We start from the raw sequence: 110,925 nt of genomic DNA on the forward strand, positions 1-110,925 counted from the left end.
GTGGCGAGTCGGGGTGTCATATTCAACGTGGGAAGTGTTGATGGTGATACCACGAGCTTTTTCTTCTGGTGCGTTATCGATCTGGTCGAATGCACGAGCAGAACCACCGTAGGTTTTCGCCAGAACGGTAGTGATTGCAGCAGTCAGAGTGGTTTTACCGTGGTCAACGTGGCCGATAGTACCAACGTTGACGTGCGGTTTTTTACGTTCAAATTTTTCTTTAGACACGGCTATATTCCTTACTATTGTGCTCGCCCCTCGTGGAGAGAGCACGGGATCATTGTGTTAAAAGCGTTGGCTTATTTGCCACGAGCTTCGATTACGGCCTGAGCAACGTTGTTAGGTGCGTCATCATACTTCAGGAATTCCATGGAGTAAGATGCACGACCTTTGGTCAGAGAACGCAGCTGAGTTGCGTACCCGAACATTTCAGACAACGGAACTTCAGCATGAATCTGTACGCCAGTAGCGTTAGATTCCTGGCCTTTCAGCTGACCACGACGACGGCTAAGGTCACCGATAACGTCACCAGTGTTCTCTTCCGGAGTCTCAACTTCAACCTTCATGATAGGCTCAAGCAGAACTGGTTTAGCTTTCTTAAAGCCATCTTTGAAGGCAATAGAAGCGGCCAGTTTAAACGCCAGCTCGGAGGAGTCAACGTCGTGGTAAGAACCGAAGTGCAGACGCACGCCGAGATCGACTACCGGGTAGCCCGCCAGAGGACCAGATTTCAGCTGCTCCTGGATGCCTTTATCAACAGCAGGGATGTATTCGCCAGGAATCACACCACCTTTGATGTCGTTGATGAACTCGTAACCTTTAGGGTTAGAGCCCGGCTCCAGTGGGTACATGTCGATAACAACATGACCGTACTGACCACGACCACCAGACTGCTTGGCGTGTTTACCTTCGATATCGGTAACTTTCGCGCGAATCGCTTCACGGTAAGCAACCTGTGGTTTACCGACGTTCGCTTCAACGTTGAACTCACGCTTCATACGGTCAACGATGATGTCGAGGTGCAGCTCACCCATACCCGCGATGATGGTCTGGTTAGATTCTTCATCAGTCCATACGCGGAATGATGGGTCTTCTTTAGCCAGACGGCCCAGAGCCAGACCCATTTTTTCCTGGTCAGCTTTGGTTTTCGGCTCAACGGCGATGGAGATTACCGGTTCAGGGAATTCCATACGCTCCAGAATGATCACGTTGTCCGGATCACAGATGGTATCACCTGTGGTCACGTCTTTCAGGCCGATTGCCGCAGCAATGTCGCCCGCGCGAACTTCTTTGATCTCTTCACGTTTGTTAGCGTGCATCTGAACGATACGACCGAAACGCTCACGAGCCGATTTAACCGGGTTGTATACGGTATCACCGGAGTTAACCACGCCAGAGTACACGCAGAAGAACGTCAGGTTACCTACGAACGGGTCGGTAGCGATTTTGAATGCCAGAGCAGCAAATGGCTCTTCGTCGCTAGCGTGACGCTCAGATGGAGTGTCTTTACCGTCGTCCAACATACCGTTGATAGCAGGTACGTCAGTTGGTGCTGGCAGGTAATCAATTACCGCATCCAGCATCGCCTGAACACCTTTGTTCTTAAATGCAGAACCACAGGTAACCAGGATGATTTCGTTGTTCAGAACGCGCTGACGCAGAGCAGTCTTGATTTCTTCCTCGGTCAGCTCTTCGCCGCCCAGGTATTTTTCCATCAGCTCTTCAGAAGCTTCTGCAGCGGACTCGATCAGGTTCTGGTGCCATTCGTCAGCCAGGTCCTGCATGTCAGCCGGAATATCTTCGTATTCGAAGGTAACGCCCTGATCTGCATCGTTCCAGTTGATGGCTTTCATTTTCACCAGGTCGATAACGCCGGTGAAACCTTCTTCAGCACCAATCGCCAGCTGAAGCGGAACAGGGTTCGCGCCCAGGCGGGATTTGATCTGGCCTACAACTTTCAGGAAGTTTGCACCCATACGGTCCATTTTGTTAACGAACGCGATGCGTGGAACTTTGTATTTGTTAGCCTGACGCCATACGGTTTCAGACTGTGGCTGAACACCACCAACTGCGCAGTAAACCATTACTGCACCGTCAAGAACACGCATGGAACGTTCTACTTCGATGGTGAAGTCAACGTGTCCCGGGGTGTCGATGATGTTTACGCGGTGCGGTTCATACTGCTTAGCCATACCAGACCAGAATGCAGTAGTTGCAGCGGAGGTAATGGTGATACCACGCTCCTGCTCCTGCTCCATCCAGTCCATGGTTGCAGCGCCGTCATGAACTTCACCGATTTTGTGGTTTACACCGGTGTAGAACAGAATACGTTCGGTAGTCGTGGTTTTACCGGCGTCGATGTGTGCACTGATACCGATGTTACGGTAGCGTGCAATGGGTGTTGTACGAGCCATTTGATTCCTCTATATCCTGGGACGTTCAAGTTAAGTAACCCAAAGCGGGCAGCTTCATGAAGCGCCCGCTTGGGTAACACTACGAAGGATTTATTACCAACGGTAGTGAGCGAACGCCTTGTTGGCTTCAGCCATACGGTGAACGTCTTCACGTTTCTTCACTGCAGTGCCTTTGTTTTCTGCAGCATCAGACAGTTCATTCGCCAGGCGAAGAGCCATGGATTTATCACCGCGTTTACGAGCAGCTTCTACGATCCAACGCATTGCCAGGGCATTACGACGAACCGGACGAACTTCAACTGGAACCTGATAAGTAGAACCACCAACGCGGCGGGACTTAACTTCGACGGTCGGACGGACGTTGTCCAGAGCGACTTCGAAAGCTTCCAGTTCGTTTTTACCAGAACGCTGAGCCAGGGTCTCCAGCGCGGTATAAACGATAGATTCTGCAGTAGATTTTTTACCATCTACCATCAGGATATTTACAAATTTAGCCAGCAGCTCTGATCCGAACTTAGGATCCGGCAGAATTTTACGCTGACCAATCACGCGACGACGTGGCATAGGAATACTCCGTTGTTAATTCAGGATTGTCCAAAACTCAAAGAGTTTATTTTGACATTAATTTAAAACGTTTGGCCTTACTTAACGGAGAACCATTAAGCCTTAGGACGCTTCACGCCATACTTGGAGCGAGATTGCTTACGGTCTTTAACGCCGGAGCAGTCAAGCGCACCACGAACGGTGTGGTAGCGAACACCTGGCAAGTCTTTAACACGACCACCACGGATCAGGATCACGGAGTGCTCCTGCAGGTTGTGACCTTCACCGCCGATGTAGGAGGTGACTTCAAAACCGTTAGTCAAACGCACACGGCAAACTTTACGCAGTGCGGAGTTTGGTTTTTTAGGAGTGGTGGTATATACACGGGTACATACACCACGTTTTTGCGGGCAAGCTTCCAGCGCAGGCACGTTGCTTTTTGCAACTTTGCGTACGCGTGGTTTGCGAACCAGCTGGTTAACTGTTGCCATTAAATAGCTCCTGGTTTTTGCTTTTGCTTCGTAAACACGTAATAAAACGGCCTCATATAATATGAGGACGCAGAATTTTAGGGCTGAGCCGAAAAGGTGTCAAGAAATATACAGCGATCCGCCGTTACCAGGCGAACTGCTGGTCGTGTTTTATCGCTAATCTGACGAAATCAGTATAGCTGACACACACAACCTTGGATGAAATTTGAGCAATCAGGCCTCGCGCCTCAACATCTTCTCGCAGAGCGCTGATAGAAATGGGGGCTGAAAGCAGTAATTCAAGCGCCCGGCTGTTATTCAGCGCGGCAATCACGCCGTCTTCCATCAACAGCAGATCGTCTCCTGGCTGGACATAGCGCAGCATCTCGCTGATATCACACTGAAAGGGCGACTGACGTAAAGTATGCAGCATGGGCACCTCAGAAGGTGAGTACGACATCGTACTGGTTTAATTTTTCCCTCAGCGCATCTGACGCCAGCACTTCGGCATCGATAACCCAGGATGACTGTTCCGACAGCCCTCTTTCGCTCAATGAGGCCGCACAAAGAAAACACTGCTCGATGTCATACAGCGGCAAAACGCGGAAGGTAGCGATGTAATCTCTGGCCAGCACTTTCGCTGGCTGTTGGCCGGGCACCAGCTGCAGTACACCGTCCCCAATAAAAAACACGCCGATATCTTCAGACCATGCTGAGGTCGCCAATAACGCATCCAGCCCCTCCCGGCCGGCAGAACTACCGTGCGGCGCAGAACGGAACACAAAAGCCACACGCTTCATCAGAATTGCACCATTCTTTCACAGGTGAGCGCCGCTTCCGCCAGCGCCCCCAGCCCACTAAGCGTAAAGCCAGGCTGGAGATTACTCACGTTCAGTCCCAAAGACTTAGCCTGCTCTTCATCGGTCACGCCGCGGCGCAGCGCAGCGGCCACACAGATGTGCAGCGCGACGCCGTGTTGCGAGCTCAACGACCGCCACTCGCGGACCAGATCAACCTCATCGTTTGCCGGCGCGGTCAGCTGATTAGCGTTATAAATCCCCTCGCGGTAGAAAAAAACGCTCTCAAGCGTATGGCCTTCTGCCAGAAGCGCCCGGGCAAACAACAGCGCGCTACTCGCCTGCTGAGTACCATAAGCCGGCCCGGTAACCATCAACGTAAAGCGCATTACTTATCCTGGCCAAGGAAGTCGCCGTTTTTGAACTGGCGAATGTAAAGATAAACGGTGTGCTTGGAAATATTCAGACGGTCGGCCACCTGGTTAATCGCATCTTTGATATCGAAGATGCCTTTCTCATAGAGGTTAAGGACTATCTGGCGGTTTTTCGCGTTGTTCGACACGTTGCGATCGGCATTCACTTCTTCAATTGTGAATTCAAGCGTTTGCATCACCAGGTCTTCAACGGAGGAGGCAAAGTTCACCGAGGACGGCACTTCCTGGTCCTGCGTTTCTGGTGGCACAAAGGTCGACATAATCTGAGAGAACGGCACGTCGAGGTTCATGTTGATGCACAGTAAACCTATCACGCGCTGGTCACGGTTGCGGATCGCAATGGTCACCGACTTCATCAGAACGCCGCTTTTCGCGCGGGTAAAATAGCATTTTGATACGCTGCTGTCGGCGCCGGTCATATCGTGCAGCATGCGCAGCGCCAGATCGGTAATTGGCGAGCCTATTTTTCGCCCGGTATGTTCACCATTAGCGATACGAATGGCTGAACATTTCAGGTCCTGCAAGGAATGCAGAACGATTTCGCAATGGGAGCCAATCAGCATCGCTAACCCGTCCACAACCGCTTCATAGGATTTTAAGATTTCGAAGTCGGTTTGCTCAAAAGGACGCTGGTCCAGTAAATCGAGTTCACTGGTTTCGTTGGTTAAAAGCGAATTGGACATGTAAAAATACCACCCTCTCAGATTGATGACAAACGCCCGAAAACGGGGTTTTCGGCCGTTTGGGGTAAATCAGAAGACATCGTCCATTATTGTCATCGGCCCCAAATTGAAGGCAATACCGATAACAGATCTTGTCAGCCATTTACTCTAAAGAGAGCCTGTCACGCTTTGATGGTGTCAGGGCAGACTCATACTCGGTTGAAACGCTGCCCGTTAAGGTAATACAACGTAAGACGTGCTTTCCAGTCTTTATTCTCCTCATTGCGCGTGGGGGAAAATAAAGCAAGTCCCAAAAACAAAACCGCCGCCCGATGGGCGGCGGTTCAAACTGCCAGCAAATTACTTGCTTTTTGCTGCGTCAGCCGCTTTGGCATCCGCTGCTGCTGCAGGTTTAGCGTCAGCTTTTGGCGCCTGTTTAATGTCCAGCAGCTCAACTTCAAACACCAGCGTGGAGTTGGCAGGGATCCCTGGAACGCCAGTTTTACCGTAAGCCAGCTCTGGTGGAATAACCAGCTTGATTTTGCCGCCTTTCTTGATGTTTTTCAGGCCTTCAGTCCAGCCTGGGATAACGCCATCAAGACGGAAGGAAAGAGGCTCACCACGGGTGTAAGAGTTATCAAACTCTTTACCGTCGATCAGCGTACCTTTGTAGTTAACAACTACGGTATCGGTATCTTTAGGCGCATCGCCGGTACCGTCTTTCTCGACTTTATACAGCAGGCCGGTAGAAGACGTTTTTACGCCCTTCTCTTTAGCGAAAGCATCACGGAAAGCTTTGCCTTTGTCTGCATTCTCTTTTGCGTCTTTTTCCATTTTCTCCTGAGCGGAGGCTTTTACGCGAGTCTCAAACGCCTGCAGAGTTTGCTCGATGTCCTGATCGGAAAGTTTGCTCTTATCAGCAAAGGCATCCTGCACGCCCGCGATCAGCTGAGCTTTGTCCAGGGTGATACCCAGTTTCTCTTGCTCTTTCAGGGAGTTTTCCATGTAACGCCCAAGCGAAGCGCCCAGTGCATAGGCGGCTTTCTGATCGTCGTTCTTAAAGACCGCTTTGCTGTCAGCCTGAGCGGCAGCAGGCGCATCTTTCGCAGCAGCAGGTGCGGCGAAAGCTGGTGCATTAAGGGCAACGGCCATTGTGGTCGCCAGAAGCGTTACTTTAAATAATGATTTCATCCATTTCTCCAAGGGCCGGGGCCTCTCACCCCAGGTTTTTCAAATAAGCTAAGTGACGTACTATAACGTCGTGAAAGAAATCTACACAATCTCTCAGCGAGTTATCGAGTCAAATTCAGATTCTTTTTGTTTAAAGAAGTTTCCTTCAAAGTGCTTCCGCGCTGTAAAGCTGAGTCATTTTCAGTAAAATCACCGCATATTGTCCATCGCGCAGGCAGAAAGAGGAATCGCCATGCCCCCAAAATCCACCGAACAACGGCTGGAAGATCTCGAGAGTCGTCTCGCCTTTCAGGAGATAACGATTGAAGAGCTGAATCAGACCGTGACGGCGCACGAACTTGAGATGGTCAAACTTCGCGAGCATTTACGTCTGCTGGTTGAAAAACTAAAGGCGAGCCAACCATCCATGGTCGCATCTGAATCTGAAGAAACACCGCCACCGCATTACTGAATGACAGGCATAAAAAAAGGCGTGTTAAACACGCCTTTTTCTTTATACAGCAATTAGTGGCAGCCACAGCCGCCGTTGCCGCAACCGCCTTTACCGTGGTCATGGTCGTGATCGTGGCCATGACCGCCGCAGCAGCCGTCGTGATCGTGGTCATGATGATGATCGTGCTCACCGTGAACGTGGCCGTGGGCCAGTTCTTCTTCGGTCGCTTCGCGGATCGCCACAACTTCAACGTTGAATTTCAGATTCTGACCAGCCAGCATGTGGTTGCCGTCAACCACAACGTGCTCATCTTCCACTTCGGTAATTTCAACCGGTACCGGCCCCTGATCGGTTTCAGCCATAAAGCGCATGCCAACCTGCAGCTCGTCAACGCCCATGAAGACGTCTTTCGGTACGCGCTGCACCAGGTTCTCGTCGTACTGACCGTAGGCGTCGTTCGCGCCCACTTCAACGTCAAATTTATCGCCAACTTCGTGACCATCCAGCGCTGTTTCCAGGCCAGAAATCAGGGAGCCGTGGCCGTGCAGGTAGTCCAGCGGCGCGCTCACCGGAGACTCATCGACCAACACACCGTCTTCTGTACGTACCTGATAGGCCAGGCTGACCACCAGGTCTTTTGCTACTTTCATGATATCTCCTGAACGAGCGTGGGGAAAAAACTGGCGCAGATTGTAACGGAAATCTGCGCCGCTGTACCCTCTAGCTTAAAAAAAGCTGACTCATGCCGCTAGTCGGGATGAAAAATCCCTATCACTTGCTCCTGTTCGCGAACGTGCTCGCGAACCTGCTTATCAGCTTCTCGCATCTGATGGCCACACTTCACACACTCAACGATATCAACGTTGTTCTCGCGCCACAGAGCAAGCGAGTCCTTCGCCTGGCACTTGGGGCAAACCGCTCCGGCAATAAATCGTTTACGCACTGACATTGGCTTCACCTGATGTTCTGAAAAAGAGGGAAAAAGCGTGGTTTTTCCCTCTTTTTGGTTATCTGGCGAAAATCAATAAATTGATTTTCCTGGTTTATTTCTTGCTTCCGCCGATCAAATCTCTATCGTAGGTATTTCTTCAACGGGCTGGCTTACTATTCAAATTCATCCCAACCATCAAGCTGGCGGCGCTCTTGCTGCATTTCACGTTCAAAAATTTCCTCCAGCTCGCGCCGAGCCTCACGCACCCTGGAAATCTGTGCGGTGTCGGTATGAATCGGCATTAACTCCCTGAGCATGCTCATATCCAGGCGGCGGAAGTGTAACTGCGCACGGTGCGCCTGATGCGGATGCATTCCCAACGTGAGCAGAGCCTTACGGCCAAGCTCAAGCGCGCTGGAGAAGGTTTCACGCGAGAACAGTTTAACGCCTGCCTGCAGCAGTTCATGGGCTTCAACGCGCCCGCGAGCGCGTGCCAGAATGGCAAGATGTGGAAAGTGTTGTTGACAGAGATGCACAATCCGCAGGGTATCTTCCGGCTCATTGCAGGTGATAACAATAGATTTCGCCGCTTCTGCACCGGCTGAACGCAACAGTTCTACCTCCGTAGCGTCACCGTAATACACCTTATAACCGTACTTTCTCATCAGGCTCACGGCACTGATATCTCGCTCAAGTACGGTAATACGCATTTTATTTGCCATTAACAAACGGCCAATAACCTGGCCAAAACGCCCAAACCCGACAATGATGACCTGCGGATGATCATCCTCTACATAAGGCGCTTCATCCGTCTCTTCCCCGGAGTTAAAACGCCTTGCCAGTATCGCATCTACGCCTTTCATCAATAGCGGCGTGGTCATCATCGAGAGCGTGACCGTCACCAGCAGCAACGGCATTTGCTCACCCTGGAAAAGCTTCTGTGAAGCCGCGGCGGAAAACAGCACAAAAGCAAACTCGCCCCCCTGGCTTAACACCCCGGCGAACTGCAATCTTTCAGAGCTACGCAGGCCATAGACACGCGACAGGCCATACAAAATTGTGGCCTTCACCGCGACCAGTGCAACGACGCTTACCGCAATCCATAACAGATGCGTAAACAACACGCCCAGGTTTAGCGCCATGCCGACCGAAATAAAGAACAGTCCCAGCAGCAGCCCTTTGAACGGATCGATCGCTATTTCAAGCTCATGGCGATATTCACTTTCCGCCAGCAGCACGCCGGCCAGAAACGTCCCCAGCGCCATAGAGAAACCGAGCGCGTCCATAAATAACGCCGAACCAAGCACCAGCAGCAGCGCCGCAGCGGTAAACACTTCACGCACGCCGGAGCCGGCAATAAAGCGGAACACTGGACGCAGAAGGTAGCGGCCCCCCAGCAGCATGCCGATAAACGCCAGCGCCTTCAGGCCAACCTTAATCCAGTCGGTATGATCGTCCCCGTTACCCGCCAACAGCGGCACCAACGCCAACGCAGGGATCACCGCCAGGTCCTGGAACAGTAGCACTGAAAAACCTAACTGCCCGGACTCGCTGCGGTTCATGCTTTTGTCGCGCATCAGCTGCAGCGCCATTGCCGTCGACGACATCGCAAGGCCGATGCCGCCTACCACAGCCGCCTGCCAGGAGAAATCCGTCAGCATCAGCAGGCCAGCCAGCACCATGGCACTCAAAATCACCTGTGCGGCACCCACACCAAAAATTGAGCGCCTCAGTTGCCAGAGCTTCGACGGATTCAGCTCAAGGCCAATGATAAACATCAGGAACACAACGCCAAGCTCGGAGAAGTGCAGAATTTCATCGACGTCGCTGATAAAACCTAAGCCCCAGGGCCCAATGGCTATCCCGGCCAGCAGATACCCCAACACCGCGCCAATCCCCAGGCGTGCGGCGATAGGGACCGCGACGACGGCCGCAAAGAGGAACAGCACCCCCGCTAACAGTAAATCAGACCCTTCCATCAGCGGCCTCCCGTTGGCAATGGATTCGCCAGCCACTCACCATAGGCCTTCGCGTGGCTTTCCAGCTCTTGCTTAGACTGCCGGCGAGCCCAATAAACAATAATCGGCATCATCCAGTGCATCTTGCACATCGCCGCCGTAAGCTCAAAGGGACGTAAAATTTCACTCAGCGGGAAGCGGTTATAGCCGTCATAGCGATAGGCACCTTCCGGCTCGCCGGTGGTTATCACGCTGCGCCAGTACTTTCCCGCCAGCGCATTGCCTCCAACGCCGCTGGCAAAATCACGGCTCAAAACGCGATCCATCCACTCTTTCAGCAACGCTGGGCAACTGTAGGTATAGAGAGGGTGCTGAAAAACAATGACATCGTGCTCCAGCAGCAATGACTGTTCATGATAAATATCGATAAAAAAATCGGGATAGTGTGCATAGAGATCGTGCACGGTTACATTTTCAAGCTGCAGAGCCGGCTGAAGCAAAACCCGGTTAGCCACCGAGTCCTGGGATTCCGGATGGGCATACAGCAGCAAAACTTTCGGCGGCTGCGACATCATTACCCTCCAGGGCGTCGTCATAGTCATTATTTTGGGCTACCATGCAGCCCGACCTGTTGCCCAGGCGACATGTTAACGAATTACAATGACAATTTAACATACTCTGAACATACGGCGCTTTATGATTGTTTTCTCCTCGTTACAAATTCGTCGCGGCACTCGCGTTCTGCTGGATAACGCCACCGCCACCATCAACCCAGGGCAAAAAGTCGGCCTGGTGGGTAAAAACGGCTGTGGAAAATCCACGCTGCTGGCGTTACTGAAAAACGAGATAAGCGCCGACGGCGGTAGCGCAAGCTTCCCCGGCAACTGGCAGCTTGCCTGGGTTAATCAGGAAACGCCCGCGCTGGCCATGCCTGCGATAGAGTATGTCATCGACGGCGATCGTGAATTCCGTAAGCTGGAAGCCGAACTCAACGCGGCAAACGCACGTAACGACGGCCACGCTATCGCCCTGGTTCACGGCAAATTGGATGCGGTAGATGCCTGGACCATTCGCTCCCGCGCTTCCAGCCTGCTCCACGGCCTGGGCTTCAGCAATGAACAGCTGGAACGCCCGGTAAGCGATTTCTCGGGCGGCTGGCGCATGCGTCTTAACCTCGCACAGGCGCTGATTTGCCGTTCGGATCTGCTGTTGCTTGATGAACCGACCAACCACCTCGATTTGGATGCTGTCATTTGGCTGGAGCGCTGGCTGAAAAGCTACCAGGGCACGCTGATCCTTATCTCTCACGACCGCGATTTCCTCGATCCGGTGGTCGATAAAATTATCCATATCGAACAGCAGAATATGTTCGAGTACACCGGCAACTACTCTTCGTTCGAGATCCAGCGCGCCACTCGCCTGTCCCAGCAGCAGTCGATGTACGAAAGCCAGCAGCAAAAAGTGGCCCACCTGCAAAGCTTTATCGACCGCTTCAAGGCAAAAGCCTCTAAAGCCAAGCAGGCGCAAAGCCGCGTGAAGATGCTGGAACGCATGGAGCTGATTGCCCCGGCGCACGTCGATAACCCATTCCACTTCAGCTTCCGGGCGCCAGAAAACCTGCCCAACCCGCTGCTGCGGATGGAAAAAGTCAGCGCCGGCTACGGCGAGCGCGTGATCCTGAACTCCATCAAGCTGAATCTGGTTCCCGGCTCACGTATTGGCCTTTTGGGGCGCAACGGCGCGGGTAAATCCACCTTAATCAAACTGCTGGCCGGTGAACTAGAGCCTCTGCAGGGCGACATTGGCCTCGCCAAAGGCATCAAGCTCGGCTACTTCGCCCAGCATCAGCTGGAATACCTGCGTGCCGACGAATCGCCGCTCCAGCACCTGGCAAGGATTGCTCCCCGCGAGCTGGAACAGCAGCTGCGCGACTACCTGGGCGGCTTTGGTTTCCAGGGCGATAAAGTCACGGAGCAAACGGCACGGTTTTCCGGCGGTGAAAAAGCGAGGCTGGTACTGGCGCTGGTTGTCTGGCAGCGCCCTAACCTGCTGCTGCTCGATGAACCGACAAACCACCTTGACCTCGACATGCGCCAGGCGCTGACTGAAGCGTTAATTGACTTCGAAGGGGCGCTGGTTGTGGTCTCGCACGACCGCCACCTGCTGCGCTCCACCACGGACGCTCTCTATCTGGTGCACGACGGCAAAGTGGAAGCTTTCGACGGTGACCTTGAAGATTACCAGCAGTGGCTGAGCGACCTGCAAAAGCAGGAAAACCAGCCTGCAGATGCCGCGAAGGATAACGCCAACAGCGCGCAGGCCCGTAAGGACCAGAAGCGCCGTGAGGCCGAGCTTCGCACGCAAACCCAGCCGCTACGTAAGCAAATCACCCAGCTTGAAAAGCAGATGGAAAAGCTGAACGCTCAGCTTGCAGGGGTAGAAGAGAAACTGGCAGACAGCGCTATCTACGAGCAAAGCCGTAAAGCCGAGATGAACGAGTGTCTGCAAACGCAGGTAAAAGTGAAGTCGGCGCTGGAAGAGTGTGAGATGGAATGGCTGGACGCTCAGGAACAGCTTGAGCAGATGCTGCAGAGCGACTAAACGCTAAGTTTTCCCTCTCCTCGCGAGGAGAGGGTTTGCCCTCAACGCCAGATAAGCAGCACGCAGGCCGCGGTTAACACGCCCATGCTAACGTTGAAAATGGCCCAGGAGCGGCGGCTGCGCAGGAACAGGCCAATCAGGCTGCCAAAGGCTATCCAGATTACGCCGGCCACGATGTTCACCAGCGCAATGCCTACGCTAATCATCGCCACGGAATTCAGATAATCCTTCTCTAAGCTAAAACTGGCAACGGCACCCAGCGCCATCAGCCAGGCTTTAGGGTTTATCACCTGCAGCAGGCCACCCTGCCAGAACGGCACCGGTGAAGGCGGGGCGGCATCCGTTTCCAGCCGCTCGTATTTCGCGGTACCAATTTTCCAGGCCAGCCACAAAAGATAAACGCTACCGGCAATCTTCAGGATAAGGTGCAGATCCGGGTAAAGCAGGATTAGGCTCCCGACGCCGAAGGCCACCAGCACCAGAATGCACTGCATCCCGAGCATGATGCCAATCATCAACGGCAGGCTGCGGAAGAAACCGTAATTCGCCCCGGACGCGGTAAGTAGCGTATTATTAGGGCCAGGTGTAATCGCGGCGACCCAGAGAAAGCCCAGCATCGACAGAAAAAGCGTTGAGTCTAAGTCCATGAATTGGGTGCTCCACACCCGAAGAATAATTAGCGAACTAAACGAAACTAACAGTGTGATATGGCCAGTACAAGTCCTTTAGAATTGAATATTCATCATGATGAAGGTGACGATTTCCGCCCGATGCGCGGACTCAGTAATCCGCATCTGCAAACCATGATCCCACGTTTGATTCGCCGCCGAATCAATTTCAAACCCCACTGGCAGCGCCTGGATATGCCGGACGGGGATTTTGTCGATCTTGCGTGGAGCGAAGATCCGCAAACCGCGATGCATAAACCGCGTCTGGTGGTGTTTCACGGCCTGGAAGGCAGCCTCCACAGCCCTTACGCCCACGGCATGATAGAAGCGGCCAAAAAACGCGGCTGGCTAGGCGTGGTAATGCATTTTCGCGGCTGTAGCGGTGTGCCAAACCGTAAAGAGCGCATTTACCACTCCGGCGAAACCGAAGACGGCACCTTCTTCCTCGAATGGTTGAATCAGCGCTACGGCGAGGTCCCAACCGCCGCGGTTGGTTTCTCGCTGGGCGGAAATATGCTCGCCTGCCTGATGGCAAAACAGGGCGCGGCCTGCACGCTGAAAGCGGGAGTTATCGTCTCCGCACCGTTGATGCTCGAGCAATGTTGCTATCACATGGAACAAGGCTTTTCGCGCGTTTATCAGCACTACCTGCTGAACCTGCTGAAAAAAAATGCCGCCCGCAAGCTGAAGAGCTACCCGGGTTCACTGCCTATCGACCTGCGTAAACTTAAAAGCCTGCGCCGTATTCGCGAGTTCGACGACCTGATCACCTCAAAAATTCACGGCTTTGCCGACGCACTGGACTACTATCGCCAGTGCAGCGCCATGCCGCTCTTGCCGGACATTGCCTCGCCAACGCTGATTATTCACGCCAAAGACGATCCGTTTATGGACCACCACGTGATCCCGGACCGCGAAACGCTGCCGCCGAATATCCACTATCAGCTCACCACCTATGGCGGTCACGTTGGCTTCGTTGGCGGCACGCCGCTGCGCCCACAGATGTGGCTTGAGCAGCGCATTCCTGACTGGCTAACCCGCTTCCTGGACCACTGAAATGATCATTCCCTGGCAAGATCTCGCCCCTGAAACCCTCGACAGTTTGATTGAATCTTTTGTATTACGCGAAGGCACCGATTATGGTGAGCAGGAGCGCTCGCTGACGCAAAAAGTCGCCGACGTGAAGCGCCAGTTGCAAAGCGGCGAAGCCGTGCTGGTTTGGTCTGAACTCCATGAAACGGTAAATATTATGCCGCGCGGGCAGTTTCGTGGCTGACCGCTAACCGGCGGGGTGATCTATACTGGCTGAAAAGTATAACAACCAGAAACCAGACCTTTTTCCGATCCCTCATGGAGTTGTCACCTTATGTCAGCCAAACACCCGGTTATTGCGGTAACAGGTTCCAGCGGCGCCGGAACCACCACCACCAGCCTTGCCTTCCGCAAGATTTTCCAGCAGCTCAATCTGCGTGCCGCCGAGGTTGAAGGCGACAGCTTCCACCGCTATACCCGCCCGGAAATGGATATGGCCATCCGCAAGGCGCGTGATGCGGGCCGCCACATCAGCTATTTTGGGCCAGAAGCCAACGACTTCGGTTTACTGGAACAAACCTTTATCGAATACGGCCAGAGCGGCAAAGGTCAATCACGTAAATATCTGCATACCTACGATGAAGCCGTGCCGTGGAACCAGGTGCCGGGTACCTTTACGCCGTGGCAGCCGCTGCCGGAACCAACCGACGTGCTGTTTTATGAAGGCCTGCACGGCGGCGTTGTCACCCCGCAACATAACGTAGCAGACTGCGTGGATTTGCTGGTTGGCGTGGTGCCTATTGTTAACCTGGAATGGATTCAGAAGCTGGTTCGCGACACCGGCGAGCGCGGCCATTCGCGGGAAGCGGTGATGGACTCCGTCGTGCGTTCGATGGACGATTACATCAACTTCATTACGCCGCAGTTCTCACGCACCCATATTAACTTCCAGCGCGTCCCGACGGTGGATACCTCTAACCCGTTTGCCGCACGTGCCATTCCGTCGCTGGACGAAAGCTTCGTGGTTATCCATTTCCGCGGGCTGGACGATATCGACTTCCCTTATCTGCTGGCGATGCTGCAAGGATCGTTTATCTCCCACATCAACACTCTGGTGGTGCCTGGCGGGAAAATGGGGCTGGCGATGGAGCTGATTATGGGGCCGCTGGTGCAGCGACTGGCGGAAGGCAGGAAGATTGCCTGATTCGGCAGAGGCGGCGTGAATGCCGCCTTTTTGATCTTTATGCTTCGATCACTTCATAGCTGTGGGTAATGTTTGCCGCTTTCCCAAGCATCAGCGCTACCGAACAATACTTTTCAGCAGAAAGATCGACCGCGCGCGATACGGCGCTATCCTTCAGCTCTTTTCCGGTAACCACAAAGTGCAGATTAATATGGGTGAACAGGCGCGGCGCTTCTTCACGGCGCTCAGAGGTCAGCTTGACTTCACAATCCATCACGTCGTGGCGACCTTTTTGCAAAATCGACACCACGTCAATGGCGCTACAGCCGCCCGCCGCCATCAGCAGCATTTCCATTGGGCTTGGCGCTTTATCACCAGAATTACCGTCCATCAAGATCTGGTGGCCAGAAGCGGACTCCCCGAGGAAGGTCATGCCTTCCACCCATTTAACACGTGCCTGCATTTTGCCTACTCCTGTTGAGAAAATATTCTTTCAGATTACGCGTCTACGTCAAAACTGGCAACGTAAGGCGATCCAAGTCATGCTGAAACGAGACAAGACAAGACACTTACCAAAAGCTATGCTAAAACAATTCGGATGCTGCTGCGATACAGAGACGTTTATGCCGCAAGCAGAGGAAACGACTAATTACAGGCCGCAGGATTGACCTGCCCGCCAGTTCCCAGGGTATGGGAAAATTTCACGATTGCAACGCCAGACAAGAGGTTCCGAGTCTTGTCTTTGGTAGCCAGTTTATAACAGAGGATAACCGCGCATGGTGCTTGGCAAACCGCAAACAGACCCGACTCTCGAATGGTTCTTGTCTCATTGCCACATTCATAAGTATCCGTCGAAGAGCACGCTGATTCACCAGGGTGAAAAGGCGGAGACGCTGTATTACATCGTCAAAGGCTCCGTAGCTGTTCTGATTAAAGATGAAGAAGGCAAGGAGATGATCCTTTCTTATCTGAATCAGGGTGATTTCATTGGTGAATTAGGCTTGTTCGAAGAAGGTCAGGAGCGTAGCGCCTGGGTTCGTGCCAAGACAGCCTGTGAAGTAGCTGAAATTTCCTATAAAAAATTCCGTCAGCTGATTCAGGTCAACCCGGACATCCTGATGCGTCTGTCTTCCCAGATGGCACGCCGCCTGCAGGTTACCTCCGAGAAAGTCGGCAACCTCGCCTTCCTGGACGTGACCGGCCGCATCGCACAGACGCTGCTGAACCTGGCTAAACAGCCGGACGCCATGACCCACCCGGACGGGATGCAGATTAAAATCACCCGCCAGGAAATCGGTCAGATCGTGGGCTGCTCCCGCGAAACCGTTGGCCGTATTCTGAAAATGCTGGAAGACCAGAATCTCATTTCCGCACACGGTAAAACGATTGTCGTTTACGGCACGCGTTAATTAGCCCCATAAAGGCGTGTCGCTTCGGTAACACGCCTTTTTTGTCTCTACAATTCAGGCTATGTGGAAGAGATTAATTTATCACCCGGAAGTTAACTACGCGCTGCGGCAAACGCTGGTGCTGTGTCTACCCGTGGCTATCGGCCTGGTCCTCGACAGCCTGCAAAATGGCCTGCTTTTCTCGTTAGTGCCTGCCTGCTGCAACATTGCCGGGCTGGACACGCCGCATAAACGCTTCTTCAAACGTTTGATCATTGGCGGCGGCCTGTTCGCCGTCAGCAGCCTAATCATGCAGCTTCTGCTGCTTTATACCCACGTCCCGCTGCCTGCGATATTAATCGTTATGGCCCTGCTGCTCGGCGTCACGGCGGAAATAAGCTCACTGCATGCTCGCCTGCTGCCCGCGTCGCTGATTGCCGCAATCTTCACGCTCAGCATGGCTGGTAACATGCCTATCTGGAAACCGATGGTGCTCTATATCTCCGGCACCATCTGGTACGGCGCGTTCAACTGGTTCTGGTTCAGACTATGGCGTGAACAGCCGCTCAGAGAGTCGCTAAGCCTGCTGTACCGTCAGCTTGCGGACTACTGTGAGGCAAAATACAGCCTGCTGACCCAGCACACCGATCCGGAAAAAGCGCTGCCTCCCTTACTTGCCCGCCAGCAAAAAGCCGTCGACCTGATAACCATCTGCTACCAGCAGCTGCATATGCTGTCGGCTAACCAGCAAAACGGCTACAAGCGCCTGCTGCGCGCTTTCCAGGTCGCACTGGATTTGCAGGAACACATTTCGGTGAGCCTGCATCAGCCAGAAGAGGTTCAGAAGCTGGTCGAGCAAAGTCATGCGGAAGCCGTGATCCGCTGGAATGCCCAAACCATCGCCGCGCGCCTGCGGGTGCTGGCAGACGATATTCTCTATCACCGCTACCCGACGCGCTTTACCATGGACAAACAGATCGACGCCCTGGAAAAGATCGCCCGTCAGAACCCGGATAATCCGGTTGGTCAATTTTGTCACTACCATTTCAGCCGCATAGCCCGGGTGCTGAAAACCCAGCGTCCGCTGTACGTGAGGGATTTAATGGAAGACAGGGAACGCCGACTGCCTTTCTTCCCGGCGCTGAAAAACTACCTTTCTTTCAAATCATCGGCGCTGCGCAGCTCCGCACGCCTGGGCGTAATGCTGACGATTGCCAGCCTGCTTGGGTCTTTCTTACATCTGCCTAAACCGTACTGGATCCTGATGACGGTGATGTTCGTGACTCAAAACGGCTATGGCGCAACGCGGGTACGTATTGTGCACAGGGCGGCAGGCACCATGGCTGGGCTGTGTATCGCCGGTATTACCCTGCACTTCCACGTTCCGGACAGCTACACCCTACTGGCGATGCTGATGATTACCCTGGTGAGCTATCTGTTCATTCGCAAAAGCTACGGCTGGGCCACCATCGGCTTTACCGTTACGGCGGTATATACCCTGCAGCTCATTACCCTAAGCGCCGAAAGCTACATCATTCCGCGGCTTATCGACACGCTGCTCGGCTGCCTGATAGCCTTTGGCGGCATGATCTGGCTTTGGCCACAGTGGCAAACTGGCCTACTGCGTCAGAACGCCCACGACGCGCTCGAGGCCGATCAGGACGCCATTCGCCTGATACTGAGCAACGATCCGGAACCCACGCCGCTGGCCTGGCAACGCATGCGGGTCAACCAGGCACATAATGCGCTGTTTAACTCGCTCAACCAAGCGATGCAAGAGCCTGGGTTTAACTCTCATTATCTGGCAGACATGAAGCTCTGGGTGACCCACAGCCAGTTCATCGTCGAGCACATCAACGCCATGACCACTCTGGCACGTGAGCACAACATGCTCACGCCGGACCTGGCACAAAAGTATCTGCAGTCTTGTGAAATTGGCTTACAGCGCTGCCAGCAAAGGCTGGAGTACGACGGGCCTGGCGGGTCGAACGACGCCAATATTCTGGATTCAGACACGCTGCCCACGGGGCCGTTAAGCACCATGGAGCAGCATTTACAGCGGATTATTGGCCACCTGAACACCATGCATACCATCTCCTCGGTAGCCTGGCGCCAGCGGCCTCATCATGGGATCTGGCTGAGCCGCCGCCTGCGGCGCTCGGGTTAGTTTTAACCCGCCACCACGTGGGCAACCGCTTTGGCGAAGCGCTGCATTCCTTCCACGATATCCGCGTCATCAACGATAAGCGAAGGCGCGAAACGCATAACGTCCGGCCCGGCGTTCAACACCATCACGCCTTCTGCCGCGCCCGCATAGAGAAACTCGCGCGCGCGCCCTTTGTATTTCTCGTTAAGTTCTGCGCCAATCAACAGCCCCATGCCGCGAATGTCGCTAAACAGATCAAACTGCGCGTTGATCTTCTGCAGTTGTTCAACGAAAAGCTGACGTTTGGCCGCCACGCCTTTGAGAACTTCTGGCGTATTGATGATATCGAAAGCCGCCCCGGCCACTGCGCACGCCAGCGGATTACCGCCGTAGGTTGAACCGTGGCTGCCCACGTGAAATGCGGAAGCAATCTCATGGGTGGTCAGCATCGCGCTCACCGGGAAACCACCGCCGAGGGCTTTGGCGCTGGTCAGAATATCCGGGGTGACGCCGTAGTTAATGTAAGCAAACAGCTCACCCGTGCGCCCCATTCCAGACTGCACTTCATCAAACACCAGCAGCGCCTGGTGCTCATCACACAAATCACGCAGCCCCTGGAGGAACTCCGGCGTAGCCGCCGTGACGCCGCCTTCCCCCTGAATGGGCTCCACCACTACCGCACAGGTATGATCATCCATTACGGCTTTTACCGCCGCAAGGTCGTTGTAGGGAACGTGGATAATGTCGGCCGGTTTCGGACCAAAGCCGTCGGAGTATTTAGCCTGCCCGCCAACGGAGACGGTAAACAGCGAGCGGCCGTGAAACGCATTGTAGAAGGCAATGATTTTACTTTTGTACGGGCTGTGGCGAGTCGAAGCATAGTAGCGGGCCAGCTTAAAGGCCGTTTCATTCGCCTCTGTGCCGGAGTTCATAAAGACGACGCGCTCGGCAAAGGTGGCGTCAATCAGCTTACGGGCAAGCTTCAGGGCAGGCTCATTGGTAAAAACGTTGCTGGTGTGCCATAGGGTTTCACCCTGGGTCTTCAGCGCCTCCACAAGCGTTGGGTGGCAATGCCCCAGCGCGGTCACGGCGATCCCTCCCGCAAAGTCCACGTACTCTTTCCCGTCGGAGTCCCACACGCGGCTGCCCTTCCCTTTAACAGGAATAAACTCTGCTGGTGCATAAATCGGCAAAATCACTTCATCGAAGGTCGCCCGCGTCACCGCTGATTGTTCAGTTGCCATCTATCCCTCACCCGTTTCATGCGTTAAATGTGAATGAAAATATAATCACGAAATATGCATAAAAAACCAAAATCAGGCAAGCGACAATTTAGCCAGCAAGGAAATTCGCCAGTAAAGCATGCCCCTGTTCACTGAGAATACTTTCCGGGTGAAACTGTACGCCTTCGATGTTCAGAGTGCGATGGCGGATGCCCATAATTTCCTGCTTATCCGTCCAGGCCGTGACGTCAAAGCTGTCGGGCAAGGTTTCAGGATCGATGAGCAGCGAGTGGTAGCGAGTCACGGTAAGCGGATTATTCAACCCACGAAATACGCCGCTGCCGTTATGACTGATAGCGGAAGTTTTTCCGTGCATCACTTGTTCAGCACGTACGATAGTTGCGCCAAAAGCCTGCGCAATAGCCTGATGCCCGAGGCAAACGCCCAGAATAGGTAACTTACCGGCGAAGTGATTAATGGCAGCAAGTGAGATACCGGCCTCATTTGGGGTGCAAGGGCCAGGGGAGATCACCAGTTTTTTCGGCGCCAGACGCTCAATATCGCCCAGCCCAATTTCGTCGTTACGCTTAACCAGCACCTCCTCGCCCAGCTCGCAAAAATACTGGTAGAGGTTCCAGGTAAAGGAATCATAGTTGTCGATAAGCAGTAACATGGCGGCTCCAGGGCAAAAAAGAACGCGCTATTCTAGTCGCTTTCTCTGGCCTGACTCATCACTTATTGAAATTCTCTGTTTCTGGAAGGAGCAGCGCGGGCGACAAGGCCCGCGCCGAAAAGCTTAAGGCAGCACTTTCGCGGAAAGGATCACGATAGGTTTTGACGGCACATTCTGGTACGGACCCACATTGTGACTCGGAGCCTGGGAAATCTTATCGGCAACGTCCAGACCTTTCACCACTTTGCCAAACACCGCGTAACCAAAGTCACGCTGGCCATGGTCAAGGAAAGCGTTATCCGCAACGTTAATAAAGAACTGGCTGGTTGCGCTGTCTTTATCGGCGGTACGCGCCATAGAAACGGTACCGCGTGTGTTGCGCAGGCCGTTGTCCGCTTCGTTCTTAATCGGCGGGTTAGGTTGCTTCTGGTTCATATCTTCGGTGAAGCCGCCGCCCTGAATCATAAAACCGGGGATCACGCGGTGGAAGGTCGTGTTGTTATAAAAACCGCTGTTGACGTAATCCACAAAGTTTTTCACTGATACCGGTGCTTTTTGGCTATTTAACTCAAGCTCAATATTGCCAGCCGAGGTGGTCAACAGGACGTGCGGGTCGCCTTTTGCAGCCAGCGCAGCAGGGGAAAGCGCGGAGAGAGCAAGTACAGCTGCAACAGCCGCCAGTGTCGATTTGAGCATGAACAATTCCTTACGAAGGCAGTGAGTGAAGCAAGTTGCTTGATTGTAAAGAGGCACCGCAGTCGACGCCAGCCATTTACGGTTATTTACTTTTACGCAAATCAATAAGTTGCAATGCTAACACGCTGAAACAGATTGAAATATGTGACACACTTCATGAATTGATCAGTTTATTTCAGCAATAAATTCATAATTCATTTAAATAGATCACGCAAATGACTAAAATCTGCCCGTCCGCCGCGCTGTCAATGCGCTTTACACTTCCTTGCACAGGCTCGTTATGACTAACAGCAACCGAACCAAGCTTTTATGGATTAGCTTCTTCTCCTACGCCCTGACCGGTGCGTTGGTGATCGTCACCGGGATGGTGATGGGGAACATCGCAGAGTATTTCAATCTGCCGGTGTCCAGCATGAGTAATACTTTTACCTTCCTTAACGCCGGTATCCTGATCTCTATCTTCCTGAATGCCTGGCTGATGGAAATTGTTCCGCTGAAAACCCAGCTGCGCTTTGGCTTCCTGCTGATGGTGCTGGCCGTGGCCGGCCTGATCTTCGGTCATAACCTGGCTATCTTCTCCGCTTCCATGTTCGTGCTGGGTCTGGTAAGCGGGATAACCATGTCGATTGGTACCTTCCTGATCACCCATATGTATGAAGGGCGTCAGCGCGGTTCCCGCCTGCTGTTTACCGACTCCTTCTTCAGCATGGCCGGGATGATTTTCCCGATGGTCGCCGCCATCCTGCTTGCCCGCAGCATCAACTGGTACTGGGTCTACGTGTGTATCGGCCTGGTCTACGTTGCTATCTTCCTGCTGACCCTGGGCTGTGAGTTCCCGGCGCTGGGTAAACACGCGAAGAAAGACGACCAGCCGGTTGTGAAAGAAAAATGGGGCATCGGCGTACTGTTCCTGTCCGTCGCGGCGCTGTGCTACATCCTCGGCCAGCTGGGCTTTATCTCCTGGGTACCGGAATATGCTAAAGGCCTCGGCATGAGCATCAACGATGCCGGTAAGCTGGTCAGTGACTTCTGGATGTCCTATATGTTCGGTATGTGGGCGTTCAGCTTTATTCTTCGCTTCTTCGACCTGCAGCGCATTTTGACCGTACTGGCCGGTGCCGCTACCGTGCTGATGTACCTGTTCAACCACGGCGATCCAGCGCATCTTGCCTGGTTTATTCTGGCACTTGGCTTCTTCTCCAGCGCGATTTACACCACCATCATCACCCTGGGTTCACAGCAGACCAAAGTGTCTTCGCCGAAGCTGGTTAACTTTGTGCTGACCTGCGGTACCGTTGGTACCATGCTGACCTTTATCGTCACCGGCCCAATCGTTGCCCACAGTGGCCCTCTGGCTGCTCTGCATACCGCTAACGGCCTGTACGCAGTCGTGTTCGTCATGTGTATGGTGCTCGGTTTCGTGACCAAACACCGTAGCCATGGCGCTGCTGCTACCGCGCACTGATCGCCTTGCAATCCTCCTCTCCCTTAACGGGGAGAGGGTCCTGCAAACTGAATGTCTTCCGTCTTATCGCCCAGTATTATCTTCGTTTGAGCAGGCTGCGTAGTCGCGATTACCCGTCCGGCACGAATGGACCAGCGTACCGGCACCTGACGCCGCACCGCATCAAATCCATTTTCAGCAGGCAGAATAACCAGGTGCGCCGTGTTGCCCTCTGCGATGCCGTAATCCTCCACGCCGAAGGTTCGGGCGCTGTTATCGGTAATCAACTTTAGCCCTTCATCAATTTGCTGGTAGCCCATCAGTTGGCAAATATGCAGCCCCATATGCAGAACCTGCAGCATATTGGCAGTGCCGAGCGGATACCACGGGTCAAAGACATCATCATGGCCGAAGCAAACGTTAATGCCCGCCCTCAGCATCTCCTTCACCCGCGTTACGCCGCGGCGTTTAGGGTAATCATCGAAACGTCCCTGCAAATGAATATTGACCAGCGGGTTTGCCACAAAGTTAATACCAGACAGCTTAAGCAAACGGAACAGCCGGGAGGTATAGGCCCCGTTGTAGGAGTGCATTGCCGTTGTGTGGCTGGCGGTAACGCGCGCGCCGATACCGTCGCGATGAGCCAGAGCGGCAACGGTTTCCACAAAGCGTGACTGTTCGTCGTCTATTTCATCGCAGTGAATATCCAGTCGACGGTTATATTTCTGAGCCAGCGCAAAGGCTTTATGCAGCGACTCAACGCCGTATTCGCGGGTGAATTCGAAATGTGGGATAGCCCCGACCACATCGGCCCCAAGCCGCAGCGACTCTTCCAGAAGCGCCTCACCGTTCGGGTAAGAGAGAATCCCCTCCTGCGGGAAAGCCACCAGCTGCAGCTCTACCCACGGGGCAACTTCCTGCTTCACCTCAAGCATCGCTTTCAGTGCGGTCAGCGTCGGGTCAGAAACGTCCACATGGGTACGAACATACTGGATGCCGTTGGCAATCTGCCACTTCAGCGTCTGCCACGCCCTGTGTTTTACATCTTCATGACTAAGCAGGGCCTTCCGCTCCGCCCAGCGTTCAATCCCTTCAAACAGCGTGCCGGACTGATTCCAGCTCGGCTGCCCGGCGGTCTGTGTGGTATCGAGGTGGATATGCGGCTCGACAAATGGCGCAATGGCTAACCCGCCCTCGCCGTCCAAAACCTGCCCACCTTTCTGCTGTACCTCGCCCATTGGCATAATGGCCTGAAATTTTCCGTCAACGATCGACAACCGCCACAGTCCTTCCCGGCCTGCCAGCCGTACATTCTGAATAACCCGTAACGCTTTCGTTTCCATAAGTCCTCTCTTATCCGTCGCAGACTGTTTCATAGCATACACCGCTTTGGTTTACTGGCGAAAAACCAGTCAATTCCATAACTTACAAAAATCCATCAAAATCAATTATATACCCATTAATGGGTATATGAAGACGGGTTTGATTTGCATCAATAATCACCAGAGCTGAATCGTTAAGGTAGGCGGTAATAAAAAAGAAATTGAGGCAATTATGAGCAAAGTCAAAATAGCAGTTATCGGTAATGGCATGGTTGGCCATCGCTTTATCGAAGACTTACTTGATAAAGCCCCAGCAGACCAGTTCGATATCACCGTATTTTGTGAAGAACCGCGCAAAGCCTATGACCGAGTGCACCTCTCTTCTTATTTTTCTCATCATACTGCTGAAGAACTTTCGCTGGTCCGCGACGGCTATTACGAAAAACATGGCGTAAAGGTCCTCATTGGCGAACGCGCCATTACCATTAACCGCCAGGAAAAAGTGATCCACTCCAATACCGGCCGCACCGTTTATTACGACAAGCTGGTCATGGCAACGGGTTCCTACCCGTGGATCCCACCGATTAAGGGTTCAGAAACCCAGGACTGCTTCGTCTACCGTACCATCGAAGATCTTAACGCCATCGAAGCCTGCGCCCGCCGCAGCAAACGCGGTGCCGTCGTTGGTGGTGGACTGCTGGGACTCGAAGCGGCCGGCGCACTGAAAAACCTTGGTGTGGAAACCCATGTTATCGAATTCGCGCCAATGCTGATGGCCGAACAGCTTGACCGCATGGGTGGCGAGCAGTTGCGCAGCAAGATCGAGCGCATGGGCGTTCGCGTTCATACCGGCAAAAACACCCAGGAAATCGTCCAGCAGGGCACCGAGGCGCGCAAAACCATGCGTTTTGCCGACGGTAGCGATCTCGAAGTTGATTTTATCGTGTTCTCTACGGGGATCCGCCCGCAGGATAAACTGGCGACCCAATGTGGTCTGGAAACGGCACAGCGTGGCGGTATCAGCATTAACGATAACTGCCAGACTTCAGACCCGGATATTTACGCTATCGGTGAATGCGCAAGCTGGAATAACCGCGTCTTCGGCCTCGTCGCACCAGGCTATAAAATGGCGCAGGTTACCGCCGATCACCTTTTAGGTACCGAAAACGCCTTTGAAGGTGCAGACATGAGCGCCAAGCTGAAATTGCTTGGCGTTGACGTGGGCGGGATTGGCGACGCTCATGGCCGCACGCCAAACGCCCGCAGCTATGTTTACCTCGATGAAAGCAAAGAGGTTTACAAACGTCTGGTCGTGAGCGAAGACAATAAAACTCTGCTCGGCGCGGTGCTGGTCGGCGACACCAGCGACTACGGTAATCTCCTTCAACTGGTCCTGAATGCCATCGAGCTGCCGGAAAACCCGGATGCTCTGATCCTCCCGGCACACGCCAGCAGCGGCAAACCGTCTATCGGCGTAGATAAGCTACCGGAAAGCGCACAGATTTGTTCCTGCTTTGACGTCACTAAAGGCGACCTGATCACGGCTATCAACAAAGGCTGCCACACCGTGGCGGCACTGAAAGCCGAGACCAAAGCCGGGACCGGCTGCGGCGGCTGTATTCCGCTGGTCACCCAGGTGTTGAACGCCGAGCTGGCGAAAGCCGGTATCGAAGTAAACAACAATCTGTGTGAGCACTTCGCCTTCTCACGCCAGGAGCTGTACCACCTGATCCGCGTTGAAGGGATCACATCCTTCGACCAGCTGCTGCAAAAATACGGCAAAGGTTACGGCTGTGAAGTCTGTAAACCGACCGTTGGCTCGCTGCTGGCCTCCTGCTGGAACGACTATGTGCTGCAGCCGGAGCTGACACCGCTGCAGGACACCAACGATAACTTCCTCGGCAACATCCAGAAAGATGGCACCTACTCGGTTATCCCACGCTCGGCGGGGGGTGAAATCACGCCGCAAGGGCTGATGGAAGTGGGCCGCATCGCACGTGAATATAACCTTTACACCAAGATCACCGGTTCCCAGCGTATCGGCCTGTTTGGCGCACAGAAGGACGACCTACCTGAAATCTGGCGTCAGCTGATCGAAGCCGGGTTCGAAACCGGCCACGCCTACGCCAAAGCACTGCGTATGGCGAAAACGTGCGTAGGCAGTACCTGGTGTCGCTACGGCGTGGGCGATAGCGTGGGCTTCGGCGTCGAGCTGGAAAACCGCTATAAAGGCATCCGTACGCCACACAAAATGAAGTTTGGCGTCTCCGGCTGTACCCGCGAATGTGCGGAAGCGCAGGGCAAAGACGTTGGCATCATCGCCACGGAGAAAGGCTGGAACCTGTATGTTTGCGGCAACGGCGGCATGAAGCCGCGCCACGCGGACCTGCTGGCGGCAGATCTCGACCGCAAGACCATCATCAGGTACCTCGACCGCTTCATGATGTTCTACATCCGTACCGCCGACAAACTCACCCGTACTTCCGTATGGATGGAAAATCTGGAAGGCGGCATCGATTACCTGCGTAGCGTAATTGTTGACGACAAATTAGGCCTCAACGATCAGCTGGAAGCAGAGCTCAACCGCCTGCGTGAGAAAGTGATCTGCGAGTGGACAGAAACCGTGAACAACCCACAGGCTCAGGTCCGCTTCAAACACTTTATCAACAGCCCGCAGCGCGATCCGAATGTGCAGATCGTCAGCGAACGCGAACAACATCGCCCGGCCACGCCATATGAGCGTATTCCGGTCACTCTGGTAGAAGTGGAGGAACACGCATGAGCCAGTGGACAACCGTTTGTCAGCTAAACGACATCCTGCCTGCAACCGGCGTTTGCGCCCTGGTGGGCGCGGCACAGGTTGCTATTTTCCGCCCGCGCCGCGACGAGCAGGTGTATGCCATCAGCAATATTGACCCGTTTTTTGAAGCGAGCGTGCTGTCGCGAGGGTTAATTGCAGAACATCAGGACGAGCTGTGGGTTGCCAGCCCGCTGAAAAAACAGCACTTCCGCCTGCGAGATGGCCTGTGCATGGAAGATGAAAGCCGTTCCGTCCCGCACTATGAAGCGCGCGTGCAGGACGGGCTGGTACAAATAAAAGCTTAATATTTAAACCCTCACCCTGCCCTCTCCCTGAGGGAGAGGGTACCGACAGTATTCCTCCCTCGGGAGTGAGGGAACCGATCGAGCAACAATAGCGGCGACGGGTTTCCCCCTCTCCCTTTGGGAGAGGGCCGGGGTGAGGGTAATTCATTTTTAATTTTTCTTTTTTAACTTCATTGGGATAACAAAAATGTTCACCGATACCATCAATAAGTGTGCAGCGAATGCCGCACGGATTAACCGTCTCTCGAAGACAAACCCGCTGGGCTTCTGGGTGAGTTCCGCTATGGCGGGCGCCTACGTTGGCCTTGGCATCATCCTGATTTTCACCCTCGGTAATTTACTCGATCCTTCCGTGCGCCCGTTGGTGATGGGAGCGACCTTCGGGATAGCCCTGACGCTGGTCATTATTGCCGGTTCCGAGCTGTTTACCGGCCACACCATGTTCCTGACCTTCGGCGTGAAGGCCGGCACGATTTCTCACGGCCAGATGTGGGCAATTCTGCCGCAAACCTGGCTTGGCAATCTGCTCGGGTCCGTGTTTGTCGCTTTGCTGTATCACTGGGGTGGCGGCAGCCTGTTACCGGTAGATACCAGCATTGTGCACAGCGTAGCGCTGGCAAAAACCACCACGCCGGCGATGGTGCTGTTCTTCAAGGGCGCGCTGTGTAACTGGCTGGTTTGCCTGGCAATCTGGATGGCAATTCGTACCGAAGGTGCAGCGAAGTTTCTCGCTATCTGGTGGTGTCTTCTGGCGTTTATCGCCTCCGGCTACGAGCACTCTATCGCCAATATGACGCTGTTTGCCCTGTCCTGGTTTGGCCACCACAGCGAAGCTTATACGCTGTCTGGTATTGGCCATAATCTGCTGTGGGTGACGCTTGGGAATACCCTGTCAGGCGCAGTATTCATGGGTCTGGGTTATTGGTATGCTACGCCGAAAGCCGAGCGCCCGCAGCCTGCGAGCGCAAGCGCACCGGAAACCGCCCGTAATTAATTGAGGATTGACCGTGGATCACCTGCCGATATTTTGTCAGTTACGTGGCCGCGCCTGCCTGCTGGTAGGCGGGGGCGACGTCGCTGAACGCAAAGCGCGTTTATTGCTGGAGGCAGGTGCGCGCATCACCGTTAACGCCCTCGAGTTCAGCCCACAGTTTAAGGTGTGGGCTGAACAAAATATGCTGACGCTGGCCGAAGGCACGTTCTCAGAAACGCTGCTGGACGAAAGCTGGCTGGCGATTGCCGCCACCGACGATGATGAGGTCAATCAGCAAGTTAGCGATGCCGCCGAGTCCCGCCGGATCTTCTGCAACGTGGTCGATGCACCGAAACAGGCGAGCTTCATTATGCCGTCGATTATCGACCGCTCCCCGCTGATGGTCGCCGTTTCTTCCGGCGGTACCTCCCCTGTTCTGGCCCGACTGCTGCGCGAAAAGCTGGAAGCCAGCCTGCCGCTGCATCTGGGTAAAATCGCCGCCTTTGCGGGCACGCTGCGTGGCCGAGTGAAGCAAACTTTTGCCACCATGGGCGAGCGTCGCCGCTTCTGGGAAAAATTCTTCACCAACGACCGTCTGGCGCAGTATCTGGCCAATGAAGACCCGCTTGCCGTTGAAAAAGAGACGGAATCGCTGTTCTCCACCCCGCTCGATCATCGCGGCGAAGTCGTGCTGGTTGGCGCTGGTCCCGGCGATGCAGGTTTGTTAACGCTGAAAGGCCTGCAGCAAATTCAGCAGGCTGACGTGGTGGTTTACGACCGTCTGGTATCGGACGACATCATGAACCTGGTGCGTCGTGATGCCGATCGCGTGTTCGTCGGCAAGCGCGCAGGCTACCACTGCGTGCCGCAGGAAGAGATTAACCAAATCCTGCTGCGAGAGGCGCAAAAGGGCAAACGCGTCGTGCGTCTGAAAGGCGGCGATCCGTTTATCTTCGGGCGCGGCGGTGAAGAGCTGGAAACCTTGTGCAACGGCGGGATCCCGTTCTCCGTGGTGCCAGGGATTACCGCAGCTTCCGGTTGTTCTGCCTATTCCGGCATTCCGCTTACCCACCGCGACTATGCACAAAGCGTTCGCCTGGTTACCGGCCATTTAAAAACCGGCGGTGAGCTGGATTGGGCGAACCTGGCGGCAGAAAAACAGACGCTGGTGTTCTATATGGGGCTTAACCAGGCCTCTGCTATTCAGCAGCAGCTGATCGCTCACGGCATGGAAGAGACGATGCCGGTGGCGCTGGTGGAAAACGGTACGGCGGTGAATCAGCGCGTCGTGGACGGCACCCTGAACCAATTAGGCGAATTAGCCACGCAGGTCGGCAGCCCGGCATTGATTATCGTTGGGCGCGTCGTTGGCCTTCGCGACAGGCTAAACTGGTTCTCAAACCATTAAATATAAAGGGAGGCCCAAAGCCTCCCTTAAGACTGCTGACAAAGTTCATTGATCTAAAAAAGTCCGAACCCAGGTCTAATAAAAACAATGAACAATGTTCTCTGGTTTGCCCCAAACAGTCGAAAACCACGTTTTTCGGCTGTTTGTCATCAATCTAAGGGAGGCACTGGCCTCCCTTTTACTTTTCTGCCTCTGCACAGCTTTCCCGCAAAATTCGCAGCACCGTTTCCGCTCCGCTGCGGTTCGGGTTGATGCGGATCATCCGCTTTTCAAGCTCCGGCTCGGCCTGCCTGAACGTCCCGGAAAGCCGATAAAAGAGCGGCGGTATTTCATACTTCGACTCTGCCCCCACCGGATAAGGTAAGGCCCCCAGCGTCTGCGCCGCAGCAAGCACCTTTTCGGCAATCGGCTGATGAAACTCGACCAGCAGAACCTTTGACTGCGCGTTGGCGATAAACGCATTTTTAACCTGAGGCACAGCCCCCTGCGACAGGAGTTCAACCAGATCGTCGTTAACCTGCGCCTGAACGGCATGCATCACCGGGGCGAAGACCAAACCGCGCAACACCTCCATGGCCTGAAAGCCCTGCACCTGGCTGCCGCCGGAGTACATGCTCTGACGCACGGCCTGAACCGCAGCTTTATCCCCGACAACCACGCCCACGCCTGCAGGGCCAAACAGCTTAAAGCAGGAAAAGGTCGACAGGGTCGATCCGCATTCGCAGCCGATTTTATCGACCTTCATCACCGCATAGTTATCGTCCGCCAGCGACGGCAAGCCGTGGTGGTTAAAGCAGGCAATGACTTCCGCTAGCTGATAGGCATCATCCAGCGTCTGGCGGGTATGCTGAATCAAAGCCGCAGCCGGACGATGCGTGGCGATAGCGGTATCCACTTCACCTGGTTTATTAAAATCGGCCCTGATTAGCTCAAGCCCCATCTGTTCGGCAATAACCGCCGTGGTAGGGTACAGAGGTGCCTGATGAATCAGCAGCTTATCGCCCGCCTTTAACAACGCCGCCAGCCCGCTGCGAATAGCCCCGGTGCCGGCCCCCTGCACCAGCGCGGCGGCCGGCGCAGAGAAGAAGTCGGCCAGAACCCACTCAACCCGCTGCGTGGTTTTGGGCTGATTGAGGCCGGATACCAGGCCAACATCGCCCTGGCTGAGAAAATCAGCGCCGGGAAAATGCCGACAGATAATATCCACCAGCCGAAACTGCTTTTGCTGCGCCTGAGCCAGGTTCAGGCTTTGCAACGGCGAGCTTTCCACACAACCTCCCTTAGGCCGGGATAAACAGGCCGCAGAAGAAGAGAATATTCAGCACAATGCCGGTTATCATCACCGCCACAACCGGCGCGGCCATTTTCTGCACCGGGCGGCCCAGCGATTCGTTCAGGAAGTACAACGCCGTCGCGATGGTGAAGCCGGTATACCCCGCCATCTTGATGGCGGCAAAGATAGAGCCAATCAGCAGCGCCATCTCCATCAGCATGTTCATCGCGTTACGGATATTATCCGAGGCGTTGCGTACCGAAGGGTAACGTCCCAGCCATTTCCCGATGGAACGGAGCAGCAGAACCTCGGCAGAAATCACCAGCGCACCGAGCACAAAAGCGAGCAGCGGGTTAGCAATCAGATAGCCTACGGCAAAAACAAAGGTGAACCCCGCCACGGCATAAACCCCGGTCGCCAGCGCCGTCGTGGCAATCATCGGCACAAAGCCCAGACCACGCATAAACTCGGCCAGCGCGGCCTGATCTATCAGGCTCTGGGACTGGGTTGGATCGAGGCCAATCTTGTAGGCTTTTTCCAGCGTAAAGATAGACACCTCGCTGCCTGCAAAGAGCTTCATGCTGGCAACGGTGGCGATCAGGCCACCAACGATGGCGATATAAGGCAGATTTTTAATGATCCTCGAGGTACGCTCCTCAAACACCGACTGCCCGTGAGCATCGTGCTCATGCTTATCGCGAGCGCGCAGATCCTGAAAAATCGCAATCGCCAGCAGCATAACCATACCGACGAAAATCTCGATGGATTCCGGGTTCAGCTGCGGGAAGAAACGCACTACCAGCACGCGGGTCAGCAGCACAACCACCGCCGCGAACAGGCTATTCTTCCAACCAAACTGGTAGAAAATCGCCACCAGCGGGAACAGCGCAAAGGCTGAAACCACCGGGGAACTCAGTTCGCCAAGCGAGCCGAGAACGTCTACCGGCAGCGCGGTCAGCAGATGATTCACCGGCACCAGGCAGGTGAGGATCAGAACGCCCCAGACGGCGCCAAGCCCAAAGGCCAGCACGCTGTTGGCCGCCAGCACGCCGAGGATGTCGGTCGGCAAGAACAGCAGCCAGCTGTTAAGCAGCCCGGTCTTCAGGGTAAAAGAGATCCCAACCGAGGCCACAAAGCCGATGCTCAGGCCAAAGGCGATACTGCCCGCCTCGCGGCGATTCATATTGCCTTCGATAAGCTGCGGCAAAATCGGCCGGATCCCGTCATGAAACACCGCCGCGGAGCGGTGCGCCAGTAAAGCCGTCATCCCGGTAAGTAAGGCAACAACAACAAGGTGAAGGTAAAATTCCATACGGATGCCTTTATTTTAAATGGTTAACCAGCAGCGGGATGGCATGCTCGATATGTTCGACGGAGAGGCCAAATGCCACCTTGCCTTCAGATACCAGGCGGGCAATCTGCTCCTCTTTGGCTTTGATACCGGGCTTGGCGATGGTACAGCTGCGGTTGTAGCCGATCACCGCGATGGCGATAGACAATGCAGCCCCCGCCCCGGTATTACAGGCCCCAATGTAGTAATCAAGCTGGCCGGATTTCACCTTCAGCGCGGCGTCCATGTCGTTGTAGATAAACACTTCGAAGCTGCCCGGTGCGGCGGTTTCGATGGTTTGTTTGATGAGTTCGCGCTGTAGGCCAGCGACACCGATCTTTTTCATGGAAAATCCTTACTTATAAAAGACAGAGGGGTTGTCACGTAACATCAAATCGATGTCTGGCTGGCTGAAACCGACCTCCAGCAGCATCGGCACAAACGTGGTAAGTAAATAATCAAAACCAGGCCCGCCGTTCGCTTTTAAATGAGAACGGCGAGTAATATCCATCGACAGCATGACGTGGTCGAGCAGGCCGCGTTCTTTGAGCGCACTCAGCATCGCAATGCGTTTTTCGTCCGGGTAATAGCTGTTTTTGCCGATGGTATCGAATTGAACGTAGGCGCCCAGGTCAATCATCCGCAGGATGTTTTCGAGGTTATCTTTCAGGTCACAGTGGCCGATGGTGACGCGGGAAAGATCCACGCACCATGACTTCAGCAACGCAAGCTGTTCAAGGCCCATGGTGCTGAATGACGTGTGGGTCGAAATCGGCCTGCCGGTCTCATGATGCGCGATGGCCGCCGCCTGGAATACCCGGGATTCTACTGGCGTAATCACATCCACACTGGAGCCGATCTCCGCAATAATTCCGGCTTTTAATGCCGTGCCGTCGATGCCGATCTCAATTTCATCGATCATCTCCTGCGCCAGCACTTTCACCGGCGTGGTGGCCACGTGCGGCGGGAAGAAGTCATGCTGATAATAACCGGTACAGGCCATCACGTTCATACCGGTATCACGCATGATATCCAGCATAAACTGAGGGTTACGCCCCATATAGCGGTTGGTCATTTCTATGATATTGCGTACGCCCTGCTCATAGAGTGACGTCATCTCACCGCAAATCAGCTCGTACTGATCCAGACGGCAATCGATGTTGTCCTTGAAGCTGGAAAGATCGATATGAAGATGCTCATGGGCATAGGTATAGCCCGATGGATCGATATGCTTATGCCCTGTCATGATTCACTCCACGTGCAGAAGAGACATTCAGCAGCGGCAGGAACGAAGTACCGTTCTGCGGCGCAGCTGCCCGAAAAAAGTCACAAACCGTTGCGCCTACATCAGAAAGCGTAGCGCGTGCGCCCAGATAAGCGCCTGTTATGCCGGGCTGCCACACCAGCAAAGGGACGTTTTCACGCGTGTGCTTGCTGTGGCCGATAGTCGGATCGTTACCGTGGTCGGCCATCACCACCAGGCAGTCTCCCGCCTGCATATCCGCCATCAGCAAAGCCAGATTTTTATCTACCAGCTCAAGTCGCTCGGCGTAGCGCGCAACGTCTTCCGCATGGCCCGCCAGGTCAGTTTCCTGAATATTGGTACAGATAAACGCGCGGCCGGGTTTATTCAGCTCATCCCGGGTGATATCGAGGATGCTCTGGGAGTCGACCAGATTCTGGTAGCTGATGCCGTGTGGGTTAATCGCGATGTCGGCCACCTTTCCCACCAGCACGGTTTTAACCCCGACCTGATGCAGCTGCAGCGGAGCCTGGACGCTAGCGTCCACGCCATAGCCCATGTGCACGACCTGAAACCCACTTTTATATACCCCTGAACGCGGCGCATTAATGCCGACATAAAGGCCCTGTTTTTCTTCAGCGGCGTCGATCAACTGTTCGCTGCTCTCAAGCAGGCCGCCAAAGGCAATGACCCGACCCACTTTGACGCAACGGCGGACCACTTCGCCAATGGCGCGCACCTGCTCAAACGGTATAGCGCTGAGATTGGCGCTAATGTTAAACACCTGCCCGAGATCGGCCTCAAGATTATCGCCCACGGCCACGGCCTGGTTTACCCACAAAAACTGCAGCTCAGCGCCTTTGCGTTCAACCTGCCAGCCAGCGTCAAACAGCGCCTGCTCTACTTCGTCGATAACTTCAGAAAACGGCATGCGTAAGGGGGTCTGCGGCCGCGTGCCCAAAATTTCCTGATGGCCCATAAAGGTGTCGCCGCCTTCATGCTGCAGCGCTGCGGTTCCATAAACGGCATCGGCGTTCGGCTGCATAACGTTGGCAGCAAAGCCCAGCGCGTTTATCAGCCCCAGCTTCTCAAGTGTGGGCAGACGCAGTTCAGGAAAATGCTGCAAAATATGCCCGCAAGTGTTCGCCCCGATGTCCTGCGGCCTGACCTGTGGCACATCGTCCATGGCACCCACGCCAAAACTGTCTATCACCAGCACCAAGAACTTACTCATGCTGACCTCCCTGAAGAGGATGCCCAAGGCTGTCGTAGAGCGCTTCGAGTACCGGGTTCCCGCTTTGAATACCGGACACCAGCGCCACATCGCTGCGGGTGACAAAAATCTGCGTGCGGAAGCACATCACCACCGGGCTGCCAACGGGATAGCGGCCTTCCAGCGCCAGGTGATAATCAATGCTGGTGCTGTCTGGCGGCAGCAATCGTGCCTGCTCGGGCTGTGCATCACTGCTTAACACCAGCGCATTCTGCGCGTGGCCGCGTCGATAATACCCCCCGCCATAGCAATAGCTTTTGCCCTGAAACTGGTGCGAAACTTCCGTCAGATAAAGCATGGCGATTGCTTCCGGCTGGTCACCGTGCTGATTAGCAGGGATTGTGCCGGTTAGCGCATGGCCCGGTTCGGCATGGGTTACCCCGTACTCGGCCAGAATCGGGAAAGTGCTGCAGCTTGAGGCCGAGGGCGCGTTGATTTGCTCGATCTCAATCCCCTGCTCGTGCAGCAGATCCCGGGCCTTAAGCAGCGTCATCAGGTTGCGGGTCGGCTGCGTTTGCTGCTGTTCCTCGTTCCAGAGCAGACAGGGAAAATGCGTCAGCCCGGCAAGCCGAATTCCCTGCATTTCACGAATTTTTTGCACCACATCATCCAGCTCGATGAGCGGAAAACCGGCTTCCTGACCCGGATAAAGCCGGTCGTAGTCGGCAAACACCTTCAGCATCACCGCCTGAACGCGCCCGCAGGCCAGCGCGGCATCCGAAACTTCACGCGCTTTCTCCAGCGAGAACAGCGTGATGATTTCGGTCGAGCCATTAACGCTATCTTCCACTCGCGCCACGGGAACCTGTACCAAATGACCAACATGTGAAACAGGCACATTTGCGTCACGCAGCGTTCTGGCTTCTTTAAAGTCAACGGCCACCGCGCCCCTGAAGCCCAGTTCAACCAGCTTGTTGGCAAGCCATGGATTGCGCCCCAGCTGCTTGGTCATAAAGTAGAGCGTGATGCCGTGCTTCTGCGCGGCCGCGAGCAGTTTACGGCCATTTTCCAGTACCTGATCGACATCGATGATCCAGGTGTCGGGTAGCACCGCGCCCTGCCGCCAGAGGGTTCTGGCCGCCTCAATCAACGCCGGGTTTTGTGCCTTGAGTGCCTCAATAAACATGCCTTGCCTCGCGACCTGATAGATAAACCAGCCTAAATAATCATTTTTTTGAATATTTAAGGTGAGAAAAACCGCTGCATATAAATCCGTTAGCGCTTGTGAATCAGCCACAGGCTGAACAGGTTAGCGAGCAGGTAACCTTCTTCGTTCGGATGAAGCTTGACGTTGAACGGAGCCAGCAGCGAATAATGCGCCTGCTCTACTTCGCCGAACACGCTGTCGGTTTTAATTTCCTCCAGCAGCTCGTCATCCAGCGGGCCGACTTCCTCGCCCCGGCGGCTGCGCATCAGCGCGTTAGCCATGTGGGTAATCGCCATCGCGCCCTGTTCGTTTTGCAGCGGAATAGCCCAATGGGTTTCCAGCTGCGTTACAACTACTTTCATGCCATCGCAAATATCCTGGTCGATGACGCCCGCATCACACAGCAGGTTGAGCCGGTCTTCCATACTGATTACCTCTGTCAATAGCTTGGTTCCAGTTCGCCGCTCAGCACGCTTTGCTGATGAGTCAGCAGCGCATTCTTATCCACCACCGTTCTCAGCAATTGCTGAATGGGGATATCTTCGCTGCGCGTCAGCACCACCGCTTCCGATGCAGCCAGGAAGCATTTGTCCCCGTTTAACGGGAGTGCGGTCAGCCCCAGCGCTGCCAGGTCGGCCTCGTTGCTGACGTTCCAAATCACCGCATCCACGCTACCTTTTGCGATTCTGTGCAGGCACTCGTGGTACGACACGTCGAGCAATTCCACATCCTGCCCGGCGAAATAAACATCCGTCATGATGCGCTGATCCGCCGAACGTGGGTCAATCCCAATGCGGCGGATACTTTCCTGCTGCCCGGCGCGACAAATCAACTTGTGCTCGCCCACGTAGGTGTGCGGCCCCAGCGCCAGCGCGATAAAAATATCCGGATTGCTGAGATAGCTTTCCGCCGCCAGCCTGGAGACGACGGCGAGGTCATAAACGCCGTTCAGCAGGCACTCCACTCGCGCATCGGACCCTCGCATGTGGGCGTAGTAAAACGGGATGCCGTCAAACTGCGCCTTCAGGCCGCTGGCTAGCCCTTCATAAAGGCGGGTGTACGGCAGCGGCATAGCACAAACTACATTGCCGATATCCGCGAACGCCAATAGGGCTTTGTTATCCATGCTCAGCAGGTAGCTGCCGTTGCGGCCGCGGCGCTCAACGCTCACGGCTCCGGCCTTCTCCAGCGTCTTTAAAGCCGCCTGCGTCAGGCCAACGGAAAAACCGCACTCGCCGGCTAATTCATCAATGGTTTTCAGTCTGTTACCACATTTCTCACCCAATAAATAACGGGCCAGACTGGATTGGGCTACGCCCTCTTTTTTAATAAAGCTGCGGCTCATCTGTTATCTTCAATTTATTGAATGAATATATCTTCATAAAATTGAATATAGATGGCAAAGGGGAAAATGACAAAAGGAGAATGGGGTCACAAAAAGAAATAACCCGCTGATAGCGGGTTATTCATAGGGAAAGATTATGGGTGTGCGACGAACCCGATCGCTTCGTACACTTTTTTCAGCGTTTCGCCGGCGCGAGCACGCGCTTTTTCTGCACCCTCTTTCATCACCTGCTGCAGGAAAGCTTCGTCGTTGCGGTAACGGTGATAGCGCTCCTGAAGCTCGGTCAGCATACCGGACACGGCTTCCGCCACTTCGCCCTTCAGGTGACCATACATTTTGCCTTCAAAGCTGGCTTCAAGCTCAGAAATCGCTTTGCCGGTCACGCCGGAAAGAATATCCAGCAGGTTAGACACCCCGGCCTTCTCTTTCACATCGTAACGCACGACAGGCGGCTCTTCGGAGTCGGTCACCGCACGTTTGATTTTCTTCACCACGGATTTCGGATCTTCCAGCAGGCCGATAACGTTATTGCGGTTATCGTCAGACTTGGACATCTTTTTGGTCGGCTCCAGCAGGGACATCACGCGCGCGCCGGACTTAGGAATAAACGGCTCAGGCACTTTAAAGATGTCGCCGTACAGCGCGTTGAAGCGGCTGGCAACGTCGCGGCTCAGCTCCAGATGCTGCTTCTGGTCTTCACCCACCGGCACCTGATTGGTCTGATACAGCAGAATGTCTGCCGCCATCAGCACCGGATAGTCGAACAGCCCGGCGTTGATGTTTTCTTCATAGCGGGCAGATTTGTCTTTGAACTGAGTCATACGGCTCAGCTCGCCGAAATAAGTGTAGCAGTTCAGCACCCAGCCCAGCTGCGCGTGTTCCGGCACGTGCGACTGAACAAAGATAGTGCTTTTTTTCGGGTCAATACCGCAGGCCAGGTACAGCGCCAGAGTGTCCAGCGTCGCTTTACGCAGCGCGACCGGATCCTGACGAACGGTAATCGCATGCTGATCAACGATGCAGTAAATGCAGTGGTAATCATCCTGCATGTTTACCCACTGACGCAGCGCACCCATGTAGTTACCGATGGTTAATTCGCCTGACGGCTGTGCGCCGCTAAATACGATGGGCTTACTCATTTTCTGCTTCCTGATTTGCTAAAGGTGGTAGCCCGAAAGCGGGCAATAAATCATCAAAGCGATCGAACACAACGTCCGGGTTGCTCAGCCCGATCGCTTCGCCATAGTTATAACCCCAGGTCAGGCCGACGCTTGGGCAGCCTGCAGCCTGTGCAGCCTGAATATCATTGCGAGAGTCGCCAACAAAAAGCAGCTCGTCCGCGGCCAGCCCCAGATTTTCCATGACTTTATAAAGGGCTTCCGGGTGGGGCTTTTTCTCTTTCACATCGTCACCGCCAATAACGGCCTGGAAGTAGTGGGCAATACCCAGATCTTCCAGCAGCGGCAGAACAAAAGGCGTGGGTTTGTTGGTCACCACGGCAAGCGGCAGCCCTTTCTCTTTTAGTGCAGCCAGCGTCGCAGCCACGCCCGGAAACAGGAAGCTCCCTTCTTCAACCGTGTCGGCGTAATAACGGTTAAACAGCTTGCGTGCAATATTCAACTGAGCGAGATCGGGCTCTTTATCTTTCAACGCCCACTTGAGCGCCCGCTGCATCATGATATCCGCGCCGTTACCAATCCAGGTGACAACGCGATCTTCACCCGCTGTCGGCAGCTCAAGCGCGTAGAGCGCGAGATCCACCGCCTGGCTCAGGCCCAGCGCCGTGTCGATGAGCGTACCGTCGAGGTCAAAGGCAACACCTCGAATTTTTTCAAACTTATCCATGACTTACCTTAGCCAGTTCAGAACGCATGCGGTCGATAACCGCTTTATAATCAGGCTGGCCGAAAATGGCTGAACCCGCAACGAACATATCTGCGCCCGCTGCGGCGATTTCAGCAATATTATCCGCCTTCACGCCACCATCCACTTCAAGGCGGATATCATAGCCGGATGCGTCGATGCGTTCACGAACCTGACGCAGCTTTTCAAGCGTATGCGGAATAAACGACTGGCCGCCAAACCCTGGGTTGACGGACATCAGCAAAATCACATCCAGTTTGTCCATGACGTGATCCAGCCAGGAAAGGGAGGTCGCCGGGTTAAGCACCAGACCCGCTTTACAGCCATGCTCTTTGATAAGCTGCAGGGAGCGATCGACATGCTCGGAGGCTTCCGGGTGGAAAGTAATGATGCTGGCGCCCGCGGCGGCGAAGTCAGGAATGATACGGTCAACCGGCTTCACCATCAGATGTACATCGATAGGTGCGGTTACGCCGTAATCGCGTAGCGCTTTAAGCACCATCGGCCCCATCGTCAGGTTAGGGACGTAGTGGTTATCCATGACGTCAAAATGGACGACGTCCCCCCCTGCGGCCAGCGCTTTAGCCGTATCCTCGCCCAGGCGGGCGAAGTCGGCAGAGAGGATTGAGGGGGCAATCAAATACTGTTTCATCCGCTTCTCCAGGAGTCATTCATCTTTCGGCGGCGGGCGAAACGGCTCAGGCAACCTTCACTTTATAAAGAGCCAGAAGTTCGTCCACCTTGTTACGTTTACCACCGTTTCGACTGATGCTGCGGCGAACCTGCAGCTTATGGAAATCGGTAGCGTTCTGATACCACTGGCGAGTCAGCTCGGTGTCATGATTCGAAATCAGCACCGGTATGCTTTGCTCGCGCAGTTTTTCAGCCAGCTCCGCCAGATGCTGCTGTTGCACCATGCTGAAGCTGTCCGTGTGATAAGCGGTAAAGTTGGCGGTGGCGGACAGCGGCGCATAGGGCGGATCGCAATATACAACGGAACCCGCAGCAACGTTTACCATGCTGACGTCATAGGACTGGCACACAAAAGTGGCATTTTTGGCGCGTTCAGCAAAGTGGTACAACTCTTCTTCCGGGAAGTAAGGTTTGCTGTAGCGGCCAAACGGTACGTTAAATTCACCGCGCAGATTATAACGACACAGGCCATTGTAACAATGGCGATTGAGGTACAAAAACAGCACCGCGCGCCGGAATTTATCGCTGCACTGGTTAAATTCGGTGCGGAAGGCATAGTAAGTCGCCTCTTCATTCTGCCCTTTGGTAAACAGCAGTCGAGATTCCCGCACGTACTCATCAGCGCGGTTTTTTACAATGTCGTAGAGGTTAATCAGATCGCTGTTGATATCCGCGAGGAGATAGTGCTGATAGTCGGTATTGAGAAATACCGACCCAGCGCCAACAAAGGGCTCAATCAGACAGTCGCCTTCCGGCAGATGCTTTTTTATGTCGTCCAGCAGGGGGAATTTTCCCCCTGCCCATTTCAGAAAAGCGCGATTTTTTTTCATGCTGTCTTACTATTTACACCTTATCCAGCTGTGGAAAGGCTCCGACAGCGACTGCGCTTATTTTCACTTGAGGTCAGACTGCACCTGATGAATAGGTTTTGCCCACGGGTTTTTCGCCTGAACGTCAGCTGGCAGACTTGAGACGGCACGTTTTGCGTCATCTTTAGTCGCATAAACACCGGTCACCAACACGTACCATGGCTGCCCGTTACGCTGGGTCTGGTAAACCATATAGTGCTGCAGGTTCTCTTTTTTCGCCCATGCATTCAGGTTTGCCGAGTTTGAAGAAGAACTCAGCTGCAGCGTGTAGTGGCTACCCGGCGCACTTTTAATTGCGCTGGCATCACCGGTAACAGCAGCCCCTGCGCGTGCTGGTGCAGCCGCTTGAGATTCCGCTTTAGGCGCAGCGGATGCCGTGGCTTTCGGTGCCGGTGTCGACGCTGCAACGCTCGTTGACGGCGCTTTCACAGGCGCGGAGACGGCAGGAGCCGGTTCGCTGTGTTTTGCCGTGGCAGCCGGTTTGCTCTCAGCCTTGACCTGTGGTTTCGGTTCAGGTTTGCGTACTGGCTCAATCACCGCTTTTTTGCGTTCCGGGCGCGATTCAACGGTGCGGGTTGGCTCCTGAGTACCGGCCAGCTTGCGCGGCTCGGTTTTGCTGCCTGCAACCGGCGCGACGGTAGCGGGTTCAGTCGGCAGCGTTGAATTGCTGACCACGTTATCAATCTGGCCCTGCTGCTGAGGCTGAGTCAGTGCGTTATTCAGGTTTCCAGGAACCTCAACGCGCTGCTGACCTTCGGGCTGTGGCTGAGCTTGTGCCTGAGTGGGCGTAGAAGAAATTGGCGGCAGGGAAACATCCTGCGGATTCTGCTGGCCGGATGCCGGAGTATTGCCGGGCTGCGGTTGCGCACCGTTTGCCTGATCGGCTGGCGCTGCACCGTTAGAGCCAGAGAGATCGATGTTCTTCTCGGCACCCGGTTTTTGCTCGGCCGTATCGGCGCTGGATGAAGGGGCTTTCAGGGCAGAACCGATGCCGATGATAAGCAGCAGCAGAACCAGAATACCGATCCCCATCATCATATGCTGACGAGAAACCGGGGCCTTCTGTTTTGCTGCCTTTTTACGCCCACGCGCTGGACGAGGTTCTGCGGCCAGACCGTCATCACCTTCGTACTCTTCCTCAACGTCCTCTTCACGCTCGCGGTGTGAACGAGAAGGACGACGATCGTCCGCATCAAGATCGACGTCATCGACGTTGATTTGCGGTTCTTTGTCGAACTCGTCAGGTTTGCGGGAACGCCCAGGACGACGATCGCTTGGATCGGGTTTCAGCTCGTCTTCTGGTTTGAACTCATCCATTTAACACCCCACTCAAAGACGCATGCCCATGTCCGCATGACGCCCGAAGTTAAAAACTGTAAAAATTCTAGTTGTTAAGCCTGCTGGCAATCAGCAATGGCTGACAGAACGACATCGTGCGGTACTCCACCGCGTACTTCACTCTTCCCTATCGCCCGCGGCAGAATCAAACGCAGCTCACCGGCTAAAACTTTTTTGTCACGCATCATGTGGGGCATATACGCGTCAGGCACCATTTCCTGCGGCCCGTTGACCGGTAACCCAGCTCGCACAAGCAGCGCAATCACGCGCCGAACGTCAGCTTCACTGAATTGGCCCAGGCGCTGTGCGGTACGTGCCGCCATCACCATTCCGGCCGCCACGGCTTCGCCGTGCAGCCAGTTGCCATAGCCCATTTCGGCTTCAATGGCATGACCAAACGTATGACCCAGATTCAGTAAAGCACGTAAGCCGCTTTCGCGCTCGTCGGCAGCAACAACTTCGGCTTTCAGCTCACAACAACGGCGAATACAGTAAGCCATTGCCTGACCGTCCAGCGTCAGCAGGGCGTCGATATTATCCTCCAGCCAGTTAAAGAACTCGCCGTCGAGAATAATGCCGTATTTAATGACTTCAGCCAGGCCAGACGCCAGCTCACGCGCAGGTAATGTAGAGAGACAGTCGAGATCCACCACCACCGAAGCGGGCTGGTAGAAGGCGCCAATCATATTTTTACCCAGCGGATGGTTGACGGCCGTTTTGCCGCCTACAGAAGAGTCGACCTGCGAAAGCAGCGTGGTAGGAACCTGGATAAAACGTACCCCGCGCTGATAGCTTGCCGCGGCAAAACCGGTCAAATCGCCAACAACGCCACCGCCTAATGCAATCAGGGTCGTGTCGCGGCCGTGAGGTTTTTCCAGTAGCGCCGTAAAGACGGTATCGAGCACAGCGAGGCTTTTAAACTGCTCGCCATCCGGAAGAATGACGGTATCAACCTTAACGCCTGCCTGTTCCAGAAGACCACGAACCCTGTCCAGATAGAGAGGCGCAAGGGTTTCATTGGTGACCAGCATGGTCTGGTCGCCAGCCTTCAGCGGCCAAAAGGAAGCCGGGTCATTGAATAACCCGGCGGCAATGGTAATAGGGTAACTACGTTCCCCGAGAGTGACTGTCAGCCTCTCCATTACGCGGAGCCCACCTTAATTGTTGCTTTGCCCGCAGGCGTTTCTTGATTAAGCCAGAATCAGTTGCTTTCCAGCATATGAATAATCTGGTTTGCAACCACTTTGGCGCTTTGATCGTCGGTGCGAATCGTTACATCAGCAATCTCTTCGTACAGAGGATTGCGCTCATGCGCCAGCGCTTCCAGAACTTCACGAGGTGGAGTCTCAACCTGCAGCAGCGGACGTTTTTTATCGCGCTGAGTACGTGCAAGCTGTTTCTCAATGGTGGTCTCAAGATAAACCACTACGCCACGAGCGGAAAGACGATTGCGGGTTTCACGAGACTTCACAGAGCCGCCGCCGGTAGCCAGCACAATGCCCTGTTTTTCAGTGAGTTCGTTAATGATTTTTTCTTCGCGATCGCGGAAGCCTTCCTCGCCTTCAACGTCGAATACCCAGCCCACATCAGCTCCGGTACGTTTCTCAATCTCTTGATCAGAATCGAAAAATTCCATATTGAGTTGCTGAGCTAACTGACGCCCAATAGTGCTTTTGCCGGCACCCATAGGCCCAACCAGAAAGATATTGCGTTTCTCTGCCATTTTTTCGGTACTACTAAGACAATTCGTTGATGATAAACCCGCCCGGTAATAACCAGCTGCGGCGGGACATGAACTGAAACCTCATAAGCGTGAGTTCGAGAATCAGACTGAAAATTATCTCAACACTCAAGGGGGTTTGGCAACCGAATAAATCACCTGGCGCCAGGCTCGGGACGAAAAGCATGCTCCGGCTTTCCCGGCCACAGGTTCTGAATACCCTGCCTCCCGAAACGGTACACCTTGTAAGCTAATTCCTCTCTGCCGTCAAACACCTGGGTACTGTTTAGCAGAAAAATCCACTGTCTGAGGTGGAAATCCGCTAAGGCAACGCAATCAGCCTTGGTGTGATAAATACGACTAATTCCCGACGTTGGTGCTTTTTCCCGTCGTGCCGGAACAATTGGCCGATAAGTGGGATACTGCCGAGCAAAGGGACGCTATCCCGGGTGCGGTTATTTTGCTGCTGGAAGATCCCTCCCAGCGCTAACGTCTCACCATCCTGGACGTCTACCTGTGTTTCAATCTCTTGTTTATCAATGGCAAGTACCTCTCCGTCCGCATGCTGAATGCTGCGTCCTGGCATATTCAGGCTGATGCGCAATTGTAGGCGAATGCTGCCGTGATGGTTGATCGTCGGCGTCACCTCCATGCCAAGCACGGCTTCTTTAAACTCAATCGAAGAGGCTTCATTTTTGCCGTTTGAAACCTGGTAGGGAATTTCAGTGCCCTGCTTAATACTGGCGGCCTGCCGGTGCGCGACCAGCAGGCGTGGACTGGCAATAATTTCCAGCTGCTGTTGCTGTTCCAGCGCGCTAAGTTCAAGTTCAAGCATCCGGCCATTAATGCGCCCAATATTGAAACCAAGGGCTGTGGTCGCCGCATTGACCGCCAAATTACCCGAAACGGTGGTCGCCTGATATTGGCCAGCCCCCACATCCCCAGCAGGCGATGTCCACTTCACGCCAAGCTCACGCAGCTTCTCCTGATTGATGGTGACAATATGGGCGGAGAGCTCAACCTGTCCCATAGAGACGTCCATATCCGCTATCCATGACGCAATCTGTTTTTGCGCTTGCTTGCTGTCACGTATCACCAGGCGATTTGTGCGTTTATCCACGGTTAAGCTGCCCCGGGGCCCCAGAAGTTTCTCTTCGCTTGCTTTGATTCCCGCAGCGAGGTCTGCCACTTCGGCGTAGCGCGGCGTATAGACCTTCTGAACCAGAGGCTGCTCAAGTGCATTTTGCTTACGCATAGCCTCCTGCTGAGCCCTTAGCTTAGCCGGATCCTGCTTCAGCTGAATATGCAGCACGTTTCCCGACGCTGTGGAGGTCAGGCTTGCCAACCTGAGCACCTGCTGAAAAGCCTGCTCCCAGGGAACATCAACCAAACGCAAAGAAAGACGCCCCGCTACGCCTGGTGCAATCATCATGTTAAAACTCTGCAGTTCGGCCAGCGCCTGCAATACCTGCGCGACCGGTGCATCATCCAGCGTAAGGGTGACATTTTTATTCGCCGCCCCCGTTAGCGTTAGCGGCACCAGCATCAGCACGCCCGCCACGATATGCCTTATCATAGGCACCTCCCTGTATGTTCCAGTGGTAATAGCGTCCTTCGCAGGCGCCCTTCAGCGATACCGTAACCTGCCGCTGACGGATGCCCGCCACCCTGACTTCCGGTTCAATAGACTGTCCTTCGGCTACTCTTCGCCATCGCTGCCCGGAGAGGTTCAGCAGCGCAACGCTACCTTCCGGTAAATAAAGCACGCCGCGTAACTGCCAGCCGTCAAGACGTTTCAGCAGCACCTCGCAAGGTGAGAATGGAGCAACAAAAGGATTGCGCGGCACTGCCTGTAGCGGCGCACTCAGAGCCAACAACAGCATCCAGCTAGCGGTCTTCATCGGCGAACTCCAGCGTCAGCAAAACCCGAACCTGCTCCCCGGCTCCCCTTAAGGCAAAGCCGGGCAACCTTACACGCGGATAATTCGCTAATTGCTGAAAAAATGGCGGCACTTTTGGCCACGGCAGCAAAATGTCCAACAAGGCAGCGCGTGCTCCGGGCTGCCACTTCACCAGCCTTCCCCCGGACAGTCTTACCGCTTCCAGCGCGGAAAAAGACTTTGCCGGAGTCGCATCAGGCAACGGCTGCAACTCCGGCAGGGCCGCCATTTTCTGTTGCAACGAGATAACGTGCTGGCGGACTTGCTGGTTTTGCTGCCCCCCTTCACGCAGGTGTTGTTGCCTGGGCTGGAGCAACAGCCACCAGCAGGCCAAAGCCGTGGTAAACAAGCAAACCAATACGCTTAAAATACGAAAGCCTGAATGTCCGCTCACCAGGCGCTCAAGGTCTTTCAGCACATTACCCTCCGCCGGGCATTAAGGTGAAAGTAAAGAACAGCCCGTTGCCCTGTTCATCGCGGAGTTCGCCCGGCGCTACCCTGAACGCGCCGGGTAAAGCACCAAGCATTTTTTCGATTTGCCCTAACTCACGCACATCTCCCGCGACGCCAGCGACTGTGGCGATCTCGTTCTGCCAGCTAACACTTTCCAGCCAGCTGTTCTCAGGCAGCCGAGTGGCCAGCGTATTCAGTACATGTTCCCAGCGTGAAATCGTGGCGCTTAATACCGCTTCCGCTCGTAATACTTCCCGCCGCCGCTGGTTCTCTTTCAACCTACTTTGCTGACGCACTAAAAGTGCTTTTAGCGCCAGTTGCTGCTGCTCCAGAGCGTTTGCCAGGGCCTGTTGCTGGCGTAACTTCACCTCCAACGCCTCGGCCCAAAACAGCGCCAGTGCGATAACCGAAAGCATGCCGACGAGCGTCGTGCTGCCCCATAGCGTTAACCGATAGCGTCGCCTCAGGGCTCGCCAGGGCAATAAGTTAATTAGCGGTGTCATCAGCGGATAGGCCCCAATGCCAGCCCCAACGCGAGGGTGTAGAGCCCGCCATGGCGCGGTAACGGGGGCTGATGACGAACAATAGGTTGCCAGGCGTTTAGCGTTTCTGCGCCTGCAGGTATTGTGCCGTCGCCGTTCGCCTGACTAACCGCTATTTCGCTGGCACAGGCGCCTAACTGCTGACATAGCGCGGGGAAATCGATCGCCTGCCGCTTATCGAGCCAGCCGGAGCGCTCGGGGTTATTCACTGAAGCCCATAACCAGTAACCGCCTTCTTCGTGAACCAGAAAGCGGCAACCGGCTGAGTAACAGCTTTGCGGTAATGCACTCAGAATTTTGTCCCCCGGCGTGACCGTCCGGGGAAAAAGTTTGACGCTTGCGAGGTTTGCCAGCAGCGCGCCGAGGTCCTCCTGTTTTGCCGCCGTAACGCACAAAGGTTCACCTTCATCTGGATAGTCATAGCAGAGCTGTGCTGTGGGTATTTGCAGCTGGCGAGCCGTTGCGCCAGCGATATACTTTTCTTGTGCAGACTCCTGCAACCGACGATCGGGCCGGGGGATCTGGCGCTGCAGCGTACGCTGAACCGGAAAACCGACTCGTAGCTGGTGACGCTCCGGGATTTCTTTGCGCCACTTAGCAAGCGTCTCGCGCAGCGTGCCAGGTTCGGGTAACATGCCGTCCGCAAGTACCTGTTCCGGGAAGGGTAAAAACCACCAATGGCGTAATTGCCACCCTTGTCGGTGCCATTGCACCGCCGCGGCGCGTACGCCCTCCGCCTGGATATCCAGGCCAATCCGCCAACCAGGAAACATCATGGTTTCGATCTCCTTATCTGGATGATTAACAGCCCTGCCCCCGAAACAATAACGGGTATATCAAAGCTCCTGGCTTGCCTTTATACTACCGCGCGGTTGATTAGAAACTGCCCAATTGAAACCTAATGGGAAATTTAAGGTGAAGTTCGTAAAGTACTTATTAATCCTTGCAGTCTGTTGCGTTCTGCTGGGAGCCGGCTCGATTTACGGTTTATACAAATACATTGAGCCCCAGCTACCTGATGTCGCGACGTTAAAAGACGTGCGACTGCAGATTCCAATGCAGGTTTACAGCGCTGACGGGGAGCTTATCGCTCAGTACGGCGAAAAACGCCGTATTCCACTAACCCTGAACCAAATCCCTCCGGTGATGGTAAAAGCGTTTATCGCCACGGAAGACAGCCGCTTTTACGAGCACCATGGCGTTGACCCAGTGGGTATCTTCCGTGCGGCAAGTGTTGCGCTGTTTTCTGGTCATGCTTCCCAGGGAGCAAGTACCATTACTCAACAGCTGGCGCGTAACTTCTTCCTGAGCCCCGAACGCACTCTGATGCGTAAAATCAAGGAAGCATTTCTTGCCGTTCGTATCGAACAGATGCTGAGCAAAGATGAAATCCTTGAGCTCTATTTGAATAAAATCTACCTCGGTTACCGCGCTTATGGTGTGGGGGCAGCAGCTCAAGTTTATTTCGGCAAAACTGTCGACCAGCTGACCCTGAGCGAGATTGCAGTGATTGCCGGTCTGCCTAAAGCACCGTCAACGTTTAACCCGCTTTACTCAATGGATCGATCAACGGCGCGCCGCAACGTTGTGTTATCGCGCATGCTGAGCGAAGGTTACATCAGCCAGAGCCAATATGACGACGCACGTAGCCAGGCTATCGACGCCAGCTATCACACCCCGGAAATCGCGTTCTCTGCACCTTATTTGTCAGAGCTGGTGCGGCAGGATATGGTCAGCCGCTACGGCGATAAAGCGTATGAAGATGGCTACAAGGTGTACACCACCCTGAGTCGTAAGATTCAGCAGGGTGCGCAGCAAGCCGTACGCAATAACGTTATGGCCTACGATATGCGCCACGGCTACCGCGGCCCCTCAAACGTGTTGTGGAAAGTGGGTGAAAGCGCGTGGGACGAGAAAAAAATCACCGACTCGCTGAAGAACCTCCCGGTTTATGGCCCGTTATTCCCGGCGGTAGTGACCCGCGCCGCCGCTGACGAAGCAGCGGCTTTGCTGGCAGATGGCAGCGCCATTTCTCTCGGGATGGAGGGTATGCGCTGGGCGCGTCCGTACCGCTCCGACACCGCGCAGGGAGCCACGCCGCGTAAAGTGACTGACGTAGTCCAGGCAGGCCAGCAAATTTGGGTACGTAAGGTGGATGACGTATGGTGGCTGAGTCAGGTACCTGACGTTAACTCAGCGCTGGTCTCGCTCAACCCGCACGACGGTGCCGTCCTTGCCCTGGTCGGCGGCTTTGACTTTAACCAAAGCAAATTTAACCGCGCCACCCAGGCGCTGCGCCAGGTGGGGTCGAATATCAAGCCTTTCCTTTACACCGCAGCAATGGATAAAGGCCTGACGCTGGCGAGCATTCTTAACGATGTGCCGATTTCCCGCTGGGATGCCGGTGCAGGATCCGACTGGCGGCCGAAGAACTCCCCGCCACAATATGCCGGGCCGATTCGTTTACGTCAGGGACTGGGCGAGTCTAAAAACGTTGTGATGGTACGAGCTATGCGCGCAATGGGCGTAGATTATGCCGCAGAGTATCTGCAGCGTTTCGGTTTCCCGGCAGCGAACATTGTTCACACCGAGTCATTGGCGTTGGGCTCCGCTTCGTTTACGCCAATGCAGGTTGCCCGTGGTTATTCCGTTATGGCTAACGGCGGTTTCCTGATTGACCCTTACTACATCACCAAAATCGTCGATGACGCAGGTAAAACCGTATTCGAGACGAAGCCTAAAGTAGCCTGCGCCAGCTGTAATATCCCGGTCATTTACGGCGACACGCCGAAATCAACGGTGCTGGAAAATCAGGATGTGGAAGACGTTGCGGTATCACAAACACCGCAAAACAGCAGCGTCCCAATGCCCCAACTGGAACAGGCCAACAGCTCGCTGGTCGCTAAAACACAGGGAGAGGAATATGCCCCGCATGTGATCAACACGCCGCTGTCATTCCTGATCAAAAGCGCGCTTAACAGTAATATTTATGGCGAACCCGGCTGGCAAGGAACCGGCTGGCGAGCAGGTCGGGATTTGAAACGCCGCGACATCGGCGGTAAAACCGGGACCACTAACAGCTCTAAAGATGCCTGGTTCTCAGGTTACGGTCCTGGCGTCGTCACGTCTGTATGGATTGGGTTTGACGATCACCGCCGTGACCTTGGCCGAACCACCGCCTCCGGCGCAATCAAAGATCAGATTTCAGGCTACGAAGGGGGTGCCAAGAGCGCTCAGCCCGCCTGGGATGACTTTATGAAAATCGCCCTGGCAGGCACACCGGAAGAGGCGCTAACGCCGCCGCCGGGCATCGTTACCGTGAATATCGACCGCAGTACCGGTCAGTTAGCCAACGGCGGCAACAGCCGTGAAGAATACTTCATCGAAGGCACGCAGCCTACTCAGCAGGCTGTGCATGAGGTGGGCACCACGATTATCGATAATGGGGAAGCACACGAGCTGTTCTAAACCCAGCAAAAAGGGCCGCTATGCGGCCCTTTTTCATGCTGCTGCAACCGGCTACAGCCTGGCCTGCTGTTTTAGCCACTCACGCACCAGGAATAGCGCACTGACGTTACGCGCCTCGCTGAAATCATCTTCATTCAGCAGGTCCATCATTTTTGCCAGCGGCCATCGCTCCTGCGGCAGCTCTTCGGGTTCATCCCCTTCCAGCGACTCAGGATACAGGTCTTCTGCAATAACAATGTTCATTTTGCTGGAAAAATAGGACGGTGCCATCGTCAGTTTTTTTAAAAACGTGAGCTGATTTGCACCAAAGCCAACCTCTTCCTTTAGCTCGCGGTTGGCGGCTTCAAATACGGTCTCACCAGGGTCAATCAGCCCCTTAGAAAAACCGAGTTCATAGGATTCAGTGCCGACAGCGTATTCACGGATAAGGATCAGGTGGTTATCAACAATAGGGACAATCATCACCGCCTCACGGGAAGAAGGTCTCATCCGCTCGTAAACGCGACGAACGCCATTGCTGAACTCCAGGTCCACCGTTTCAACGTTAAACAGTCGCGAACGCGCCACGGTCTCTACATGTAAAATCGTTGGTTTTTTTAATGATTTGCTCATGTGGCTGGGATCAACAGTGAAAGAGGTGAGTTATTGTGCGGCATGCCGCACATATCGTGCAACGAGCATTGGCTATTATTTACATTTTTGTAACGTATGTTTTTCCAAAACACGTAATGCGCCTCCCTGTCAAGATAGGTAATATGGAATAGGAATTTACTTGTATTTCAGTCGAAGTCGCTTTGCTAACATTGTGTTACTGCAGGTTGGTCACCCTAAAAAAAGCTCAAGTTTGCACCTTTACCTGCCGATAACGACTTCTGATTTCTTAACCTTTTGAAAGGCCGATCTTTTGCCGCGCTTGATGAAAAAGACGATTGTTTGATGGGGAAAGCATGAGCACCTTATTATTTCTGTTAGCTGCTATGCTGGCCTGCGCCCTGATTGCCGGATGGCTGATTTGGCGAAGCCTGAGGCTACGAGCCAGGGTTTCGCACGATCGATCATTTTCCGGCTCGACCACGCGTAAGCTGACCCCGGAAGAACGCATTGCCGTCGAAAACTATCTTGAGCGCTATTCACGCACCCAGGAATTGATTGGCCCGTCCGGCGCAAGCAATCCACCACCAAAGCTAACGCTAACCGCACAAAGCAATACAGTTATCTCCCTGACCCGGTCGATTACCCGCTATGGTCTTTCTGCCGATGACGCCAACAAATGGCGCTATTACCTTGATTCTATTGAAGTTCACCTGCCGCCATTCTGGGAACAGTATATTACCAACGATAATGACGTTGAGCTTATCCGCACAAGCACCCTCCCGCTGGTGATTTCGCTCAATGGTAATACGTTGCAAAACGATACGCTGGACACGCAGCAGTATGCCATTGAGGGCTACTCCGGCACTCAGGCATCGATTCGTGGCGAAGAGAGCGAGCAGATTGAGCTACTGAACATTCGCCAGGAAACACAGGAAGAGTATTCCCTTAGTCGCCCGGACGGCGTACGCGAAGCGGCGCTTATCTGTATTGCCTTTATCATGCTGTTCCTGAGCCTGGTCACGCCGCCGGTGTTTCTGCCTTGGCTGCTTGGTGGTAGCGTGCTCTTAATCGCTGCCGCGTTATGGGGGCTTTTTGCTCCGCCGGCTAAAACCGCATTACGCGAGATTCACTGTCTGCGCGGCACACCTAAGCGTTGGGGCCTGTTTGGCGAGTCTAACCAGGATCAGATGAACACTATTTCGCTGGGCATTATCGACCTGGTCTATCCACCGCACTGGCAGCCGTTTGTTATCCAGGATTTGGGGCAGAAAACTGATATCGATATTTATCTCGACCGCCACGTTGTGCGTCAGGGGCGTTTTCTTTCTCTGCATGACGAAGTGCGCAACTTCCCGCTGCAACACTGGGTACGTAACCTGCTGATTGCCTCTGGCGCCCTGCTGGTCCTGCTGATGATGACCATTTGGGTTCCGCTGGAAATGCCCATCAAGCTCAGCGCCTCGTGGTTGAAAGGGGCACAATCTATCGAAGCAACCAGCGTCCAGGACCTTGCAAAATACAAGTTGCAGGTTGGAGACACACTGAGGGTTAACGGTACAGGGATGTGCAATATTCACACCACAAGCGGCTACAACGCCCGCCAAAGCTTCCCGTTCACCCCGTTCGACTGCTCGCAAATTATCTGGAATACCGCGCGTCCTTTACCACTGCCAGAATCTGAAATCATGGACAAAGCGGTAGCCCTCACCAAAGCCGTCAGCGGGCAAATCCACCCTCAGGGTGGGGAAGGCGACAGCAAAGTTAATCCGCAACTGGCGGATGCCATTCAGAAATCGGGCATGGTTCTGCTGGATGATTTTGCCGGAATTGTGAAAAAAACGCAGGCGCTGTGTACCGCAGAAGAAGAGTGTGTACGTCTTAAAAATGCCCTTGTGAACCTGGGGAATACCAAAGACTGGGATTCTCTCATCAAGCGGGCCGATTCAGGAAAACTGACCGGGGTGAATGTCCTGCTGCGCCCGGTCAGCGCCGAGTCGCTGGATAATCTGGTCACCACTTCCACCGCGCCGTTCTTTATTCGTGAAACCGCCCGCGCCGCGCAGTCGTTGAACAGCCCTGCCCCCGGTGGATACGTGATAATCAACGACGAAGGTGGTGACCTGGTTGACCAACCGTTACCGCCTGTTTCTCTGTATGACTTCCCTGCTCAGGAACAATGGACAGAATTCTTGCGCTTAGCAGATATGCTGCTGCAAACCCCCTTCCATGCAGAAGGGATCATTACCGGTATCTTTACTGACGCCAACGGAACCCAGCACGTCACGCTGCACCGCATCTCCGATACGCATAGCCTGTGGAGCTACATCAGTATTTCCCTGCTGCTCATTGCGATGCTGGCCTGTGCTGCGATAAACAGCGTACTGGCCGTCACCCGTTACCGTCGCGCCAGCACGCGTCTGACCGAAATTCAGCGCTATTACGACAGCTGCATCAACCCTACGCTTACCCCACCGTCACCGCTGAGGTAGCCGTTACGGGTAAACTTTGCGTGCCGGGTTGTGCTACCCTGGTACGCTATTTTTCCCTCAATCGAGAGTGAAGCTATGCCTGGTGCTATCGCCTGGCAGGACGTTGATACCCTGCTGCTGGATATGGACGGGACCCTGTTGGACCTGGCCTTTGATAACCATTTCTGGAAAAAGCTGGTACCGGAAACCATTAGCCTCCAGCGCGGTATCCCGCTGCAGGAAGCATATCAATTGATTTCCCGCGAGTACCACGCCGTGCAGCATACGCTAAACTGGTATTGTCTCGACTACTGGAGCGAACGCCTCGGACTGGATATCTGTGCGATGACCACCGAGCAAGGGCCAAAGGCCGCGCTGCGTGAAGACACCGTGCCGTTTCTCGAAGCATTAAAAGCAAGCGGCAAACGCCGTATTCTGCTGACCAACGCGCATCCGCACAATTTGGCGGTAAAGCTTGAGCATACCGGTTTAGACCAGCACCTTGATTTATTGCTTTCTACCCACACATTTGGTTATCCGAAAGAAGATCAGCGTTTATGGCAGGCGGTAGCCGGACATACCGGGTTCAACGCGGCCAGAACGGTGTTTATCGATGACAGCGAAGCGATTCTTGATGCCGCGGCGAAGTTTGGCATTCGCTACTGCTTTGGCGTACTCAACCCGGATTCAGGCGAAACGGATAAAAGCTTTGAGCGCCACCCGGGCCTTAGCGACTACCGCAGCCTGATCCCATCGCTTTCCGTCAAGGAGGCGTAATGAAAGAAAAGACAGCCGAAGGCGTGCGCCTGGACAAATGGCTGTGGGCCGCTCGCTTTTATAAAACCCGCGCCGTGGCGCGGGAAATGATTGAAGGCGGCAAAGTGCACTACAACGGCCAGCGGAGCAAACCCAGTAAACTGGTGGAGCTGAATGCGGTCCTGACGCTACGCCAGGGTAACGACGCACGCACCGTTATCGTGCTCGGCGTAACCGAGCAGCGCAGACCGGCAACGGAAGCCACCCAGCTTTATGAAGAGACAGCGGACAGCATCGCCAGGCGGGAAAAAACCGCGCTGGCACGCAAGATGAGCGCGCTGACGATGCCGCACCCCGATCGCCGCCCGGATAAAAAAGAGCGGCGAGATTTGATGAAATTTAAACACGGTGGCGATGCGTAACCCGCCTGCCAGTAAGAGAGATGACGATGACTCAACACGACCAACTACACCGCTATCTGTTTGAAAACTATGCCGTACGCGGCGAGCTGGTGACGGTTTCTGACACCTGGCAGCGCATCATGGAAAACCATGACTACCCGCAGCCGGTAAAAAAAATCCTCGGTGAACTGCTGGTTGCCACCAGCCTGTTGACGGCAACGCTGAAGTTTGACGGTGATATTACCGTTCAGCTTCAGGGCGATGGCCCAATGACGCTCGCCGTGATTAACGGCAACAACAAGCAGCAAATGCGCGGCGTAGCTCGCGTGCAGGGTGATATCCCGGCGGATGCCGCGCTCAAAGATCTGGTCGGCAACGGCTACCTGGTTATCACTATTTCTCCAGACGAAGGTGAGCGCTATCAGGGTGTGGTTGGGCTGGAAGGAGATACCCTGGCCGCCTGCCTCGAAGATTACTTTATGCGCTCCGAGCAGCTGCCAACCCGCCTGTTTATTCGTACCGGTGAAGCCGAAGGTCAAGCGGCGGCGGGCGGCATGTTGCTACAGGTTCTGCCGGCGCAGAACGCCCAGACCGACGACTTTAATCACCTGGCGACGCTGACAGAAACCATCAAGGCCGAAGAGCTGCTGACACTGCCGGCTAATGACGTGTTATGGCGCCTGTACCATGAAGAAGAGGTGACGCTGTACGATCCACAGGGCGTAGAGTTTAAGTGTACCTGCTCACGTGAGCGCTGCGCCGACGCGCTGCGCACGCTGCCGGACGAAGAAGTCGACAGCATTCTTGCAGAAGACGGTGAAATAGACATGAACTGTGACTACTGCGGGAGTCACTATGTGTTTGACTCGATGGATATCGCGGCCATTCGCAACAATGCCTCCCCGGCAGACCCTCAGGTTCACTAAGTTTGCCCCAAACAGCCTAAAACTCCCCCTTTTTCGGCTGCTTGTTATCAATCTGACGCCTCCGGTTCGGAGGCGTATTTCTTTTAGCGGTAGTAGTCAATCTTAACCCGCTGCCCTTCGACCATCACGTCCTGCCACACCTTCGGTGCCGCCGTTAATTTACCTTCAGAAGCCGCCTGTTTCAGAGCCGCCATCATCTGGTTTTTATCCAGGTCACGCGCCTGGCCGATATCTTTCCAGACGCCACCAATCTTGCCGTAAACCTTGCAGTAGCTCATTTCCGGCTGGCAAAGCAACCACTCGTCGTGCCCGTCGCCGTTGAGATCCATCCCCACCAACAGACAGCGGTCATCATCATCCAGGCATTCGCGAGCCTGATAGCTTTCGTCTTTCACCATCGCCTGCCACCAGGCCTGTTCCGGTACGCGTTGTTTATCGGCCAGCACAATGCGCTGACGTAGCGACGCCACCGTGAGTTTTGTCGCCATGGCGTTGCCGGATTTGCCTTCACTCAGCAGCATTGCCAGCTGGCGACGACGTTCCGGGTTAGTGCTAAAGGCCGGATCTTTCTGCAGTTTGCGCATTGCGTCATAACCCCGTCGTCCGGACGACTGCAGCATCGACAAACTAACCTTATCGGCCTTCAGTTTCCCGTCGTGATAGCGAGCCATCTGGTTATTCACGCTGATACGGTAAGGATCCAGAACCGGAGAATTCACCGCCGCCAGCAGAACCAGCGCCAGCAATAAAACCGCACGGTTTATCCAACCCGGCTGCAAAACGGCTTCACGACGCTGGCGAACCAGAGTCGTAACATAGCCGCAGGCCCAAACCAACACCGTCAGGGTGATCAATGCGGCATAGAGGCGGGAAGGCGTCCAGCCATAATCTGAAACGCGAAGCCACAATGCGTATCCGGCCAGCAAAGCATAGAGCGGAGACAGCAGCAGCGTGAGTCGGATGGCGCCGTCCAGCCACCGTGGATAAGGCTTCGCCTCTCTTTCCGGATGATAAACCACCGCGGCGGTCACCATCACCATCAGCGTCAGGGTATTGAGCAGTGCGTTGCAGGAGACATGCTGTGAAATCGATCCCAGGCCGACAAACGGCAGCGTTGCCAGAAACATCAGCGCGATAAGCGACAGCAGCGGCAAAAGGCCGGTCGCAAACACGCTGAAGAAGTGCTTTACCGCGCTAATCGCCCGCACCTGGTCGCGACAGAGCGTAACCGCCAGCGCTGCCGCCGTGCAGGTGGCAATCCAGGCAAATGCGGATGAGCTAAAAAACAGGCTGTCAAAGAAGGTGATATCCACCAGCTTGAATAAGCCGGCCCAGAGTGCCAGTACCCCCCAGAAAAAGAGCACCAGCAGCCCGGTAAGAAGCAGCGTAATACCGTTACGCCAGAGCTGGCCATAAAACGCCCGCCAGCCTCCCCATCCGTTGTGGGGGCGTAACCGGCCCTGCAGCCATGGCAACGCCAGAAACAGCATCGCGGCCAGTGAACATTGATACACTAAAATAATATCGTGGCGGTCCCAACGCTCAAGCCCCTGAGTACTCCAGTTAACCCAGCCGCTCATCAGCGCCACAACCGGCAGAGGGATAAGGACCAGCCCCCAAAAACGCAGGTCAGTAAAACGCACCACGATAAGCGCTACCGCCGTCGCCAGCACTACCGATAGCGAGCGAAGATACAGAGCCTGACTTTCTCCCTGAAGCCATGTACCGCTATCCCATTCGGTGAGATACAGCACCGCGCCTAAAAGAAAACCTATCAGCAGAATGCCCCAGCGGGTTGCTTTAGGTAACGGTTCGGTCACGAACATGGTAGTCATCCCTTATTAGCTGATTTGTGGCTTAGTATCACGGCCGGCTGAGACCTGCAAATGACGATCTTGTTTCATCGCGTTGCGTATGAGAGCGCGTTCACTCACAAAGTTCCCCGTTACTACCCTAATTATTAACATATCCAACATATTTTCCCCGAGCGAAAGCGATTTCCTGCCATACTTTGCCCCCGTTGCGGCAGGCCCCAGGCGTTCCGCGCCCCCCATTTTGGGCTGATGCTTAAATCTATGATAGTGGTCGCGGTTAACAACCCCTAAACAACCCTACAATATCCGGCAGTATAAATTGGCTAAGGAGCAGTGAAATGCGAGTTAAAGGCATAACCCCGCAAGATCTCAAGGCTTATGGTATTCATGACGTCAGTGAAGTCGTCTACAACCCCGATTACGATACCCTTTACCGTGAAGAACTCGACCCGAAGCTCGAAGGTTTTGAGCGTGGCGTGCTCACTAACTTAGGCGCCGTTTCCGTTGATACCGGGATCTTCACCGGCCGCTCGCCAAAAGATAAATACATCGTTCGCGATGACACCACCCGCGACACCCTATGGTGGTCAGACAACGGTAAAGGCAAAAACGACAATAAACCGCTCTCTGAAGAAACCTGGCACGTCCTGAAAGGCCTGGTCACGCAACAGCTTTCCGGCAAACGCCTGTTTATCCTCGATGCCTTCTGCGGCGCCAACGCCGACACCCGCCTTTCTGTACGCTTTATTACCGAAGTCGCCTGGCAGGCTCACTTCGTTAAGAACATGTTTATTCGCCCAACGGACGAAGAGCTGGAAACGTTCGAACCTGATTTTGTGGTGATGAACGGCGCTAAATGCACCAACCCAAACTGGAAAGAACAGGGCCTGAACTCCGAAAACTTCGTGGCGTTTAACCTGACTGAACGTATGCAGCTTATCGGCGGCACCTGGTACGGCGGCGAGATGAAAAAAGGCATGTTCTCCATTATGAACTACCTGTTGCCGCTAAAAGGCATCGCCTCGATGCACTGCTCGGCAAACGTCGGCGAAAAAGGTGATGTGGCAGTGTTCTTCGGCCTTTCAGGCACTGGAAAAACGACGCTGTCTACCGACCCGAAACGTCGCCTGATTGGCGACGATGAGCACGGCTGGGACGACGACGGCGTGTTTAACTTCGAAGGCGGCTGCTACGCCAAAACGATTCGCCTGTCGGAAGACGCGGAACCGGACATCTATCACGCCATCCGTCGTGATGCGCTGCTGGAAAACGTCACCGTCCGTGCCGACGGCACTATCGACTTTGACGATGCCTCAAAAACAGAGAACACCCGCGTCTCGTATCCGATTTACCACATCGACAACATCGTTAAGCCGGTGTCGAAAGCGGGCCACGCGACCAAGGTTATCTTCCTGACCGCGGACGCCTTCGGCGTGCTGCCTCCGGTCTCGCGCCTCACCGCAAACCAGACGCAGTACCACTTCCTCTCCGGCTTCACCGCTAAGCTTGCGGGCACCGAGCGCGGCGTGACCGAGCCAACGCCAACCTTCTCCGCCTGCTTTGGCGCGGCATTCCTTTCGCTGCATCCAACGCAGTATGCAGAAGTACTGGTGAAACGTATGCAGGCTGCCGGGGCGCAGGCTTACCTGGTGAACACCGGCTGGAACGGCACCGGCAAACGTATCTCGATTAAAGATACCCGCGCAATCATCGACGCTATTCTGGACGGCTCGCTGGACGACGCAGAAACCTTTACTCTGCCGATGTTTAACCTCGCGATCCCAACTTCGCTCGCGGGCGTTGATACCCAGATTCTGGATCCGCGTAACACCTACGCCTCTCCGGAGCAGTGGCAGGAAAAAGCTGTACAGCTGGCGAAGCTGTTTGTGGAAAACTTCGAGAAGTACACCGACACCCCAGCAGGTGCGGCACTGGTAGAAGCCGGTCCTAAGCTGTAATCCAGAAAACTAAGGCGAAAAAAAACGAACCTCTCGGGGTTCGTTTTTTATTGGGCTGACGACAACTCAGCTTTCTCGATGCGTCACCACCCGGGTTATCGGCAACGGAAGGTAAGCCCTGATGCGCAGCCCGCCCCGCTCGCTTTTCCCGAGATCCAACATCCCGTTATGGTTGTCTATAATTCGCTGCACAATCGCTAACCCCAGCCCGGTACCGCTGGTACTGCGCGCGCTATCACCGCGAACGAACGGCTGGAACAGATGCTGAAGCTGATCCGGCTCAATGCCCGGGCCATCGTCTTCCACCTGGAACCAGGCGCGGTTTAGTTCGCTACCGCTGCTGACTTTAATCCAGCCATTGCCGTAGCGCGCCGCGTTCACCACCATATTGGCCACCGCACGCTTGATAGAGAGTGGGTGAATATTAAGGCGGATCTCGCCGTCCTTCAGGTCAGTATCGATTTCACGCTCGTAGCCGCTTTCGGCGGCAATCACCTCGCCAAGCACGCTGTTGAGATCCGCCATCTCCAGCGGCATCTCCTGCCCGGTACGCAGATAGTCGATAAACTGCTCGATAATCGCATTACACTCTTCGATATCTTTGTTAATCGACTCGGCCAGATAGCCGTCTTCCTGCCCCATCATTTCGGTTGCCAGGCGAATACGCGTCAGCGGCGTGCGCAGGTCATGGCTTACGCCCGCCATCAGCAGCGTGCGGTCGTCGGCCAGCTGTTTTACGCCCGCGGCCATATGGTTAAAGGCCCGCGTCACCGACCGCACTTCCGAAGCACCATATTCGCGCAGCGGAGGAGGAATGATCCCTTTACCGACCTGCAGCGCAGCGTGCTCCAGGTCGACCAGCGGTCGGTTCTGTATTCGAATAAAGAGCCACGCGCCGCCTATCGCCAATAGCATAATCGCCAGCGTATAGCGGAACAGCGGAGAGAAATCGCCCTGATGTATTTCGGTCAGCGGAACGCGTACCCAGATGTTCGGCGACAGCCAGGTCTTCAGCCACACCACCGGCGAGCTTTTATTTACCTCGACGCGCACTTCGGTTGGCCCGCCAAGCTGCTGCGCCATTTGCTGACTCAGAAACTCGTAGTGCTGCGCCCAGCGCAGACCTGCATCTTCCGCCGCCTCGTTGGAGTAAAGCGAAATACCCAGCTCGCGGTAAATTTCGCGACGAAACGCAGGCGGCACCACAAGTTGGGTGCCATCTTCAAGCTGCAGTTTGTCGGTCATCAGCATCCTGACTTCGTATGCCAGCACCTTATTGAACTGCTGCAGGCTTGGCAAAATCGCGAAATTCAGGACGACAAGATAGGTCGTCACCAGGCTGACGAACAGCAAGGTGACGATCAGCAACAGCGTACGGGCAAACGAGCTTCTTGGTGAGAAGCGAACTCGCCTCATGCCTTAGAACCGTCCGGGACAAAGACGTAGCCAAGACCCCAAACGGTCTGGATATAACGCGGATGCGCCGGGTCCTCTTCCACCATGCGGCGCAGGCGAGAGATTTGTACGTCGATAGAGCGCTCCATCGCGGAGTATTCACGGCCACGCGCCAGGTTCATCAGCTTGTCACGAGAAAGCGGTTCACGCGGGTGGCTAACCAGCGCTTTCAGGACCGCAAACTCACCGCTGGTCAGCGGCATCGGCTCGTCTTCGCGGAACATTTCGCGAGTGCCGAGGTTCAGCTTGAACTTGCCAAACGCGATAACGGCTTCTTCCTGAGACGGCGCGCCCGGCAGTTCGTTAGCCTGGCGACGCAGCACGGCGCGAATACGGGCCAACAGCTCACGTGGGTTAAATGGCTTCGGAATATAGTCATCTGCGCCGATTTCCAGACCGACAATACGGTCGACCTCTTCGCCCTTCGCGGTCACCATGATGATCGGCATTGGGTTACTCTGGCTACGCAGACGACGGCAAATAGAGAGCCCGTCTTCACCTGGCAGCATAAGATCCAGCACCATCAGGTGGAAAGATTCACGTGTCAGCAGGCGATCCATTTGTTCGGCGTTAGCGACGCTGCGAACCTGGAAGCCCTGCTCGGTGAGATAACGCTCTAACAGCGCGCGCAGGCGCATGTCGTCATCGACCACCAGAATTTTATAGTTCTCTTGCATCGTTTGTACTCCCAAAGGCTCGAACAGTTGAGTGTGTATTCTTAAAAAACTGCGCTAATACGACCAGTCAATTCTGGTATACATTCTAGTCGAAATTGTTACAAAGCATATTAAACAGTCGGTTATCAACGTTTTAAATCAAAATTTGGTGACTTGCTTCCCAAAATGCACCGGTTGCATTCTTCATTGAGCATCGGTTTAAATCACACTCTGATTTTACAGGCTGCAGGGTAGAAAGATGAAAACGCCGTTAATCACCCGTGAAGGCTACGAAAAGCTCAAAAAAGAGCTGGATTACCTGTGGCGTGAAGAACGCCCCGAGGTGACCAAAAAAGTGACCTGGGCCGCGAGCCTCGGCGATCGCAGTGAAAACGCCGACTACCAGTACAACAAAAAGCGTCTGCGCGAAATTGACCGCCGGGTTCGCTATATCACTAAATCTCTGGAACGGCTTAAAATTGTCGATTATTCGCCGCAGCAGGAAGGCAAAGTCTTCTTCGGCGCGTGGGTCGAAATAGAAAACGACGACGGCGACCTGCTGCGCTTTCGTATCGTTGGCTATGACGAAATTTTTGGCCGCAAGGACTACATTTCTATCGACTCACCGATGGCACGAGCGCTGCTCAAAAAAGAGGTGGGCGATTTAGCCGTGGTGCAAACGCCAGCGGGAGAGGCGCAGTGGTACGTCAATGAAATTGAGTATCCTAAACCTGAATAATTCGCACAGAACTGTCTGAAACCCAATATCCGGGGGTCGGTGGCTGGCATTTTCATGCCCCGATCCGTATAACTGTTTGCTGAATTTTCCGTACTACACAGATGAAAAGCCATGATGAATGATTCGCTTTGCCGCATTATTGCGGGTGAGCTTCAGGCCAGAAACGAACAGGTAGAAGCTGCCGTTCGCCTGCTGGATGAAGGGAATACCGTGCCGTTTATCGCACGTTATCGTAAGGAAGTCACCGGCGGTCTGGATGACACGCAACTGCGTCAACTGGAGACTCGTCTTAGCTACCTGCGCGAGCTGGAAGAACGCCGCCAGACCATCCTCAAATCCATTGCAGACCAGGGCAAACTGAGCGACGAGCTTGCCGGTGCCATCAACGGCACGCTGAGCAAAACCGAACTCGAAGACCTTTACCTGCCGTATAAACCCAAGCGCCGTACCCGCGGGCAAATCGCCATTGAAGCCGGCCTTGAGCCGCTGGCTGATTTGCTGTGGAACGAGCCTTCACACGACCCTGAGCAGGAAGCTGCTCGCTTCGTGGACGCCGACAAAGGCGTGGCGGACACCAAAGCCGCGCTGGACGGCGCACGCTACATTCTGATGGAGCGCTTCGCTGAAGATGCCGCGCTGCTGGCGAAAGTGCGTGACTATTTATGGAAGAATGCACACCTGGTTTCTGCCGTGGTAAGCGGTAAAGAGGAAGAAGGCGCAAAATTCCGCGACTACTTTGCCCACCACGAAGCCATTGCGACCGTCCCTTCCCACCGCGCGCTGGCGATGTTCCGCGGGCGTAACGAAGGAGTATTACAGCTATCGCTGAATGCTGACCCGCAGTTCGATGAGCCACCGCGTGAGAGCTATTGCGAACAGCTGATTACCAAACATTTGGATCTTCGCCTGAACAATGCGCCTGCCGATAGCTGGTGTAAAGCCGTCGTCAGTTGGACCTGGCGCATCAAAGTGCTGATGCACCTTGAAACCGAGCTGATGGGCACGGTACGCGAGCGCGCGGAAGACGAAGCGATTAACGTCTTCGCCCGCAACCTTCATGACCTGTTGATGGCGGCTCCGGCTGGCCTGCGTGCCACAATGGGCCTCGATCCGGGCCTGCGTACCGGCGTGAAGGTCGCAGTAGTTGACGCCACCGGCAAGCTGGTTGCTACCGATACCATTTATCCGCATACCGGCCAGGCGGCAAAAGCCGCTATCGCCGTTGCTGCGCTTTGCGAAAAGCATAACGTCGAGCTGGTTGCCATTGGCAACGGCACCGCGTCCCGTGAAACCGAGCGTTTCTTCCTCGACGTACAGAAGCAGTTCCCGAAAGTCACGGCACAAAAGGTCATCGTCAGCGAAGCGGGCGCGTCCGTCTATTCAGCTTCCGAGCTGGCGGCGCTGGAGTTTCCTGACCTGGATGTTTCTATCCGCGGTGCAGTTTCGATCGCTCGCCGCCTGCAGGATCCGCTGGCCGAGCTGGTGAAAATCGATCCGAAATCTATCGGCGTCGGCCAGTATCAGCATGACGTCAGCCAGGCTCAGCTGGCGAAAAAGCTCGATGCGGTAGTGGAAGACTGCGTAAACGCCGTTGGCGTGGATCTGAACACGGCTTCCGTGCCGCTGCTGACGCGCGTTGCCGGCCTGACCCGCATGATGGCGCAGAATATCGTCAGCTGGCGTGACGAGAATGGCCGCTTCCAGAATCGCCAGCAGCTGCTGAAAGTTAGCCGTCTGGGGCCAAAAGCCTTCGAGCAGTGCGCGGGCTTCCTGCGTATTAACCACGGCGATAACCCGCTGGATGCCTCAACCGTTCACCCGGAAGCCTATCCGGTGGTCGAACGCATCCTGGCCGCAACCCAGCAGGCGCTGCAGGACCTGATGGGCAACAGCAGCGAGCTGCGCGATCTGAAAGCCAGCCAGTTTACCGATGAGCGTTTCGGGGTCCCGACCGTGACGGACATTATTAAAGAGCTGGAAAAGCCGGGTCGCGACCCGCGCCCTGAGTTTAAAACCGCGCAGTTTGCCGAAGGCGTGGAAACCATGAACGACCTGACGCCGGGCATGGTGCTGGAAGGGGCGGTGACCAACGTCACCAACTTCGGTGCGTTTGTGGATATCGGCGTACATCAGGATGGGCTGGTTCACATCTCGTCCCTGTCGGACAAATTCATCGACGATCCGCACAAAGTGGTGAAAGCGGGCGATATCGTGAAGGTCAAAGTGCTTGAGGTTGACCTGCAGCGCAAACGCATCGCCTTAACCATGCGCCTCGACGAACAGCCGGGCGAAAGCGGCAGCCGCCGGAACAGCGGTGGTAATACCCCTCGTGAGCAAAAAGGCAGACCTGCTGCACCGCAAAAACCGCGCGGGCGTGACAACGCCAGCGGTGGAAATAGCGCCATGATGGACGCCCTGGCCGCCGCTATGGGTAAGAAGCGCTAATTCTCTTTCCTCTCCCTTCGGGGAGAGGAATTATTCTTGCGCTCACGCCGTTGTGCAAAAAAATAAACTAAGTTTGATTTAAATCAATTTTCAATAAATACCCTTCAGCGAAACCAGTAATTATCACCGATGCAACATTAGTGATACCTGAATAACATTAAAATAATAAACACCTTCACGTCATTTTATATAAATCAATATTATTCATGACGTTACAAAAAATCGCCAACAACACACGGTGATAAATAAAATCCCCACATCTGAAAAAAAGTGCCAGAACGCAATAATTCAGGCAGAAAAATAAATATTGTGGGCGGTAACCATTCTCATTATCATTGCATTGAACGTTATTTCTTCTCTTTCTTCCGACCGCTTAATTGGTTTTCGTTATGCGTCTCTTCTCGCTTATGGAAACGATCATTCAGTCAGCGTCAATGCAGAGCCCAGCTCTAAGTAGGTCCTATGCAATTCATACCGAATAGCGCGTGGAAAATTACCGGCTTCGCCAGTGAAATTAGTCCGGCTTACCGCCAAAAATTATTGTCTCTCGGCATGCTGCCGGGTTCTTCATTCAACGTAGTCCGCGTGGCTCCGCTCGGCGACCCTATTCATATCGAAACGCGCCGCGTTAGCCTGGTATTGCGTAAGAAAGACCTCGCGCTGGTGAATGTTGAAGCCGTTGCTTAACGGCGGGTGAGCGTACGCGCTTTTTGCAAACTCAACGAAGTCCACGAATAAAATGAAAAACTTAACCATAGGTTTAATCGGCAATCCTAACTCAGGTAAAACCACGCTATTCAATCAGTTGACGGGTGCCCGCCAGCGCGTGGGAAACTGGGCTGGCGTAACCGTAGAACGCAAAGAAGGTCAGTTTTCCACGCTTGAGCATCAGGTGACGCTGGTTGATCTACCCGGCACCTATTCGCTCACCACTATTTCGTCGCAGACTTCGCTCGATGAGCAAATCGCCTGCCACTACATCCTCAGCGGTGATGCTGACCTGCTTATCAACGTGGTTGATGCTTCCAACCTTGAACGCAACCTCTACCTGACGCTGCAGCTGCTGGAGCTGGGCATTCCGTGCGTGGTTGCGCTGAACATGCTCGATATCGCCGAAAAGCAGGCTATCCGCATCGACATCGACGCGCTTGCCGCCCGCCTGGGCTGCCCGGTCGTGCCGCTGGTTTCTACTCGCGGACGGGGAATAGAGAGCCTGAAGCTCGCCATTGACCGCAAACAACCCAACCAAAGAAGCGAACTGGTTCACTATCCGCAGGTTTTACTGCAGGAAGCGGATAAACTGGCAACGGCTATGCCACAGGAGATGCCGGTTAAGCAACGCCGCTGGCTGGCGCTGCAGATGCTGGAAGGTGACATCTACAGCCTGGCTTATGCGGGCGATGCCTCTGACGGGCTGAATGCCGCTCGCGCCCGCCTGGCGGACACCGTTGACGACCCTGCCCTGTTGATTGCCGATGCACGCTACCAAAGTATTGCCTCCGTCTGTGACGCAGTCAGCAACAGCATGACCGCCGAGCCGAACCACCTGACGGTGGCGATGGATAAAATCATCCTCAACCGCTACCTCGGCCTGCCGATATTTATGCTGGTGATGTACCTGATGTTCCTGCTGGCGATTAACATCGGCGGGGCGCTGCAGCCTATTTTTGACGCCGGCTCGGTGGCGATATTCATTCACGGTATTCAGTGGCTTGGCTATACGCTGCACTTCCCCGACTGGCTGACCATTTTCCTTGCCCAGGGCATCGGCGGCGGGATCAATACCGTGCTGCCGCTGGTCCCACAAATCGGTATGATGTACCTGTTCCTGTCGTTCCTCGAAGACTCCGGTTATATGGCTCGCGCCGCCTTCGTGATGGACCGCCTGATGCAGTCCTTAGGGCTGCCGGGTAAATCCTTCGTACCGCTGATCGTGGGCTTTGGATGCAACGTGCCTTCGGTCATGGGGGCCCGTACCCTCGATGCTCCACGCGAACGGTTGATGACCATCATGATGGCGCCGTTTATGTCCTGCGGCGCACGGCTGGCGATTTTTGCGGTCTTTGCCGCCGCGTTCTTCGGTCAGCAGGGCGCGCTTGTCGTGTTCTCGCTCTACATCCTCGGCATCGTGATGGCTATTCTTACCGGCCTGATGCTGAAACACACCATCATGCGCGGCGAAGCCTCACCGTTCGTGATGGAGCTACCGGTTTACCACGTTCCCCATCTCAAGAGCCTGCTCCTGCAGACCTGGCAGCGTCTGAAAGGTTTCGTGCTGCGTGCGGGTAAAGTGATTGTTATTGTGAGTATCTTCATTGGCGCACTGAACAGCTTCTCCTTTAGCGGCAAGGCGGTAAATAACATTAATGACTCAGCGCTGGCCTCCGTTAGCCGCGTATTGACCCCTCTGCTCAAGCCGATTGGCGTCCACGATGATAACTGGCAGGCCACCGTTGGGCTGTTTACCGGCGCGATGGCAAAAGAGGTGGTTGTCGGTACGCTGAATACCCTCTATACCGCCGAAGATATCCATAACGAGGAGTTTGATGCCGCAAGCTTTAATCTGCTTGACGAGCTGGGCGCCGCCGCCGATGAAACCTGGCAGGGCCTGAAAAACACCTTTAGCCTGAGCGTGCTGGCAAACCCGATTGAAGCCAGCAAAGGCGACGGCGAAATGTCCTCCGGGCCGATGGGCGTAATGAGCAGCAAGTTTGGCAGCGAAGCCGCCGCCTACAGCTATCTCATTTTCGTCCTGCTCTATATTCCGTGCATCTCGGTGATGGGCGCGATAGCCCGAGAGTCGAGCCGGGGCTGGATGACATTCTCGGTACTTTGGGGGCTGAATATCGCCTACTCGCTCTCTACGCTGTACTACCAGAGCGTCACCTTTAGCGAGCACCCACAGTTCAGTCTGGTCTGTATTTTGGCGGTGGTATTGTTCAACGTTCTGCTGCTGGGCGGCCTGCGCCGGGCCCGCAGCCGCGTTGACGTCTCGCTGCTGGCCGTCAGAAAAACGCCGTCGTCTTGCTGCCAGAGCAGCACCGGCGACTGCCATTAAGGAGCGATGAATGGCGAGCCTGATTGATATCCGCAACGCCCTGGCGCTTCAGGGCCGCCTGGAAGCGAAGCAGATAAGCCAGCAGCTTGCTACGCCCCTGCCGCTGGTGGCCGCCATGCTTGACCGCCTGGAGGCCATGGGTAAAGCAATGCGCATCAGTGAAGACCCGAGCAGTTGCCTGACGGGAAGCTGCAAAAGTTGTCCGGAAGGGAAACTGTGTGTGCGGGAGCTGTGGGCATTACGCTGACAAAAAAGGCGGGGTATCCCGCCTTTTTTATAGCAAAACTATTTAGCAATTTTATAGACGTCTGCAGTTGCACGAACGTTTTTCGTGTATTTCTCGGCGCTGGTCACCACGTAGTAGTCCCCTCCGAGCTTATCTGCTTTCTTAACCAAATCCCGCTTCGCATCCATTGAAGCAGACGTTTTATCGGTCACGATAGTGCCGATTTTGGTTAACTTCATGCTCGCAACTTTATCTTTTTCAAGTTCTTTAGCCGCAAAAGCGCCAAAGGAAACAGCACTAACCAACAATGTCGTAACGATGCCTGTTATCAATTTCATAGCCAGTACTCTCCATAGGTATCTGTTTTTTTAGTCACCGGGATTCACCCACAATGGTTTACTTATTCACCCTTTACAGGGTGAATAATTGAGTATTGGCACAAAATGCTTTTTTCGCCACGGATGAACAAATTACTCCCCGGGACGCTGACACCATTCCAGCAGGGCCCGGCAGAACTCAGCCGGATGCGAGATAAATGGCGCATGTGCCGCTTTGTCGAAGATAAACGAGCCGGATTGCGGCCAAAGGGTATCAAGCAGGGGAACAACTTTGCGAGGTACCAGACCGTCCAGTCTGCCATACAGGCGTAAATGCGGCACTGCGGAAGCGGCAAGCCCCGTACGCAGATCGGCGGTTCTCAGGATCTCAAGACCGCCGTTTAGCACCTCCACTTCCGGCACCGGCTGCTCCAGAACAACGGATTTAAGCAAGCGAGCATCCTGGCGAGCGGTTTCTGTCCCCAGGGTTTGCAGCGCCAGAAAGCGCTCAACGGTGCGTTGAAAATCTTCGCTCAGCTGCTGTTGGAACCCGGCCAGGACGTCCGGTTTAATACCGGGCCAACTTTCGGAAGCGGTAAAGCACGGCGAGGATGCCACCGTCACCAGCGCCTTTACACGTTCGGGATGAGCGAGTGCTATCTGGCTTGCCACCAATCCCCCCAGGCTCCAGCCCAGCCAGATGGCGCGTTCTGGTGCCTGCGACAGCACAATGTCAGCCATTTGCGCCAGCGTTAACGTGCCAAAACCTTTACTTCGACCGTACCCCGGCAAATCGACCAGGTGCAGCCGAAATTGCGAGCCGAGTTCTGCTTCTATGTTGTGCCATACCCCGGCGTTCAGCCCCCATCCGTGCAGCAGCACAAGATCGTATTTTCCTTCACCTTTTGTTTGCCACCACAGCTCGCTCATCGGTTACCGTTCTCATTTTCATCAGCAAGGAGAACGCTATGCTAACAATCCCTGGACGCTGTTGGCTATGCGAGTTACCGCTTGCCTGCCCTGGATGGGGGATTTGCTCGTGCTGTACAGCCTCACTACCGAAGCCACCGTCTTGCTGCTCACACTGCGGTTTGCCAGCCTTAAGCGTTAAATTACCCTGTGGACGCTGCCTGCAACGGATGCCTGAGTGGGACACAATCACCTATGTTACCGATTACCTTCCCCCGCTAAGCTCGCTTATTCATCACCTTAAATTTACCGGTTCGCCCTCGCTCGCCCCCTCGCTGGCACGCCTGCTGCTGCTGCGCGTACTGGCAGCCAGGCGGGACGGGCGTATCACGATACCCGACATCATTCTGAGCGTGCCGCTGCATCGCAGCCGTGCATGGCGGCGTGGCTATAACCAAAGCGCACTTATTGCTACTCCGCTGGCACGCTGGTTGGGTTGTAATCATTTTCCTTTTTCCATCAAACGCATACGTTCTTCGCCCGCGCAGCACACGCTAACGGCCAAAGAGCGAAAGAGGAATTTGAAAGGCATCTTTAGGGTTGAAATCCCGGTAGCGGGTCGCCATATGGCTATTGTGGATGATGTCGTGACGACGGGTAGTACTGTTGCGGAGATAGCGCGGTTGCTGAAAAGGCAGGGCGCAGCGACTGTCCAGGTATGGTGCCTGTGTCGAACCTTGTAGACCCTCGACGATGGGCGTATTATAACCGACTAAAATAGTCAACTATTGAGCAATCGTTATGATCCGTATTTCCGATGCTGCACAATCCCACTTTGCCAAACTGCTGGCAAATCAGGAAGAAGGGACGCAAATCCGCGTATTCGTAATCAATCCTGGCACCCCGAATGCGGAGTGTGGTGTGTCTTATTGTCCGCCGGATGCGGTTGAAGCGACCGATACAGCACTGCCGTTTGAGCAGTTAACCGCTTATGTCGATGAGCTAAGCGCACCTTACCTCGAAGACGCCGAGATTGACTTCGTCACCGATCAGCTCGGTTCCCAGCTGACGCTGAAAGCGCCTAACGCGAAAATGCGTAAAGTTTCTGACGATGCGCCGCTGATGGAGCGCGTCGAGTACATGCTGCAGGCGACCGTTAACCCACAGCTGGCTGGCCACGGTGGTCGCGTAACGCTGATGGAAATTACCGATGAAGGCTATGCCATTCTGCAGTTTGGCGGCGGCTGTAACGGTTGTTCTATGGTAGATGTGACGCTGAAAGAAGGGATTGAGAAACAGCTGCTGGCTGAGTTCCCTGAGCTGAAAGGCGTTCGTGACCTGACCGAACACCAGCGCGGTGAGCACTCTTATTACTAATTAGATAACCCCCTCACCCCGGCCCTCTCCCCAGGAGGAAAGAGATCTCGTAGGTTTCACCATTCTGTTCCCTCTCCTTTCCAGGGAGAGGGTGAGGGTGAGGGTGAGGGTGAGGGTGAGGGTCGTCAAATTACATTTTCTTACGCCGCTTATCCAAATCCTTCAGCAGCTTATTCACCCGCTCATCGGCAAACATCGCTTCCAGCGAGCAGGTCAGCTTACGACGCCAGTTTTTATACTGGTCACTGGTTCCCGGAATATTCACCGGTTCGGCCATGTCCAGCCAGTCCTCCGGCTGTAGCCCCAGCAACGCACTATTGCTGTCCGCGATGTAGCGCTGCATTCCCCGGTTAAGCGTGTCGGTCATCGCCATTAACGCAGCCTTATGCCCCGCACGCTTCGGCAAACAGCCGTATTGATGCAGACCATCCAGCAAGCCTTGCTTAGCCCGTTCACGATCCTCATACAGCCCCGCCAGTACCGCTTCATCAGGGTAGAGGCCAAGCGTTTCACCGAGCGTTAAATCTCCACGGTTCCAGTAACCACGAAGCGTTGGCAGGTCGTGGGTCGTGGCGACGGCCATCGACTGCTTCGGCCAGCATGCGGGCGCCTTGTACTGCTTCTCACCGTCATGCTCGAAGTACAGCACCTTGTAAGAATAAACGCCGCTGTCGCGCAGCTTACCGACGATCTCAACCGGTACAGTACCAAGATCTTCGCCGATGACCATACAGCGGTGGCGCTGGCTCTCCAGCGCAAGAATCGACAGCAAATCGTCAACGGGGTACTGAACATAAGCCCCTTTATCCGCCGTCTCACCGTAAGGGATCCACCACAGGCGCAGCATCGACATCACATGGTCGATACGCAGCGCGCCGCAGTGGGTCATATTGGCGCGTAGCAGCTCGATAAAAGGCTCATAGGCACGAGCAACCATGACGTGAGGATCAATCGGCGGCAGACCCCAGTTTTGCCCGAGCGGGCCAAGAATATCCGGCGGCGCGCCAACCGATGCCTTCAGGCAATAGAGATCGCGGTCGCACCAGGTCTCAGCCCCCCCCTCTGCCACGCCCACCGCAAGATCACGGTAGAGGCCAATAGGCATCCCATCCTGTTGGCTGGCCTCCCAACAGGCTTTAAACTGACGCCAGGCGAGATACTGCAGCCAAAGCCAGAAGTTAACCTCATCGTGATGCTTTTCGCAGAACCGTTTAACATCCGGGCTATGCGCATCTCGATAACTTTCCGGCCACACCGGCCAGCCCCAGCGCATAGGATCTTCGCTGGCCTGGCTTGCGTGTAGCGCATCATAAGCCGCCTGGTAGAAAAGACTTTCGCCGCCCTCGGCAACGAACCGGTTAAAAGCGACAACCTGCTCATCGTTGGGTTTACGCTGCAAGAACGGTTTCCAGGCAAGGCGCAGTGCCGCAATTTTGAGGGCCGTAACGGCGGAATAATCCACCCATTCAACCTCCCTCGCTGCCTCAATCTGCTGCTGAACGGCAGGTTTTTTCCACCACGCCTGCGCCTCTTTGCTGCTCTGAAAATCCTCCACCGCGTTAACGTCGATGTAGATGATATTCAGCCAGCGGCGTGACGAAGGACTGTACGGGCTGGCGCTTTCCGGGTTCGCTGGGTAAAGCGAATGGATAGGATTAAGGCCGATAAATGCCCCGCCACGCGTTGCCACATCCGCCAGCATTTTCTTCAGATCACCAAAATCACCGATGCCCCAGTTAGCCTCCGAGCGCAGCGTATAAAGCTGTACGCACGCACCCCACAGTTTTTTTCCCTGCATTAAGGCGTCCGGCTCGTAGCAGCGCGGTGGCGCGACAATAATTCGGCTTGTCCAGCTCCGTTTCTGGTGGGTTATCACCAGATCGTGGTAACCCTCGGGCAGCTTAATCGGCAGCTCCAGTTTTTTGCCGCCGCGGGCGATCCCCTGATGCAGCGAGCCGTCCTCCGTGGTCAACTGCCAGCCATATTCCCCTTCCTCCTGTATCGCGAGCTGCATGCGCTGCCCTAAGGTGTAGACCTGAACACTGGGCACCGGAGATTTTGCCTGCTTTGCACCTGAAATAGGTTTCATCGCCTCCAGAAGGCGTTTTTTGGTATCCGCAGGAATACTCTGCGCTTTGCCGTGCGCGTTGATGTAATGTGGGCTGATACCGGCCGCCAGGGCGGCACTGTCGAGACGTTTGCTATCCATGGCGCTCCCTTAGCGTTTTGCCTGCCAGATACGTTGCTGATAATCACGAATCGAGCGATCGGAGCTGAACATGCCGCAGCGCGCGCTGTTCAGAATGGCCGCACGCGTCCAGGCTTCCTGGTCGAGGTAAAGCTTGTCGGCAAGCTTCTGCACTTCGGCGTAGGCGGTAAAGTCCGCCATGACCAGATAAGGGTCGCCGCCCTCTTTACCGATGCTGTGCAGCATCTGATCAAAGGCGTGTTTATCACCCTCGCTGTATTTCCCCTGCTCCAGCTCTTTGAGGATAGCATCCAGCACTTTGTCTTTTTTACGCCATTTCACCGGATCGTAGCCTTTGGCTTTCAGGGCTTTAACCTGTTCGACGGTGTGGCCAAATATAAAGATATTCTCTTCACCCACTTTCTCGGCAATTTCAACGTTGGCGCCGTCAAGCGTACCGACCGTCAGCGCGCCGTTCAGCGCAAGCTTCATATTACCGGTGCCGGAAGCTTCTTTGCCCGCGGTCGAAATCTGCTCGGAGATATCTGCCGCCGGGATCATGATTTCCGCCGCAGACACGCAGTAGTCCGGCAGGAAGACGACCTTCAGCTGGTCGCCCACCAGCGGATCGTTGTTGATCACCTCGGCCACTTTGTTGATCGCAAAGATGATGTTTTTTGCCAGGTAATAACCCGGAGCCGCTTTAGCACCGAATAGATAAACGCGCGGCACTCGCTCAGCCTCTGGGTTTTCTCTGATAGCTTTGTACTGCGCCAGAATATGCAGCAGGTTCAGGTGCTGGCGCTTGTATTCATGCAGGCGTTTAATCTGCACATCAAACAGCGCATCCGGGCTAATCACGATGCCGGTACGCGCCTTCACAAAGGCCGCCAGCTTCACCTTGTTCTGGTATTTGATCTCGCGCCAGGTCTGGCGGAATTTGGCATTATCGGCGTGCTTCTCCAACCCTTCCAGTACGTCCAGGTTGTTGGCCCACTCTTTCTTCAGCGTCTTGTCGAACAGCGCAGCAAGCGCAGGATTACACTGTTTGATCCAGCGGCGCGGTGTAATACCGTTAGTGACGTTATGGAATTTGTTCGGCCACAGCTGGTGATATTCCGGGAACAGGTCTTTCACCACCAGCTCAGAGTGGAGAGCCGCCACGCCGTTCACCGCAAAGCCGCCGACTACGCACAGGTTTGCCATACGTACCTGCTTGTTATGTACCACGGCAAGCTTCGCCCAAACGGGTTCGTCACCCGGCCAGGTTTTCTCGACCAGCACCTTAAACCGCTTGTTAATTTCATTGATGATTTGCATATGCCGCGGCAAAAGCGCCTTAACCAGCTTCTCGTCCCAACATTCCAGCGCTTCCGGCATCAGCGTGTGGTTGGTATAAGCAAAGGTCTTGCTGGTCATCGCCCAGGCATCGTCCCAGCTGAGCTGGTGCTCATCAATCAGCACGCGCAGCAGTTCAGGAATGGCGATGGTTGGGTGAGTATCGTTAAGCTGGATAGCTTCGTAATCCGGCAGCTCGGCGAGCTTGCGGCCAGCCAGGTGATGGCGCCGCAAAATATCGGCTACGGAGCAGGCACACTGGAAATACTGCTGCATCAGGCGCAGCTTTTTGCCGTTCAAATGATTGTCGTTCGGGTAGAGCACCTTGGTCAGCTTTTCGGCATCGATACCCTGCTGTTCGGCTTTAAGGAATTGGCCGTCATTAAATTTTGTCAGATCAAAGGGATGTGCGTGCTTTGCCTGCCACAGACGCAGCGGCTGCGCCACGCCGTTTCGATAACCCAGCACCGGTAAATCCCACGCCTCTCCCTGGAAAATAAAAGCAGGTTCCCAGCGCTGACTTTTCCCATTCTTCACCACTTTACCGCCGACCCCAACCTGCACGTCCAGCGCGCCGTTGTGGCGGAACCAGGGGTAGCTGCCGCGCTGCCAGTCATCCGGGGCTTCCATCTGCTTGCCGTCCTTAAAGGACTGGCGGAACAGGCCGTACTGATAATTCAGGCCATAGCCAATAGCCGACTGCCCGACCGTGGCCATTGAGTCCAGGAAGCAGGCCGCCAGTCGCCCCAGCCCGCCGTTTCCTAATGCCAGGTCCGTCTCTTCTTCCAGCAAATCCGTAAGGTTAATCTGGTAACCCTTCAGTATGTCGCTCACCTCAGAGAACCAGCCGAGGTTAAGTAAGTTGTTCCCGGTCAGGCGGCCAATCAGAAACTCCATAGAGATGTAGTTTACGTGGCGCTGCTGTTTAGACTCGGGTTTTGCTACCGGCTGAGCCGCTAATAGCTCTGCCAGCGCGCCGCTAACCGCGTGCCACCACTGATGCTGGGTCATTTCACTGGCATCATTAAGGCCGTAACGCTGCCACTGGCGCGTCAGAGCGGACTGGAACTGTTCTTTACTGAAGATCGGCTGTGACATAGGAAATCGGTCCTGTAATGTTCGAAAATCATTACCCGTTAGTGTGCCGGGCAGCCTGGGTGACTTCCTCATCCCGGCGCGGATTAGGCGGGGAGGAGTAGCGAGGATGAGCGAAAAATGTGATCTCTGCCACCTGGCACGGCGATGTAACAGGTTTCAGTCGCGCTGGCGCAAGGAGTGAGCAATCATATTCATGAAAAAAATGGAACTGTGACAGGGTGCAACTTACCGAGCACAGAAAGTTCAACAACCTTGCAATAAGAAGCATTCTGGCCGACCTTATCCGTAAGCATTAATTACGAAGCGTAAAAAAAATCGCATCCTTGAACATTTCCCTCCACGATTCTTTCTGCAGTGCGGTAATTCCGTCTTGCGGCGCGGAAGATGTCGGGGAAATTTTTACACAGTGAAGTGATCAACTATGTTAATCCCATCCAAATTAAGTCGTCCTGTACGGCTGGAAAACACTGTGGTTCGCGACCGCCTGCTGGTGAAGCTTTCGACCGCCGCCAACTACCGGTTAGCGCTGGTAGCCAGCCCCGCCGGTTACGGTAAAACGACGCTGGTCTCACAGTGGGCGGCGGGGAAAAAAGATCTGGGCTGGTACTCCCTTGATGAAGGGGATAACCAGCAGGAGCGTTTTGCCAGTTACCTGATCGCTGCCGTGCAACATGCCACCGGTGGCCACTGTGTAAGTAGCGAAATCATGGCGCAAAAACGGCAATATGCCAGCCTGTCATCGCTCTTTTCCCAACTTTTCATCGAGCTGGCAGGATGGGATAAGCCGCTGTACCTGGTGATTGATGATTACCATCTGATTGCCAACCCGGTGATTCATGAAGCCATGCGCTTTTTCATACGCCACCAGCCGGAAAACCTGACGCTGGTGATTTTGTCGCGCAATTTGCCGCAGCTTGGCATCGCCAACCTTCGCGTGCGCGATCAGCTGCTCGAAATCGGCAGCCAGCAGCTCGCGTTCACCCACCAGGAAGCCAAACAATTCTTTGATAACCGCCTGGCCACGCCCATTGAGCAGGCGGACAGTAGCCGCCTGTGCGATGACGTGGCGGGCTGGGTGACCGCGCTACAGCTGATCGCCCTGTCCGCTCGCCAGAGCAATACGCCAGCCCAGCATTCCGCGCGCCGCCTGTCGGGTATTAACGCCAGCCATCTTTCAGACTATCTGGTGGATGAAGTCCTGGATAACGTTGATGCCGATACCCGCAACTTCCTGCTGCGCAGCTCTATCCTGCGTTCGATGAACGACGCGCTGATCGTCCGGGTTACCGGTGAAGAAAACGGCCAGATGCGGCTTGAAGAAACCGAACGCCAGGGCTTGTTCCTGCAGCGCATGGATGACTCCGGCGAATGGTTCTGCTTCCACCCGCTGTTTGGCAGTTTCCTGCGCCAGCGCTGCCAGTGGGAACTGGCCGCAGAACTGCCGGATATTCACCGAGCCGCGGCAGAAAGCTGGATGGCACAGGGCTTTCCCAGCGAGGCGATTCACCACGCGCTGGCGGCAGGTGATGCCAATATGCTGCGCGATATCCTGCTGGGCCACGCCTGGGCACTGTTTAACCACAGCGAACTGACGCTGCTGGAAGAGTCGCTAAAAGCGCTGCCGTGGGAAAGCCTGCTGGAAAACCCCAAACTGGTGCTGCTGCAGGCCTGGCTGATGCAAACCCAGCACCGCTATAGCGAAGTCAATACCCTGCTGGCGCGCGCCGAGCAGGAGATGAATTTAGTTATCGACGATACGCTGCACGGTGAATTCAACGCCCTGCGTGCCCAGGTAGCCATTAACGCGGGCGATCCGGCAGAGGCTGAACGCCTGGCGATGGTGGCGCTGGAAATGCTGCCCTTGGCCAATTTCTACAGCCGCATCGTGGCTACATCGGTTCACGGTGAGGTGCTGCACTGCAAGGGAGACCTCACTAAATCACTCTCCGTCATGCAGCAAACCGAACAAATGGCGCGTCGTCATGATGTCTGGCATTACGCGCTGTGGAGTCTGATTCAACAAAGCGAAATTTTGCTGGCGCAGGGGTTCCTGCAGGCAGCCTGGGAAACCCAGGAAAAAGCCTTTGTGCTGATTCGCGAGCAGCATCTCGAACAGCTGCCGCTGCATGAGTTCCTGCAGCGCATACGCGCTCAGCTTCTTTGGGCGTGGGCACGGCTGGACGAAGCCGAAGCAGCAGCACGCAGCGGGATGGAGGTGCTCTCCAGCTTCCAGCCGCAGCAGCAGCTACAGTGCCTGGCGCTGCTGGTGCAATGTTCTCTGGCGCGCGGTGACCTGGATAATGCTCGTAATCACCTTAACCGCCTTGAAAATTTGCTTGGGAACGGTCCCTGGCACAGCGACTGGGTTTCCAACGCCGATAAGGTGCGGGTGATCTACTGGCAAATGACCGGCGATAAGAAGTCGGCAGCCAACTGGCTGCGCCAGACGCCAAAACCTGAATTTGCCAATAACCACTTCCTGCAAAGCCAGTGGCGCAACATCGCCCGCGTACAAATCCTGCTGGGCGAGTACGGGCCAGCGGAAATGGTGCTGGAAGAGTTGAACGAAAATGCTCGCAGCCTGCGCCTGATGAGCGACCTGAACCGCAACTTACTGTTGTTAAATCAGCTTTACTGGCAGGCCGGACGCAAAAGCGATGCTCAGCGCGTGTTATTAGAAGCTCTGGCACTGGCAAACCGCACCGGGTTTATCAGCCATTTCGTGATTGAAGGGGAAGCAATGGCGCAACAGCTGCGCCAGTTAATTCAGCTAAACACGCTGCCGGAGCTGGATCAGCATCGCGCCCAGCGCATCCTGCGCGAGATTAATCAGCATCATCGTCATAAGTTCGCCCACTTTGACGAAAGCTTTGTAAATCGCCTGCTTAATCACCCGGAAGTACCGGAACTTATTCGTACCAGCCCCCTGACTCAGCGTGAGTGGCAGGTACTAGGGTTGATTTACTCAGGCTACAGTAATGAGCAGATCGCCGGAGAACTGGACGTCGCGGCGACCACCATTAAAACGCATATTCGTAACTTGTATCAGAAGCTGGGCGTGGCACACCGCCAGGATGCAGTACTGCATGCGCAGAAACTGCTGAAAATGATGGGGTATGGGGTTTAGCTGTCCAGCAGGACGGGACGATATTTCGGGCAAGCCCCTCACCCCGGCCCTCTTCCCAAAGGGGCGAGAGGGAAAACAAGAAGCGACGTTGTAGCGGAGGTTAGTGCTGAAAGTATAGTGAGGCACGGTTGCGGCTTAAATCGCCTCAGTTTTCTCTCCCACTGGCCAGGGTCCTGCCGTCGGGAGCAGCCAGAGGCTGAGAGCGGCGGTGGCTTCCCTAAGACGTTCACCGGTGCGGTGGTTGCATATAAAACAGAGCTGGAGATTAACGGAACCTGTCGCCAGCTCTGCATACTCGTAGTGAAAAATACGTTCAAGGCTATTTAAGACGCCAGCGACAATCCTGATTTAGCGAACTGCTTTACCAGCCACTGCGCCACACGGGTTTGCTGCTCTTCATTCAGCCACATACCCAGCTTGGTACGACGCCACAGCGCATCTTCCGCACATCTTACCCACTCGTGCTCGACCAGGTAACGCAGCTCGGCTTCGTAAAACTCATGACCAAACTCTTCGCCAAGATCGCTGAGGCTTTTGGCATCACCCAGTACCAGATCGCTGTTACTGCCATAGGTACGCGCCAGGCGACGGGCAAGGCTTTCGGTCAGGAAACCATGACGACGGCGCAGTTTAGCCGCGTAGTCATCGCGATCGCCGCCGATATCACCGCCGGGCAGGTGGCACTCTTTGGTCCAGGACGGGCCGATATTCGGGTAGTAGCGCTCAAGCTTATCCAGCGCATGCTCGGCAAGCTTGCGGTAGGTCGTCAGCTTACCGCCAAATACAGAGAGCAGCGGTGCCTTACCATTTTCGTCGTGAATATCGAGGGTGTAGTCGCGGGTCACGGCCTGCGGAGAATCAGATTCGTCGTCGCACAGCGGACGCACGCCCGAATAGGTCCAGACGATATCGTCTTTGGTCAGCGTCTTTTTAAAGTGAGCGTTGTAAACGTTCAGCAGGTAGCTCACTTCTTTATCGTCAATGTGTACCGCTTTCGGGTCGCCGTGGTATTCCACGTCGGTGGTGCCGATGATGGAGAACTCATCCATCCACGGGATAACGAACACAATACGCTTGTCTTCATTCTGCAGGATGTAGGCCTGCTTTTGGGTATGCACGCGCGGTACCACAATGTGGCTGCCTTTGATCAGGCGGATACCGTAAGGAGAAGGCAGCTGCAGGCCTTCGTCAAAGAAGGTTTTCACCCACGGACCGGTGGCATTCACCAGGCCTTTCGCACGCCAGGTAAAGGTTTCGCCGGTATCAATATCCTGCGCCTCCACCACCCACATGCCGTTTTCACGCGTGGCTTTGATGGCGCGAGTGCGGGTTTTGACCTCACCACCTTTGCGCGTCACCATTTGGGCGTTTGCCAGCACAAGGCGAGCATCATCGACCCAACAGTCAGAATATTCGAAACCGCGCACGATTTCCGGCTTCAGCACGGAGTCTGCGCCAAAACGCAAGCTGGCGGAGGCCGGGAGACTGGTGCGTTTTCCCAGATGGTCGTACATGAACAGGCCGGTACGGATCATCCACGCCGGGCGAAGATGCGGGCGGTGCGGCAAACGAAAGCGCATCGGGAAGGCAATGTGCGGTGCCATTTTCAGCAGCACTTCACGCTCTGCCAGCGCCTCGCTCACCAGACGAAACTCGTAATGTTCCAGATAGCGCAGGCCGCCGTGAATCAGCTTAGAGCTGGCGGAGGACGTTGCACAGGCCAGATCCTGCCCCTCCAGCATTAACACGGATAACCCGCGGCCAGCGGCGTCCGCCGCAATACCGGCGCCGTTGATTCCACCGCCAATAACAATCAGATCTTTGGTTTCCATGTTGCCCTCACGCACTTTCGTTAAAGCTCAAAAATGTTCGATATCGCTCATGATAGCAAGTGTTCGCCCGCTTTGGTAACGAAATAAAAACATTTCTACGTGATATGGATAACATATTGGCGTTAATATCAGCGCCTGCGGGGTGCTATGCCTTAACATACCCCTTGTTTCCTTTCTTTCTCGACGAGTAAAACCATGGATCAATTTGAATGTATTGGTGTGGAAGAAGCACACCAGAAACTCCAGCAGCAGCAGGCGGTATTAGTGGACATCCGCGATCCGCAGAGCTTTGCCATGGGACACACGCCGGGGGCCTACCACCTCACCAACGACACGCTGGTGAATTTTATGCAGCAAACCGACTTCGACACCCCGGTCATGGTGATGTGCTACCACGGCAACAGCAGCAAAGGGGCAGCCCAGTACCTTTTGCAGCAGGGCTATGAGCAGGTCTATAGCATCGACGGCGGCTTTGACGGCTGGCACCGCCATTTCCCTGCTGAAGTTGCTCACGGCGCGTAAAGTTCAGGCGCTTTCACTCCCTGCAGGTATACTGTTTGCCTTTATAAGGCTTTACCCTGAATAGTTTGAGCATAGGCTGGCGGAAATGAGCTAATCCTCAGATGCTGACATAAAGCCAGTGACTGAGATTCAGGCGCGCAGCCAACGCTCCCTGTGGCTCGAAGTATGACGGGTAAATAGACGAATTTGGTTAAACTTTCATGATAATGATCACCTCTTTCGCCAACCCGCGCGTCGCGCAGGCTTTTGTCGATTACATGGCAACCCAGGGCGTTATTCTCACTATCCAACAGCATACACAAAGCGACGTCTGGCTGGCTGATGAAAGCCAGGCGCAGCTGGTCAAGTCAGAACTGGAAAAGTTTGTCGCCAACCCAGGCGATCCTCGCTACCAGGCTGCCAGCTGGAGTACCGGCCACAGCGGCGTGGGTTTCAGCTATAAACGCTATCCGTTTTTCGCCACCATCAAAGAGCGTGCCGGCCCGCTGACGCTCATCGTCATCGGCGTATGCATCGCGCTGTTTGTGCTGCTCAATATCATTGGCTTCGGCCCACTGCTTTCCGCACTTGGCTGGCCGCTCGCTCCTGAACAGCGCTTTGAGTTCTGGCGTTATTTCACACACGGATTGCTGCATTTCTCCTTGATGCATATCCTCTTTAACCTACTATGGTGGTGGTATTTAGGCGGTGCGCTGGAAAAACGCCTTGGCACCGGCAAACTGCTGACGCTGACGCTCATCTCCACTCTGCTGAGCGGGTTTATGCAGGCGAAATTTACCGGCCCACTGTTTGGTGGCCTGTCCGGCACGGTGTTTGCGCTGATGGGCTATGTCTGGCTCCGCGGTGAACGAGACCCCGAAAGCGGACTCCAGATGCAGCGAGGCCTGTTGGCGTTTGCCGTGATTTGGCTGGTGATTGAGGTCTTTACTCAGTCATCCGTCATTCCAGCACACCTGACCGGCATGCTGGTAGGGCTGGCGATGGCGCTGGTCGATACCCTGAATGCGCGAAAACGAACATAATAATGCTGGAGTAGCTTGTGAAGCAGACACAACGTCATGACGCGATTATCGAGCTGGTTAAGCAGCAAGGATACGTCAGTACCGAAGAGTTGGTGGAACAGTTTGCCGTCAGCCCGCAAACCATTCGCCGTGATTTAAACGATCTCGCCGACCAGAATATGATTCTGCGCCATCACGGCGGCGCGGCCCTGCCTTCCAGCTCGGTCAACACCCCGTGGCACGACAGGAAGGCAACGCAGACCGCCGAGAAAGAGCGTATTGCGCAGAAGGTGGCCAGCCAAATTCCTAACGGTGCCACGCTGTTTATCGACATCGGTACCACGCCGGAGGCCGTGGCTCACGCGCTGCTTAACCACAGCAATTTGCGCATTGTGACCAACAATCTCAACGTGGCTAATACGCTGATGGCGAAAGAAGACTTCCGTATCATTCTGGCCGGGGGCGAGCTGCGCAGTCGCGATGGCGGCATCATCGGTGAAGCCACGCTCGACTTTATTTCCCAGTTCCGCCTCGACTTCGGCATTCTTGGCATCAGCGGCATCGACAGCGACGGATCGCTGCTGGAATTTGATTACCATGAGGTTCGCACCAAGCGCGCGATTATCGAAAACTCCCGCAGCGTGCTGCTGGTCGTAGACCATTCGAAGTTTGGCCGTAATGCGATGGTGAATTTGGGTAGCATCAGTCTGGTGGATACCGTGTATACGGATGTGATGCCGCCTGCGGGGGTGATGCAGGTGATTAAAGAGAATAACGTGCAGCTGGAGCTGTGCTGAGGTTTGTACACTCAGTGCGGAAGCTTTACGTTCAAATCTTCCCGGGGATATCTTTCGCTCCGCAGTTATTCCGTTCACCCGTACATTTGTTTCCCCTGCAGGCTCGGAACACGGTGAACGTGTCAGGTGGCATTACGCCATGCCCCCTGACGACCCCCGGCGCCCGGCAAGCTCATCGCCGCTGAAGCGGTAAACCCACCGGCCATCACCCAAACATTCGGGGTCGTTCGCGATTCGTTCCCGACGATCGCTCTCTTTCGCTGTTCCCGACAGCTCAACCCCGCCTGAGTTGGGTCATCACCGGGGGCGATGAGAGCCGGGGACAAGGGCGTGGCTGTAAGTCTTGAAGCGACAGTGATGTTCAGCGTGGCTGGGAACAAAAAGCGAGGCTCGGTTCCGGCTTAAATCGCCTCGGTTTTCTCTCCGACTGGCCAGGGTCCGGACGTTGGGAACGGCCGGAGGCTGAGAGCGTCGGGAACGCATCTCAGCCGACCCAGGACTGGGAGATAAAACGGAGGTCTGCCGCTTTAGCGGTCGATTTATTTCGCCGGGAGTCCGGGGCCTCGGGGAAGTGACGGTGACTTCCCCGAGTCGTTCACCGTGGCTATCGCTACATATGAAACTGTACTGGAAGTGAACGGAATTTTATCCGGGTTTGCATAATCGTGGGTATTTATAACGATGAGATAATCACCGAGCAATCGCCTAAAACGTATAACTCATCCCCACCGTTAACTCCCGCAGGTTGTTCTTATTCACCATCGGGCTGTCACTGATCGTGCTCGGGTAAAAACGCTGCGTAAAACGCGCCCAGGTATTCCATAGCGGCGTCCAGGCATAATTCATGGCCAGCTGCGCGTAAGGCACAATACTGCTTTGTGGTCGCCATGTTGCCAGACCCGTTTTTACCGACTCTTTCTCTGAGATACCGTAGTAGTAACGCGTATTTTGCGCATTTGAGAAGTCCATACCGGCTTCAGGCACCAGCGTAAACGCGCCCCACTGCGCCATCGCAATATACGCCGAGTTCGCGGTCACACCATTGCTCACCCCCAGCGTGTCGCCCGCAAGCGTCGCACTAAACGCTCCAATTGGCGTGGTGTACTGTATCGTCATGCCGCCCATCATTGTGCTGTTGCGGTTATCCAGCCCGCGCAGCGCGGGCGTCTGGCCGTTAGACGCACGGTATTGGGTGTCGGCGTAATAGACTTTAGCGCGCAACAGCAGCGTATCGGTATTGATGAAGTTATAGCCCGCCTCGGTGCCGTCGATATACCAGGTTTTGCCGTCATAACCGATATAGGGCAGCGCCCAGCGCAGCTGATGGCGGGTTTGATAAGGCGTCTGGTACACCCCGCCCTGCGCGCCAAGCGACCAGTCGGCCGCAGGGCTGGCGGTAGCAACCAGCAGCGGACTTAGCAGCAATATCCCGGTAATCTTTCGCATCTCTTCACTCCAGGCCGACGAAGGTTTTGCCGCAATTTAACCTTTAATTTTGGGATCCAGCGCGTCCCGCAGCCCATCCCCCAATAAGTTAAACGCCAGCACGGTCAAAAAGATAGCCAGGCTCGGGAAAATAGCGACATGCGGGGCTATCACCATATCCGCCCTCGCCTCGTTCAGCATCGCGCCCCACTCCGGCGTAGGAGGCTGAGCACCCAGGCCAAGAAACGACAGGCTTGCGGCGGAGATAATAGAGGTCCCGATACGCATGGTGAAATAAACCACGATCGACGAAACGGTACCCGGCAGGATATGCCGGAAGATAATAGTCGCATCCGGGGCGCCAATGCTACGAGCTGACTCAATAAAAGTTTGCTGTTTCAGAACCAGCGTGTTGCCGCGAACCAGGCGGGCAAAAGCCGGAATACTGAAAATGGCCACCGCGATAATCACGTTGGTCATGCCACTGCCCATCACCGCCACCACCGCTATCGCCAGCAGAATACCGGGAAAAGCAAACAGGACATCGCAGATGCGCATGATAATGCAGTCCCACCAGCCTTCGTAATACCCCGCCAGCAGGCCAAAGAAGGTGCCGATAAGCGCGCCGATAAGCACCGAAAAGACCCCGGCGGCCAGCGAGATTTGCGCCCCAACCAGCACGCGGCTAAAAATGTCGCGCCCCAGCGAATCAACGCCAAACCAGTGCAATGCCGACGGCCCTTCGTTCAGCCTGTCGTAGTCGAAGTAGTTTTCCGCATCAAAGGGGGCTATCCACGGCGCTATCAGCGCGATCGCAATGAGCAAAAGCACAAACAGCCCGGCGGTCATCGCCACGGGCTGCTGCCGAAAACGGCGTAAGAACTCGCTCCACGGCGTACGGATTTGCCCGGCGTGAACCACGGGCATCGCGTTGACTATGGCCTGGCGTCGCCAGTTTAAAAGTCGCATCCTTATTTGTACCTGATGGCCGGGTTAATGGCGGCATACAGCAGATCCACCACTAAGTTGATTACAATAAACTCCAGCGAAAACAGCAGCACTTCCGCCTGAATAACCGGGTAGTCGCGCATTTCCACCGAATCCACCAGCAGGCGCCCTAATCCCGGCCAGTTAAACACTTTTTCCACCACAATTGAGCCACCAAGCAGGAAGCCGAACTGTAACCCCATCATGGTGATCACCGGGATCATGGCGTTACGCAGGCCGTGTTTTACCACGATCAACGTTTCGCTCACGCCTTTCGCCCGGGCGGTGCGCATGTAATCTTCATGCAGCACATCCACGAACGATGCGCGGGTGAATCTCGCCATCACCGCAGCCACCGCCGCGCCAAGGGTAATAGACGGCAAAATGTAGTGCTGCCAGCTGTCTGCCCCCACCGTGGGGAGCCAGCCTAACTCAACCGAGAAGATCTGCATCAGCAGCATTCCCAGTGCGAAGGCCGGGAAGGAAATGCCGGAAACCGCAATTGTCATACTCAGGCGATCCGGCCAGCGGTTGCGCCAGACGGCGGCCACTATCCCGGTAACCAGGCCAAACAGCGTCGCCCAAGCCATGCTGGTCAGCGTCAGCCACAGCGTGGGCATAAAGCGGCTGGCAATCTCTTCGGATACCGGGCGGCGCGAAACCAGCGAGGTGCCAAAGTCCCCCTGCACTACATGAGTGATGTAATGCAGGAACTGTCGCCACAGCGGCTGATCCAGCCCGAGCTGTTTGCGAACAAGCTCAATGACCGTGGCATCGGCTTCCGGCCCTGCAATCAGGCGCGCCGGATCACCGGGCAGCAGGTGAACAAACAGGAACACCAGCACCGCGACGATGAACAGCGTTGGAATTAGCCCAAAAAGGCGTTTAAGGAAATAGTTAAACATGTCGGCCCCTCACCCTAACCCTCTCCCCTGAGGGGCGAGGGGATAAAGAGACAAGGCTTTGCATCCCTCTCCCCATAAGGGAGAGGGAACAGAGATGGGCTTTGTTTTCCCCCTCTCCCTTTTAGGGAGAGGGCCGGGGTGAGGGTCATTATCACGCTACTTCAGGTCCGCATTATCAAAGCTGAATCCGGTATCCGGCATCACGTAGAATCCGGTGAGATTTTTACTGTGGGCAGAAACCAGTTTTTCCACCACCAGCGGCACCCACGGTGACTCTTTCCAGATAATGTCCTGGGCGTCTTTATACAGCTTCGCTTTCTCTTCCGGCTGGGTGGTTTTCAGCGCCTCAGCCAGGTCTTTATCCACCTGAGGATTGCTGTAGAACGCGGTGTTAAACAGCGTTGGCGGCCAGTTTTGGGAAGCAAACAGCGGTGACAGAGACCAGTCTGCTTCGCCGGTTGAGGCCGACCAGCCGGTGTAGAACATTCTCACGCCGCTCTCTTTCTGGCTTTTGGCTTCCACTTCTGCCGCACGCTGCCCGGCGTCCATCGCCGTCACTTTCACCTTGATACCAACCTGCGCCAGCTGCTGCTGGGTAAACTGCAGTACTTTCTGCGCGGTGCTGTGGTTATGGGACGACCAGAGCGTGGTTTCAAAGCCGTTCGGGAAACCCGCTTCTTTTAGCAGCGCTTTGGCTTTGGCCGGATCGTAAGGCCAGGGTTTGAATTTTTCCGAATAGGCGATGGACGGCGGCACGACGCCTTCCGCAGGCGTGGCAAAGCCGGAGAACGCCACTTTCACCAGCGCCTGGCGGTTAATCGCGTAGTTGATCGCCTCGCGAACCTTCGGGTTATCAAACGGTTTTTGGGTCACGTTCATGCTGATGTAGCGCTGCATGATGGACGGGGAAGCAACCAGCTCAAGCTTGCTGTTTTTCTCCAGCACGCCGGCCTGCTCGTAAGGAATCGGGAACGCAAACTGCGCCTCACCGGTTTGCAGCATCGCCGCGCGGGTGTTGTTATCCACGACCGGACGCCAGGTAATGCTGTCCAGCTTCGGCAGGCCAGCCTGCCAGTAACCGGTGAATTTTTTCACCTTCACAAAGTCTGTCTGGTTCCAGGTTTCCAGCTGATACGGGCCCGTACCTACCGGGTGGAAGCCAATATCTTTGCCGTATTTTTGCAGCGCCGCCGGGGAAATCATCGCCGTCGCCGGGTGGGCAAGAATATTGATAAACGCCGAGAACGGCTGTTTTAAGGTGATTTTTACCGTCGCAGGATCGACCGCTTCGGTTTTCGCGATGGCTTTATACAGGTTATAGCGCTTGAGGTGGTTATCCGGATTGCTGGCGCGATCGAGGTTAGCTTTTACCGCGTCAGCGTTAAAATCCGTGCCATCCTGGAACTTCACGCCCGTACGCAGCTTGATGGTGTATACCAGGCCGTCGTCAGAGACCTTGTAGCTCTCCGCCAGCACGTTCTGCAGCTTCATGTCTTTATCAAGCCCGAACAATCCCTGATAGAACGACTTCGCCACCGCCTGCGATAGCGTGTCGTTCGCGTCGTACGGATCGAGCGTGGTGAAGTTTGAGGCCACCGCGACGACGACATCTTTTGCAGCGAAAGCGGGCGTGGCGATAACGGCAGAGGCCAGTCCCGCCGCCAGCAGCCATTTTTGCGTTGTGTTAGCTGTCATTATTGTTTTCCTTTATAGGCGATTTTCACTGCTGCCGATGGGATGACGGGCAACAAAATGTCCCGGCCCCACCGCAACCAGCGGTGCTACGTGCGGTTCATCCCCCAGGCTGCGTGTGGCGCTGGGGATCTCGTCAGACACTAAAACGGGCTTGCGTCCCTTACGGGTTGGGTCAGCCACCGGCACCGCCGCCATGAGCTTGCGGGTATACGGATGCTGTGGGTTTTCAAACACCGCGCGGCGCGGGCCAATTTCAACAATCTGGCCCAGATACATCACCGCCACGCGATGGCTGATACGTTCCACCACGGCCATGTCGTGGGAGATAAACAGGAAAGCGATGCCAAACTCACGCTGCAGGTCGAGCAGCAGGTTAACTATCTGCGCCCGAATCGACACGTCCAGCGCCGAAACGGACTCATCGGCAATCACCACCTTCGGGTTAAGGGCCAGCGCGCGGGCAATACAAACCCTCTGCCGCTGGCCGCCGGAGAACTCATGCGGGTAGCGCCAGGCGTGTTCCGGCTGCAGCCCTACGCGCTCAAGCAGCCATGCCACTCGCTCTTGCGCCTGCTCTTTGGGCATCGCCTGATGCACCAGCAGCGGCTCCATAATGGAGTAACCGACCGTCTGGCGAGGATCCAGCGAAGCATACGGATCCTGGAAGATAAACTGGATATCTTTGCGTACGTGCTGCAGTTCGCCGTTAGGCAAATTATCAATACGCTGGCCGTTAAAGGTGATGGTGCCGCCCTGGGTTTCCACCAGCCGCAGCAGCGAGCGCCCGGTGGTCGATTTACCACAGCCGGACTCCCCGACCAGCGCCAGGGTCTCACCGGGCAATAAATCGAAGCTCACCTTTTCAACAGCATGTACCTGGCGCGTCACCCGGTTGAATATTCCGCTGCGCAGCGGAAAGCGAGTGACCAGGTCACGCACTTCAAGTACGGGCTTCGCTCCCGGGGGAATGGTGTCCTGCTCGGTTTCTGGCTCTTGCTGATTTGGTTGCCCCGGCACGATAAGCGGAAACTTACGCGGCAAATCACTGCCGTTCATTGCGCCCAGGCGCGGCACGGCGGCCAACAAGGCCTGCGTGTAGGCGTGCTGCGGGTTTTCGAATATTTGCTCGACGGTGCCGGTTTCCACCGCTTCGCCCCGGTACATGACCAGCACCCGGTCGGCGATATCGGCTACCACGCCCATATCGTGGGTGATAAAAATCACCCCCATCTGCATTTCATCCTGCAGGACGCGAATAAGCTGCAGGATCTGCGCCTGAATAGTCACGTCGAGGGCGGTCGTCGGCTCATCGGCAATCAGCACCGCCGGGCGGCAGGAGAGCGCCATGGCGATCATCACCCGCTGGCGCATCCCGCCGGAAAGCTGGTGCGGGTAGCGGTTCAGAATGGCCTGGGCTTCAGGAATGCGCACGCGTTCAAGCATGCGTTTTGCCTCATTCAGCGCCGCACGGCCGTCCAGCTTTTGGTGTAAACGAATGGATTCGGCAATCTGCTCACCTACGGTAAACACCGGGTTGAGCGAGGTCATCGGCTCCTGGAAAATCATCGCCACGTCCGCGCCACGCACGCGACGCATCTGCGCGCTGTTCAGGTCGGGCAGATTAAGCACTTCGTTATTACGGCGGCGCAGCAGCAGTTTCTCGCAGTCGACCAGCCCGCCGCTCTGTTCCAGCAGGCGCATCAATGCCATCGCCGTCACCGATTTCCCGGAGCCCGACTCGCCGACAATCGCCAGCGTTTCACCCCGGTTAAGCGTCAGCGACAGGTGACGCACCGCCTCGGTGACCTGCTGCTGTTGGCGAAAGCGAATATTGAGGTCGCTAACGGCAAGCACCTGCTCGTCCGGCAGTTCATGACTGTGCGGCATTAACTCTCCTGGTCACGATAAATTCCTACATTCGGGGCATCGCCCACAAAGCCAAAGCCGCGGTACATCCCTTCGCTGTTAAACGGCAGCGCGACGTTGCCCTGATTATCAATGGCAATCATGCCGCCGCTGCCGCCCAGCGCGGGCAGTTTCTCCAGCACCACGCGGTCGACGGCCTGCTGCAGGCTTAGCCCGGCATACTCCATCAGGGCAGCAATATCGTAGGCCGCGAGCGTGCGTATAAAGACTTCACCCGTGCCGGTGCAGGACACCGCCACGTTGGCATTGTTGGCATAGCAACCCGCGCCGACAAGGGGCGAATCCCCTACCCGGCCCGGCAATTTATTGGTCATCCCGCCGGTGGAGGTCGCCGCGGCCAGATTACCGAATTTATCCAGCGCCACTGCGCCAACCGTGCCAAATTTCTTATCCGCATCAATCGGCTCGGCCCCGTCATGATCCAACAGCGTTTGCTGGCTTTCACGGGCGCGCAGCAATTGCTGATAGCGTTCTTCGGTCGAAAAAAGTGTTTCATCTACCGGCTCAAGCCCTTGCTGAGCGGCAAAACGTTCCGCCCCTTCGCCGATCATCAGCACGTGCGGGCTGTTTTCCAGCACCAGCCTCGCCGCAAGAATCGGGTTGCGAATATGGCTTACGCCCGCCACCGCCCCGGCATCCAGGCTGTTGCCGTCCATGACGCAGGCGTCGAGCTCATGTTTGCCTTCACTAGTGAACACAGAACCAATCCCGGCGTTAAACAGCGGGCATTCTTCCAGCAGGCGAACGGCCTCGGTTACCGCGTCCAGCGCGCTGCCGCCGTGCTCGAGGATCTGCTGCCCGACCTCCACTATTCTGGATAGCGCGCTGATAAACTCCTGCTCTTTTTCTGGCGTCAGGTGGGCGCGGGTCAGGGCTCCGGCCCCGCCATGAATAGCGATAACGGCTTTGGTCATTCGGCATTGCCTGTTGAATGTGATATCTGGCGGCGTTTTTTCTATAAATATCAGAATCGTTGCCAAACATTGATACGATTTTTGAATATAGAAAGACCTAAAAGTGTTGTAAAGAAAATTGACTTTCCTCTGCGAGCCTTACGCCGCCCGGCGGGAAGGAGAAATAGCGGCCGATAAAACCTGAGCCGCTATTTCTTTGGTAATAACAAAAAGTTAGAACTTCGCGCTGATGCCCACGTTATAGCTGGTCTGGTTCCCGTCGCTTAGCCCGGCCGTTTGCGCCACTGCCGCAAAGGCTGACACGGTATCCGAGAGCGGCATATCCGCACCGACGGCGATATCGGCCCAGTTTTTATCCAGCTGTTCACCGCTGCGGCTGAAGGTCAGCGCCGTGGATTTTAAGCCGCCGTTCGCACGGTAATTGTCGTCGCCAAACTGATGCCGGTAGCTGGCCTGCGCCCAGGGATTAATCACCCCCAGCTTCGTGTCCACGCGCCAGCCCGCGCTGCCGATTTGCGAATGGCCGTTCTGATCGCCGAAGCGCATAGCGGTGCTGCTGCTGCCGTTTTCGCTGTAGCCGTTCACGTGGCTGTAATCCCAGGCGTATTGCAGCACCGGCCCCGTGGTCAGCCAGCTCGTTACCGCGAGGTCATAACCCGCCGTGAGTCGCGCGCCATACAGCCTCCCGTCGGTATCGCCTTTTTCAGTGCGGGTCAGCTGTCCGAGCGTGATATCGCGCTGAATATTCGTGAAGTCTGCGGAGAGATAATGCACGTCGCTGTTTAACCAGGCCTGGCCCGCCCGGAGCTGGCCAAAGAGGGCGGCCTGGAAACCTCGGGTGTCATAGCGGTAGTTATCGTTCGGGCGCTGGTTGTCCAGAGAGCCGGCGATCAGCCCGCCCAGCACCACGTTTTCATTGAGCTGATAGTCCAGGCCCACGGTCAGGTTATTGGTGTTCCCTTTGCCGTCACCGGTTCCACCGTGCCCGCTATACCGCTGATAGCCCCCGCTGTAGCCGCCAAACACGCCCAGTGAACCGGCGGCGTTTTCGCCCTGACGCAGCTGCTGGTAGCGGCTGTCGAGCGTGGCCCGGCTGCCACGCACCATCGCCTGCGTGCCCTGATTCAGACGAGTCACCTGAACAGGCGCGGCGATAATCGACTCAATGTATTGGGCAATGATGCTGTGTACCTGCGGGCCAGGGTGGAAATGGTCGGCAAACAGATAGCCCTGAGAGGCATTAAAGCCGGGCGTCGAGCTGGTGCAGTCTGTCGCCGCCACGCCCGGCGGACAGGCCATCCCGGCGGTGTTTGTCAGGCCGAACGCCTGAGGGTTGGCCAGGATTTCCTGGAAAACGCCGTTGATATCCGCCCGGGCAATATTGCCGCCGTGTTGCAGCAGAGCCTGATCCTCAGCGCTGTTGTAGAAGGTGGTGAGTAAAGAAGCCTGCTGCACGGCTTGATCGTAGGCAGCAATAAGCTGAGCGGCTACGCCCTGCTGAATGAGTGGATTCGTACTGACGACCGATGCCGCCGCCTGTAAAGCCTGATGAATTGCCTGCTGCCGGCTCGACAGGTCAGGCGTTTGCGCCGCATCCAGAGAAGCATAAGCAGCCTGAATGGCTGGCGTGGCCGCCGCACCAAGCCCTGCGCTAAGCACCAGCTCCATCAACGTTGGCGTCGCGCCGATATTTGGGACGTTAGGTACCACCACCAGCCCGGCTCCGGCATCAAGCAAAGCCCCAACCTGAGCCGCTGCGTTGGCCGCGCTGTTAGCGGCGATTCCCTGCGCCAGCGCTGGCTGGGTGGCGGCCGCGGCCAGATCGTTGCCGCCTATCCAGTGAATGTATAACCCGTTGCCGTCCGCTCGCCCGCCGGTCTGGCTAAGGTAGCGTTGAACCTGGCTTTGGGTATTATCGGCCGAATTGAGCGCTGGCACGGCGGTGCCCCCGCCTGCGGCATAGTTGCTCCCGCCTTCGCGGGAAGGCGTTAACGTCAGGCCATATTGGGCGGCCAGCTGTTCGTCATAAAGTTTGTTCTGGCTGCTGTTCCAGGTCCAGCGCCCGTTGTTGCCGGTGTCGCTGAGGCTGTCGCCAAAAACGGTGAGGGAATCAAAGGCAAATGCGGATGAGGTGAAGCCCACAGCGACGGCCAGCATACTGAATTGAAACACTTTTTGTTTGCTTATCATCAGTTCTTCCTTGCAGAGGTTTTTTATTCGCCACAATGACTATAGCCAATGGCGGATTACGCGCAGACCGAGCGTAAAGAAGAAACGTGACAACGTGATGTAACGCATATCTGGCCACGGGCGGGAGGATTTTGCTGATCCCAGACATGCCGCCAGACGGCGTTTTCTGCCATACTAAGCCCTTATTTTGTCCCTGCTCCAGGAGCCACGAATGGAATTTACCGCCGGGCTGATCCCGCTTGAAACCGCGCTTGAACAGATGCTGTCCCGTATTACCCCGCCGTCCGAAACGGAAACATTACCGCTGCTGCAGGCCACAGGACGCATCACCGCTGCCCCCGTCACCTCCCCGCTGGATGTCCCGGGTTTCGACAACTCAGCGATGGACGGATATGCGGTGCGTCTGGCGGATATCAAAGCCGGTGGCGCGCTGCCTGTCGCAGGTAAAGCGTTTGCCGGGCAGCCGTTCAACGGCGAATGGCCCGCTGGAACCTGCGTGCGCATCATGACCGGCGCACCAATCCCTGCCGGGGCCGAAGCCGTAGTCATGCAGGAAGAGACGGAAGTGACCGAAAGCGGCGTGCGCTTTAACGCCGTCGTGAAGAACGGGCAGAACATTCGCCGCCGCGGCGAGGATATCCATCAGGGCGCCAGCGTGCTGGCCGCAGGCGTGAAGCTGACCGCCGCCGAGCTGCCGCTGATTGCCTCTCTCGGCATCCCGGAAGTGAAGGTCTACCGCAAAGTGCGCGCGGCGGTGTTTTCCACCGGCGACGAGCTCCAGCTTCCCGGCCAGCCGCTGGCCGAAGGCCAAATCTACGATACCAACCGCCTGGCGGTTCACATCATGCTGGAGCAGCTGGGCTGCGAAGTTATCGACCTCGGCATCGTTCGTGATGACCAGGATGCCCTGCGCGCGGTGTTTAACGAAGCGGACAGCCGCGCAGACGTCGTCATCAGCAGCGGCGGCGTTTCGGTGGGCGAAGCCGATTACACCAAACAAATCCTTGAAGAGCTGGGCGAAGTCGGCTTCTGGAAGCTGGCGATTAAGCCAGGCAAACCTTTTGCCTTTGGACGCCTGAAAAATAGCTGGTTCTGCGGCCTGCCGGGTAATCCGGTTTCCGCGGCACTGACGTTCTACCAGCTCGTACAGCCGCTGCTGGCTAAGCTGAGCGGTCAGCAAATCAACCCTCTTCCACCGAGAATGCGCGTGCGTACCGTCGGCAAGCTGAAGAAATCCCCGGGCCGCCTCGACTTCCAGCGTGGCATTTTGCGCCGCAACGAGCAGGGTGACCTCGAAGTATTGAGCACCGGGCACCAGGGCTCGCATATTTTCAGCTCCTTTAGCCAGGCCAACTGCTTTGTGGTGCTGGAGCGCGAGCGCGGCAACGTAGAAGCCGGAGAATGGGTTGAGGTCGAGCCGTTTAACCCGCTGTTCGGAGGCTGAGATGGTCGAGCTTAGCGATGAGGAAATGCTGCGCTATAACCGCCAGATTGTGCTGCGCGGCTTTGACTTTGACGGCCAGGAGAAGCTGAAAGCTTCCCGGGTTCTCATCGTCGGGCTGGGCGGGCTGGGCTGTGCGGCGGCCCAGTATCTGGCGGCGGCGGGCGTGGGGCATCTTACTCTGCTCGATTTCGATACCGTTTCGCTCTCCAACCTTCAGCGCCAGACGCTGCACAGCGATGCGACCATTGGTCAACCTAAGGTGGATTCTGCGCGGGATTCACTGGCGGCGATCAATCCGCACATCCGGCTTGAGACGGTTAATGCCCAGCTTGAAGAGCCGCAGCTTGATGAGCTGGTAGCAAAGCATGATGTCGTGCTGGACTGCACCGATAACGTGGCTATCCGCAACCAGCTTAACCGCTGCTGCCACAGGCAGAAAAAACCGCTGGTTTCCGGGGCGGCGATCCGCATGGAAGGCCAGATAAGCGTGTTCACCTGGCAGGAGAAGGAGCCCTGCTACCGCTGCCTGAGCCGTCTGTTTGGCGAAAGTACGCTGAGCTGCGTGGAGGCGGGCGTCATGGCGCCGCTGGTCGGGATTATTGGCTCGCTGGAAGCGATGGAAGCCATCAAGCTGCTGGCAAACTACGGCACGCCGGCCCGCGGGAAAATCGTGCTTTACGATGCGATGACCTGCCAGTTCAGAGAGATGAAGCTGGCGCGAAACCCGCAGTGTGAAGTTTGCGGATAAGCATGAAAAAAGGGGATATTGCTATCCCCTTTCACTTTTAGACCGCCAGGTCAGTGAGCATCACCTTGGCGATTTCGAAGTAGATCAGCAGCCCGGTTCCGTCGATTAAGGTCGTAATAAACGGCGCGGAGACAACCGCCGGGTCGATATTCACCTTACGCAGCAGCATCGGAATAATCGATGAAACAATCGCGCTCCAGACGGTGATGGCGATAAGCGTCAGGCTCACCACCATCATCACTTCCATGCCCACACCCAGCATCCACGCCCGAATAAAGCCGGCGGTGCCAATCGTTAAGGCAATGAGCACCGAGGCCGAGATCTCCTTACGCAGGATAGCGCCCAAATCCTTTAGCCCCACTTCGCCGAGCGCCATCGCCCTGACCAGCGTGGAGGTGATCTGCGTGCCGGTATTGCCGCCGGTGCCGATCAGCAACGGAATAAAGAACGCCAGCGCAATCGCCGCTTCAAGCTGATCCTCAAATGATTTAATGACCGAGCTGGTGTAGGCCTCGGCCACGAACAGCAGCAGCAGCCAGACCGAGCGTTTGCGCCACAGCGTAATGACGCTGCTTTGCAGATAAGGCGTTTCCAGCGGTGACGAAGCGCCCTGCAGCTGGCTGTCCAGCGTGTTTTCGTCTTCCAGTAGCTGAGCGATTTCCTGCGGGCCCAGCACGCCTTTAAGCTTGCCGTAACTCAGCACGGGAATGTAGTTACAGGCCGCCTTTTTAATTTCGACGCAAGCTTCATGGCGCGTTTTTTCCGGCGCTAATGAGAACCCTACTGCCCTTATCAGGTCACTCAGCAGCGCGTCTTTCTCCGCCTGCAGCAGTGATTTTACCGGCACCATGCCAAAGAGATGACCATCATCGTCCACCACAAATATCTGCGACGGGATCTGCTCATTTTTAATGCCAGAGCAGAACAAGTCCTGCGCCTCAGCCACCGAAGTGCCCGGCGATAAAGCGATGTAGTCCTGGCTCAGGTAGGCCAGCACGGTGTTTTGTGAATCTGAGGATGGCAGTTTGACGGATACGGCCAAAGAAGCGCGCGAGTGCGCTGAGGTATTGGTTGAAAAGGTCATGATTTTTCCCCGGTTACTGTTTTAAAAAAATAAACAGTCCTCATCCTGGGGCGAAGCAAGATATGAGAGTGCTGACGCTATCTCCATGTCTCGGTTTTAGCACTGTACAACGTATCCCCAAAAGCGGGGGAAGTTACCTGGGGTTATACCTTCGTTCGATATAACCTGTCCTAATCTTGGGCGTCTCTCGACGTCGTCAGATCAGCAACCTATGTTTGTACAGGAGCCTCGCCTAACGAGATACTGCAAGTCTTCCGCGGCCTATAGTAGGGATTTAAACGTCGGGTGCAACCCAAAGAGCCTGCGTTGTTTAGGGTTTATTTATGCTCGGCTTAGTGGGGCGATAACCCGCGCTGATGCGAGATTAAGCTGTCTTTGCCTGATGGAGAGAAGCGTCGGCTGCTGGTGAATGACGTGGAATGTGAGGTGTGGGGGCTGTCATTGCCTCTCACCCAGGCCCTCTTCCCAAAGGGGCGAGGGGGAAAACAGGGGGAGCAATACCTATAATTCGATCTGTCCCCTCTCCCTTTTAGGGAGAGGGTTAGGGTGAGGGTAAAATTACCCGTCGATCCCTTTACTACGCAGGTAATCTTCGTAGCCACCGGTGAAGTCAATCACGCGTTCTGGGGTAATTTCCAGTACGCGGGTTGCCAGAGAGCTAACAAATTCACGATCGTGGGAAACGAAGATCAGCGTACCCTGGTACATCTCCAGCGCCATGTTAAGGGACTCGATGGATTCCATATCCAGGTGGTTCGTCGGTTCGTCCATGATCAGGATGTTTGGTTTTTCCATCATCAGCTTGCCGAACAGCATGCGGCCCTTTTCGCCACCGGACAGCACTTTAGCCGGCTTTTTGATGTCGTCCTGGCTGAAGAGTAAACGGCCCAGAATGCTGCGCACCGCCTGTTCGTCATCGCCCTCTTGCTTCCACTGGCTCATCCAGTCGAATACCGTAAGATCGTTTTCGAACTCGTATTCGTGATCCTGCGCATAGTAGCCAATCTGCGCATTTTCAGACCATTTCGCGCTGCCGCTTTCTGGGGTCAGTTCACCAACCAGGGTTTTCAGCAGGGTGGATTTACCCACGCCGTTGGCACCCAGAATGGCAATCTTCTCGCCCACTTCCAGCAGCAGGTTGAAGTTTTTAAACAATGGACCGTTCTCAAACCCTTTGGTCAGCGCTTCAACTTCAAGCGCGTTACGGAACAGTTTTTTATCCTGCTCGAAGCGGATGAACGGGTTCTGGCGGCTGGAGGCCTTCACTTCGTCCAGCTTGATTTTATCAATCTGACGGGCACGAGAGGTCGCCTGACGGGATTTGGAGGCGTTAGCGCTGAAGCGGCTCACGAAGGACTGCAGGTCAGCAATCTGCGCTTTCTTTTTCGCGTTGTCAGCCAGCAGACGCTCACGCGCCTGGGTCGCCGCCGTCATGTATTCGTCGTAGTTGCCCGGATAAACGCGCAGCTCGCCGTAGTCCAGGTCAGCCATATGGGTGCAGACCATGTTCAGGAAGTGACGGTCGTGCGAGATAATAATCATGGTGCTGTCACGTTCGTTCAGCGTCTGCTCCAGCCAACGGATAGTGTCGATGTCCAGGTTGTTCGTTGGTTCGTCGAGCAGTAGGATGTCCGGGTTAGAGAACAGCGCCTGTGCCAACAGGACGCGCAGTTTCCAGCCTGGCGCGACTTCGCTCATCGGGCCGTAATGCTGTTCCAGCGGAATACCCACGCCAAGCAGCAGTTCACCGGCACGCGCTTCTGCGGTGTAACCGTCCATCTCGCCGTATTTCACTTCGAGGTCGGCAACTTTGTAACCGTCCTCTTCGCTCATTTCCGGCAGGGCATAAATGCGGTCGCGTTCCTGCTTCACTTCCCACAGCTCGCCGTGGCCCATGATAACCGTATCGAGCACGGTGAATTTCTCGAAGGCGAACTGATCCTGACGCAGCTTACCGATGCGCTCGTTTGGATCGAGAGAAACGTTGCCCAGCGTCGGCTCTAAGTCCCCGCCGAGAATTTTCATGAACGTGGATTTGCCACTTCCGTTAGCGCCGATCAGGCCGTAACGGTTGCCGCCGCCAAATTTGACGGAGATATTTTCGAACAGCGGTTTGCTGCCAAACTGCATGGTAACGTTGCTGGATACAAGCACTGGTATGTCCTGGAGAAATAAGTTGTCGAGATTTTGGAATGTGATTTCGGCCACATTATGCCATAACTATGATAAAGGGTCGCCCCGCATCTTCACCGTACAATAGTTAATCAGTGTGAAAAAATTGTGATTTCATCCACATCTGATTTCCCAGATGAGTGTAATGCACATATAATGCGCGGCTGAATCATCCATAAACACTCACTAGCTGGCCCGTCTGGCATAACACTTCGCACAACATGAATATAAAATTACGCTCGCTCTTACTGGCTTTTGTGGCTGTCGCGTCTTTCTCAGCTTCCGCCGTGACCTATCCGTTACCGACCAACGGCAGCCGCCTGGTGGGTGAAAATCAGGTTATCACTATTCCGGAAGGCAGCACCGCGCCGCTGGAAGAGTATGCCGCACAGTACCAGATGGGACTGTCTAACATGCTGGAAGCTAACCCGGGGATTGACCCATACCTGCCGAAAGCCGGAACCATCCTGAACATCCCTCAGCAGCTGATCCTGCCGGACACCGTGCATGAAGGGATTGTGATCAACAGCGCGGAAATGCGCCTCTACTATTACCCGAAAGGCACCAACACCGTTATCGTGCTGCCAATCGGTATCGGCCAGCTGGGTAAAGACACCCCGATTAACTGGACCACCAAGGTAGAGCGTAAGAAAAACGGCCCAACCTGGACGCCTACCGCGAAGATGCATGCTGAATACGCTGCAGCCGGCACGCCGCTGCCGGCCGTTGTGCCAGCCGGCCCGGATAACCCGATGGGCCTGTACGCGCTGTACATCGGTAATCTGTATGCCATTCACGGCACCAACGCCAACTTCGGTATCGGCCTGCGCGTAAGCCACGGCTGCGTGCGTCTGCGTAACGAAGACATCAAGTTCCTGTTCGACAACGTGCCGGTCGGCACCCGCGTTCAGTTCATTGATGAGCCGGTAAAAGCCACCACCGAGCCGGACGGCAGCCGCTACATCGAAGTTCACAACCCGCTTTCTACTACCGAAGCGCAGTTCAACTCCGGTGAAATCGTGCCAATCAAGCTGACCAGCAGCGTACAGAAAGTCACCGCTCAGTCCGACGTTGATACCACCGTTGTTGACCAGGCGATTCAGAACCGTTCCGGCATGCCGGTTCGCCTGAACTAAGCTAAAAGTAATTGAATCAAGGCGGCCTCCGGGCCGCTTTTTTATTGCCTAAAATCAGCCGGGCAACCTTCACGCAGGGAATGTTTGTTATGCTCATAATTCATGTTGTGATGGATAGCACAATTTCGAGTTTAATTGTATGATGAATGCGTTTCTTAAAGGGTAACCTCCATGCGCAACTCGTTCACCGTAATCTGGCAGTATCTTCGCGCTTTTGTCTTAATTTACCTGTGCTTATATGCCGGTATTTTCGTCGCGTCGCTGCTGCCCATCGTCATCCCTGGCAGCATCATCGGCATGCTGATTTTGTTTGTGCTGCTGTCGCTACAAATCCTGCCGGCGAAGTGGGTAAAACCCAGCTGTCACCTGCTGATTCGCTATATGGCCCTGCTGTTCGTGCCTATTGGCGTCGGCGTTATGCAGTACTACGACGTGCTGAAGGCCCAGTTTGGCCCGGTGGTGGTTTCCTGTTTAATCAGTACGCTGGTGGTGCTTGTTATCGTGAGCTGGAGCTCGCACCTGGTACACGGCGAAAGAAAAGTGATTGGTGAAGGCGAGGCAGAGAAAAAATGATGCACTTTATATGGTGGTCTTTACCGTTAACGCTGGTGGTGTTTTTCGCCGCTCGCAAACTGGCTGCCCGGCTGAAATCCCCGCTATTAAACCCGCTGCTGGTTTGCATGGTGGTAATCATTCCTTTTCTGCTGGTCACGGGTATTCCTTACGACCACTATTTTAAAGGCAGCGAAGTGCTCAACGACCTGCTGCAGCCGGCCGTCGTGGCGCTGGCCTTCCCGCTTTACGAGCAAATTCACCAAATTCGTGCCCGCTGGAAGTCTATTATCACCATCTGCTTTATTGGCAGCATGGTGGCGATGTCAACCGGCACCTCCATTGCATTGCTGATGGGAGCTTCCCCTGAAATCGCCGCCTCGGTGCTGCCAAAATCCGTTACCACGCCGATTGCGATGGCGGTGGGCGGCGGCATTGGCGGTATTCCGGCGATTAGCGCTGTCTGCGTTATCTTCGTCGGCATTCTCGGCGCCGTGTTTGGCCATACGCTGCTGAACATGATGCGCATCAGCACCAAGGCCTCACGCGGCCTGGCGATGGGCACCGCCTCGCACGCGTTGGGGACGGCCCGCTGTGCTGAACTTGACTTCCAGGAGGGCGCTTTTAGCTCGCTGGCGCTGGTCATTTGTGGGGTCATGACGTCGCTAATAGCGCCATTTTTATTCCCGGTACTGTTGAAACTCTTCGGCTAAAACTTGCGAGAGATCGCGCATTTTCATATTTGTTTTCATAAGTTGCACAAACAATTAGAAGTAGATCACATATTCAGCCTATACAGATCCGTAAACTACGTTTCCGTTACCCTTAATGAGGCTTTAACATGCGTTCACGTTTTGATGCCGCCGTTGTGCAACTCCCCGCCGCGCTGCAAAGCGCTTTGCAACCCCTGCTTGCCGACGAACACTTTCCGGCCATGTTTACAGCGGAACAGGTTGAAGCGCTAAAACATCAAACCGGGCTGGGCGACGACGACCTGGCTTTCGCCCTGCTGCCGCTGGCCGCTGCCTGCGCCCGTGCAGACCTCTCGCATTTTAACGTGGGTGCCGTGGCTCGCGGCGTAAGCGGTAATCTCTACTTTGGCGGCAATATGGAGTTTCTGGGCGCCACGATGCAGCAAACCGTGCACGCCGAACAAAGCGCCATTACCCACGCGTGGATGCGCGGTGAAAAAGGCCTGGTCGATATCACCGTCAACTACACGCCCTGCGGGCACTGCCGTCAGTTCATGAACGAGCTGAACAGCGGCACGGCTCTGCGCATTCACCTGCCGGGGCGCAAACCTTCTACGTTGGGTGAGTATCTGCCGGATGCCTTTGGCCCGCGCGATCTGGACATCAACACGCTGCTACTGGATGAAGAAAATCACGGTTTTGCCCTGAAAGGCGATACCCTGACCCAAGCCGCTCTCATTGCCGCAAACCGAAGCCATGCGCCATACAGCAAAGCCCCGGCGGGTGTCGCTCTGGAAATGACCGACGGTAAAATTTTTACCGGTTCTTATGCGGAAAACGCCGCTTTCAACCCTTCCCTACCCCCCCTGCAGGCCGCGCTGAACCTGCTGTCGCTTAATGGTTATGACTACCCGCAAATTAAACGCGCCGTGCTGGCAGAAAAGGCTGATGCACCGCTGCTGCAGTGGGATGCCACATCAGCAACCCTGAAAGCGCTGGGTTGTGAGAACGTAGAACGCGTCCTGCCCGGGCAATAATTATCCGCTGCGGGTGTACCCACACCCGCATTGTTGAAATTTGCCCCAACCAAACCCGCGTTTCTTGCTCTTGAGTGCCGGGTAAAGTAGCCTTGGATAAAATTCCACCCTGCGAATGAGTCTGCAAGTTCATGTTGAAGCGCGTGTTTTACAGCCTGCTTATTCTTATCGGCTTAACGCTAGTAACTGCGCTCGGTCTCGACCGCTGGATTAGCTGGAAAACCGCCCCCTACGTTTACGATGAGCTGCAGGATCTGCCCTACCGTCAGGTCGGTGTGGTGCTGGGTACCGCCAAATATTACCGCACCGGTGTCATCAACCAATATTACCTGTACCGTATTCAGGGTGCGCTGAACGCCTACAACAGCGGCAAAGTGAACTACCTGCTGCTTAGCGGTGACAACGCGCAGCAAAGCTATAATGAACCGATGACGATGCGCAAAGATCTGATTGCCGGTGGTGTTGATCCTGCGGATATCGTGCTGGATTACGCCGGTTTCCGTACGCTGGACTCTATCGTTCGCACCCGAAAAGTCTTTGATACCAACGATTTCATTATCATTACCCAACGCTTCCACTGCGAACGTGCGCTGTTTATTGCCCAGCATATGGGGATTCAGGCGCAGTGCTACGCCGTACCTTCCCCGAAAAATATGCTCACCGTGCGTACGCGTGAATTTGGCGCTCGTCTCGGTGCACTGGCAGATTTGTACCTCTTCAAACGCGAGCCGCGTTTTCTGGGGCCGTTAGTGCCTATTCCAGCACAGCAGGAAGTGCCGGAGGACGCGCAGGCCTACCCGGCAGTCACGCCGGAACAGCTGCTGGAGTTGCAGAAAAAAGAGAAGAAATAATATGAGTAGCGGAGAAATATTTACCACCATCGTGCTTATTATCATCTCGCCGCTGTACCTCTGGACAGCCTACAAAGGCTGGAAAACGGGTGCTGTCGATATCATGGTGAAGGGAGCGGCCAAGCCCGTATTTGCCTACCGGGACAGCCAGCCCTTTAAATTCTGGATCCACGTCATCAGCTACGTTGCGGTAAGCTTAGCTTTGCCTCTGTTTGCGCTTTATCTGTTCGTATTTTGAAGGCATAGAAAAGCCCGCAACGAATCGTGCGGGCTTTTTTGCAAACGGCGGAGATTATTTCTTACGCGCGTACTTCAGGGAGTCCAGCGCAACGGCGAAGATGATAATGCCGCCCTTGATGATGTACTGCCAGTAAGGGTTCACGCCGATATAGGTCAGACCGTAGTTGATTACCGTAAAGATGATTACCCCGGTGACCACGCCAATTACCGTCCCCACCCCGCCGCTAAACGACACACCGCCAACGACGCACGCCGCAATCGCATCCAGCTCGTACATAAAGCCAAGGTTGTTGGTCGCAGAGCCAATACGGCCCGCTTCCAGCATCCCACCAAAGGCATAGAATACGCCGGAGAGGGCATAAATCATGATCAGGTTCAGCGCAACGTTAACGCCGGAGACTTTCGCCGCTTCCGGGTTACCACCGATGGCGAAGATGTTTTTCCCGAAGCGGGTTTTATTCCACAGCACCCAAACGAAGAACACCGCAAACAGGGCATAGAACGTGATGTAGGAGAGGCGGAAACTGCCCAGCGCGATAAAGCCCTGCGTAAACATCGAGAAATGAGAGTCAAAGCCGGAAATTGGCGACGCGCCCACAAAGTCGTAATACAGGGAGTTAATCCCGTAGACGATGATCATGGTGCCCAGGGTGGTGATAAACGGCGTCACGTTCAGGTAAGCGATAATAATCCCGTTCACCAGACCAATGACCGCGCCCACGGCACAAACAATCAGCAGTACCAGCGGAATCGGCATGGTGTGCATGTCCGGGAACACCTTGTTGACGTTGTCCATCGACTGGAGAAGCGTCGCCGCGACAACCGCCGCCAGGCCAACCTGGCGCCCTGCGGACAGGTCCGTCCCCTGGGTCACAATCAGCCCGGCCACGCCCAGCGCGATGATAATACGCACCGAGGATTGAGTCAGAATGTTACTCAGGTTAAGCAGGCTTAAAAACGTCGGATCCTGGAAAATAATAATCGCCAGCAGCACCAGCAGCACCACGTAGATGCCGCCCTCTTTTAGATAAGTTAGAAAACTCTTCTTATTTAACGCACTCATTTTTAATAGCCCCTAAATCATCACAGGTGCACAGACGCAAGACGTAAGATTTCGTTCTGCGTTGTTGTTTTGGTGTCTACAATTCCAGCCACGAGCCCGTTGCTCATCACCAGAATACGGTCTGTAATCCCTAACAATTCCGGCATCTCGGACGAAATGATAATGATCCCTTTCCCTTTTTTGGCAAGCTCAGCAATCAGCTGGTAAATCTCAAACTTGGCGCCTACATCAATGCCGCGCGTCGGTTCATCCAGCATCAGAATTTCCGGTTGAGTCAGCAGCCAGCGGCCGATGATGACCTTTTGCTGGTTACCGCCGGACAGCGAGCCGATGGAGGTACGGTGCCCCGGCGTTTTCACACGCATAGAGTCGATAACCCACTGGGTATCGCTTTTCATGCGGGAGTTATCCAGCAGGCCGACCTTGTTTTTGTAGTTACGAATATTGGAAATGAGTGAGTTAAAGCCGATATCCAGGTAGGCGTAGATCCCGGTAGAGCGGCGCTCTTCGGTGACCAGCGCAAAGCCGTGATTTATAGCTTCGTTCGCGTTGCTGTTATTAATCTTTTTGCCGTGCAGCTTAATGGTGCCGCCAGATTTTTCGCGGATACCAAACAGCGTTTCCACAATGTCGGTACGCTTCGCGCCGACGAGGCCCGCAATGCCGAGGATTTCACCTTTATGTAAATCAAAGGAGATATCGCGAATCGACGGCTGGCGCAGCGAAGTCAGGTTGCGTACTTCGAGTATCACTTCGCCCGGCACGTTGGATTTGTCCGGGAAACGCTGGTTCAGGGAGCGGCCCACCATCATGGCGATGATTTTGTCCATATCCAGCCCTTCCAGAGGCTGGGTGGCAATCCACTGCCCGTCGCGCAAAATAGTAATTTCATCGCATAGCTGGAATATTTCTTCCATTTTATGGGAGATATAAACAATACCGCAGCCGCGATCTTTTAATTTGCGGATAATTTTAAAAAGATGATTAACTTCTTTTTCCGTCAGCGAGGACGTTGGTTCATCCATAATAACGATTTTGGCGTTATAGGAGAAAGCTTTGGCAATTTCAATCATCTGCATTTGAGAAACGGACAACGTACCGACGCGGGCTCTCGGGTCGATATCAATATCCAGTTCGTCAAATATCTCTTTGGTGTCGCGGTACATCTTATCCTGATCGACAAACACGCCTTTGGTCGGGTAACGCCCGAGCCACATGTTGTCCATCACGGTGCGCTGTAGGACCAGGTTAAGCTCCTGGTGCACCATAGAAATACCGTTTTCCAGCGCCTCTTTGGTGCTGCTGAAATTGACCTCTTTCCCCTGAAAAAGGATGCTGCCGGAATCTTTGCTGTAGATCCCAAAAAGGCATTTCAATAATGTCGATTTGCCCGCACCATTCTCCCCCATCAGGGCGTGAATAGAGTGTGGACGCACTTTTAAATTAACATTATCCAGTGCCTTAACGCCGGGGAAGGATTTATTAATGCCGGTCATTTCCAGCAAAAACTCCGACGGCGTAGCTGAGTTATTGTCGACCATAATTATACCTGTGTCGCTGAGTAACCTGCCTAAAGCCGGGCGCAGGAATCTGCGCCCGTGTACAACCAAAAACGTTATACCCTAAATAATTTGAGTTGCAGGACAAAAGACTTTCAAGTCTTTTGAACAGCGCATTGCGCTGGCCCCTTCGGGGCGAGGCTCTGCCGAGTAACGCAACAAGCTCGGGAATCCCCAGGCGCTTACATCAAGTAAGAAACTGGGGTGAGCGAGTGCAGTTAACGCCCCTGCGGCTCGAAGTATGACGGGTATTATTTGCCGATAAACTGTGCGAGGTTGTCTTTATCCACGCCTACATAAGGTACGCGTACGATTTTGTTCTCAATCTTCCAGTTAGTGCCTTCAGCGGCTGGTTTACCGTCGGCCAGGTTTTTCGCCAGGTCAAAGGTCGCTTTCGCCTGGTTGTTAGCGTCGTTCAGCACGGTACCGGCCATTGCACCGGATTTCACCAGTGCCAGCGCTTCCGGCAGGGCATCTACGCCGAACACTGGAATTGAGGTTTTGTTGTGCGCTTTCAGCGCTTCTACCGCACCCATGGCCATTGCATCATTGTTGGCGATTACCACTTCAATTTTGTTAGCGTTCGGGCCAGAGAGCCAGGCGTCCATTTTGTCTTTAGCCTGAGCGGTGTCCCACATTGCGGTATCCAGCTGCAGCTGCTGAGTTTTCAGACCTTTGTCGTTCAGCTCTTTGATAACGTAAGTGGTACGCGCTTCGGCATCCGGATGGCCCGGTTCGCCTTTCAGCAGCACGAACTGCACCTGACCGTCTTTGTTCAGATCCCATGCCGGGTTAGCCGCCCAGTGCTTGGCGATCAGGTCGCCCTGAATGATCCCGGACTCTTTGGAGTCAGTACCCACGTAGTAAGCTTTGTCGTAGCTATCCAGCGCCTTGCGGGATGGCTCTTTGTTGAAAAACACGACCGGGACGTTTTGCGCACGTGCTTTTTCGATAACGGTGCCCGCTGCGGCCGGGTCAACCAGGTTGATGGCCAGCGCTTTCACGCCTTTTGCCAGCAGAACGTCGATCTGGTCGTTCTGTTTGGACTGGTCGTTCTGGGAGTCGTTCATCAGCAGCTGCACATCTGGCGACGCTTTAGCATCTTTCTCGATGGCCTTACGAACCACTGACATGAAGTTGTCGTCGTATTTATAAATGGTCACACCAATACGGTCAGCAGCGTTCGCAGCGGCACCAAACAGCATGCAGGACATCACGGCGGACAGGGTCAAAACCTTCTTATTCATGGTATCTCCGGTTTTTATTTTGCAGGGTAGTTCGCGTTCGAAACCAGGCAGGACAGTAATGTTATTAAAAAGTTACTGAATGCCGAAGTTATCCTAAAATAATTGCACTTCCGTGTTCGGTAACAATCCAATACTGCGTTTTTATGGTCGTCTTTGGCCTTATCACGATGCTAAAAGTGAGTAGTCACCGTTACATCGTGTTTCAGCTGATAAAACGCTGACATAATAGTCAGCGCAATGTTAATTAACTGTGAATTTACTCACAGATTGAAACCGGTTACATCTAACTCTTTGACAGCGGAGTGATCGACGCCACATTTTGCTTTATCGCCACCGAATGACGGCGGACTAAAGTCGGCATAAAACAGTGCGTTACATCACGATCCAGCTGGCCTGCCGCGCCCTGTAACGCCAGTTCGGTCGCCAGGCGAGCCATCGAAACCACCGGATAGCGCACGGTTGTCAGCTGCGGGTCGGTATAACGGGCGATAGGAATATCGTCAAAGCCGATAATCGAGACATGCTGCGGCACGACAATGCCGTTGTCTTTCAGCGCCGTTAGCGCGCCGGCGGCCATACTGTCGTTATAAGAGAAGACTGCGCTGAGCTGCAGGTTTCGCCCCAGCAGCTCAACCATTGCCGCCTCGCCGCCCTGCATGTCTGGCGTCCCCATGCCAACCCACGCTTCCGGCGGCACGATCCCCTGCTCCGCCAGCGCCTGTAGCCAGCCCTGATGGCGCTGGTCGTTATCTTCAATCTGATGGCTGGAGGCCAGATAACCGATACGCGAATGCCCCTGATTCAGCAGCATACGCGTAGCCATTACCGCGCCGCTGACGTTATCCAGACAAACGCAGCGGTGAGCGTAGCCGGGCACCAGACGGTTTATCAGCACCATGCCGGGCACTTGTTCAAGGAAAACGGCAAGCTCCGCATCGCTCAGCGCCTTGGCGTGAACAATCAGGGCGCTACACCGCTGACGGATCAGGACCTCGATGGCATGTCGCTCTTTTTCTTCCTGGTGATAGCTATTGCCGATCAGTAAATATTTATTGTGCTGCTGGGCAACCATATCCACGGCTTTGACCAACGCCCCGAAGAAGGGATCGGAGACGTCCATCACCACCACGCCGATGGTGTCGCTAACCTGGGTGGCCAGCGCTTGCGCATTGGCGTTTGGACGGTAGCCCAGCTCAGCAACCGCCTGCATGACGTTTTCGCGCGTTTCCGGGCTGACCAGCGCGCTGTTATTTAATACTCGGGATACTGTCGCTACTGAAACCCCGGCGATACGGGCAACGTCACGAATGGTAATCGGCGTTGGGGGAGTCGGTCTCATAGGTGCACCCTGTTTTAGGCAAGGTGGCTATTTTGCGGGGAGTGAGGGGCGGCGTGGCGTGAAGTCGATCACAGCGATGAAAGCGGTTACATACAATTCGTTAACCTTTGTGACGAATATCATTATCTCCGTGCTTTGCGTAACGCATCCCCTGAAGCACGAGCGGTTAACTGCCGCCAGAGCCATTCCACCGGCCCCTGACGGAAGTAACGCAGCCAGAGCACCGACAGCAGGATGTTCACCGCCCACACGGCGGGCACAAAGGCCAGCAGCGCGAGACGGTCGAATTTCATATATAAACCAAAGCGATAGAACAAGGTTGTGCAGATGAGCGTTTGCAGCAGGTAGTTCGTCAGCGCCATCCGCCCGACGCAGGCAATCCAGCCCACCAGCCTGAAGCGCGAAAGCTGAGGCCAGAACCCCCACGCCAGCGCGGCGTAGCCAATAGCCTGAAACGGTGCGCTCAGCTCGCGTGGCGCCTGTAACAGCAACGCACACCAGCGGTAATCCCACTTCAGGTGCCACTGGGCCAAAATTGCCGGCAGATTAATCGCCATGCCGATGACGATCAAAATGGCACCGGCTCGGCGGTAATGCTTCAGGCTAAACTCCCCTTTCAGCCAGCCGCTGCGCATCAGAGCCGCGCCGATGAGCATCATGCCCGCCAGCTGCCAGCCGTACTGCGCGCCCAGCGCCACCAGGTTTGAAGAGAGTAAATCCGCGCGGTTGCTGATGGCTTCGCTACCGCCGCTCAGCTTCCACCATCGCTCATACTGCAGATTAGCCGCATCCGGCACCCAGGAACGGTTAAGACCGTCACCTGAAATCACGCCGAGCAGCACCAGCACGCCAATGCCGATGAGGTACAGCACGACGCCGGTCTTAAAGAGCTGATTTTGCCCGGTTGCGTCACGAATCAGCCGCCAGCACACCAGCCCTGTCAGGCCGTAAGCCAGCAGAATGTCGCCGTCCCAGAGCAGCAGCGCGTGGATAAAGCCCAGCAATACCAGCAGCGTGAGCCGCGACTGGATCCAGCGTGAGCCGCGAGCCAGCAGCATTTGCAGGCCCGCCCCAAACAGCAGCGCGAAAAGCGTGAGAAATTTAACTTCGGCAAACAGATCCATTACCGCCCAGGTCCAGGCGTCACGGGAGGTTATTTCGCCATACCAGGCCGGGTTGAGATAAGCCGCCTTCGGCAGGCCAAAGGCGACAATATTAAGCAGCAGGATGCCCAGAATGGCGGTACCGCGGACGAAGTCCAGGGTGACATTTCTCTCCACGGATACCTGCCTGGGGAATTAATTGTGGCGTACTGCGCGCAGGAACTCCTGACGCGTATTCTGGCTGGACTTAAACAGGCCACCGAGTGACGTGGTGGTGGTCGCGCTGGTAGCGTCTTTCACGCCACGTGCTTTCACGCAGTAATGCACGGCATCAATGGAAACCGCCACGTTGTTGGTGCCCAACAGCGTTTGCAGCGCGGTCAGGATCTGCTGGGTCAGGCGTTCCTGAACCTGCGGGCGCTGAGCAAAAAACTGCACGATGCGGTTAATTTTAGACAGGCCAATGACGGTATCTTTCGGGATATACGCCACGGTGGCTTTACCGTCGATAGTCACGAAGTGGTGCTCGCAGGTGCTGGTCAGGGTGATATCGCGCACGGTGACCATTTCATCAACCTTCATTTTATTTTCAATGACGGTGATTTTCGGGAAGTTCGCGTAGTCCAGGCCGGAGAAAATCTCATCGACATACATTTTGGCGATGCGATGCGGCGTTTCCATCAGGCTGTCGTCACTCAAATCGAGATTAAGCAGCTGCATGATTTCCGTCATATGGGCGGCAATCTGGCTTTTACGAGTTTCATTATCCAGTTCACGTAACGGCGGACGCAGCGGCGTTTCCAGACCGCGCGCCAGCAGCGCCTCATGAACCAGGGCGGCTTCTTTTGAGAGTGATGACATGCTGTTTTCTCCTGCAGGTGTGGCTGACCCCTGCCCTTCATGGGGCAAAGTGTCCGCTTATTGTGCGGCAGCACGTGCTTAGAATCCAGTAGTGCCGGGCATAATTATTGAAATCGAAATAACCGTTCATCGCCTGAGCGGGCGGAACAATACCGTTGCGGCCATAATGCGGGATGGCTAGACTCAGGTGAAGTGAAAGTTGTTCATAACTATTGAAAATATGTAAGGAGCCTCTGGATGGAATTACTGGAAGAACACCGATGTTTCGAAGGCTGGCAGCAGCGCTGGCGCCACCCGTCCACCGTGCTTAACTGCCCAATGACATTCAGTATTTTTCTCCCGCCTCCGGCGGGCACCGCGCCACCGCCGGTGATTTACTGGCTTTCCGGGCTGACCTGTAACGATGAAAACTTCACGACTAAAGCAGGCGCACAGCGCGTAGCGGCAGAGCTTGGCATTGTACTGGTGATGCCGGACACCAGCCCACGCGGCGAAGACGTGCCAAACGACGCGGGCTATGACCTGGGCCAGGGCGCAGGCTTTTACCTCAACGCTACCCAACAGCCGTGGTCAACGCACTTCCGCATGTATGACTACCTGCGCGATGAGCTGCCGCAGCTGATTGCGGATAATTTCAGCGTCAGCGAGAAAGCCTCAATCTTTGGCCACTCCATGGGCGGACACGGCGCGTTGATCATGGCGCTGAAAAACCCCGGCCGCTTCCGCTCGGTTTCTGCTTTTGCGCCTATCGTTAACCCCACCCGCGTCCCGTGGGGGCAAAAAGCCTTCAGGGCCTATCTCGGTGAAGATGAATCTTTGTGGCAAGAATGGGACAGTTGCTGCCTGCTGGGTAAAGCGCCGCCGTCAGCACAGCTGCCAACGCTTATCGATCAGGGGGATGACGATCAGTTCCTGGCCGACCAGCTAAGGCCAGAAGAGTTTGAAAAAGTCGCGCAGGAGAAAGGCTGGCCGCTGACGCTGCGCATTCAGCCGGGCTGCGACCACAGTTACTATTTCATCGCCACGTTTGTGGAGGATCATTTGCGTTTTCATGCGGAGCATTTGCGGGGATAGGGAGTTACCCTGGGGGCTGTCTCTTAGTAAGAAATATGCTCCAGGAAGAATCTGCTAAGGTTCCGTTCACTTCCAGTCCTGTTTCAGATGTCACCACTGAACCGGTGAACGTCTTAGGGAAGTCACCGTCACTCCCCTAAGAACCCGGACTCCCGGCCAAATAAATCGCCGCAAGCGGCAGACCTCCATTTTATCTCCCAGTCCTGGGACGGCTGAGATGCGTTCCCGACGTCCGGACCCTGGCCAGTCGGAGAGAAAACGGAGGCGATTTAAGCCGGAACCGTGCCTCGCTTCAAATCCGCAGCTACACAGAGCGTCACAGTCGCTGCAAGTCTCACAGCCACGCCCTTGTTCCCGGCTCTCATCGCCCCCGGTTATGACCCAACTCAGGCGGGGTTGAGCTGTCGGGAACAGCGAAAGAGAGCGATCGTCGGGAACGAATCGCGAACGACCCCGAATGTTTGGGTGATAGCCGGTGGGTTTACCG

102 protein-coding genes and 1 riboswitch are annotated in these 110,925 nt (G+C 55.1%); of the genes, 38 read left to right on the top strand and 64 right to left on the bottom strand.

What is annotated here, in order from left to right:
- From VGM55_RS24260 to fkpA, 9 genes are all read right to left on the bottom strand, one after another.
- On the bottom strand, positions 1 to 228 hold a 228-nt coding region (locus VGM55_RS24260; RefSeq protein WP_331636933.1), incomplete at its 3' end, for a GTP-binding protein.
- A 71-nt stretch (positions 229 to 299) separates the two neighbouring features.
- On the bottom strand, positions 300 to 2,414 hold the full coding sequence (gene fusA, locus VGM55_RS24265) for an elongation factor G (RefSeq protein WP_331637001.1): 2,115 nt from the start codon (positions 2,412 to 2,414) through the stop codon (positions 300 to 302).
- Between the two features lie 93 nt (positions 2,415 to 2,507).
- Positions 2,508 to 2,978, bottom strand: a complete 471-nt coding sequence (gene rpsG, locus VGM55_RS24270; RefSeq protein ID WP_008457106.1) for a 30S ribosomal protein S7 — start codon at positions 2,976 to 2,978, stop codon at positions 2,508 to 2,510.
- A 95-nt stretch (positions 2,979 to 3,073) separates the two neighbouring features.
- Entirely contained in the window at positions 3,074 to 3,448 is a 375-nt protein-coding gene (rpsL, locus tag VGM55_RS24275; RefSeq protein ID WP_008457105.1) for a 30S ribosomal protein S12, read from the bottom strand.
- Between the two features lie 124 nt (positions 3,449 to 3,572).
- The gene (gene tusB, locus VGM55_RS24280) at positions 3,573 to 3,860 is read right to left on the bottom strand and encodes a sulfurtransferase complex subunit TusB (protein WP_331637002.1); all 288 of its coding nucleotides are present in this window, start codon (positions 3,858 to 3,860) and stop codon (positions 3,573 to 3,575) included.
- A 7-nt stretch (positions 3,861 to 3,867) separates the two neighbouring features.
- Complete coding sequence (gene tusC, locus VGM55_RS24285; RefSeq protein ID WP_154189068.1) at positions 3,868 to 4,227, bottom strand: sulfurtransferase complex subunit TusC; 360 nt, start codon at positions 4,225 to 4,227, stop codon at positions 3,868 to 3,870.
- Positions 4,227 to 4,613 (bottom strand): sulfurtransferase complex subunit TusD, encoded by a 387-nt coding sequence (gene tusD, locus VGM55_RS24290; RefSeq protein ID WP_331637003.1) that lies wholly within the window; start codon positions 4,611 to 4,613, stop codon positions 4,227 to 4,229. Before tusD ends, tusC begins: the two co-directional genes overlap by 1 nt.
- Positions 4,613 to 5,341 carry a helix-turn-helix transcriptional regulator gene (locus VGM55_RS24295; RefSeq protein ID WP_038478188.1) on the bottom strand — a complete coding sequence of 243 codons (729 nt, stop codon included), beginning with the start codon at positions 5,339 to 5,341 and terminating at the stop codon, positions 4,613 to 4,615. The genes tusD and VGM55_RS24295 overlap by 1 nt, the downstream gene beginning before the upstream one ends.
- 339 nt (positions 5,342 to 5,680) lie before the next feature.
- Positions 5,681 to 6,511: an FKBP-type peptidyl-prolyl cis-trans isomerase gene (fkpA, locus tag VGM55_RS24300; protein WP_154189070.1), complete on the bottom strand. Its 831-nt coding sequence runs from the start codon at positions 6,509 to 6,511 to the stop codon at positions 5,681 to 5,683.
- A 232-nt stretch (positions 6,512 to 6,743) separates the two neighbouring features.
- Between fkpA and VGM55_RS24305 the strand changes: the two genes are divergently transcribed.
- A complete protein-coding gene (locus VGM55_RS24305) occupies positions 6,744 to 6,962 on the top strand; it encodes a protein SlyX (protein ID WP_154189071.1) in 219 nt (72 codons plus the stop codon).
- Between the two features lie 53 nt (positions 6,963 to 7,015).
- On the opposite strand, the gene slyD is transcribed toward VGM55_RS24305, so the two are convergent.
- The 4 genes from slyD to kefG all read right to left on the bottom strand — a co-directional run bounded on the left by slyD (position 7,016) and on the right by kefG (position 10,405).
- Positions 7,016 to 7,594 carry a peptidylprolyl isomerase gene (gene slyD, locus VGM55_RS24310; RefSeq protein ID WP_154189072.1) on the bottom strand — a complete coding sequence of 193 codons (579 nt, stop codon included), beginning with the start codon at positions 7,592 to 7,594 and terminating at the stop codon, positions 7,016 to 7,018.
- Between the two features lie 98 nt (positions 7,595 to 7,692).
- Positions 7,693 to 7,893 carry a YheV family putative zinc ribbon protein gene (locus VGM55_RS24315; RefSeq protein ID WP_016538480.1) on the bottom strand — a complete coding sequence of 67 codons (201 nt, stop codon included), beginning with the start codon at positions 7,891 to 7,893 and terminating at the stop codon, positions 7,693 to 7,695.
- Between the two features lie 155 nt (positions 7,894 to 8,048).
- Positions 8,049 to 9,854: a glutathione-regulated potassium-efflux system protein KefB gene (gene kefB / locus VGM55_RS24320; RefSeq protein ID WP_154189073.1), complete on the bottom strand. Its 1,806-nt coding sequence runs from the start codon at positions 9,852 to 9,854 to the stop codon at positions 8,049 to 8,051.
- Positions 9,854 to 10,405, bottom strand: a complete 552-nt coding sequence (gene kefG / locus VGM55_RS24325; RefSeq protein WP_331637037.1) for a glutathione-regulated potassium-efflux system ancillary protein KefG — start codon at positions 10,403 to 10,405, stop codon at positions 9,854 to 9,856. The genes kefB and kefG overlap by 1 nt, the downstream gene beginning before the upstream one ends.
- Positions 10,406 to 10,529: 124 nt before the next feature.
- On the opposite strand from kefG, the gene VGM55_RS24330 reads away from it, so the two are divergent.
- Positions 10,530 to 12,434 carry an ABC transporter ATP-binding protein gene (locus VGM55_RS24330; RefSeq protein WP_331637004.1) on the top strand — a complete coding sequence of 635 codons (1,905 nt, stop codon included), beginning with the start codon at positions 10,530 to 10,532 and terminating at the stop codon, positions 12,432 to 12,434.
- Positions 12,435 to 12,475: 41 nt separating this feature from the next.
- Here the strand turns inward: VGM55_RS24330 and VGM55_RS24335 are convergent, their stop codons facing one another.
- Positions 12,476 to 13,081 carry a LysE family translocator gene (locus VGM55_RS24335; RefSeq protein ID WP_331637005.1) on the bottom strand — a complete coding sequence of 202 codons (606 nt, stop codon included), beginning with the start codon at positions 13,079 to 13,081 and terminating at the stop codon, positions 12,476 to 12,478.
- A gap of 60 nt (positions 13,082 to 13,141) precedes the next feature.
- On the opposite strand from VGM55_RS24335, the gene VGM55_RS24340 reads away from it, so the two are divergent.
- From VGM55_RS24340 to VGM55_RS24350, 3 genes are all read left to right on the top strand, one after another.
- Positions 13,142 to 14,158: a hydrolase gene (locus tag VGM55_RS24340; RefSeq protein ID WP_331637006.1), complete on the top strand. Its 1,017-nt coding sequence runs from the start codon at positions 13,142 to 13,144 to the stop codon at positions 14,156 to 14,158.
- A gap of 1 nt (position 14,159) precedes the next feature.
- A complete protein-coding gene (locus VGM55_RS24345) occupies positions 14,160 to 14,378 on the top strand; it encodes a YheU family protein (protein WP_038478164.1) in 219 nt (72 codons plus the stop codon).
- A 90-nt stretch (positions 14,379 to 14,468) separates the two neighbouring features.
- Positions 14,469 to 15,338, top strand: coding sequence for a phosphoribulokinase (locus tag VGM55_RS24350; RefSeq protein ID WP_038478162.1), 870 nt, complete (start codon positions 14,469 to 14,471; stop codon positions 15,336 to 15,338).
- Between the two features lie 37 nt (positions 15,339 to 15,375).
- Here the strand turns inward: VGM55_RS24350 and VGM55_RS24355 are convergent, their stop codons facing one another.
- The gene (locus tag VGM55_RS24355) at positions 15,376 to 15,780 is read right to left on the bottom strand and encodes an OsmC family protein (protein WP_154189078.1); all 405 of its coding nucleotides are present in this window, start codon (positions 15,778 to 15,780) and stop codon (positions 15,376 to 15,378) included.
- A 313-nt stretch (positions 15,781 to 16,093) separates the two neighbouring features.
- Between VGM55_RS24355 and crp the strand changes: the two genes are divergently transcribed.
- Both crp and VGM55_RS24365 read left to right on the top strand, forming a co-directional pair.
- The gene (gene crp / locus VGM55_RS24360; protein WP_000242758.1) at positions 16,094 to 16,726 is read left to right on the top strand and encodes a cAMP-activated global transcriptional regulator CRP; all 633 of its coding nucleotides are present in this window, start codon (positions 16,094 to 16,096) and stop codon (positions 16,724 to 16,726) included.
- A 61-nt stretch (positions 16,727 to 16,787) separates the two neighbouring features.
- A complete protein-coding gene (locus tag VGM55_RS24365; RefSeq protein WP_154189079.1) occupies positions 16,788 to 18,872 on the top strand; it encodes a YccS/YhfK family putative transporter in 2,085 nt (694 codons plus the stop codon).
- A gap of 2 nt (positions 18,873 to 18,874) precedes the next feature.
- Here VGM55_RS24365 and argD read toward each other — a convergent pair whose 3' ends face one another.
- From argD to ppiA, 3 genes are all read right to left on the bottom strand, one after another.
- Positions 18,875 to 20,095, bottom strand: coding sequence for a bifunctional acetylornithine/succinyldiaminopimelate transaminase (argD, locus tag VGM55_RS24370; protein ID WP_331637007.1), 1,221 nt, complete (start codon positions 20,093 to 20,095; stop codon positions 18,875 to 18,877).
- 88 nt (positions 20,096 to 20,183) lie between these two features.
- Positions 20,184 to 20,747 carry an aminodeoxychorismate synthase component 2 gene (gene pabA / locus VGM55_RS24375; RefSeq protein WP_154189081.1) on the bottom strand — a complete coding sequence of 188 codons (564 nt, stop codon included), beginning with the start codon at positions 20,745 to 20,747 and terminating at the stop codon, positions 20,184 to 20,186.
- Positions 20,748 to 20,870: 123 nt separating this feature from the next.
- Complete coding sequence (gene ppiA, locus VGM55_RS24380) at positions 20,871 to 21,443, bottom strand: peptidylprolyl isomerase A (RefSeq protein WP_154189082.1); 573 nt, start codon at positions 21,441 to 21,443, stop codon at positions 20,871 to 20,873.
- 280 nt (positions 21,444 to 21,723) lie between these two features.
- Between ppiA and tsgA the strand changes: the two genes are divergently transcribed.
- On the top strand, positions 21,724 to 22,908 hold the full coding sequence (gene tsgA, locus VGM55_RS24385) for an MFS transporter TsgA (RefSeq protein WP_154189083.1): 1,185 nt from the start codon (positions 21,724 to 21,726) through the stop codon (positions 22,906 to 22,908).
- Positions 22,909 to 22,931: 23 nt separating this feature from the next.
- On the opposite strand, the gene VGM55_RS24390 is transcribed toward tsgA, so the two are convergent.
- Positions 22,932 to 24,230, bottom strand: a complete 1,299-nt coding sequence (locus tag VGM55_RS24390) for a cytosine deaminase (RefSeq protein WP_331637038.1) — start codon at positions 24,228 to 24,230, stop codon at positions 22,932 to 22,934.
- A 211-nt stretch (positions 24,231 to 24,441) separates the two neighbouring features.
- Between VGM55_RS24390 and nirB the strand changes: the two genes are divergently transcribed.
- The 4 genes from nirB (at position 24,442) to cysG (ending at position 29,695) form a co-directional block, all read left to right on the top strand.
- A complete protein-coding gene (nirB, locus tag VGM55_RS24395; RefSeq protein ID WP_331637008.1) occupies positions 24,442 to 26,991 on the top strand; it encodes a nitrite reductase large subunit NirB in 2,550 nt (849 codons plus the stop codon).
- Positions 26,988 to 27,314: a nitrite reductase small subunit NirD gene (gene nirD / locus VGM55_RS24400; RefSeq protein ID WP_154189086.1), complete on the top strand. Its 327-nt coding sequence runs from the start codon at positions 26,988 to 26,990 to the stop codon at positions 27,312 to 27,314. Before nirB ends, nirD begins: the two co-directional genes overlap by 4 nt.
- Positions 27,315 to 27,501: 187 nt before the next feature.
- A complete protein-coding gene (gene nirC / locus VGM55_RS24405; protein WP_154189087.1) occupies positions 27,502 to 28,308 on the top strand; it encodes a nitrite transporter NirC in 807 nt (268 codons plus the stop codon).
- Positions 28,309 to 28,321: 13 nt separating this feature from the next.
- Positions 28,322 to 29,695, top strand: coding sequence for a siroheme synthase CysG (gene cysG / locus VGM55_RS24410; RefSeq protein WP_331637009.1), 1,374 nt, complete (start codon positions 28,322 to 28,324; stop codon positions 29,693 to 29,695).
- Positions 29,696 to 29,873: 178 nt separating this feature from the next.
- On the opposite strand, the gene VGM55_RS24415 is transcribed toward cysG, so the two are convergent.
- The 20 genes from VGM55_RS24415 to VGM55_RS24510 all read right to left on the bottom strand — a co-directional run bounded on the left by VGM55_RS24415 (position 29,874) and on the right by VGM55_RS24510 (position 47,500).
- Complete coding sequence (locus VGM55_RS24415) at positions 29,874 to 30,965, bottom strand: aminotransferase class V-fold PLP-dependent enzyme (RefSeq protein ID WP_331637010.1); 1,092 nt, start codon at positions 30,963 to 30,965, stop codon at positions 29,874 to 29,876.
- 10 nt (positions 30,966 to 30,975) lie between these two features.
- A complete protein-coding gene (locus VGM55_RS24420; protein WP_154189089.1) occupies positions 30,976 to 32,280 on the bottom strand; it encodes a YhfT family protein in 1,305 nt (434 codons plus the stop codon).
- A gap of 10 nt (positions 32,281 to 32,290) precedes the next feature.
- Positions 32,291 to 32,644, bottom strand: coding sequence for a DUF2620 domain-containing protein (locus VGM55_RS24425; protein ID WP_038478118.1), 354 nt, complete (start codon positions 32,642 to 32,644; stop codon positions 32,291 to 32,293).
- A gap of 9 nt (positions 32,645 to 32,653) precedes the next feature.
- Positions 32,654 to 33,544 (bottom strand): phosphotriesterase-related protein, encoded by an 891-nt coding sequence (locus VGM55_RS24430; protein WP_154189090.1) that lies wholly within the window; start codon positions 33,542 to 33,544, stop codon positions 32,654 to 32,656.
- A complete protein-coding gene (locus VGM55_RS24435) occupies positions 33,531 to 34,775 on the bottom strand; it encodes a phosphopentomutase (protein ID WP_331637011.1) in 1,245 nt (414 codons plus the stop codon). The genes VGM55_RS24430 and VGM55_RS24435 overlap by 14 nt, the downstream gene beginning before the upstream one ends.
- Positions 34,768 to 35,940 (bottom strand): YhfX family PLP-dependent enzyme, encoded by a 1,173-nt coding sequence (locus VGM55_RS24440; RefSeq protein WP_331637012.1) that lies wholly within the window; start codon positions 35,938 to 35,940, stop codon positions 34,768 to 34,770. Before VGM55_RS24440 ends, VGM55_RS24435 begins: the two co-directional genes overlap by 8 nt.
- Positions 35,941 to 36,029: 89 nt before the next feature.
- Positions 36,030 to 36,386 carry a PRD domain-containing protein gene (locus VGM55_RS24445; RefSeq protein WP_331637013.1) on the bottom strand — a complete coding sequence of 119 codons (357 nt, stop codon included), beginning with the start codon at positions 36,384 to 36,386 and terminating at the stop codon, positions 36,030 to 36,032.
- A gap of 14 nt (positions 36,387 to 36,400) precedes the next feature.
- A complete protein-coding gene (gene yhfZ, locus VGM55_RS24450; RefSeq protein WP_331637014.1) occupies positions 36,401 to 37,306 on the bottom strand; it encodes a GntR family transcriptional regulator YhfZ in 906 nt (301 codons plus the stop codon).
- 134 nt (positions 37,307 to 37,440) lie between these two features.
- On the bottom strand, positions 37,441 to 38,445 hold the full coding sequence (trpS, locus tag VGM55_RS24455) for a tryptophan--tRNA ligase (protein WP_154189095.1): 1,005 nt from the start codon (positions 38,443 to 38,445) through the stop codon (positions 37,441 to 37,443).
- Positions 38,438 to 39,151: a phosphoglycolate phosphatase gene (locus tag VGM55_RS24460; RefSeq protein WP_154189096.1), complete on the bottom strand. Its 714-nt coding sequence runs from the start codon at positions 39,149 to 39,151 to the stop codon at positions 38,438 to 38,440. The genes trpS and VGM55_RS24460 overlap by 8 nt, the downstream gene beginning before the upstream one ends.
- Positions 39,144 to 39,821 carry a ribulose-phosphate 3-epimerase gene (rpe, locus tag VGM55_RS24465; RefSeq protein ID WP_154189097.1) on the bottom strand — a complete coding sequence of 226 codons (678 nt, stop codon included), beginning with the start codon at positions 39,819 to 39,821 and terminating at the stop codon, positions 39,144 to 39,146. Before rpe ends, VGM55_RS24460 begins: the two co-directional genes overlap by 8 nt.
- Before the next feature lie 46 nt (positions 39,822 to 39,867).
- Positions 39,868 to 40,692, bottom strand: a complete 825-nt coding sequence (dam, locus tag VGM55_RS24470; RefSeq protein ID WP_154189098.1) for an adenine-specific DNA-methyltransferase — start codon at positions 40,690 to 40,692, stop codon at positions 39,868 to 39,870.
- Positions 40,693 to 40,755: 63 nt separating this feature from the next.
- Positions 40,756 to 42,048 (bottom strand): cell division protein DamX, encoded by a 1,293-nt coding sequence (damX, locus tag VGM55_RS24475; RefSeq protein ID WP_154189099.1) that lies wholly within the window; start codon positions 42,046 to 42,048, stop codon positions 40,756 to 40,758.
- Positions 42,049 to 42,122: 74 nt separating this feature from the next.
- On the bottom strand, positions 42,123 to 43,211 hold the full coding sequence (aroB, locus tag VGM55_RS24480; protein WP_154189100.1) for a 3-dehydroquinate synthase: 1,089 nt from the start codon (positions 43,209 to 43,211) through the stop codon (positions 42,123 to 42,125).
- A 59-nt stretch (positions 43,212 to 43,270) separates the two neighbouring features.
- Positions 43,271 to 43,792, bottom strand: a complete 522-nt coding sequence (gene aroK / locus VGM55_RS24485) for a shikimate kinase AroK (protein ID WP_016538517.1) — start codon at positions 43,790 to 43,792, stop codon at positions 43,271 to 43,273.
- Between the two features lie 319 nt (positions 43,793 to 44,111).
- Positions 44,112 to 45,365 carry a type IV pilus secretin PilQ gene (gene pilQ / locus VGM55_RS24490; RefSeq protein ID WP_331637015.1) on the bottom strand — a complete coding sequence of 418 codons (1,254 nt, stop codon included), beginning with the start codon at positions 45,363 to 45,365 and terminating at the stop codon, positions 44,112 to 44,114.
- Entirely contained in the window at positions 45,298 to 45,690 is a 393-nt protein-coding gene (locus VGM55_RS24495) for a HofP DNA utilization family protein (protein ID WP_154189102.1), read from the bottom strand. The genes pilQ and VGM55_RS24495 overlap by 68 nt, the downstream gene beginning before the upstream one ends.
- Complete coding sequence (locus VGM55_RS24500) at positions 45,677 to 46,147, bottom strand: hypothetical protein (RefSeq protein ID WP_154189103.1); 471 nt, start codon at positions 46,145 to 46,147, stop codon at positions 45,677 to 45,679. Before VGM55_RS24500 ends, VGM55_RS24495 begins: the two co-directional genes overlap by 14 nt.
- Before the next feature lies 1 nt (position 46,148).
- A complete protein-coding gene (locus VGM55_RS24505; protein ID WP_154189104.1) occupies positions 46,149 to 46,685 on the bottom strand; it encodes a PilN domain-containing protein in 537 nt (178 codons plus the stop codon).
- The gene (locus VGM55_RS24510) at positions 46,685 to 47,500 is read right to left on the bottom strand and encodes a pilus assembly protein (protein ID WP_154189105.1); all 816 of its coding nucleotides are present in this window, start codon (positions 47,498 to 47,500) and stop codon (positions 46,685 to 46,687) included. The genes VGM55_RS24505 and VGM55_RS24510 overlap by 1 nt, the downstream gene beginning before the upstream one ends.
- Positions 47,501 to 47,639: 139 nt before the next feature.
- Between VGM55_RS24510 and mrcA the strand changes: the two genes are divergently transcribed.
- Complete coding sequence (gene mrcA / locus VGM55_RS24515; protein ID WP_331637016.1) at positions 47,640 to 50,192, top strand: peptidoglycan glycosyltransferase/peptidoglycan DD-transpeptidase MrcA; 2,553 nt, start codon at positions 47,640 to 47,642, stop codon at positions 50,190 to 50,192.
- A gap of 51 nt (positions 50,193 to 50,243) precedes the next feature.
- On the opposite strand, the gene nudE is transcribed toward mrcA, so the two are convergent.
- A complete protein-coding gene (gene nudE / locus VGM55_RS24520; protein WP_154189107.1) occupies positions 50,244 to 50,804 on the bottom strand; it encodes an ADP compounds hydrolase NudE in 561 nt (186 codons plus the stop codon).
- Between the two features lie 335 nt (positions 50,805 to 51,139).
- Here nudE and VGM55_RS24525 point away from each other — a divergent pair, with 335 nt between their 5' ends.
- From VGM55_RS24525 to hslO, 4 genes are all read left to right on the top strand, one after another.
- Positions 51,140 to 53,275, top strand: coding sequence for an intracellular growth attenuator family protein (locus VGM55_RS24525; RefSeq protein ID WP_331637017.1), 2,136 nt, complete (start codon positions 51,140 to 51,142; stop codon positions 53,273 to 53,275).
- A gap of 75 nt (positions 53,276 to 53,350) precedes the next feature.
- Positions 53,351 to 54,031, top strand: a complete 681-nt coding sequence (yrfG, locus tag VGM55_RS24530; protein WP_331637018.1) for a GMP/IMP nucleotidase — start codon at positions 53,351 to 53,353, stop codon at positions 54,029 to 54,031.
- Entirely contained in the window at positions 54,031 to 54,432 is a 402-nt protein-coding gene (gene hslR, locus VGM55_RS24535) for a ribosome-associated heat shock protein Hsp15 (protein WP_154189110.1), read from the top strand. The genes yrfG and hslR overlap by 1 nt, the downstream gene beginning before the upstream one ends.
- 26 nt (positions 54,433 to 54,458) lie before the next feature.
- Positions 54,459 to 55,337, top strand: coding sequence for an Hsp33 family molecular chaperone HslO (gene hslO / locus VGM55_RS24540; protein WP_154189139.1), 879 nt, complete (start codon positions 54,459 to 54,461; stop codon positions 55,335 to 55,337).
- 83 nt (positions 55,338 to 55,420) lie between these two features.
- Here the strand turns inward: hslO and VGM55_RS24545 are convergent, their stop codons facing one another.
- Positions 55,421 to 57,163: a DUF4153 domain-containing protein gene (locus VGM55_RS24545; RefSeq protein WP_154189111.1), complete on the bottom strand. Its 1,743-nt coding sequence runs from the start codon at positions 57,161 to 57,163 to the stop codon at positions 55,421 to 55,423.
- A 326-nt stretch (positions 57,164 to 57,489) separates the two neighbouring features.
- Between VGM55_RS24545 and pckA the strand changes: the two genes are divergently transcribed.
- Complete coding sequence (gene pckA / locus VGM55_RS24550) at positions 57,490 to 59,109, top strand: phosphoenolpyruvate carboxykinase (ATP) (protein ID WP_154189112.1); 1,620 nt, start codon at positions 57,490 to 57,492, stop codon at positions 59,107 to 59,109.
- Between the two features lie 66 nt (positions 59,110 to 59,175).
- On the opposite strand, the gene envZ is transcribed toward pckA, so the two are convergent.
- Both envZ and ompR read right to left on the bottom strand, forming a co-directional pair.
- On the bottom strand, positions 59,176 to 60,525 hold the full coding sequence (gene envZ, locus VGM55_RS24555) for a two-component system sensor histidine kinase EnvZ (RefSeq protein WP_154189113.1): 1,350 nt from the start codon (positions 60,523 to 60,525) through the stop codon (positions 59,176 to 59,178).
- A complete protein-coding gene (gene ompR, locus VGM55_RS24560; RefSeq protein WP_001157751.1) occupies positions 60,522 to 61,241 on the bottom strand; it encodes a two-component system response regulator OmpR in 720 nt (239 codons plus the stop codon). The genes envZ and ompR overlap by 4 nt, the downstream gene beginning before the upstream one ends.
- A gap of 238 nt (positions 61,242 to 61,479) precedes the next feature.
- Here ompR and greB point away from each other — a divergent pair, with 238 nt between their 5' ends.
- From greB to feoC, 5 genes are all read left to right on the top strand, one after another.
- Positions 61,480 to 61,959: a transcription elongation factor GreB gene (greB, locus tag VGM55_RS24565; RefSeq protein ID WP_038478036.1), complete on the top strand. Its 480-nt coding sequence runs from the start codon at positions 61,480 to 61,482 to the stop codon at positions 61,957 to 61,959.
- A 111-nt stretch (positions 61,960 to 62,070) separates the two neighbouring features.
- Entirely contained in the window at positions 62,071 to 64,404 is a 2,334-nt protein-coding gene (locus tag VGM55_RS24570; protein WP_331637019.1) for a Tex family protein, read from the top strand.
- A gap of 462 nt (positions 64,405 to 64,866) precedes the next feature.
- Positions 64,867 to 65,091, top strand: a complete 225-nt coding sequence (gene feoA, locus VGM55_RS24575) for a ferrous iron transporter A (protein WP_154189115.1) — start codon at positions 64,867 to 64,869, stop codon at positions 65,089 to 65,091.
- Positions 65,092 to 65,143: 52 nt separating this feature from the next.
- Complete coding sequence (gene feoB / locus VGM55_RS24580) at positions 65,144 to 67,462, top strand: Fe(2+) transporter permease subunit FeoB (RefSeq protein ID WP_331637020.1); 2,319 nt, start codon at positions 65,144 to 65,146, stop codon at positions 67,460 to 67,462.
- A 10-nt stretch (positions 67,463 to 67,472) separates the two neighbouring features.
- On the top strand, positions 67,473 to 67,709 hold the full coding sequence (feoC, locus tag VGM55_RS24585; RefSeq protein ID WP_154189117.1) for a [Fe-S]-dependent transcriptional repressor FeoC: 237 nt from the start codon (positions 67,473 to 67,475) through the stop codon (positions 67,707 to 67,709).
- Positions 67,710 to 67,747: 38 nt separating this feature from the next.
- Here feoC and VGM55_RS24590 read toward each other — a convergent pair whose 3' ends face one another.
- Complete coding sequence (locus tag VGM55_RS24590; RefSeq protein ID WP_331637021.1) at positions 67,748 to 68,026, bottom strand: YdgH/BhsA/McbA-like domain containing protein; 279 nt, start codon at positions 68,024 to 68,026, stop codon at positions 67,748 to 67,750.
- Between the two features lie 132 nt (positions 68,027 to 68,158).
- Positions 68,159 to 68,935 carry a pimeloyl-ACP methyl ester esterase BioH gene (gene bioH / locus VGM55_RS24595; protein ID WP_331637022.1) on the bottom strand — a complete coding sequence of 259 codons (777 nt, stop codon included), beginning with the start codon at positions 68,933 to 68,935 and terminating at the stop codon, positions 68,159 to 68,161.
- A gap of 38 nt (positions 68,936 to 68,973) precedes the next feature.
- Between bioH and gntX the strand changes: the two genes are divergently transcribed.
- Together gntX and nfuA are read left to right on the top strand one after the other, a co-directional pair.
- Complete coding sequence (gene gntX, locus VGM55_RS24600; RefSeq protein ID WP_154189120.1) at positions 68,974 to 69,657, top strand: DNA utilization protein GntX; 684 nt, start codon at positions 68,974 to 68,976, stop codon at positions 69,655 to 69,657.
- A gap of 58 nt (positions 69,658 to 69,715) precedes the next feature.
- Positions 69,716 to 70,291 carry a Fe-S biogenesis protein NfuA gene (gene nfuA / locus VGM55_RS24605; RefSeq protein ID WP_008457887.1) on the top strand — a complete coding sequence of 192 codons (576 nt, stop codon included), beginning with the start codon at positions 69,716 to 69,718 and terminating at the stop codon, positions 70,289 to 70,291.
- Between the two features lie 130 nt (positions 70,292 to 70,421).
- Here nfuA and malQ read toward each other — a convergent pair whose 3' ends face one another.
- Positions 70,422 to 72,500 carry a 4-alpha-glucanotransferase gene (gene malQ / locus VGM55_RS24610; protein ID WP_331637023.1) on the bottom strand — a complete coding sequence of 693 codons (2,079 nt, stop codon included), beginning with the start codon at positions 72,498 to 72,500 and terminating at the stop codon, positions 70,422 to 70,424.
- Between the two features lie 9 nt (positions 72,501 to 72,509).
- Entirely contained in the window at positions 72,510 to 74,915 is a 2,406-nt protein-coding gene (malP, locus tag VGM55_RS24615) for a maltodextrin phosphorylase (RefSeq protein WP_331637024.1), read from the bottom strand.
- 421 nt (positions 74,916 to 75,336) lie between these two features.
- Here malP and malT point away from each other — a divergent pair, with 421 nt between their 5' ends.
- Positions 75,337 to 78,042: an HTH-type transcriptional regulator MalT gene (malT, locus tag VGM55_RS24620; protein WP_154189123.1), complete on the top strand. Its 2,706-nt coding sequence runs from the start codon at positions 75,337 to 75,339 to the stop codon at positions 78,040 to 78,042.
- Between the two features lie 323 nt (positions 78,043 to 78,365).
- Here the strand turns inward: malT and glpD are convergent, their stop codons facing one another.
- Complete coding sequence (glpD, locus tag VGM55_RS24625; RefSeq protein WP_154189124.1) at positions 78,366 to 79,874, bottom strand: glycerol-3-phosphate dehydrogenase; 1,509 nt, start codon at positions 79,872 to 79,874, stop codon at positions 78,366 to 78,368.
- 195 nt (positions 79,875 to 80,069) lie between these two features.
- On the opposite strand from glpD, the gene glpE reads away from it, so the two are divergent.
- The 3 genes from glpE (at position 80,070) to VGM55_RS24640 (ending at position 82,194) form a co-directional block, all read left to right on the top strand.
- The gene (gene glpE, locus VGM55_RS24630; protein WP_154189125.1) at positions 80,070 to 80,396 is read left to right on the top strand and encodes a thiosulfate sulfurtransferase GlpE; all 327 of its coding nucleotides are present in this window, start codon (positions 80,070 to 80,072) and stop codon (positions 80,394 to 80,396) included.
- 200 nt (positions 80,397 to 80,596) lie between these two features.
- Positions 80,597 to 81,418 carry a rhomboid family intramembrane serine protease GlpG gene (gene glpG / locus VGM55_RS24635; RefSeq protein WP_154189126.1) on the top strand — a complete coding sequence of 274 codons (822 nt, stop codon included), beginning with the start codon at positions 80,597 to 80,599 and terminating at the stop codon, positions 81,416 to 81,418.
- Positions 81,419 to 81,435: 17 nt separating this feature from the next.
- The gene (locus VGM55_RS24640; RefSeq protein WP_331637025.1) at positions 81,436 to 82,194 is read left to right on the top strand and encodes a DeoR/GlpR family transcriptional regulator; all 759 of its coding nucleotides are present in this window, start codon (positions 81,436 to 81,438) and stop codon (positions 82,192 to 82,194) included.
- Positions 82,195 to 82,316: 122 nt separating this feature from the next.
- Here VGM55_RS24640 and VGM55_RS24645 read toward each other — a convergent pair whose 3' ends face one another.
- From VGM55_RS24645 to VGM55_RS24680, 8 genes are all read right to left on the bottom strand, one after another.
- Positions 82,317 to 82,520 carry a hypothetical protein gene (locus tag VGM55_RS24645; RefSeq protein WP_331637026.1) on the bottom strand — a complete coding sequence of 68 codons (204 nt, stop codon included), beginning with the start codon at positions 82,518 to 82,520 and terminating at the stop codon, positions 82,317 to 82,319.
- Positions 82,521 to 82,899: 379 nt separating this feature from the next.
- Positions 82,900 to 83,640, bottom strand: a complete 741-nt coding sequence (locus VGM55_RS24650) for a MipA/OmpV family protein (RefSeq protein WP_154188037.1) — start codon at positions 83,638 to 83,640, stop codon at positions 82,900 to 82,902.
- A gap of 36 nt (positions 83,641 to 83,676) precedes the next feature.
- Positions 83,677 to 84,588 carry a glutathione ABC transporter permease GsiD gene (gene gsiD, locus VGM55_RS24655; protein ID WP_331637027.1) on the bottom strand — a complete coding sequence of 304 codons (912 nt, stop codon included), beginning with the start codon at positions 84,586 to 84,588 and terminating at the stop codon, positions 83,677 to 83,679.
- 2 nt (positions 84,589 to 84,590) lie between these two features.
- Positions 84,591 to 85,511, bottom strand: coding sequence for a glutathione ABC transporter permease GsiC (gsiC, locus tag VGM55_RS24660; protein WP_331637028.1), 921 nt, complete (start codon positions 85,509 to 85,511; stop codon positions 84,591 to 84,593).
- Between the two features lie 156 nt (positions 85,512 to 85,667).
- Positions 85,668 to 87,206, bottom strand: coding sequence for a glutathione ABC transporter substrate-binding protein GsiB (gsiB, locus tag VGM55_RS24665; RefSeq protein ID WP_154188040.1), 1,539 nt, complete (start codon positions 87,204 to 87,206; stop codon positions 85,668 to 85,670).
- A gap of 12 nt (positions 87,207 to 87,218) precedes the next feature.
- A complete protein-coding gene (gsiA, locus tag VGM55_RS24670; protein WP_331637029.1) occupies positions 87,219 to 89,093 on the bottom strand; it encodes a glutathione ABC transporter ATP-binding protein GsiA in 1,875 nt (624 codons plus the stop codon).
- Entirely contained in the window at positions 89,093 to 90,046 is a 954-nt protein-coding gene (gene iaaA, locus VGM55_RS24675; RefSeq protein WP_331637030.1) for a beta-aspartyl-peptidase, read from the bottom strand. The genes gsiA and iaaA overlap by 1 nt, the downstream gene beginning before the upstream one ends.
- A gap of 213 nt (positions 90,047 to 90,259) precedes the next feature.
- On the bottom strand, positions 90,260 to 92,203 hold the full coding sequence (locus VGM55_RS24680) for an autotransporter outer membrane beta-barrel domain-containing protein (protein ID WP_414648315.1): 1,944 nt from the start codon (positions 92,201 to 92,203) through the stop codon (positions 90,260 to 90,262).
- Between the two features lie 244 nt (positions 92,204 to 92,447).
- On the opposite strand from VGM55_RS24680, the gene moeA reads away from it, so the two are divergent.
- Positions 92,448 to 93,680, top strand: coding sequence for a molybdopterin molybdotransferase MoeA (moeA, locus tag VGM55_RS24685; protein ID WP_331637032.1), 1,233 nt, complete (start codon positions 92,448 to 92,450; stop codon positions 93,678 to 93,680).
- Between the two features lies 1 nt (position 93,681).
- Positions 93,682 to 94,428: a molybdopterin-synthase adenylyltransferase MoeB gene (gene moeB, locus VGM55_RS24690; protein WP_154188044.1), complete on the top strand. Its 747-nt coding sequence runs from the start codon at positions 93,682 to 93,684 to the stop codon at positions 94,426 to 94,428.
- 37 nt (positions 94,429 to 94,465) lie between these two features.
- On the opposite strand, the gene VGM55_RS24695 is transcribed toward moeB, so the two are convergent.
- Positions 94,466 to 95,512, bottom strand: a complete 1,047-nt coding sequence (locus VGM55_RS24695; RefSeq protein ID WP_331637033.1) for a magnesium transporter — start codon at positions 95,510 to 95,512, stop codon at positions 94,466 to 94,468.
- 74 nt (positions 95,513 to 95,586) lie between these two features.
- Positions 95,587 to 95,759: riboswitch (M-box (ykoK) riboswitch) on the bottom strand.
- Positions 95,760 to 96,070: 311 nt separating this feature from the next.
- The gene (locus VGM55_RS24700; RefSeq protein ID WP_331637034.1) at positions 96,071 to 97,666 is read right to left on the bottom strand and encodes an ABC-F family ATPase; all 1,596 of its coding nucleotides are present in this window, start codon (positions 97,664 to 97,666) and stop codon (positions 96,071 to 96,073) included.
- Between the two features lie 239 nt (positions 97,667 to 97,905).
- Between VGM55_RS24700 and ldtB the strand changes: the two genes are divergently transcribed.
- The 6 genes from ldtB to VGM55_RS24730 all read left to right on the top strand — a co-directional run bounded on the left by ldtB (position 97,906) and on the right by VGM55_RS24730 (position 102,190).
- Positions 97,906 to 98,820 (top strand): L,D-transpeptidase, encoded by a 915-nt coding sequence (ldtB, locus tag VGM55_RS24705; RefSeq protein WP_038481128.1) that lies wholly within the window; start codon positions 97,906 to 97,908, stop codon positions 98,818 to 98,820.
- 171 nt (positions 98,821 to 98,991) lie between these two features.
- Positions 98,992 to 99,393 carry a CidA/LrgA family protein gene (locus VGM55_RS24710; protein WP_038481125.1) on the top strand — a complete coding sequence of 134 codons (402 nt, stop codon included), beginning with the start codon at positions 98,992 to 98,994 and terminating at the stop codon, positions 99,391 to 99,393.
- Positions 99,390 to 100,085, top strand: coding sequence for a CidB/LrgB family autolysis modulator (locus VGM55_RS24715; RefSeq protein WP_085539965.1), 696 nt, complete (start codon positions 99,390 to 99,392; stop codon positions 100,083 to 100,085). Before VGM55_RS24710 ends, VGM55_RS24715 begins: the two co-directional genes overlap by 4 nt.
- Before the next feature lie 128 nt (positions 100,086 to 100,213).
- Positions 100,214 to 101,101 (top strand): cytidine deaminase, encoded by an 888-nt coding sequence (gene cdd / locus VGM55_RS24720; protein ID WP_154188046.1) that lies wholly within the window; start codon positions 100,214 to 100,216, stop codon positions 101,099 to 101,101.
- A gap of 131 nt (positions 101,102 to 101,232) precedes the next feature.
- On the top strand, positions 101,233 to 101,952 hold the full coding sequence (sanA, locus tag VGM55_RS24725) for an outer membrane permeability protein SanA (RefSeq protein WP_154188047.1): 720 nt from the start codon (positions 101,233 to 101,235) through the stop codon (positions 101,950 to 101,952).
- Between the two features lies 1 nt (position 101,953).
- Positions 101,954 to 102,190 carry a DUF2542 family protein gene (locus tag VGM55_RS24730; RefSeq protein WP_154188048.1) on the top strand — a complete coding sequence of 79 codons (237 nt, stop codon included), beginning with the start codon at positions 101,954 to 101,956 and terminating at the stop codon, positions 102,188 to 102,190.
- A 54-nt stretch (positions 102,191 to 102,244) separates the two neighbouring features.
- Here VGM55_RS24730 and mglC read toward each other — a convergent pair whose 3' ends face one another.
- From mglC to folE, 6 genes are all read right to left on the bottom strand, one after another.
- Complete coding sequence (gene mglC, locus VGM55_RS24735) at positions 102,245 to 103,255, bottom strand: galactose/methyl galactoside ABC transporter permease MglC (protein ID WP_154188049.1); 1,011 nt, start codon at positions 103,253 to 103,255, stop codon at positions 102,245 to 102,247.
- Positions 103,256 to 103,275: 20 nt separating this feature from the next.
- Positions 103,276 to 104,796, bottom strand: coding sequence for a galactose/methyl galactoside ABC transporter ATP-binding protein MglA (gene mglA, locus VGM55_RS24740; RefSeq protein WP_038481110.1), 1,521 nt, complete (start codon positions 104,794 to 104,796; stop codon positions 103,276 to 103,278).
- Between the two features lie 269 nt (positions 104,797 to 105,065).
- Positions 105,066 to 106,061 (bottom strand): galactose/glucose ABC transporter substrate-binding protein MglB, encoded by a 996-nt coding sequence (gene mglB, locus VGM55_RS24745; protein ID WP_039295399.1) that lies wholly within the window; start codon positions 106,059 to 106,061, stop codon positions 105,066 to 105,068.
- Between the two features lie 283 nt (positions 106,062 to 106,344).
- Positions 106,345 to 107,400 carry an HTH-type transcriptional regulator GalS gene (galS, locus tag VGM55_RS24750; protein WP_154188051.1) on the bottom strand — a complete coding sequence of 352 codons (1,056 nt, stop codon included), beginning with the start codon at positions 107,398 to 107,400 and terminating at the stop codon, positions 106,345 to 106,347.
- A 122-nt stretch (positions 107,401 to 107,522) separates the two neighbouring features.
- Positions 107,523 to 108,680 (bottom strand): DUF418 domain-containing protein YeiB, encoded by a 1,158-nt coding sequence (yeiB, locus tag VGM55_RS24755; protein WP_331637035.1) that lies wholly within the window; start codon positions 108,678 to 108,680, stop codon positions 107,523 to 107,525.
- A gap of 18 nt (positions 108,681 to 108,698) precedes the next feature.
- Entirely contained in the window at positions 108,699 to 109,364 is a 666-nt protein-coding gene (gene folE, locus VGM55_RS24760; protein ID WP_154188052.1) for a GTP cyclohydrolase I FolE, read from the bottom strand.
- Positions 109,365 to 109,601: 237 nt separating this feature from the next.
- On the opposite strand from folE, the gene fghA reads away from it, so the two are divergent.
- Positions 109,602 to 110,438, top strand: coding sequence for an S-formylglutathione hydrolase (gene fghA, locus VGM55_RS24765; protein ID WP_331637036.1), 837 nt, complete (start codon positions 109,602 to 109,604; stop codon positions 110,436 to 110,438).
- Positions 110,439 to 110,925 lie beyond the last annotated feature (487 nt).

The organism is Cedecea sp. (assembly GCF_036500665.1).
GTDB lineage: Bacteria > Pseudomonadota > Gammaproteobacteria > Enterobacterales > Enterobacteriaceae > Cedecea.

What these genes read in the sequence shown, in the direction of transcription:
- VGM55_RS24710 (WP_038481125.1), top strand. Translation starts at nt 98,992, where the DNA reads ATGCGCAACTCGTTCACCGTAATCTGGCAGTATCTTCGCGCTTTTGTC.
- nudE (WP_154189107.1), bottom strand. Translation starts at nt 50,804, where the DNA reads ATGAGCAAATCATTAAAAAAACCAACGATTTTACATGTAGAGACCGTG.
- kefB (WP_154189073.1), bottom strand. Translation starts at nt 9,854, where the DNA reads ATGGAAGGGTCTGATTTACTGTTAGCGGGGGTGCTGTTCCTCTTTGCG.
- aroB (WP_154189100.1), bottom strand. Translation starts at nt 43,211, where the DNA reads ATGGAGAGGCTGACAGTCACTCTCGGGGAACGTAGTTACCCTATTACC.
- damX (WP_154189099.1), bottom strand. Translation starts at nt 42,048, where the DNA reads ATGGATGAGTTCAAACCAGAAGACGAGCTGAAACCCGATCCAAGCGAT.
- ldtB (WP_038481128.1), top strand. Translation starts at nt 97,906, where the DNA reads ATGAATATAAAATTACGCTCGCTCTTACTGGCTTTTGTGGCTGTCGCG.
- tsgA (WP_154189083.1), top strand. Translation starts at nt 21,724, where the DNA reads ATGACTAACAGCAACCGAACCAAGCTTTTATGGATTAGCTTCTTCTCC.
- malP (WP_331637024.1), bottom strand. Translation starts at nt 74,915, where the DNA reads ATGTCACAGCCGATCTTCAGTAAAGAACAGTTCCAGTCCGCTCTGACG.
- iaaA (WP_331637030.1), bottom strand. Translation starts at nt 90,046, where the DNA reads ATGACCAAAGCCGTTATCGCTATTCATGGCGGGGCCGGAGCCCTGACC.
- glpE (WP_154189125.1), top strand. Translation starts at nt 80,070, where the DNA reads ATGGATCAATTTGAATGTATTGGTGTGGAAGAAGCACACCAGAAACTC.
- nirC (WP_154189087.1), top strand. Translation starts at nt 27,502, where the DNA reads ATGTTCACCGATACCATCAATAAGTGTGCAGCGAATGCCGCACGGATT.
- VGM55_RS24345 (WP_038478164.1), top strand. Translation starts at nt 14,160, where the DNA reads ATGATCATTCCCTGGCAAGATCTCGCCCCTGAAACCCTCGACAGTTTG.
- tusB (WP_331637002.1), bottom strand. Translation starts at nt 3,860, where the DNA reads ATGCTGCATACTTTACGTCAGTCGCCCTTTCAGTGTGATATCAGCGAG.
- envZ (WP_154189113.1), bottom strand. Translation starts at nt 60,525, where the DNA reads ATGAGGCGAGTTCGCTTCTCACCAAGAAGCTCGTTTGCCCGTACGCTG.
- aroK (WP_016538517.1), bottom strand. Translation starts at nt 43,792, where the DNA reads ATGGCAGAGAAACGCAATATCTTTCTGGTTGGGCCTATGGGTGCCGGC.
- VGM55_RS24650 (WP_154188037.1), bottom strand. Translation starts at nt 83,640, where the DNA reads ATGCGAAAGATTACCGGGATATTGCTGCTAAGTCCGCTGCTGGTTGCT.
- VGM55_RS24430 (WP_154189090.1), bottom strand. Translation starts at nt 33,544, where the DNA reads ATGACAGGGCATAAGCATATCGATCCATCGGGCTATACCTATGCCCAT.
- malQ (WP_331637023.1), bottom strand. Translation starts at nt 72,500, where the DNA reads ATGGATAGCAAACGTCTCGACAGTGCCGCCCTGGCGGCCGGTATCAGC.
- nfuA (WP_008457887.1), top strand. Translation starts at nt 69,716, where the DNA reads ATGATCCGTATTTCCGATGCTGCACAATCCCACTTTGCCAAACTGCTG.
- mglC (WP_154188049.1), bottom strand. Translation starts at nt 103,255, where the DNA reads ATGAGTGCGTTAAATAAGAAGAGTTTTCTAACTTATCTAAAAGAGGGC.
- VGM55_RS24590 (WP_331637021.1), bottom strand. Translation starts at nt 68,026, where the DNA reads ATGAAATTGATAACAGGCATCGTTACGACATTGTTGGTTAGTGCTGTT.
- VGM55_RS24425 (WP_038478118.1), bottom strand. Translation starts at nt 32,644, where the DNA reads ATGAAAAAGATCGGTGTCGCTGGCCTACAGCGCGAACTCATCAAACAA.
- bioH (WP_331637022.1), bottom strand. Translation starts at nt 68,935, where the DNA reads ATGAGCGAGCTGTGGTGGCAAACAAAAGGTGAAGGAAAATACGATCTT.
- VGM55_RS24695 (WP_331637033.1), bottom strand. Translation starts at nt 95,512, where the DNA reads ATGACCTTTTCAACCAATACCTCAGCGCACTCGCGCGCTTCTTTGGCC.
- VGM55_RS24330 (WP_331637004.1), top strand. Translation starts at nt 10,530, where the DNA reads ATGATTGTTTTCTCCTCGTTACAAATTCGTCGCGGCACTCGCGTTCTG.
- gntX (WP_154189120.1), top strand. Translation starts at nt 68,974, where the DNA reads ATGCTAACAATCCCTGGACGCTGTTGGCTATGCGAGTTACCGCTTGCC.
- sanA (WP_154188047.1), top strand. Translation starts at nt 101,233, where the DNA reads ATGTTGAAGCGCGTGTTTTACAGCCTGCTTATTCTTATCGGCTTAACG.
- rpsG (WP_008457106.1), bottom strand. Translation starts at nt 2,978, where the DNA reads ATGCCACGTCGTCGCGTGATTGGTCAGCGTAAAATTCTGCCGGATCCT.
- gsiC (WP_331637028.1), bottom strand. Translation starts at nt 85,511, where the DNA reads ATGTTTAACTATTTCCTTAAACGCCTTTTTGGGCTAATTCCAACGCTG.
- VGM55_RS24680 (WP_414648315.1), bottom strand. Translation starts at nt 92,203, where the DNA reads ATGCTGGCCGTCGCTGTGGGCTTCACCTCATCCGCATTTGCCTTTGAT.
- tusC (WP_154189068.1), bottom strand. Translation starts at nt 4,227, where the DNA reads ATGAAGCGTGTGGCTTTTGTGTTCCGTTCTGCGCCGCACGGTAGTTCT.
- cdd (WP_154188046.1), top strand. Translation starts at nt 100,214, where the DNA reads ATGCGTTCACGTTTTGATGCCGCCGTTGTGCAACTCCCCGCCGCGCTG.
- VGM55_RS24445 (WP_331637013.1), bottom strand. Translation starts at nt 36,386, where the DNA reads ATGGAAGACCGGCTCAACCTGCTGTGTGATGCGGGCGTCATCGACCAG.
- mglB (WP_039295399.1), bottom strand. Translation starts at nt 106,061, where the DNA reads ATGAATAAGAAGGTTTTGACCCTGTCCGCCGTGATGTCCTGCATGCTG.
- VGM55_RS24545 (WP_154189111.1), bottom strand. Translation starts at nt 57,163, where the DNA reads ATGTTCGTGACCGAACCGTTACCTAAAGCAACCCGCTGGGGCATTCTG.
- VGM55_RS24295 (WP_038478188.1), bottom strand. Translation starts at nt 5,341, where the DNA reads ATGTCCAATTCGCTTTTAACCAACGAAACCAGTGAACTCGATTTACTG.
- gsiD (WP_331637027.1), bottom strand. Translation starts at nt 84,588, where the DNA reads ATGCGACTTTTAAACTGGCGACGCCAGGCCATAGTCAACGCGATGCCC.
- malT (WP_154189123.1), top strand. Translation starts at nt 75,337, where the DNA reads ATGTTAATCCCATCCAAATTAAGTCGTCCTGTACGGCTGGAAAACACT.
- VGM55_RS24730 (WP_154188048.1), top strand. Translation starts at nt 101,954, where the DNA reads ATGAGTAGCGGAGAAATATTTACCACCATCGTGCTTATTATCATCTCG.
- nirB (WP_331637008.1), top strand. Translation starts at nt 24,442, where the DNA reads ATGAGCAAAGTCAAAATAGCAGTTATCGGTAATGGCATGGTTGGCCAT.
- moeA (WP_331637032.1), top strand. Translation starts at nt 92,448, where the DNA reads ATGGAATTTACCGCCGGGCTGATCCCGCTTGAAACCGCGCTTGAACAG.
- VGM55_RS24355 (WP_154189078.1), bottom strand. Translation starts at nt 15,780, where the DNA reads ATGCAGGCACGTGTTAAATGGGTGGAAGGCATGACCTTCCTCGGGGAG.
- folE (WP_154188052.1), bottom strand. Translation starts at nt 109,364, where the DNA reads ATGTCATCACTCTCAAAAGAAGCCGCCCTGGTTCATGAGGCGCTGCTG.
- fusA (WP_331637001.1), bottom strand. Translation starts at nt 2,414, where the DNA reads ATGGCTCGTACAACACCCATTGCACGCTACCGTAACATCGGTATCAGT.
- VGM55_RS24460 (WP_154189096.1), bottom strand. Translation starts at nt 39,151, where the DNA reads ATGGATAAGTTTGAAAAAATTCGAGGTGTTGCCTTTGACCTCGACGGT.
- VGM55_RS24510 (WP_154189105.1), bottom strand. Translation starts at nt 47,500, where the DNA reads ATGATGTTTCCTGGTTGGCGGATTGGCCTGGATATCCAGGCGGAGGGC.
- trpS (WP_154189095.1), bottom strand. Translation starts at nt 38,445, where the DNA reads ATGAGTAAGCCCATCGTATTTAGCGGCGCACAGCCGTCAGGCGAATTA.
- rpe (WP_154189097.1), bottom strand. Translation starts at nt 39,821, where the DNA reads ATGAAACAGTATTTGATTGCCCCCTCAATCCTCTCTGCCGACTTCGCC.
- VGM55_RS24495 (WP_154189102.1), bottom strand. Translation starts at nt 45,690, where the DNA reads ATGAAGACCGCTAGCTGGATGCTGTTGTTGGCTCTGAGTGCGCCGCTA.
- mglA (WP_038481110.1), bottom strand. Translation starts at nt 104,796, where the DNA reads ATGGTCGACAATAACTCAGCTACGCCGTCGGAGTTTTTGCTGGAAATG.
- slyD (WP_154189072.1), bottom strand. Translation starts at nt 7,594, where the DNA reads ATGAAAGTAGCAAAAGACCTGGTGGTCAGCCTGGCCTATCAGGTACGT.
- VGM55_RS24505 (WP_154189104.1), bottom strand. Translation starts at nt 46,685, where the DNA reads ATGACACCGCTAATTAACTTATTGCCCTGGCGAGCCCTGAGGCGACGC.
- pckA (WP_154189112.1), top strand. Translation starts at nt 57,490, where the DNA reads ATGCGAGTTAAAGGCATAACCCCGCAAGATCTCAAGGCTTATGGTATT.
- glpD (WP_154189124.1), bottom strand. Translation starts at nt 79,874, where the DNA reads ATGGAAACCAAAGATCTGATTGTTATTGGCGGTGGAATCAACGGCGCC.
- ppiA (WP_154189082.1), bottom strand. Translation starts at nt 21,443, where the DNA reads ATGCTCAAATCGACACTGGCGGCTGTTGCAGCTGTACTTGCTCTCTCC.
- pilQ (WP_331637015.1), bottom strand. Translation starts at nt 45,365, where the DNA reads ATGATAAGGCATATCGTGGCGGGCGTGCTGATGCTGGTGCCGCTAACG.
- ompR (WP_001157751.1), bottom strand. Translation starts at nt 61,241, where the DNA reads ATGCAAGAGAACTATAAAATTCTGGTGGTCGATGACGACATGCGCCTG.
- VGM55_RS24350 (WP_038478162.1), top strand. Translation starts at nt 14,469, where the DNA reads ATGTCAGCCAAACACCCGGTTATTGCGGTAACAGGTTCCAGCGGCGCC.
- fkpA (WP_154189070.1), bottom strand. Translation starts at nt 6,511, where the DNA reads ATGAAATCATTATTTAAAGTAACGCTTCTGGCGACCACAATGGCCGTT.
- gsiB (WP_154188040.1), bottom strand. Translation starts at nt 87,206, where the DNA reads ATGACAGCTAACACAACGCAAAAATGGCTGCTGGCGGCGGGACTGGCC.
- moeB (WP_154188044.1), top strand. Translation starts at nt 93,682, where the DNA reads ATGGTCGAGCTTAGCGATGAGGAAATGCTGCGCTATAACCGCCAGATT.
- VGM55_RS24315 (WP_016538480.1), bottom strand. Translation starts at nt 7,893, where the DNA reads ATGTCAGTGCGTAAACGATTTATTGCCGGAGCGGTTTGCCCCAAGTGC.
- tusD (WP_331637003.1), bottom strand. Translation starts at nt 4,613, where the DNA reads ATGCGCTTTACGTTGATGGTTACCGGGCCGGCTTATGGTACTCAGCAG.
- VGM55_RS24305 (WP_154189071.1), top strand. Translation starts at nt 6,744, where the DNA reads ATGCCCCCAAAATCCACCGAACAACGGCTGGAAGATCTCGAGAGTCGT.
- dam (WP_154189098.1), bottom strand. Translation starts at nt 40,692, where the DNA reads ATGAAAAAAAATCGCGCTTTTCTGAAATGGGCAGGGGGAAAATTCCCC.
- crp (WP_000242758.1), top strand. Translation starts at nt 16,094, where the DNA reads ATGGTGCTTGGCAAACCGCAAACAGACCCGACTCTCGAATGGTTCTTG.
- VGM55_RS24440 (WP_331637012.1), bottom strand. Translation starts at nt 35,940, where the DNA reads ATGTTTATTGAGGCACTCAAGGCACAAAACCCGGCGTTGATTGAGGCG.
- gsiA (WP_331637029.1), bottom strand. Translation starts at nt 89,093, where the DNA reads ATGCCGCACAGTCATGAACTGCCGGACGAGCAGGTGCTTGCCGTTAGC.
- argD (WP_331637007.1), bottom strand. Translation starts at nt 20,095, where the DNA reads ATGGCAACTGAACAATCAGCGGTGACGCGGGCGACCTTCGATGAAGTG.
- VGM55_RS24365 (WP_154189079.1), top strand. Translation starts at nt 16,788, where the DNA reads ATGTGGAAGAGATTAATTTATCACCCGGAAGTTAACTACGCGCTGCGG.
- yhfZ (WP_331637014.1), bottom strand. Translation starts at nt 37,306, where the DNA reads ATGAGCCGCAGCTTTATTAAAAAAGAGGGCGTAGCCCAATCCAGTCTG.
- greB (WP_038478036.1), top strand. Translation starts at nt 61,480, where the DNA reads ATGAAAACGCCGTTAATCACCCGTGAAGGCTACGAAAAGCTCAAAAAA.
- feoC (WP_154189117.1), top strand. Translation starts at nt 67,473, where the DNA reads ATGGCGAGCCTGATTGATATCCGCAACGCCCTGGCGCTTCAGGGCCGC.
- VGM55_RS24715 (WP_085539965.1), top strand. Translation starts at nt 99,390, where the DNA reads ATGATGCACTTTATATGGTGGTCTTTACCGTTAACGCTGGTGGTGTTT.
- VGM55_RS24420 (WP_154189089.1), bottom strand. Translation starts at nt 32,280, where the DNA reads ATGGAATTTTACCTTCACCTTGTTGTTGTTGCCTTACTTACCGGGATG.
- VGM55_RS24340 (WP_331637006.1), top strand. Translation starts at nt 13,142, where the DNA reads ATGGCCAGTACAAGTCCTTTAGAATTGAATATTCATCATGATGAAGGT.
- pabA (WP_154189081.1), bottom strand. Translation starts at nt 20,747, where the DNA reads ATGTTACTGCTTATCGACAACTATGATTCCTTTACCTGGAACCTCTAC.
- feoB (WP_331637020.1), top strand. Translation starts at nt 65,144, where the DNA reads ATGAAAAACTTAACCATAGGTTTAATCGGCAATCCTAACTCAGGTAAA.
- yrfG (WP_331637018.1), top strand. Translation starts at nt 53,351, where the DNA reads ATGCCTGGTGCTATCGCCTGGCAGGACGTTGATACCCTGCTGCTGGAT.
- feoA (WP_154189115.1), top strand. Translation starts at nt 64,867, where the DNA reads ATGCAATTCATACCGAATAGCGCGTGGAAAATTACCGGCTTCGCCAGT.
- VGM55_RS24525 (WP_331637017.1), top strand. Translation starts at nt 51,140, where the DNA reads ATGAGCACCTTATTATTTCTGTTAGCTGCTATGCTGGCCTGCGCCCTG.
- fghA (WP_331637036.1), top strand. Translation starts at nt 109,602, where the DNA reads ATGGAATTACTGGAAGAACACCGATGTTTCGAAGGCTGGCAGCAGCGC.
- hslO (WP_154189139.1), top strand. Translation starts at nt 54,459, where the DNA reads ATGACTCAACACGACCAACTACACCGCTATCTGTTTGAAAACTATGCC.
- VGM55_RS24335 (WP_331637005.1), bottom strand. Translation starts at nt 13,081, where the DNA reads ATGGACTTAGACTCAACGCTTTTTCTGTCGATGCTGGGCTTTCTCTGG.
- kefG (WP_331637037.1), bottom strand. Translation starts at nt 10,405, where the DNA reads ATGTCGCAGCCGCCGAAAGTTTTGCTGCTGTATGCCCATCCGGAATCC.
- VGM55_RS24390 (WP_331637038.1), bottom strand. Translation starts at nt 24,230, where the DNA reads ATGGAAACGAAAGCGTTACGGGTTATTCAGAATGTACGGCTGGCAGGC.
- nirD (WP_154189086.1), top strand. Translation starts at nt 26,988, where the DNA reads ATGAGCCAGTGGACAACCGTTTGTCAGCTAAACGACATCCTGCCTGCA.
- VGM55_RS24570 (WP_331637019.1), top strand. Translation starts at nt 62,071, where the DNA reads ATGATGAATGATTCGCTTTGCCGCATTATTGCGGGTGAGCTTCAGGCC.
- VGM55_RS24435 (WP_331637011.1), bottom strand. Translation starts at nt 34,775, where the DNA reads ATGAGTAAGTTCTTGGTGCTGGTGATAGACAGTTTTGGCGTGGGTGCC.
- galS (WP_154188051.1), bottom strand. Translation starts at nt 107,400, where the DNA reads ATGAGACCGACTCCCCCAACGCCGATTACCATTCGTGACGTTGCCCGT.
- rpsL (WP_008457105.1), bottom strand. Translation starts at nt 3,448, where the DNA reads ATGGCAACAGTTAACCAGCTGGTTCGCAAACCACGCGTACGCAAAGTT.
- hslR (WP_154189110.1), top strand. Translation starts at nt 54,031, where the DNA reads ATGAAAGAAAAGACAGCCGAAGGCGTGCGCCTGGACAAATGGCTGTGG.
- glpG (WP_154189126.1), top strand. Translation starts at nt 80,597, where the DNA reads ATGATAATGATCACCTCTTTCGCCAACCCGCGCGTCGCGCAGGCTTTT.